Raw genomic sequence first — 112,193 nt, forward strand, 5'->3', positions numbered from 1 at the left:
TGATGGGTGGCGTCAAGGAGCTGCGCGTTAAGGAAAGCGACCGGATCGACGCGATGGCCAAGGGCCTGCGCGCCAATGGCGTCACCGTCGAGGAAGGCGAGGACTGGTGGGAGGTCACCGGCCTTGGCATCGAAGGCGTGCCGGGTGGCGGCACCTGCGAAAGCTTCCTGGACCACCGCATCGCTATGTCCTTCATGGTAATGGGCATGGGCGCGCAGAACGCGGTCTCCGTGGACGACGGCAGCCCGATCGCCACCTCCTTTCCGATCTTTGAGACCCTGATGGGCAATCTGGGGGCCAAACTGGAGCGCACATGAGCAACAGCTTCACCATAGCGGTCGACGGACCGGCCGCCGCAGGCAAGGGCACCATCTCCAAGGCGGTGGCGGCCCATTACGGGTTCGGCCATCTGGACACCGGGCTGCTGTACCGGGCCGTCGGGGCGAAGATGATGGAGGGCGTGGCCCCGGTCACGGCAGCGCAGACCCTGACGCCGGAAGATCTGGCGCGCGAGGATCTGCGCGGGCCGGAAGTGGCACAGGCTGCCTCCAAGGTGGCAGTGATTTCCGAAGTGCGCGCGGCGCTGGTCGACTTCCAGCGCGCCTTTGCCCGCCGGGCGGGCGGCGCGGTGCTGGACGGGCGCGATATCGGCACGGTGATCTGCCCCTATGCGCAGGTGAAGCTGTTTGTCACCGCCAGCGCCGAGGTGCGCGCGCGGCGGCGTTTCCTGGAGCTGACGGCAGCAGGCAAGGTGATTACGCTTGCCGAAGTGCTGGCGGACGTGAAGGCCCGCGACGACCGCGACATGAACCGCGCCGAGGCGCCGCTGAAACCGGCCGATGATGCGGTGCTGATCGACACCAGCGAGCTGAGCATCGAAGAGGCGCTGGCCAAGGCTTTGGCGGTGATCGAAAGCCGCATGGAAACCGCCGGCTGACGCGCAATCGCCCGCAACTGATGCACAGCTGCGGGCGCAGGGGCAGGCACGGCGGAACGGTGCCGCCTGCCCGGCGGGACACGGGCAGCGCGGGATCAGAGTTCGCTGACAGCCACGTGCTTGATCTGGCCCCACTGGCTGTCCGCGGTCTTGGCGGTGCCGGCCACGTCCTCCAGGAAGGCGGCGCGGGTGGCGGCGTTCAGGAACAGGAACAGCTTGCCGTCATGCACCAGGTACTGGTCCGGGTCGCCGTCGAACTTCTTGCCGACTGACACGCCGTAAGAGCAGAAGCCGCCATGCTGCGGCAGGTATTTCGCCGGGTTGGCCTCGAACGCGGTCTTGTTCTCTTCCGAGGCAAAATAATACGACGCGCCGTCCACGGTGGCGGAGTAGGTGGCCATGCCCTCCACCGGGTTGCGGCTGTCCAGCAGCGCCACCAGGTCGACGCCATGCGCGCCCAGCGGCGCGCCGCCGGCGGAGATGCCGTTGGAGACGTTGACCTCGTCCGCGGCATAGGCGGGCGCGGCCAGCGCGGCTGAGATGGAGATCAGGGCGGTTGTCAGAAGCGTTTTCATGTTGGTCCTCATCGGGTTCAAGAGCGGGTTCAAGATGTCCGGGGCGGTCTGTGCGGCCCGGTGATCTGAAGCTAAGTCCGCAGCGCTGGACGTTTAATCTCCATCCGTTCCGGTGATCTTGCAGATCGTCCCGAATTTTCGGGCTGATCACTTGATGCGCCCTCACCCAACTGTGCATGGAGCCGCGGGCGGCAGCACATTAGCCTGAAAGACAGCGTCAATAGGGGAGGTGCCGTCATGGCCTGGCTGCGGACATTTGTGATTGCTTGCGTGTTGGCTGTGCCCGCGCTGGCGCAGGACACGGCACCAGAGCCGGAGCCGCCGATGACCTATGAACGGCTCGGGCGCATCCTGTTTGCCCTGGACGGCGGGGCGCAGCCGGTGGGGCCGGGCTTTCAGCTGACAATCGCCGGGGTGCCGGTGCTGGTGGTCACCGACCCGGCCGCGGACCGGATGCGGGCGATGGTGCCGCTGCGCCCTGCAGAGGAGCTGACGGCGGAGGAACTGATGCGGATGATGCAGGCCAATTTCGACTCCGCGCTGGATGCGCGCTATGCGGTGGCGCGGGGCCAGCTGTGGGCGGTGTTCATCCACCCGCTGTCGCCGCTGCAAAAGGATCAGCTGATCTCGGGCCTGGGGCAGACGGTGAACATCGCCCGCACCTACGGGACGCTCTACACCGGCGGGGCCCTGCAGTTCCGCGGCGGCGACAGCCCGGGGATTCAGCGGCAGCTGATCGAGGAGCTGCTGGAAAAAGGCGAGGAAATCTAGCCGGCTGACCTTAACCCGGCGGATCCTCGGGGGCGCGCACGATAGTACGAAATTCAGCCTGGTTTTCCGGCCCGATGATGAATTTCGTCACCTCTGAGCCGGAATAATATGCGCCAAGTCGGATATGGCGGCCTAAAGTCGCCTCAAACAGCTTGGAGAGCGCATATGACCAGCTTTCAGGACCGCCTGACCGCGCTGCGCCGGGACTTCCACCGGCACCCGGAGCTCGGCTTCCAGGAAAACCGCACCAAGGCCAGGGTGGCGGCGCACCTGCGCGGCCTGGGGCTGGAGGTGCATGAGGGTGCGGGTGTGGTCGGGCTACTGCGGGCCGGCACGGGCAACCGGGCCATCGGGCTGCGGGCCGATATGGATGCGCTGCCGATCAGCGAAACCTCTGCCCATGATTACGTCTCTGAAACGCCGGGCGTGATGCACGCCTGCGGCCATGACGGGCACATGGCCATGCTCTTGGGGGCCGCCGAACGGCTGGCAAAGGAGCAGGGGTTTGACGGCACCGTCGTGTTCCTCTTCCAGCCCAACGAGGAACACGGCCTGGGCGCGCAGGCAATGATTTCCGAGGGCGTGCTGGAGCGGTTCCCGATCGAGGAGGTCTATGCCATCCACAACTTGCCGGGCGCGCCGGTGGGGCAGGTCTCGACCCGGCCGGGGCAGATCTGCAGCAGCGAGAGCCTGTTTGAAATCGCGATCACGGGGCAGGGCGGCCATGCCTCGATGCCGCAGGCGGGGGTGGATGCCATCACTGTCGGCGCTGAAATGGTGCTGGCGCTGCAAACCATCGTCGCGCGCAAGCTGGCGCCGGGGGCGGGCGCGGTGGTGTCGGTGACCGAGTTCCTGACCGACGGCCAGCGCAACGTGCTGCCGGGCCATGCGGTGCTGAAGGGCGATGTGCGGGCGCGGGTGCCTCAGGATCGTGCGGCGGTGGAACGCTTCATGCGTCAGATCGCAGCCGGTGTCGCTGCCGCTCACGCAGTGCAGGTTGAGGTGAGCTTCAACACCGAGTTTATCGAAACCATCAACGCTGCAGGCCCCGCTGAGGCTGCCTGCCGCGCAGGCGAGGCCGCGGGCTGCGAGGTGATCCGTAACCGGCCGCCAATGAGCTTCTCCGAGGATTTCGCCCATTTCGCCAACGCCGTGCCCGGCTGCTTCCTGCTCTTGGGCAATGGCGGAGAGGGGCCGCACGGCCAGCCGCTGCATGCGGCGGATTATGATTTCAACGACGCTCTGCTGCCGATCGGCGCAGAGGTCTGGGTGCAGCTGGTGCGTGACCGGCTGCCAGCGGGAAAGGACTGACGATGCTTGAACAATTTGATGCTGCTCTGCGCCACACGGCAGGGAACCCGAAATCCGGCGAAGCGGCATTTGCCGTTTTGTCCGAACAGGACTTTGGTGATGCCCAAGCGGAGATCACCGCCTGGGAGGGGTATGAGGCAACACCGCTGGTCTCCCTGGCCGGGCTTGCCGCGCAGATCGGCGTGGGCCGGATCGACTACAAGCACGAGGGCCCGCGGTTCGGCCTCGGCAGTTTTAAGGCGCTGGGCGGATCTTATGCGGCGCTGCGGGTGCTGCAGCGGGAGCTGAGCCGCCAGCTGGGCCAGGATGTCAGCCTGGAGGAGATCCGCAAGGGCGCCCACAAGCATGCCTGCGCCGGGATCACGCTGGTTTCCGCCACCGATGGCAACCATGGCCGCTCGCTGGCCTGGGGCTGCCAGCGGTTCGGCGCGCCCTGCCGGATCTACATCCATGCCGAGGTCAGCGAGGGCCGCGCGGTGGCAATGCGCGAGCTGGGCGCCGAGGTGATCCGGATCGACGGCGACTATGACGCCTCGGTGCTGCTGGCCAAGGAAGAGGCGGAGGAAAACGGCTGGTTTGTGGTCTCCGACACTTCATGGGAAGGCTATACCGAGCCGCCGCGCGATGTGATGGCCGGCTACAGCGTGATGACGCGCGAGGCTTGCGAGGCGATGGAGCAGGCGCCGACCCATGTGTTCCTGCAGGGCGGCGTCGGCGGACTGGCAGCCTCGGTCGCGGCGGCTTTGCGGCAGTTTTATGGGGCCAAGGCGCCGCGGGTGGTGATTGTTGAGCCGGAACTGGCGGCCTGCCTGTTTGACAGCGCCAAGGCGGGCAAGGCGACCAATTTCGCCATCAAGGAAGAAACCATCATGGCGGGCCTTTCTTGCGGTGAGCCGTCTGAAATGGCCTGGGAGATTTTGGCCGAAGAAGCCACCGACTTTGTGACCATCCCGGACAGCATCGTGGCCCCGGCGGTGCGGCTGCTAGCCAATGGCGAAACCGGCGATCCCGTGGTGGAGGCCGGCGAAAGCGCGGTGGCAGGCCTGTCCGCGCTGATCGCGGCTTGCCAGTCGGCAGATATGAAGAAAACTCTGGGCTTGGATGAAAGCTCGCGCGTGCTGCTGATCGGCTCTGAGGGCGTCACAGACCCTGCGATCTATGCCGCGATCATGGAAGGGAAGGACCATGTCTGACGCGTCCGCACGCGGCTTCCCGGAGGCGGAATTTGCGGCCCGGACCGAAAAGGCGCAGGCGCTGATGGCGGCGCAGGGTCTGGAGGGGCTCTTGCTGCTGACGGAGCCGGAGGTGCGCTATTTCAGCGGCTTTCACACCCTGTTCTGGCAAAGCCCGACCCGGCCCTGGTTCTTGTTTGTGCCGCCTGCGGGCAAGCCGGTTGCCATCATCCCGGAGATCGGCGCCGACCTGATGCGCCGCACCTGGGTCGAGGACATCCGCACCTGGAGCGCACCCGCGCCGGAGGATGACGGTATCAGCCTGCTGACGGAGCTGCTGTCGCCGATGGCCTCCCGTGGCGGTTCCATCGGTCTGATGAAAGGCCATGAGACGTCGCTCAGAATGCCGCTGGGCGATTATGAGCGGCTGATGACGGGGCTGCCGGGGCTGAGGTTGGCGGATGCCACGCCGCTGGTGCGCAGTCTGCGAATGGTGAAATCCGCCGCCGAGATCGAAAAGCTGCGCCACATCTGCGCTATCGGCTCCCGCACCTTTGCACGGGTGCCGGAGATTGCGCATGAAGGCCAGCCGTTTGAGGACCTGTTCCGCGCCTTCCGGCGCGAGGCGCTGGCGCAGGGGGCGGACGATGTGCCCTATCTGGTGGGCGGCGCCGATCAGGGCGGCTACAGCGATGTGATCTCGCCGCCGACCGGCCGGCCCTTGCAGGCAGGCGATATTGTGATGCTGGACACCGGCGCCACATGGGACGGGTATTTTTGCGACTTCGACCGCAATTTTGCCATTGGCCGCGCCGACGACCTGTCGCGCCGCGCCTATGATGTGCTGTGGCGGGCAACCGAGGCCGGGATTGCTGCGGCCAAACCCGGAGCCACCTGCCGCGAGCTGTTCCAGGCGATGCAGTCGGTGATTGCCGAAATGGACGATCAGGGCGGCGACGTGGGCCGGCTGGGCCACGGGCTGGGGATGCAGCTGACCGAATGGCCCTCTCATGCTGCCTTTGACGGCACCGTGATCGAGGAAAACATGGTGCTGACGCTGGAACCCTCGCTGAGCTACGGCGATGGCCGGATCATGGTGCATGAGGAAAACATCGTCGTGCGGGCGGAGGGCGCTGAGCTGCTGACAACCCGGGCCGCCCCCGAACTGCCGGTGATCTGAAGGAGGGTATGGGCCATGAAACTCCCCTATGAGACGGACGCAGGCATCGGCACCCGCGCCACCTTGGGCGTGATCGTGCTGGAAACCGATCAGACGCTGGAGCCGGAGTTTGGCCGGATGATGGCGCAGGATGGGGTGGCTCTGTATCACAGCCGCATCCCGATGGTGCCCGAAGTCCGCCCGGAGACGCTGGCGCAGATGCAGGCGGATCTGCCGACCTCTGCACGGCTGTTTCCGTCCTCGCCGGACTTTGACGTGATCGGCTACGGCTGCACCTCGGCGGCAACGGTGATCGGCTCGGCCAAGGTGGCGGAGGCGGTGCAGACCGTGCTGCCCAGGGCCAAGGTGACCGACCCGCTGGCGGCGATCATCGCCGCAGGCCGGGCGCTGGGGGCTGCGCGGCTGGGGTTTGTCACGCCTTACCTGCCCGAGGTCTCGGCGCAGATGCGGCAGAAGCTGGAGGAGGCAGGGTTCGAAATCGCCGGTTTCGGCTCGTTCGAAGAGATGGACGACCGGGTGGTGGCGCGGATCACCGAGGCGGCGATTGCGGCAGCAGCCCAGCAGGTCGCCGCGGCCGGGGATTGCGATGCAATCGTGATCTCCTGCACCAACCTGCGCTGCCTGCGTGTGATCCCGGAAATCGAGGAGGCGACCGGGGTGCCGGTGCTGTCCAGCAATCAGGCGCTGGCCTGGCATATGCTGCGGCTGGCCGGGATCACCGACCCCCAGCCGCAATTCGGCAGGCTGTTTGCCCGGGGCTTGGAGGCCGGATAGATACAAGTTTACGGAATTTGCCAGCTGACAATCTGTGGCAAGCTGTCCCGCCGGGCAGCGCAGTCCGCGCTTGAAATCCGCGCGCGGATCGCCACAGTCAGCGGAGCTGAAACGAACTGAGCCTGCAAGGATTCCCGGATGCCTGCCACCCGTCCCGAGAACCACCCCGCAACCCGCAACGTCCTGTTCATCATCATCGACCAGCTGCGTGCGGATTGCGTGTTCGGCGCCATGGCAGACCATGTGGACCTGCCCAACATCCGCGCCTTCATGAAGGAGGCGGTGTCGTTCAAGCGGCATTTCTCGGTGACAAACCCCTGCGGGCCGTCGCGGGCCTCGATCCTGACCGGGCAGTACGCGATGAACCACCGCTCGGTGCGCAACGGCACGCCCTTGCGCCACGACACGCCGAACATCGCCACCGAGATGCGCAAGGCGGGCTACCTGCCGATGCTGTTCGGCTATACCGACACCTCGCAGGACCCGCGTGCCTTTGATGCCAATGATCCGGCGCTCAGGACCTATGAGTTCCCGATGAACGGGTTCCATGAGATGACCGAGATGCGGCTGGAGATGTCTTATCCGTGGCAGTCGCATCTGATGAACCGCGGCTATGAGTTCGAAAACTACTGGGACGTCTACAAGCCGGTTTCGCCCGATGGCGGCGCGCCGCGGCTGAACGATCCGGCGCTTTACGCGGCAGAGGACAGCGATACCGCGTTCCTCACCAACTCCTTCCTGGGCAAGATGAGGGCTTATCATAAGGAAAGCTGGTTTGCCCATCTGACCTACATCCGCCCGCATCCGCCTTTGGTGGCGCCGGCGCCGTATAACACCATGTACGATCCGGCCTCGCTGCCGCTGCCGCAGCGGCTGGACACGCCGGAGCAGGAAGGCGCGCAGCATCCGTTCTTTGACCCGGCGCTGCGCAGCAGCACCGCCGCGGGTTTTGTCGAGGGGTTTCCGGATCTGGAGCCGACGGATGACACCATCCGCACCTTGCGCGCGGTTTACTTGGGGCTGGCCACCGAGGTGGATCATCATGTCGGGCGGGTGATCAGGTTCCTCAAGGATACCGGCCAGTATGACAGTACCATGGTGGTCATCACCGCCGACCACGGCGAGATGCTGGGCGACCGGCACGCCTGGGGCAAGATGACGGTCTATGACGCCGCCTATCACACGCCGCTGATCATCCGGATGCCGGGAAATGAGGACAATGCCGGGGCCTGCCTCACTCAGATCACCGAGTCCATCGACGTGGCGCCGACCATTCTCGACTGGGTGGGGCAGGAGATCCCGAATTCCATGGACGGCCGCTCGCTGTTGCCGCTGTTGCGCGGGGACGTGCCGCAGGACTGGCGGCAGTATTCGTTCTCGGAGCTGGATTTCTCCGAACCGTTGAAGCCGACGCTGTGGCAGGAGGCGCTGGGCACTTCGCCGAGCGACAGCAGCCTGGGGATCCTGCGGGACGGGCGCTATACCCTGGTGGAATTCGCCGCCGATCTGCCGCCGATGCTGTTTGATGCAGACGGGCAGGGGGAGCTGGAAAACGTGGCCGGGCGGCCGGAGTATGCCGCGGAGCTGAACCGGCTGACACGGCTGATGCTGCGGCACCGGATGAAGAACATGGACCACACGCTGTCGCTGATGTCGATCACAGCCGGCGGGGCGAGGGGCGTTTCCCGGTTCTAGGCGCAGCCTCGCCCGGCGCAGGCGCGGCAGGCACTGGTGGAGTAGGTCAAGGCCCGGTCCTGACTGGAAGCCGGGCCTTGCGCGGTTCAAAGGGTCAGATGAACCAGTCTTCGGTCAGCTGATCGCTTGAGTTGATCCCTTTCAGCCAGGCGATCTGCAGCGGATCGCTGCCGCCTTCGCCGTCGGCGTCATATTGCAGCCAGACGTCCTTGGTGCTGCTCAGGCTCAGGCTGCCGCTGGACAGGGCATCTTCCAGGTTTGTGTCCAGCTCCAGCAGCAGGCCGCCGATGTCCAGCGCATCGCCGTCGCTGAGCTTGAAGTCGCGCAGGGTGTCGCCCGCGTCTTCGGTAGAGGCAAAGACAAACACGTCCGCATCGCCGCCGCCTTTCAGGATATCGGCCCCGGCGCCGCCTTCCAGACGGTCGCTGCCGGCGCTGCCGTCAAGCAGGTCGTCGCCGCTGCCGCCGCGGATATCGTCATCGCCGGCTCCACCCTTGACTTTATCTGCGTCCGCACCAGCCTGGATCGTGTCATTGCCGTCGCCGCCATTGATCTTGTCAGCGCCCGCGCCGGTCTCGATGGTGTCGTCGCCGTTGCCGCCCTTGACGTTGTCGCTGCCGCTGCCGCTGGTGATCACATCATTGCCGTCGCCACCGTCCAGCTTGTTGTCGCCGTCGCCGGCCGAAAGGGTGTCATCCCCGAGACCGCCCTTGATCTTGTCACTGCCGCTGCCGCTGGTGATCACGTCGTTGCCGTCGTCGCCGGAAACCTTGTTGTCACCGTCTCCGGCCGCAATCGTGTCGTTGCCTTCGCCGCCCTTGACCCGGTCCTTGCCGCTGCCGCCGCTGATCGAGTCGTGGCCGCTGCCGCCATCGGTCTTGTTGTCCCCGTCGCCGGCGGCAATTGTGTCGTTTCCTTCGCTGCCTTTGAACTGGTCCTTTTCGCTGCCGCCGGTGATCGAGTCATCGCCCAGGCCGCCATCCGCCCGGTTGCGGCCCTCGCCGGCAGAGAGAGTGTCATTGCCTTCGCCGCCTTGCAGCCGGTCCTTGCCGCTGCCGGTGGCAATGGCATCATCGCCAAGACCTCCGTCCATCCGGTTATTGCCGTCGCCGCCGTCCAGGCTGTCGTTGCCGTCGCCGCCGTAGATTTTATCGTTTCCGGCGCCTGCCAGAACGGTGTCGTCGCCTTCCTCACCGTACAGCTGGTTCTTGCCGTCACCGCCGTCCAGGCTGTCACCTCCCAGGCCGCCGAGCAAAATGTCGTTGCCGGTGCCGCCGGTCAGGGTGTCGTCGCCGTCCAGGCCGAACAGCTGGTCGTTGCCGTCATTGCCTTCGATCCGGTTGGCAGCGCTGTTGCCGTAGCCCCTGTCGGAGGCGCTGCCCAGGATCATGTTCTCGATCTCAGAGCCCTCACTGACCGTCAGCGACTTGGAACCGATGGTCCCGGAGACACCGCTTTGCAGGTTGATGGATGCCTTCAGCGTCACGGCGCTCAGATCCAGGGTGTCGGTGCCGCCGTTGGTGTCGGTGACGGTGCCCAGCAGGCTGGTCCAGTACGGTACAAAACTGTCGGTGTAGGTGTAGGTGTTGTCGATAACCTCCGGCGTGGGATCCGGATCCGGCGTCGGTTCCGGGTCCGGGGTGGGCTCCGGGTCGGGGTCCGGGGTTGCGGAGGTGTTGATAATCTCTGCCGGATCGGCGCTTGCATCCACACCGGTCAGGAACACCAGAAGCGTGCTGCTGCCGTTATAGGAAATCTTCAGCCAGGAGCCGCCGCTGCCGGCCTGAAGCGAGACGACACCGTCGCCTGCGGCATCGGTGCCGGTATAGCCGATCTCCTGCAGCAGGGCGGAAACATCGACCCGGTCTCCGGCGGCAAGGTCGAAGTCGGCAATCGAGTCGCCGGACTCGCCCAGCTCGCGGTAGACAAAACGGTCGGCGCCAGCACCGCCCGTCAGGTAATCCGCGCCCGTTCCGCCGATCAGCGTGTCGTTGCCCTCGCCTGCCGAGATCTGGTCGTTGCCGCCGCCGCTTTCCAGAACGTTGGCCGCTGCGTTGCCGGTGATCGTGTCAATGCCGGCGCCGGTGATGGCGTTTTCGATGACGGTGCCGCTGGCGATGGAGAAGTTGCCGGTCTTGCCGTTGAGGCTGGAGAAGGTGCCCGCGTTCAGGTTCAAGGTCTGATTATAGCCGCGCGAGCCCAGGTCGATGACGTCGGTGCCGCCGCTGTCGACAATCGCCACCGCCCAGCCGCCGTTCAGATCCATGCCGAAACGCCCGGTGGTCTGGCCGTCGCCATAGGTGGTGTCGCCGGTTTCGACGTTTACAGGTGTGCCATACAGATGGTGAACCGCAGCGATGTCGGCCAGCTGGGCCGTTGCCAGATAGGCAAAGGAGGCATCGACGGCGGTGTTTTCGGACTGGCTGAAGTAGGACATGATCGACATTTGCCAGCTGTCATTGGCGAAATGCGCGTCGGAGCCATAGCTGGCGCTGCCGTTGTAATTGCCGGTGTGGCCCAGGCCCAGGGCGTGGCCGATCTCATGAATATAGGTCTGCAAGTAGTAGTTGCCGTACGCGGACCAGCCGTCGTCCACGTTGATGTGCGAGCTGAGAATGGTGCCGTTGCTGACGGAGGAGCTGGCGTAGGCGCCGGAGTTGTTGTCGTCAAAGGTGATCTGGGCGCTGCCGGTGGTCTCGGCAAACTCGATCCCGGTCAGTGCGGTCCAGCTTTCCAGCGCCTTGCGGGCCGTCTCCTTGCCGGTTGTGTTCAGCCCGCTGAGGTTGACCGTCAGCTGCCCGCCGCTTTGCACATCAAAGGAGCGCTGGGTGCGGCCGGTATCCTCCCAGAAACCCTGGTAGAGATACTGGGCGATCTGGTCGACCGTATAGGTCGGCTTGCCGCTGGCATCACCGCCGGTGCCGGTGCCGCTGCTGTCGGTGACTTCGGGAATTCTGTGATTGGCTTGACCGCAATATTCACACATTACCTAGCTCCAGATTAAATCTTTGATTTACAGGGGGAATTTTGTTTGCCCGACCAGATGGCCGGCAAAGTCCGCAATGCTGTCCGCAGTCAGTTGACCATCCATGACCGACTGTTCGATGGCTGGACCCTGGCCGGTCCGGCCGTCGCGGTGCTGCCACTCCAGATAACCTGAGATCCAGTCCGCGGCCCGGGATTGCGCGACATAGCGCAGGGTCAGATCGGCCGGGCCGGCCTGACCGTCCGCAGCGGACATTTCCGCACCGGGAAATCTTTGGCTCAACGCGCCGGCCAATGCGTCGCACAGGGGCTGCTGCAGGGCTTTGCCGCATTGCAGCTGAATGGTCTGCGCCGGGCCGCCAAGCGCGGCGGAGCCGGTGACCAGCAGCCAGATCACGGCAGAGCAGCCGGATAAGTTTCCAGGTGAAATCATAAGGGATGTGCTCGCTCAGACGGTTGAAGGATCAGGTTCAGTCCCGCGCCGTTCTGGCTGCAACTTCAGGTCTAGCGGTGGATTCGGGCGAAATAACGGTCGCGAACCGGGCAACATTTAGACGGCGTTAACCGGTGTTAACCCTTTGCTAATCCGGGCTGTACGGAAGCGTCTTTCCGCTTGGATCAGGATTTGCTGTTGCAAGTCATTCTCAATTTCATTGACAGTTGAGAATGATTTGCAATAACGATGCAACAAAGACATCTTCAAAACGGAGAATCGGATGTTCCCCAACCTGCTCAAGACAGTTTCCGCCGCCGCTGTTGCGGCCGTTGCTGCCAGTGCTGCCATGGCTGAAGACAAAATGAAGGTGGTCACCACCTTCACCGTGCTGGCTGACATGGCTGCGAATGTGGCAGGCGATGCGGCCGAGGTCGTCTCAGTCACCAAGCCGGGGGCGGAGATCCACGGCTATGAGCCGACACCGCGCGATATCGTGCGCGCGTCCGATGCCGACCTGATCCTGTGGAACGGCATGAACCTGGAGCTGTGGTTCGAACAGTTCCTGTCCAACATGCAGGATGTGCCCTCGGTGACCCTGACCGATGGCATCGACCCGATCCCGATCGCGGCCGGCTCCTACGAGGGCAAGCCCAATCCGCACGCCTGGATGGGCCTGGATAACGCGCTGATCTACATCGACAACATCGTCGAGGCCTTTGCCGAGCACGACCCGGAAAACGCCGCCGTCTATGTGAAGAACGCGGGCGAGTACAAAGACAAGCTGCGCGCCACCATCGAGCCGCTGCGCCGCGCCATTGCGGAGATCCCCGAGGACAAGCGCTGGCTGGTGACCTGCGAGGGTGCCTTCAGCTATCTGGCGCGGGATTTCGGCATGAAAGAACTGTACCTGTGGCCGATGAATGCCGATCAGGTCGGCACCCCGCAGCAGGTGCGCGGTGTGATCGACGGCGTGCGCGCCAACGACATCCCGGTGGTGTTCTGCGAAAGCACCGTCAACACCGCCCCGGCGGAGCAGGTCGCCCGCGAAACCGGCGTCGCCTATGGCGGGGAACTGTACGTCGACTCCCTCAGCGAGGCGGACGGCCCGGTGCCGACCTATCTGGATCTGCTCAAGGTCACCTCTCAGACCGTGGCCCGCGGTTTGACCGAAGTGACCAACTGAGAACGCTTTTCTTCATATCAAAGGGCCCCGCAGCGCAAGTTGCGGGGCGTTTCATTTCACAAAGCACAATTTCTGTGTGTAACTCTGCAGGACAGCCCAATGCTTGATGCCAGCGAGACCCACATCATGGATACCAGCGCCGCGCCCGCGGACGGCGGGATTGCCGCCAAGAACGTCACGGTGACCTACCGCAACGGCCATACCGCGCTGTGGAATGCCAGCTTTGGCATTCCCCGCGGCACCGTCACGGCGCTGGTCGGCGTGAACGGTGCGGGCAAGTCGACCCTGTTCAAGGCGATCATGGGGTTCGTCCCGGCCGCGCAGGGTGAAATCCGCATTCTCGGCATGACCGTCAAGGAGGCGCTGCGCAAGAACCTGGTGGCCTATGTGCCGCAGTCGGAGGAGGTCGATTGGGCCTTCCCGGTGCTGGTCGAGGACGTGGTGATGATGGGCCGCTACGGCCACATGGGATTTCTGCGCCGTCCCAAGGCGGCCGACCACGAGGCGGTCGATCAGGCACTGAGCCGCGTGAACATGCAGGATTTCCGCCACCGCCAGATCGGCGAGCTGTCCGGCGGCCAGCGCAAGCGGGTGTTCCTGGCCCGCGCGCTGGCGCAGGACGGGCAAGTGATCCTGCTGGACGAGCCCTTCACCGGCGTCGACGTGAAGACCGAAGAACAGATCATTGCCCTGTTGCGCGAGCTGCGCGACGAAGGCCGGGTGATGCTGGTCTCCACTCACAACCTGGGCAGCGTTCCGGAGTTCTGCGACCGCACCGTGCTGGTCAAGGGAACCGTGCTTGGGTACGGGCCGACAGAGACCACCTTTACCCGCGAAAACCTTGAACACGCCTTTGGCGGCGTTCTGCGCCACTTCACCCTGGGCGGCCAGGCGCTGCATGACGACGGCGACACCCGCGAGGTCACCATTCTGACCGACGATGAGCGCCCCTTTGTCCAATACGGCGAAAAGACCCAGACCAGCGAAAAGCGCGGCGAGGACGGGAGCAAGCCGTGATGGAATACCTGCTGGAGCCGTTCACCTACGGCTATATGACCAATGCGATGTGGGTTTCGGCGCTGGTGGGCGGCGTCTGCGCTTTCCTGTCGGCCTATCTGATGCTCAAAGGCTGGTCGCTGATCGGCGATGCGCTTTCGCACTCGGTGGTGCCGGGGGTTGCGGGGGCCTACATGCTGGGCCTGCCTTTTGCGCTGGGCGCCTTTATTGCCGGCGGTCTGGCGGCGGGGGCGATGCTGTTCCTGTCGGAGCGCTCAGGATTGAAGGTGGACGTGATCATCGGATTGATCTTCACCTCCTTCTTCGGGCTTGGGTTGTTCATCGTGTCGATCAGCCCGATGTCGGTGTCGGTCCAGACCATCACCATGGGCAATATCCTGGCGATCACGCCGGAGGACACGCTGCAGCTGGCGATCATCGGCTTTGTGTCGCTGGCGGTGCTGCTGGCCAAGTGGAAGGACCTGATGGTCACCTTCTTTGACGAAAACCACGCCCGCACCATCGGGCTGCGTCCCGGGCTGCTGAAGGCGGTGTTCTTTGTGCTGCTGTCGGCCTCGGTTGTGGCGGCGATGCAGACCGTCGGCGCGTTTCTGGTGATCGCCATGGTAGTGACGCCCGGCGCGACGGCGTATCTGCTGTGCGACCGCTTCCCGCGGCTGATCATGGTGTCGGTGCTGATCGGCGCGGCCACCAGCTTCTTTGGGGCCTATGCCAGCTATTTCCTGGACGGCGCCACCGGCGGCATCATCGTGACGCTGCAGACGCTGATCTTTCTGGTGGTGTTTGTCTTCGCCCCGAAGCACGGGCTGCTGGCGGCCAAGCGCAAGGCGCGCGAGGCGCTGAAGCGCGGCCCCGCCGCACAACAGGAGGCCGTGTGATGGATCTCGATACGCTGCTGATGCCGTTCCAGTTCGCGTTCATGCAGAACGCTTTTCTGATCTCGCTGATTGTCTCGGTGCCGACGGCGCTCTTGTCCTGCTTTCTGGTGATGAAGGGCTGGGCCCTGATGGGCGATGCGGTCAGCCACGCGGTGCTGCCGGGGATCGTGCTGGCCTATGTGCTGGGCTTCCCGCTGATCATCGGCGCCTTTGCCGCCGGTATGCTGTGTGCGGTGGCAACGGGCTTCTTGGCCGGCAACAGCCGGGTCAAGCAGGATACCGTGATGGGGGTGGTCTTCTCCGGCATGTTCGGCCTGGGCATCGTGATGTATGTGGGGCTGGAGACCAACGCCCACCTCGATCACATCCTGTTCGGCAACATGCTGGGGGTGGAGCCGGATGAGCTGTGGACCGCTGGTATCATCTCGCTGGTGGTCGGCGGGGCGCTGGTGCTGAAGTGGAAGGATCTGCTGCTGCACAGCTTTGACCCGGCGCAGGCGCAGGCCTGCGGCCTGCCGGTCACGGTGCTGCACTACGGCCTGCTGGCGGCGCTGTCGCTGACTATTGTGGCCACGCTTAAGGCGGCCGGGCTGATCCTGGCGATCGGCCTGCTGATCGCCCCCGGTGCCATCGCGTTCCTGGTTGTGCGCAAGTTCAGCACCATGCTGCGGGTCGCGGTTCTGGTCTGCATGTTCTCGATGCTGGCGGGCACCTATGCCAGCTTCTTCCTCGACAGCGCGCCGGCGCCGACCATCGTGCTGATCCTGACGGCGCTGTTTGTGCTGGCCTTTGTGCGGCGGCTGTATCTGACCCGCAAGACCTCGATGCAACGCGCCAAGGAGACCGCCGGAACCGCGTGAGTCATGCGGGTCCGGGCCGGGCCATGTCCAGCAGCCACTGCCGCACCAGTTCGGCGTTGGGAACCAGGTCCTGGGTCTTGGACCACACCAGATAGAACCCCGATCCAGTGGTCCAGGACCATTCCTTGCGCGCGGCCAGCAGGCCCTGTTTGATCAGCGGCTCGGTCACGTGCTGCCAGCCGAAGGCAAAGCCTTCGCCCGCGATCGCGGCCTGCAGCACCAGCGCATAGTCGTTGAGGCGCAGGCCCGCGGCGGGCAGGCGGCCGGTGACCCCGAAATGCGCGAACCACTGCTGCCAGCTGGGCCGTTCGCGGATCGGTTCCTCCAGGTGGATCAGCCGTTCATGCAGCAGGTTCGGCACGGTTGCCAGATTGACCGCCGAGGCCATCACCCGCGGGCTGGCCACCGGAAAGATCACCTCCGGCGCAATCAGGGCTGAATGGCAGTCCGGCCAATTGCCATCGCCGCGGCGCACTGCCAGCGAAATGCCTTCGGTATTGATGTCCGGCTCCCGGTCTGAGCTTTGCAGCCGCAGGTCGATATCGGGGTGCGCCTCATGCAGCTGGGCCAGCCGTGGCATCACCCAGTAGTATGCAAAGGCGGAGGAGCAGTTGAGCGTGACATGGTCATTGCGCCCGAACTGCCGCACCGCCTTGGCGGAGGAGAGGATGTCCGCCAGCGCTTTGGAGACATCGGTGTAAAGCCGCATACCCGCCCCCGTCAGCTCCACCTTGCGGTGGCCGCGGCGGAACAAAATAACGCCCAAAGACGCTTCCATCTGCTTGATCGCCGCACTGACGGCGGGCTGCTGCACGTTCAGCTCCTCTGACGCGCGGGTGAACGAGCCGTGCCGTGCGGCGGCCTCGAAGACAATCAGATGGCGGGGGCTGGTGAGGAGCTTCCACAGATCTTGCATAACTGTGTGTTATCCAAACCATCAGAATTTTCAACCGTCACAACGCAGCACGCTGCTTTTATCGTGGCGCAGATTTTGAAGACTGGAGACCCCCATGGCCCGACGCGCCCGCGCATCCCGCGACAGAAACACCGCCCCGGCGGGTGCCCCTGCCTCGCCCTTTATCCAGCGCACGCTGCCGTTTTTCGACGTGCTGGACGAGGATAAACTGGCCCGGCTGGAGGCGCAGGTGGACTGGATTTTCGAAGATGTGGGCATCGCCTTCCGCGACGACCCGGAGGCGCTCAGGATCTGGAAAGAGGCCGGTGCGCGGATTGACGGCGATACGGTCCGGGCCGATGCGCAGTGGATCCGCGCTCTGTGCGCCAAGGCGCCGCGGGCGTTCACCCAGCTGGCCCGCAATCCAGCGCGGTCGGTCACCATTGGCGGCAACAACCAGGTGTTTGCCCCGATCTATGGCGCGCCGTTTGTGCGGGATCTGGAGGACGGGCGGCGCTATGGCGATATGGCGGCGTTCGAGAAGCTGGTGAAGCTTACCTATATGCATCCGAACCTGCATCACGGCGGGTTTGTGATCTGCGAGCCCTGCGACGTGCCGGTGAGCAAGCGCCATTTCGACATGCTGTTTGCCCATATGACGCTGAGCGACAAACCGCATCTGGGCGCCATCACCGAGATGTCCCGCGCGCAGGACAGTGTCGACATGGCGGAGATCGTCTTTGGCAGCGACGTCATGGACGAGAACTGCGTGATCATGGGCAATGTGAACACCAATTCGCCGCTGCTGGTGGACAAGGTGGTGACGGAAGCGGTGCGCACCTATTCCGCCCGCGGCCAGGGGATGATTGTTGTGCCCTTCATCCTGACCGGTGCAATGGGGCCGGTTTCCACCGCGGCGTCGGTTGCGCAGGCGATGGCGGAGGCGATGATGGTCTGCGCCTTCACCCAGCTGGTGCGCCCCGGCGCGCCGTTTGTGCTGGGCAACTTCCTGTCGTCGATGTCGCTGAAATCCGGCGCGCCGACATTCGGGATGCCGGAGCCGGTGGTTTCGAACTATGCCATCGGCCAGCTGGCGCGCCGGGCCGGGCTGCCCTTGCGCTGCGGCGGGTCGCTGACCGCGTCCAAGATCGAAGATGCGCAGGCGGCCTATGAAAGCGCCGACTCGATGCATTCCACCATGCTGGCCGGTGCCAACTATGTGCTTCATTCGGCGGGCTGGCTGGAGGGCGGCCTGTGCACCGGGTTCGAGAAGCTGATCATGGATGCGGACCGGCTGGGGTCGTATCAGAAGGTGCTAAGTCAGGGGCTGGATACCAGCGACGAGGCCTTTGCCCGCGACGCTTACGCCGAGGTGGAGCCGGGCGGGCACTTCCTGGGCTCGGGCCACACCATGCGCAACTATCAGACCGCGTTTTATGAGCCGAAGCTGAGCGACAGCGAAAACGTTGAGAGCTGGGAGGAAGGCGGCTCCAAGGACATGCGCCAGCGCGCCTATGAGCGCTGGAACCAGATGCTGAACGAGTATGTGGCGCCGCCGATGGATGAGGCGGTGAAAGAGGAACTGGCCGCCTATGTTGCCCGCCGCAAGGAGGAGATCCCGGATGCGTGGTACTGAGGTAAGAAACTCTTCACCCATTTCTCCAGCTTATGCAGGATGTGCCGGATTGCCCCGGCACCCCCTGTGCACCCCCCGTACACCCCCTGTGCACCCCCTGGGTGCCGTTTGCCGTAATTCCCGCGCTTTGCCCCAGACCTGAGGACAAACCCATGTCAGACAATTTTGCCCAATCGACGCTCAACATCCACAAGGAGGAGAGCACCGGCGACAAGAAGCTGCCGAGCCACGCCAAGGCGGTGATCATCGGCGGCGGTGTGGTTGGCTGCTCGATCCTGTTCCACCTGGCCAAGTTCGGCTGGAAGGATGTGGTGCTGCTGGAACGTGACGAGCTGACCTCCGGCTCCTCCTGGCACGCGGCGGGGCAGATCCATACCATCAGCTCGGACCCGAACATCTCGCGGCTGCAGTCCTACACGATCGACCTCTATAAGGAGATCGAGGAGACCTCGGGCCATTCGGTGGGCCTTCACATCACCGGCGGGTTTTATCTGGCGTCGAACAAGACCTGGTACGACTACCTGAAGCGGGAACGCTCCAAGGCGCGTTACATGGGTCTGAACCAGGAATTCATCAGCCCCAAGGAAGTGGCCGAGCGGCACCCGCTGATCGACCCGAAGCATTACCACGCGGCGCTGTGGGATGATCAGGACGGCGATCTGGACCCGTCGGGCGCGACCTATGCCTTTGCCAAATCCGCTAAGGTGCATGGCGCGCAGTATTTCACCCATACGCCGGTGACCGGCACCACTCAGCGCGCCGATGGCAGCTGGGACGTGACCACCCCGCGCGGGGTGATCAATGCAGAGCATATCGTGAACTGCGGCGGTCTGTGGGCGCGGGAAGTCGGCCACATGCAGGGCATCAACCTGCCGGTGCAGCCGATGGAGCACCATTACCTGATCACCGACAAAATCGACGCGGTGGCCAACCACCCGACCCGCTTGCCGGCCGGGATCGACTATGAGGCGAACATCTATTTCCGGCAGGAGCGGCAGGGGATGCTGCTGGGAACCTATGAGCCGAAGGGGACGCCTTGGAAAGTGGGCGGCACGCCGTGGGACTTCGGGCATGAGCTGCTGCAGCCGGATCTGGACCGGATTGCCGACCGTCTGGAGATGTCGTTTGAACGCATCCCCGCCATCGGCGAGGCGGGCATCAAAGACATGATCAACGGGCCGTTCACATTCGGCCCCGACGGCAACCCGATGATCGGGCCGGTGCCGGGCATGAAGAATTACTGGTGCGCCGTCGGTGTCATGGCGGGCTTCTGCCAGGGCGGCGGTGTGGGCCTGACCATGGCGGAGTGGATGATCGACGGCGAGCCGTCCATCGACGTCTGGGCGATGGATGTGGCGCGGTTCGGCGAGTTTGCGACCCCCGACTGGGGCACGGTGAAGTCGACCGAGAACTACGAGCGCCGGTTTGTGATGACCTTCCCGAACGAGACGCTGCCGAAGGGGCGGATGCAGAAGACCACCGCCCTCTATGACCGCTTGGTCGCCAAGGGCGCGCGGATGGGTCAGGGCTTTGGCCTGGAGAACGCGCTGTGGTTTGCGGATGGCCCCGAGGATGCGCATGAGGAGCCGACATTCGAGCGCAACCGCAGCCACGATTATGTGGCGCGCGAGGTCAAGGCGGTGCGCGAGGCCGTGGGCGGCATCGAGGTTGCCAACTTTGCCAAACATGAGTTCAAGGGCGCGGGCGCGCGGGCCTATCTGGACCGGGTGCTGGCGGGCTACGTTCCGAAACCGGGCCGCCTGACGCTGACGCCGATGCTGACGCCGAAGGGCAAGCTTTACGGGGATCTGACCGTGGCCTGCCTGGGCGAGGAGCATTTCATGCTGTTCGGCTCCGGCGCGATGCAGGAGGCGCACCGCCGCTGGTTTGAGAAGGATCTGCCGGAGGATGTGACCTATCAGAATGTCTCCGACGACTGGCACGGCATTGCGCTGTCGGGTCCGAAATCGCGGCAGTTGCTGCAGCGGATCACCCGCGAGGATGTGTCGGGTGAGGCGTTCAAGTTCCGCGATCTGCGCCAGACCTTTGTGGGCGGCGTGCCGGTGATCCTGAACCGGATCAGCTTCTCCGGCGAGCTGGGCTATGAGATCTACTGCAAACCGCAGTACCTGCTGCGCCTGGCGGAGGCGATCGAGGAAGCGGGTGCGGACCTGGGATACCGCTGGTACGGGGCGCGAGCGCTGATGTCGATGCGTCTGGAGAAGGCCTGGGGCGTCTGGACCCTGGACTTCCGCCCCGATTTCGACGCGGTGGAAAGCGGCATGGATGTCTTCATCAACTGGAAGAAGGATTTCGTGGGCAAGGAGGCTGCGCTGAAGGCCCGCGAGGCCGGTCCGAGCCGCAAGCTGGTCACCATGACCATCGACGTGGACGGCATTGATGTGTCGAACGACGAGGCGATCCTGAAGGATGGCGAGGCGGTTGGCTACATCTCCTCGGGCGGCTATGCGCATCACGCAAAGACGTCGATGGCGATGGGCTATGTCTCGGCAGAGCACGCGGCGGCGGGCACCAGGCTGCAGGTGGAGATCCTGGGCGAGATGTATGACGCCGAGGTGCTGGGCGCGCCGATCTATGACGCCAACGGCGCCAACATGCGCGCCTGAGCCGGGCAGGGGAGCGGCAGCCATGACCAAACCCATGCGGACACTCCCCGAGGCGGTGCAGGCCGAACCGGCCTGCCGCTGCATCTTCCTGCTGCTGCCGACCTTCTCGCCGCTGGACCTGTCGAGCGCGGTGGCGGCGCTGGAGGCGGCGAACGCACATGACGGGACTGCGCGCTATGCGTGGCGCGTGGTCAGCGAGGACGGCCTGGCCGTCACCGCCCCCAACGGGTTGCGCGTGGCGGTGGACGGCGGCCTGCCGGAGCTGGCACGCGGCGACATGATCTTTGTCTGCGGCGGCCAGGGGCAGGAGCCGGGCATCTCGCTGAAGGTGCTGGGCTGGCTGAGGAAGGCGCAGCGCATGGGTGCGGCACTGGGCGCGCTGGGCGGCGGCGTGCTGGCGCTGGCACGCTCCGGCCTGCTGGCAGGGCGCGAAGTTTCCGCCCATTGGGCGCTGCGGGCGATCCTGGCGGAGGCGCATCCGGATGTGGAGGTCAGGAACTCGCTGTTCACCATGGAAGCCAAGCTGATCACCTGCGCCGGCGGCACAGCCACGGTCGATATGATGCTGAACCTGATCTCGGAGCATCACGGCGCCGCCGTGGCAACCGGGGCGGCGGATCTGATGGTCTGTTCCTCTGCCCGCAAGGGGAGTCAGGATCAGACGGTTTCCGAATACGGCCGGACGGGCGTGCGGCACGAGAAACTGGCCACTGCGCTCAGCCTGATGCGCAGCAACCTGGAGGAGCCGCTGACGCCGGGCGGCATTGCCGATCTGGTCGGGCTGTCGGTGCGGCAGCTGGAGCGGCTGTTCTCCAAGTACCTGCAGACCACGCCGAAGGTCTATTACACAAAGCTGCGGCTGGACTATGCGCGCAGCCTGCTGTTGCAGACCAATATGCGGATCATCGATATTGCGCTGGCGTCGGGGTTCAACAGCCAGACCCATTTTGCCAAGGTTTACCGCCGCTATACCGGTAAGCCGCCGCATCAGGAGCGGCCGTTTTAGGCGGACCCTTGCGAGCGTGCCGGGCTGTGGGCCAGCCCGGCGGCGAGGACACGCAGGGGTGTCAGAGTCCGAGGTCGCTGAGGCCCGGGTGGTCTGCCGGGCGCGGGCCCTGCGGCCAGTGGAACAGGCGCTCGTCCTCAGTGATCTCCAGATCGTTGATCGAGGCGAAGCGGTGCGCCATGCGGCCGTCTTCGGCAAACTCCCAGTTCTCGTTGCCGTAGGAGCGGTACCACTGCCCGGATGCAACGTGCCACTCGTAGGCGTAGCGCACGGCGATGCGGTTGCCGTCAAAGGCCCAGAGCTCCTTGATCAGCCGGTATTCCAGTTCACGGTTCCATTTGCCGGCCAGAAATGCCTGCACGGCATCGCGGCCCTGAGGGAAATCGGTGCGGTTACGCCATTTGGTGTCCAAAGTGTAGGCTTGGGCGACGGCCTCGGGATTGCGGCTGTTCCAGCCATCTTCGGCGGCGCGGACCTTGGCAATGGCAGTGTCGCGGGTGAAGGGCGGCAGCGGGGGGCGGGGAGCTTCTGTCATGTTTATTTACCGATCTGTCAATGTTGTTTCGGTAAAGTGAACAGATCGGTCAATGGATTCAAGGCAGAGTCGCAATTCCTGCCGCACAGATGTGTGAACGGATTGGGTTCCGCGAAAATATCCATCAGTTTCAGATTGTTAGATTGACCTCGATAGTATCTGCAGTGTTAACTGATCGGTGCATAAACTGTCCCGCTGGAGGTGTCATGCGGCCTAACAAACGTGACGAGCTGATCCGAAGAGCCTTGGATCTGTTTTACGGAAACGGGTTTCACGCCACCGGGATGGATCTGGTGGCGGCGGAGACCGGGGTGTCGAAAACCTCGATCTATAAGCACTTCCGCTCCAAGGAGGAGCTGATCCTGGCGGTGCTTCGGCTGAGGGACGAGGATTTCCGCAGTTGGCTGTACGGGCGGCTGGAGGCACGGGCCGATACACCGCGCGGCCAGCTGGAGGCGCTGTTCGATGTGCTGGAGGAATGGTTCGGGCAGCCCGGGTTTCAGGGCTGCATGTTCATCAAGGCCAGTGCCGAGTACCAGTCGCCGGAGGATCCGATCAATGTGCAGTCGGCAGAGCACAAGCGGCTGTTGCAGGAGCATTTCGCGCGCCTGGCGGCCGAGGCCGGCGCCCGGGAGCCGGACACCCTGGCGCGTCAGCTGATGGTGCTGAAAGAGGGCGCGATTGTGCTGGCCGCCCTGACCCACGGCAGCGCCCCGGCGCGCGATGCCCGCACAGCGGCCGCGGCGCTGATCGAGCAGGCAATCGCCTAGCATTCAGGCGGTTTGCCGGCCCTTACGCAACACTTGCCCTGCCTGCGCGTCAGGGCGCGCTGGCCGGGATGGCGGCTGCCGCCGCGATCCTGTACTCTCGGGGGCAGAAACGCCAACGGAGTACGGGCCGAATGACCCCATTTTCCATCGCGGGCATCCAAATGCATGTGGACGCGCTGCATTCGAATGTCGACGCAATGATTCACCGGATCGACGTGCTGATGGCGCGCTTTCCCTGGACACAGATGGCCGTGTTCAGCGAGCTGGCGCCCTATGGCCCGCTGACCAAATTCGCGCAGCCGCTGCACAACGAGGCGATTGAGCGCTTTTGCGCCGCTGCGGTGAAACACGGGATCTGGGTGGTGCCCGGCTCGATGTTCGAGGTGGCGGAGTCCGGCAAGATCCACAACACCTCCTCGGTCATCAATCCGCAGGGCGAGGTGGTCGCGGTCTACCGCAAGATGTTCCCGTTCCGCCCGTATGAGCAGGGCGTCGAAGCCGGCACGGAATTCTGCGTGTTCGACATTCCGGAGGTGGGCCGGTTCGGCTTGTCGATCTGCTATGACATCTGGTTCCCGGAAACCACCCGCCAGCTGACCAGCCAGGGGGTCGAGGTGCTGCTGCATCCGGTGCTGACCGGGACCGCGGACCGGGATGCCGAACTGTCCATTGCCCGCGCCACCGCAGCGCAGTTCCAGTGTTATGTCGTCGACGTGAACGGGCTGGGCGCCGGCGGGGTCGGGCAATCCTGTATCATCGACCCGTCCGCCACGGTGCTGCACCAGTCGGGCCGGCACGAGGACATGTTCCCGCTGGAACTGGATCTGGATCAGGTGCGCCGCCAGCGCGAGGTCGGCCTGAAGGGGCTGGGCCAGGTGCTGAAAAGCTTCCGCGACCGGGAGGCGGATTTTCCCGTCTACGACCGTTCCAGCGGTGCGGATGCTTACCTGCATACGCTTGGGCCGCTGGAGATCCCGGTGCAGGGCTCGCAGGCGGGCCTGAACGCCCGCGCGCCGGGCGACGACGCAAACGGGTTTGCCGAATTGCATCCGATACACTACGCTGAAAGAAAAGCAGGCGGTTGATCAGTCTCATTTCTTAGTAGCCAGAGCCCTTTGATCTCCCGTTGATAACCAGGATGGGAGGTGCATATGCAAGTAATGGGCGACTATTACTCCGCGATCCAGCTGCGTCACGACCAATGGACAACGCTGAGAGAAGTAACCGAAGCCCTGGCCAGTGCCCGAAAACCGAAACGTGAAGCAGCGCTCGTGACAAATGTCCGGGCGCTGTTTGATTTACTGGCTCCGATTGAGACTTATTGGGCCTTCCCCGGCGTGCAGGCGTTTGAACAGATGCGGCGCCAGTTCGAGCACGGGAATTACGCCGATGTGGCCTTTTCCGTCCAGCGCGTGTGCCGGGCCTTGTCCACCGGCGCCTACCGGCGGCGGCATGTGCCGCTGGACCGCGACTCGGCCGATGCGGACGAGCATGAGGATGAGGTGATCCAGCCGCCCGAGGCGCGGGCCCTGGCCAAGCCCTATTTCGAAGTGCTGGTGGTCGACAACGTCAACGAGCACCAGGAGCGCTGGCTGCACAGCAACTTCAAGAAGATGCGCCGCCCGGAAGACCCGTTTCACTATGAAACCGTGGTGGTGCCCAGCCTGCAGGACGCGCTGATCGGGATCCTGTTCAACTATAATATTCAGGCCATTGTGGTGCGGCCGGGCCTCAAGTTCGACTCGCAAATGGAGATGTCGCTGCTGACCCGCTACCTGGACTGGGCCGGCGGCACCCAGGGGATCGAGGCGGTCCGTTCGCTTGACCACGGGCCGGCGCTGTGCCGGCTGGTGGCGAATGTCCGGCCCGAACTGGACGCCTATCTGGTCACCGACCGTTCGGTCGAGGAGATCGCGGGCCATGATCTGGGGATCTGCCGCCGGGTCTTTTACAACCAGGAAGACTTTATGGAGCTGCACCTCAATATCCTGAGGGGGGTGCAGGCGCGCTATAAGACGCCGTTTTTCACGGCGCTGGTCGAGTATTCCAAACAGCCCACGGGCGTTTTCCACGCGATGCCGATCAGCCGCGGCAAGTCGGTCTCGCGCAGCCATTGGATTCAGGACATGGGGGCGTTTTACGGTTCCAACATTTTCCTGGCGGAGACCTCCGCCACCTCCGGCGGGCTGGACAGCCTGCTGGAGCCGCACGGGCCCATCAAGCAGGCGCAGGAACAGGCCAGCCGGGCGTTCGGGTCGAAGCAGACGTTCTTTGCCACCAACGGCACCTCCACCTGCAACAAGATCGTGGTGCAGGCGCTGGTGCGGCCCGGCGATATCGTGCTGGTGGACCGCGACTGCCACAAATCGCACCACTACGGGCTGGTGCTGGCGGGGGCGCAGGTGGTCTATCTCGACAGCTACCCGCTGCATGAATACTCGATGTACGGCGCGGTGCCGCTGCGCGAGATCAAGCACATGCTGCTGCACCTCAAGGCGCAGGGCAAGCTGAACCGGGTGCGGATGCTCTTGCTGACCAACTGCACCTTTGACGGCATCGTCTACAACGTCGAGCGGATGATGGAGGAATGCCTGGCGATCAAGCCGGACCTGATCTTCCTGTGGGACGAGGCCTGGTTCGCCTTTGCCCGGTTCAGCCCGCTGTACCGGCAGCGGACCGCGATGAACGCCGCCAATGTGCTGCGCGAGCGGCTGCGCAGCGACGCCCATGCCAAGGCCTGGGAGGAGCAGCAGAAACAGCTGAAGGACGCCAGCGAGGAGGATTGGCTGAACACCCGGCTGCTGCCGCCGCCGGATGCGCGGGTGCGGGTCTATGCCACCCAGTCGACGCACAAGACGCTGACCTCGCTGCGGCAGGGGTCGATGATCCACGTCAACGATCAGGATTTCAAAGGCGAAGTGGAGGTGAGTTTCCACGAGGCCTATATGACCCACACCTCGACGTCGCCGAACTACCAGATCATTGCCTCGCTTGATGTCGGGCGGCGGCAGGTCGAACTGGAGGGCTTCGAATTCGTGCATCGCCAGGTTGAGGCGGCGATGGCCATGCGGCGGGCGATCATGACGCATCCGCGGCTGAGCAAGTATTTCCGGATCCTGACCGCTGCGGACATGATCCCAATCGAGCATCGTCAAAGCGGCCTGGAAAGCTATTACGATCCGCAGCGCGGCTGGACCGACGTTTGGGACAGCCTGGTGCATGACGAATTTGTGCTGGACCCGACCCGGGTGACGCTGGCGGTGGGCGGCACCGGCTGGGATGGCGACACGTTCAAGACCGAGATCCTGATGGATAAATACGGAATCCAGATCAACAAGACCTCGCGCAATACGGTGCTGTTCATGACCAACATCGGCACCACGCGGTCCTCGGTGGCCTATCTGATCGAGGTTCTGGTGGAGATTGCCACCGGTCTGGACGAATTGCTGGATGACGCCTCGATAATGGAGCGGCGCGGGTTCGAAAAGCGGGTTTCGAACCTGATGCACGACCTGCCGCCGCTGCCCGATTTCAGCCGCTTCCACGACGCCTTCCGCTCTGCCCCGGAAACGCCCGAGGGCGATATCCGTTCGGCGTTTTTCCTCAGCTACGAGGAAAACAACTGCGACTATCTGGAACTGGACGGGTCGATCAGGGCGGCGATGGAAAGCGGCCAGGAGGTGGTGTCAGCCTCGTTCATCATTCCCTATCCGCCGGGATTTCCGATCTTGGTGCCGGGGCAGGTGGTGAGCCAGGAGATCCTGGCGTTTATGCGGGCCTTGGACGTGAGCGAGATCCACGGCTACCGGGCCGACCTGGGGCTGCGCGTGTTCACGCAGGAGGCCCTGAAACAGCAGGCCAAGGCCAATGAAGCGCGGCTGAAGCTGAACGCGGCCCGGCACAAGATATTCTGAAGGGAGAAATGGTATGCCATCTGCAGTACTGAACAATATCTCGGAAATACGCCGGCACTTCCACCGCAACGAGGACCCTGTGTACTTTGTCTCGGCAACCAATTTCAATCTGCTGGGTCTGGATGAATGGTGTAAGAACTTCAAATACATATGCTACATTGACTGCTACGGCGGCAAGCATCCCAACGTGTTCTGCCCCTCCGAGCAGCCGCACGCGGAATTCCAGTCGATCGAGGACATCAACAACTACCTGCTGCAGCACAAGGAGGTTGTCGAATGGATCAAGGGGCGCGGCGGCAAGCCCAAGTTCGTGTTCCTGATGTTCGACGAAGTGACCGAACGCCTGGCCAAGGATCTGGGCGGCGAGGTCTGGTTCCCCAGCGCCAAGCTGCGCCAGAACATGGACAACAAGATCGAAACGGTCCGGATCGGCAACAAGGCAGGCGTGCCCTCGGTGCCGAACGTGCTGGCGGAGGTCAAGGATTACGAGGATCTGAAGAAGACCTGCGACAAGGCGGGCATCGGCCATGACGTGGTGCTGCAGTCGGCCTTCGGCGACAGCGGGCACACCACCTTCTTTATCAATTCCGAAGCCGATTTCCGCCGCCATGAGCATGAGATCGTCGGCGAGGGCGAGATCAAGATCATGAAGCGTATCGACTGCCGCGGCTCCGCGATTGAGGCCTGCGCGACCAAGGAGGGCACCATTGTCGGGCCGCTGATGACAGAGCTGGTGGGCTTCAAGGAGCTGACCCCCTACCGCGGCGGCTGGTGCGGCAACGAGATCTTCTCGACCGCGTTTCCGCCCAAGACCCGGGAGCGGGCGCGGGAGCTCACCTTCAAATTCGGCGAGCAGCTGCGCAAGGAAGGCTACCGCGGCTATTTCGAGCTGGATTTCCTGATCGACAAGAAAACCGGGGATATCTGGCTGGGGGAATTGAACCCGCGCATCACTGGCGCCTCGTCGATGACCAACCACGCGGCCTTCGCCCATGCGGATGCGCCGCTGTTCCTGTTCCACCTGCTGGAGTTCTCGAAGAAGAAGTTCAAGCTGGACGTGGCAGAGCTGAACAACCGCTGGGCCGATCCCAAGATGATCGACAGCTGGTCGCAGATGGTGATCAAGCACACCGACGATTCCGTCGATATCGCCACAGAGGTGCCGGAGACCGGCATTTACCGCATGGCCGAGGACGGCAGCGTGCAGTTCGACCGCTTCGACTATCACCGCCGCGCCGTCGAGAGCGAGCAGGAGGCGTTTTTCCTGCGCATCCTGCAGCCGGGAGATTACCGGTATGAGGGCGCCGACATTGGCATCCTGGTGACCCGCGGCCGGTCGATGACGCCGGGCTTCCAGCTGAACGACCGCGGCAAGCGCTGGATCGACGCGATCAAAAGCGGCGTGAAGGCGCGTCCGCTGCCGATGCAGGAAGCCGGCCCGGTGGTGGCCGACCCTGCCTTCAAGATCATGTAGCCCCCGTGAGGACATGATCATCCGCTGGCGCGCCATTGACGAACCCCAGCCCGGCCCAAAGTGGGCCGGGCTGTTCCAGGAGTTCTGGCCGGACTACCACCAGTGGTGGATCCACGAAGGCCCGGAGGCGCGTCCCGGCTATCTGGACAGCGTCAACGCGCTGAAGACTCATATGCCGGAGCTGCTGCCGCTCTATGAGGAGCTGTGCGATCTGGCCGGCGGGGCAGATCACGCGGCGCGGTTTCTCAGCTTTTATTGCCCGCCGCCCTATTTGTCGGCCTGTTCCCAGGCACTGTGGCCTGGCCCGGAGCCGGTTTTGGTGCGCAACTACGACTACAGCCCGCACGCCTTTGACGGGGTGGTGATGCGCACCGAGTGGCTGGGCCGCACGGTGCTGGGCACCAGCGACAGCCTGTGGGGACTGGTCGACGGCATCAACGATGCCGGGCTGGCGATGTCGCTGACCTTCGGCGGCCGCCGGGTGGTCGGCGAGGGGTTCGGCGTGCCGCTGATCCTGCGCTACGTGCTGCAGACCTGCGAAACCGCCGAGGAGGCGGGCGCGGCGCTGTCCCGCTTGCCGACGCATATGAGCTACAACGTCACCGTGGTCGACCGTTCCCGCAAATTCCTCACCGCCTTCATGGCGCCAGACCGCAAGGCGGTGCTCAAGCATGTATCAGTTGCCACCAACCACCAGGAGAAGGTGGAGTGGGACAGCCATGCGCGGTTCACGGCGACGGTGGAACGGGAGCGTTTCCTGCTGCAGCGGCTGACGCTGCACAGGGAGCCGGAAGAGAAGTTCATAGGCGCGTTTCTGAAGCCGCCCTTGTATTCCTCTGCCTTCAGCGAGGGGTTCGGCACGCTTTACACGGCGGTTTACCGGCCCCGCAAGCTTGAGATGGAACTGCGCTGGCCCGGCAGCGTCTGGCATATGCCGCTGATGGCATTCGACGAGCGGACGCTGGCCGTGCAGGTTCCGGGGTTCTGAACGCCGGCCCTGGCCGGCCGGAGGCGGCACAGCATTCCCTGCCTGGACGGCTGCTGAGCTGACCTGCCGGGGGCCGGACTCCGGTTTTCCTCGCATAAATTGGCTGCACGTTCCGGGAAAATTGGAACTGAACCGGTGTGCTGTGAGTTGTCCAAGTATCGAACCGACCGATACAGCCCGGGGAGGAAGCCATGCACAGCATTTTCTATATCATTGGCGTCGTTGTCGTCGTTCTCGCCTTGCTCAACTTTATCGCCTGATCAGAGGGAGTATTCAGATGTCCGGAACAGACAAAGTGAAAACCGCCGCAAAAAACGTTGCCGAAGAGGCCAAGTCCGCTGCGGCGAGCGCCGCCGAAACCGCCAAACAAGAGGCGCAGAGCCGCGCAGAAGCAGCTAAGGAAAGCGTCGCCGACGAGGTGAAGTCCGTGGCGGCTGCGCTGCGCACCGCTTCCGACGAAATGCGCAGCGGCTCGCCGCATGAACGCGCAATCGGCCAAGTGGCCGGTACTCTGGCCGATGTGTCAGATTCAATCCGCAACCAGGATCTGGGCGATATGGTCCATTCCGTTTCGGGCTTTGCCCGCAAAAACCCGGTCATGTTCCTGAGCAGCGCTGCGCTGCTGGGCTTTGCCGCTGCACGCTTTGCCAAGGCGTCGGACAGCAGCCGCCAGGACGGCCCGGCGGCCAGCGCGGCGCACGCGCCTGCGGCAACCCCTTCGGCAAGCCCTGATCGTCCGGCCAGCCCGTACCCGGTTACGCAAAACACGGTCACGAAGAACACGGGAGAGGTGAAATGACACAGACGAACCCCGACCCCGGCGCCACGCCGAATGCTGCCAGCATCGTGACCGAGGCGCTGAACAACATCAGCTCGCTGGTCCGCAACGAGCTCGCGCTTGCGCGGGCTGAGGTTGGCGAAAACATCAACCGCGCTGCTGTCGCCCTGGGACTGATCGTTGGCGGTGTCGTCGTGGCGCTGACCGCGCTTAACGTTCTGGCAGCGGCCCTGTCGGCGGCGCTGACCGAAGCCGGCATGGATCCGGGCTGGGCAGCCCTGCTTGTCGGGGTGGCCTTTGCGGCCGCAGCCTTTGGTATGATCGCCAAGGGGACCAGCGACCTGAAGCTTTCAAGCCTGGCCCCCACCCGCACCGCTGAAAACGTGAAGCGCGACGCGCAATCCATCAAGGAGACGTACAATGACAAATGATAACCGTTCTGTTCACGAGATCGAGCGCGAGATCGAACGGGACCGCGCGCAGCTGACCAGCAACCTTGAGAATTTGCAGAACAAGTTTTCCGTCGACGGCGTGGTGCAGCAGCTGGGCGATCAGCTGCGCGAGCATGGCGGCGAGATCGGCAATGCCATCACCCGGACCGTAAAGGAAAACCCGGCAGCCGTGGTTCTGACCGGCGTCGGGCTGGCCTGGATGATCTTCGGGCAAGGCCGCTCCGGCGCCAGCCGCAGTGGCGCGGAACAGCGGGGGGCTGATTACGCTGGCCGCGCGCGTGGCCGCGAAGGGTACGGAAGCAGCGAAGCTTACGGTGACAGCGGCTGGGAAGACCGCCGGTCAGGCAGCAGCTACGGCGGGCACGACACCAGCGGCATGCTTGTGACACGCCCTGATCCGCGCATGAAGGGCGGCTCTGAAGGCGTCCCGTCCTGGGCCCGCGATGATGACGAGGATAGCGGCGGCAGCAGCCTTGCGGACCGCGCTTCCGGAGCCGCCGCATCGGCACAGGCCAAGGCGTCTGCCGCGGGTCAGGCTGTGCACGACAAGGCATCGGCGGCCGGTTCAGCGGCCAAGGACGCTGGTGCAGCCGCGAAGGGCAAGGCCGCTGCCGCAGGGCAGGCCGTCCGTGACGGCGCCTCCTCTGCCGCGTCCTCGGTGTCGGACGCCGCAGATGCCGCCCGTGCCCGGGCTGCGCGTTTGCGCGACCGTCTGTCGGAGGGCACGGAGAACCTCTCGGAAGAGGCCAGGGCCCGCGTGATCGCGGCGCGCGAGGCTGCTGTCGATGCCCGGCGCAAGGCTGCCGGGGCGCTGGCGTCCGGCTCGCGTCAGTCGGCGGACTTTTTCAACCGGCAGCCGCTGGTCGCAGGCGCACTGGCGCTGGCGCTGGGGGCGGCGATTGGCGGCGCGCTGCCGCGCACGCGCACCGAGGATGACGCCCTGGGCGCGCACAGCGACAAGATGATGGAGCGGGCCGAGGCGATCTTCCGCGAAGAGCAGGAGAAAGCCGTGGCTGTGATGCAGGCCGCCCGCAAGGAGGCTGAAACCATCGCCAGCGAAAAGCGGGACGCCATGGACAGCGCCGCGCCGCAAGGCAAGACGGCGGCCCAGGCGGCTGTCGATGAGGCGAAGTCGGCTGGCAAGCGGATTGCCGGCGCGGCCGCCGACAAGGCCAAGGAAAAGGACTTGGGTAAGCCTTCTTCATCGTAAGACGGGTCCGGAGGCTGCTGCGGCAGCCTCCGGCTTTGCATGAAACGGCTTTGGAGGAGACGCCATGACACGCGGCAGGCAGGCGGATGCACCGCATAAGATCCCGCCCAAGGGCTGGAAGGATATTGCCCTGCGGGTCAAGGATGAGATCGCAACCGACCATGTCGGGCTGATCGCTGCCGGCGTCGCCTTTTACGGGCTTATGGCGCTGTTCCCGGCCATTACCGCGCTTCTGGCGATTGGCGGCCTGATGATTGAACCCAGCCAGATTGTCGACCAGATTTCGCAGCTGGAAGGGGTCGTGCCGGACGAAGTGATGGAAATCGTCATCGGCCAGGCGACCCAGGTCGCAGGTTCGCGGGAAGGCGGGCTGGGCCTTGCTGCTGTGGCGGGTATTCTGATCGCCCTTTATTCTGCGTCCAAGGGCATGAACAGCCTCATCGAAGGCATGAACGTGGCTTACGACGAGGAGGAAAGGCGCGGCTTTTTCATGAAGACCTTTGTCACCCTCGTTCTGACGCTGTTCCTGATCGCGGGACTGCTGATGGGGCTTCTGGCGACGCTGGCGGTCCCATCGGTTATCGCGCTGATCGACGCCGGGCCCGTGACCGAAATCCTTGGCACGCTGCTGGTGTGGGGGGTGCTGCTGCTCACGACCATGGCCGGGCTTGCGGTGCTGTACCGTTACGGCCCGTCACGGGATAAGCCGGAATTTCTGTGGGCGTCGCCCGGTGCAATTGCCGCCTGTGTTCTTTGGCTGGCGGGCTCCGCGGGGTTTGCGTTCTACGTCGGCAACTTCGGATCCTATAACGAAAGCTTCGGCGCGCTGGCGGGGGTCGTGGTGCTGCTGATGTGGCTGTGGATTTCTGCCTTCATCGTGCTGCTTGGCGCCGAGATCAACGCAGAGGTCGAGGCGCAGACCGCCTACGACACAACTGTCGGCCCGGCGGAGCCGATGGGACAGCGCGGCGCGGTCAAGGCCGACAAGCTGGGCGCGGCGCAGGACACCTAGACCCGCCCGGAACCCGCTAGGACCGGTTTGCGCTGCGATGTTCCGCAATGGGGTGCCGGAGCGGGTCTGCCAGCGCACGGGCCGTCATAGAGCTGCCAGGAGGGCGGAAATTGGTCGTTCCCGCGGCTAAGCGGCATTCAAACCTCAGGAAAGCACAGCCCGGCTGCCTGGCTGCCCGCCAAACAGGTGGGCAGCTGCCTGCAGCATGCTTAACCGCCAACGGCCTTGCCGGATTTTCAAGGGAGGGGTGGTAGCGGAGGAGGGACTTGAACCCCCGACACGCGGATTATGATTCCGCTGCTCTAACCAACTGAGCTACTCCGCCGCTCGCTGTGTGGACGCGATTTAAGGAATGCCGGCGGTGGGGTCAAGCAGAAAAGGCAGGGAAATGCGGATTCTTCCGATGTTTTTCATGAGGGGGCGAGAAAGCGATTAAAAACAAGGGATTATCTTTTCTCAGGCGCGCCGGGCTGCGGCGCGGCAGGATTGCAGCGCCGTTTCGCGGCTATTCGGTCTGCGCGTCCAGGGCGGACAGCTCTGGCTGCGGCAGGCGGTCCAGCAGCTGGAATACCAGGGCGCGGCAGGCTTCTCCGGCCCAGTCCTCAGGGTGGAAGCTGGGCGGCAGGTCCGGGTGGCGCAGCACCACGCGGCGCCAGCGGTGCACGATCAGCGTCCGCAAGGTGCCGGTCTGCGCCGGGGTCAGGCCCGCAGGCGGCGGAGCAATCTGCTTCAGGTCGCGCTGCAGCGCGGCGCAGGCGTCCTGCAGGTGGTCCGGAAACAGCCGGGCCTTGAGCCAGCCAGGAACGCTCATGCTGTTGACCCCCGCCGCCAGCAGGTCGTCCAGGTTGCGCGGCATCGGGCCGTGGCCAAGCGCGGTGGTGCGGTTCACGGCGACGTAATTGGACAGCAGCAGCACCTCGTCCAGGGTTGCCTGCCCGGCGCCGTCCTCGGCGATCAGCAGGTGCCAGTCGCCGGGGGCGGCGGCGCGGCGCTCATAGATCCGGGGGGTGACGGCGGCGGATTGGTTGCGGCCGTATTCGGTCAGGTAGTGGACCGAGGCACGGCCTGAGCGGGCGCTTTCGATCCAGCCGTCCTTGCGCAGCCGGTGCAGTGCCACGCGGATTGCCTCGGGCTTGATTCCCATCGGGGTGATGATGCGGGTCAGGGCGCTGCCGCTGATCCGGGCGCCCTTGTCCTGCGCCAGATCGCCGAACAGCGATACGATCACCGACCAGACCCGCTGGTTCTGCGGGTCGTTCAGCTGCTGGACGGTTGTCTCAAACCAGGGGTTATGCTGTTCGTTCATAGGGATAAACATAGTTCGCCCGGACCGGTAAGGCCAGTCCGGGCGGTTGGCGGCAGCGGGGCTGCGTGCCGCATTTTCGCAGTTTTAGTAGGCGTTCATTGTCAGCAGTTCGTACTCTGCTGCAATCTCATCGTCCTGGTTGGTCAGGGTCACATGCCAGCGGACCTCGCCGTACTCCTCGTTGCGGGGGGTTTTCTTTTTGACGGTGAGGCGGACCTTGATGCTGTCGCCCGCCGAAACCGGCTTCATGAAACGCAGATTGTCGAGGCCGGTGTTGGCCAGAACCGGGCCCTCGTCCGGCTGCACGAACATGCCCGCGGCAAAGGACAAGAGCAGGTAGCCATGCGCCACGCGGCCCGGGAAGAACGGGTTCCGCTTGGCGGCGTCGTCGTCCATGTGGGCATAGAAGGTGTCGCCGGTGAAATGGGCGAAGATCTCAATATCCTCCAGCGTGACGGTGCGCGGCGCGGTGTGCAGGGTCTCGCCGATTGACAGCTCGCCGAACTTGCGGGTGAAGGGGTGGGCGGGGCCTTCGATCTCGGTGCCGCCGGGGACCCATTTCTCGCCAATCGCGGACAGGATGTCAGGCGAGCCCTGGATGGCGGTGCGCTGCATGTAGTGTTTGACGCCGCGCACACCGCCCATCTCCTCGCCGCCGCCTGCCCGGCCTGGGCCGCCATGCACCATGTGGGGCAGGGGGGAGCCGTGGCCGGTCGATTCCTTCATCGAGTCGCGGTTATTGAAGTAGAGGCGGCCGTGGTAGGCGCCGGCGCCGATGGCGACGTCGCGGGAGACGGCCGGGTCATGGGTGATCACCGAGGCCACCAGCGAGCCCTGGCCGCGGTTGGCCAGATCAATGGCGTGGTCCAGATCGCGGTAGCCCATGATGGTGGAGACGGGGCCGAAGGCCTCTGTGTCGTGCACGCGGCTGGCGTTGTCCGGGTCGGCGCAGTGGAACAGCATCGGCGGCACAAAGGCGCCTTTTTCGGCATCGGCGCCATCGACGGAGAAGTTTTCCGGATCGCCAAAGACGCGCTCTGCTTCCTGGCCGATGATTTCAGCCTTTTCCAGCACGTCGCGTTTCTGGCTGTTGGAGACCAGCGCGCCCATGCGGGTGGTTTCCAGGCGCGGGTCGCCGATCTGCGTTTTCGCCAGTCGGGCCGACAGTGCTTCGATCACCGCGTCCACCTGCGCCTGGGGCGCGATGATGCGGCGGATGGCGGTGCATTTTTGGCCCGCCTTGGTGGTCATCTCGCGGCTGACTTCCTTGACGAAGAGGTCAAACTCCGGCGTTCCGGGCTGCGCGTCGGGGCCAAGGATCGAGGCGTTGAGGCTGTCCTGTTCGGCCACAAAACGGACCGAGTTTTCCAGGATCACCGGGTTGGCGCGCAGTTTCAGCGCGGTATTGGCGGAGCCGGTGAAGCTGACCACGTCCTGCATGGTCAGATGGTCCAGCATGTCGCCCAAGCCGCCGGAGACCAGCTGCAGCGCGCCTTCGGGCAGGATGCCGCTGTCCAGCATCAGTTTCACTGCCAGTTCCGTCACATAGCAGCTGTTGGTGGCGGGTTTCACGATGGCCGGGACGCCGGCCAGCAGGGTCGGGGCCAGTTTCTCCAGCATGCCCCAGACCGGGAAGTTGAAGGCGTTGATATGCACCGCGACGCCGCGCAGCGGGGTGCAGATGTGCTGGCCCAGGAAGGTGCCGTTGCGGCTGAGCTGCTCCACATCGCCGTCGAGGTAGACATGGGCGTCCGGCATCTCGCGGCGGCCCTTGGAAGCGAAGACGAACATGGTGCCGATGCCGCCGTCGATGTCGATCATGTGGTCGGACTGGGTGGCGCCGGTATCGAAGCTGAGGTCGTAAAGCGCCTGCTTGTGCTGGTTCAGGTGGCCAGCCAGCGCCTTCAGCATCCGGGCGCGGTCGTGGAAGGTCAGCTTGCGCAGGTTCGCACCGCCCACCGTGCGGGCGTAGTCGAGCATTCCTTGCACGTCGAGCGCGTCATTGCCGGCGCTGGCGATCACCTCGCCGGTGATGGCGCTGGCGATGTTGCGGGCGCCTGCGCCCGGTGCGACCCATTGACCCGCTGCAAAGCTGGAAATCTCTAGAAGGCTCATGATGCTGTCCTTTTCGTCAGGCCGGCAGGGCCGGCTGGCTGGAATCCGATGCTGAGATATATTGACCGTCCGGTCGGTTTATGCAAGGAATTTGTCAAATGCGCCGCTGACAGGGTGAGGGAGCGATGAGCGATACGATTCTGGTGGAGGATCACGGGACCTGGGTGGAGATCACCCTGAACCGTCCGGACCGGCTGAACAGTTTCAATGAGGACATGCACAACGCCTTGCGCGCGGCACTTGAGGCCGCCCGTGATGGCGGTGCCCGCGCGGTGCTGCTGACCGGGGCCGGGCGCGGCTTTTGCGCCGGGCAGGACCTGGGCGATCGCGACCCGCGCAAGATGGACGGGCCGCCGGACCTGAGCCAGACCGTGCGCAAATTCTATGCACCCCTGGTGCGGCTGATCCGCGAGCTGAACTTTCCGGTCATCTGTGCCGTCAACGGCGTGGCTGCCGGGGCGGGCGCCAATCTGGCGCTGGCCTGCGACATGGTGCTGGCGGCGGAAAGCGCCAAGTTCATTCAGTCGTTTTCAAAGGTTGGCCTGATCCCGGATACCGGCGGCAGCTGGCATCTGCCGCGGCTGCTGGGCGAAGCGCGCGCCAAGGGGCTTGCGCTGACCGCGGAGCCGCTGCCTGCGAAAAAGGCCGAAGACTGGGGCCTGATCTGGAAGGCGCTGCCGGACGGCGACCTGATGACAGAGGCCCGCGCCATGGCTGAGAAATTCGCAAATGGCCCGACACTGGGGCTGGGTCTGACCAAACAGTGCATCCAAGCGGCGGCGGTGAACACGCTGTCTGACCAGCTGGAGATCGAGGCGGACGCGATGAAGACCTGCGGCGAAAGCGCGGATTACGCTGAGGGCGTTGCCAGCTTCCTGGAAAAGCGCGCGCCCGCGTTCAAGGGCAAGTGACCATGACCCCCAAGGAACGCGCCGAAAAATCCGCCGCCGCGATGTGGGCAGAGGACCACGCGTCCAAGTGGGCGGGGATGGAGATCACCCATGTGGATGAGGGCGAGGCCACGCTGGAGCTGACGATTGCGCAGCACCACTGCAACGGCCACGGCATCTGCCACGGCGGCGTGACGTTCATGCTGGCCGACAGCGCCTTTGCCTTTGCCTGCAACAGCCGCAACCAGTCGACCGTGGCGCAGCACAACGTGATCAGCTTCACCGCGCCGGGACGGCTGGGCGACACGCTGATCGCCAAGGCCCGCGAGATTTCCCTGACCGGGCGCAGCGGCATCTATGACGTGACAGTGACCAATCAGGACGGCCAGCAGATCGCCGAGTTCCGGGGCTTCTCCCGGGCGGTCAAAGGCCAGTTGTTTGACGAATAAGGTGTGGAGGACGCCATGGAAGATTTGACCCCGAACAAGAGCGATCTGGATCCGATCGAGATCGCCTCGATCGACGAAATCCGCAACCTGCAGCTGGAGCGGCTGAAATGGTCGGTGCGCCATGCCTATGATAACGTGGCGATGTACAAGCAGCGCTTCGACGAGGCGGGCGTGCACCCGGACGACCTGCAACAGCTGTCCGATCTGGCTAAGTTCCCCTTCACCTACAAGAACGACCTGCGGGACAATTACCCCTTCGGCCTGTTTGCCGTGCCGCGCAGTGAAATCATCCGCCTGCATGCGTCCTCCGGCACCACCGGCAAGCCGACGGTGGTCGGCTATACCAAGGGCGACATCGACAACTGGGCGGATCTGGTGGCGCGCTCCCTGCGGGCGGCGGGGCTGCGCAAAGGCGATATGGTGCATAACGCCTACGGCTATGGCCTGTTCACCGGCGGTCTTGGCGCGCATTACGGGATCGAGCGCCTGGGCGCCACTGTCGTTCCGATGTCGGGCGGGCAGACCGAAAAGCAGGTCGGCCTGATCACCGACTTCAAACCCGACGGGATCATGGTGACGCCGTCCTACATGCTCAACATCCTGGAGCAGTACCACAAGATCGGCATGGACCCGCGCGAATGCTCGCTGAAGGTTGGCGTGTTCGGGGCCGAACCCTGGACCGACGCGATGCGCAAGGAGGTCGAGGACGCCTTTGACATGCACGCGGTCGATATCTACGGCCTCAGCGAAATCATGGGGCCGGGCGTGGCGAACGAATGCGTCGAGACCAAGGACGGCCCGGTCATCTGGGAGGATCACTTCCTGCCGGAAATCATCGACCCGGCCACCGGCGAGGTGCTGCCGGACGGGGAGATGGGCGAGCTGGTGTTCACCACGCTGACCAAGGAAGGCCTGCCGATGATCCGCTACCGCACCCGCGACCTGACGCGGCTGCTGCCGGGCACCGCGCGCACGATGCGCCGGATGGAGAAGATCACCGGGCGCAGCGACGACATGATCATCCTGCGCGGCGTCAACGTCTTCCCCAGCCAGGTGGAGGAGCAGCTGATGGCGACCGGCGGGCTGGCGCCGCATTACCAGATCGAGCTGTATAAATCCGGCCGGATGGACGCGATGCGGGTGTATGTCGAGGCTAATCCGGATGCCACGGATGAGCTGAGCAAGACCGCGGCGGCGCGGATGCTGACCAAGCGGATTAAGGATATGGTTGGCGTTTCCACCGAGATCATTGTAGGCGACCCCGGATCCGTCGAGCGCAGCCAGGGCAAGGCCAAGCGCGTTGTCGACAACCGCAACAAGTCCTGACCCGGGAGAGTGAGCCTTGGCCCGCACGATCGCAAAAGACCATGATCAGAAACGCGCGCAGATCCTGAAGTCCGCAGCCAAAGTGTTTGCGGAAGCAGGCTATGACCGCGCGTCGATGACCCAGCTGGCGCGGGAATGCGGGATCTCCAAGGCGAACATCTACCACTACTATGACAGCAAGGATGCCGTTCTCTTCGGCCTCCTCGACACCTATCTCAGCGACCTGCGCGACCGGGTCTGCGAGGTGGAGCTGGACGGCTGCGGCCCGCAGGAGCGGCTGCGCCGCATCGTCTCGGAAATCCTGCTGGCCTATCAGGGCGCAGACCATGAGCACCAGGTGCAGCTGGGTGCGATGGGGGCGCTGCCGGAGGAGCAGCAGAAGCATCTGCGCGGCTATCAGCGCGAGATGGTCCAGTTCATGAGCGATGCGTTGCAGGCGGTGGCGCCTGAGGTTTTTGACGGCGACAGCGCCAAGCTGCGCGGCGCCACCATGTCGGTCTTCGGGATGCTGAACTGGTATTACATGTGGAATACCGGCGCCGGGTCCAAGGCGCGGGAGGATTATGCCCGGCTGGTTGCGGACCTGACCCTTCATGGGGTGAAGGGGCTGTAAAGGCCGTTTTGCGTTCAGCGTTTTCTGCGCTAGCTTTCTCCGCCAAGGGAGGATGCGATGCAGAAACCTGAGAGCTTTGAGAGTTTCTATTACAAAAAGGTCGGGCTGGGTGAGGCCTGCGGATGCGCCGAACGCGCCATCGACATGTATGAGTTCGACCGGACCGCGGCCGGGAAGACGCGTGGGAATTCCGGCAGGCGCCGGTTTTCGCTGAAGTCATTCGCCCTGAAATACGGGCTGTGGTCGCGGCGCAGGACACCTGCGGGATAGGCACGGAAACACACCCGGCGGAGAAGTCCCGCCGGGTGCAGCTGTTCAAGTTTGCGGATCAGCTTTCGCTGCCCAGCAGCGGTGTGATGCGGCGCACCGCGACGCGGCGGTTGACGCGTTCGGCGTCCAGCGTCTGCACGGCCAGGTCGCTTTCACCATAGCCCTGCACCACCATGTTCTCCGGCGGCACGTCGAAGTATTCGGTCAGCGCCAGCGCCACGGTTTCGGCGCGACGGTCCGACAGCGCCAGGTTATAGGTCGCTGCGCCCACCGCATCGGTGTGGCCTTCGATCAGGAACACCTCGCCCGGGCTGCGGTCGATCAGCTCGCGCAGTGCGTTGCCCAGGGCGGCCAGCTCTTCGGCCTCCTGCGGGCGGATCACTGCGGAGCCGGTGTCGAAGTTCACCGAGTCAACGTTGATCACAGGCACCAGGCGGCGCACCGCGTCGATGTTGCGGACCTGCGCCAGCGAGAAGCGGCGGTCAACCTGCGGAGCTTCCTGCGCGGCCAGCGCTGCGGCCAGGTCCTCAGCCGATACGGCACCGGTGCCGGAGAAGGCACGGCGGTTGTCCTGAACTTGCGGCAGCTCGTTCACGACGACCTTTTCAGACTTTTGGGTGTCGTCGAACAGCACCACACTGCGGCCGTCCGGCAGGATGCGGGTCCGGCGCAGCACCCGGCCTTCGGCGGAGCGGATGGTTTCCACCTCAACGCCGTTCTCGCGGGTCACCACGGTGCGGGTTGAGCCGTCCTGGAACCGGTAGGTGGTCACGTTGGAGCCCGGCTGGCGCAGCAGTGCGTCGTCGTCCTTCAGCACGCGGTACTGTCCGTCCTGCTCCACGATGGCGCGGTCGCCTGTGTTGGACACCACCTTGCCGCCATTGTTAAGCAGTGTGCCGATGGCCAGGGCGCCAAGGCCTAGCAGGGCGTTGCGCTGCTGGTCGGACAGGCCGCTGTCATCTTCTTCCGCGGCGGCATTGGCCTGCGGGGCAGGGGCTTCTGCCGCAGCTTGGGTATCCGCGCCGACTTCGGTCTCAAACTCCTCATCTGAGCTGCGCACGGTGTCCTCGGTCACTGTTTCTTCGGTCACCTCGGCCTGGCCGTCGCTGTTATCCGCGGCGGCAGCGGCAGCTGCGGCGGTCTCAGTCTCGGCTTCGGCCTGAGCATCGGCCTGGGCCTGGCTGTCCAGCTCTACCAGTTCGGGGTTGTCGGCAGTTTCGCCGGTATCGCCCTGCGACTGGGCCAGATCGGCGGCAATCGCTTCGGCGCTGGTTGCGGTTTCTTCAGCGGCGGCATCCTCTGCCGGCTGCTCAGCTTGCGCTTGGGTCTGCTGCTCTGCCTGGGCCTCGGCCTGCTGATCAGCCTGAGCTTCGGCCTGTTCGTCCTGCGCTTCGGCTTGCGCTTCCTGAGCGGCGGCCTCCTGCTCCAGTGCCTCTGCCAGGGCAGCGGCCTCTGCAGCTTCCTGAGCGGCAGCAGACTCTGCGGCAGCCTCCGCTTCGGCAGCAGTTTCCGCTGCGGCGGCGGCTTCTGCCTCTGCATTGGCGTCAGCACCAGCCTCAGCCGCGGTCTCAGTTTGGGCAGGGGCTGTGCCGTCTGCCTGCTGCTGGGTGTTCTCATCGCCCGCAGCCTGAGCGTCCGCACCAGCCTGCACTTCCGCGCCGGCCTCAGCTTCAACAGCGGCCCCGGCATCCGCCGTCATCTCTGCCACGCTGGCCAGCACGCTGGCGGATTGCAGCTCGCCCGGCAGCTCAGCGTCAAAGTCGCCGGTGCCATAGGCCTGGCAGAACTTGGCGATCCGGCCGGATTTTTCCTGGACTTCCCCGCCTGCGGCCAGCTTCTTTTGCTGCCGTTCGGCGCGTTTCCTGCAGCGCTCGACCAGTTTGCCGATCTCGGCGGTGGTCATCTGGGTAAGGTCAATGCGCTTGTTGCCCTTGTCCTGCGACAGGGCGGGCAGCGGTGCTGCCAGCGAGACCATCACTGCCAGCGCCGTGGTCGATTTGAAAATTCCCGGTTTCATAACGGTTCCTTCCTTGTTCCGGCACATGGCCGTACGGGGGTAACCGCTGAGTGGGGAAAAAGTTTCCCGGCGTCCCGGCAAAAAAGAAGCCGCCCCCGGTGGGGCGGCTGAAATCCGGCCGTTTTCCGCCAGCTGCACTGAATTTCAGAGGCTTGCGGGCGGAACCATGCCGACAATGTCATAGGTCTTGCGCAGGATCGGTGCGGTGATTTCGCGCGCGCGCTCGGAGCCGCGGGACAAAATCTTGTCGATTTCGTCCTGGTTCTGCATCAGCCGCGCCATCTCGGTCGAGATCGGCGCCAGCTTGGATACCGCCAGATCCGCCAGCATCGGTTTGAATTCCGAGAACTGCCGGCCGCCGACATCTGCCAGCACCTGATCGACGCTCTGCTCGTTCAGGGCGGCATAGATATTGACCAGGTTGCGCGCCTCGGGGCGGCCTTCCAGGCCCTCGGCCTCGGACGGCAGCGCCTCGGGGTCGGTCTTGGCCTTGCGGATCTTCTTGGCGATGGCGTCTGCGTCATCGGTCAAGTTGATGCGGGAAGCGTCGGATGCATCCGATTTCGACATCTTCTTGGAGCCGTCGCGCAGGCTCATCACCCGGGTGGCGGCGCCTTCGATCACCGGTTCGGTCTCCGGGAAGAAGTTGACGCCATAGTCATGGTTGAACTTGATGGCGATATCGCGGGTCAGTTCCAGATGCTGTTTCTGGTCCTCGCCAACCGGCACATGGGTGGCGTGGTACACCAGGATGTCGGCGGCCATCAGCGCCGGATAGGCAAACAGTCCCAGCGAGGCGTTCTGCTGGTTCTTGCCGGCCTTGTCCTTCCACTGGGTCATCCGCTGCATCCAGCCCATGCGGGCGACGCAGTTGAAGATCCACGCCAGCTGCGCGTGCTCGGGCACCTGGGACTGGTTGATCAGGATGGACTTTTCCGGGTCGATGCCCGCCGCGATGAAGCCCGCGCACAGCTCGCGGGTCGATTTCATCAGGTCCTTGGGATCCTGCCAGACGGTGATCGCGTGCAGGTCGACCATGCAATAGATGGTCTCAACGTCCTTGGCCTGCCAGTCGACGAAGCGCTTCAGCGCACCGAGGTAATTCCCCAAGTGCAGGTTGCCCGAAGGCTGGATCCCCGAAAAGACGCGCGGGGTGAAGCTGGTTTCGCTCATAGCCGGAAACTCCCGTCTGGAATTATGCACCATCGTCGCTTACCCATGGGGCCAGGATAGGTCAACAGGCGCGGGGGATTCCGTGCCGCAAGGAGCCCGGATGAGCAGCCAGCCCAATAATGCCCCCCTCAACCCTCTGCCCGCCGCGGTGGTGGCGCTGGTCCTGATCATTATCGGGATCGAGGCGGTGTTCTCGCTGGGCGCGCGCGGCATCCTGGGCGGTCCGGAGGCGATCGGCTGGCGGCTGGAGGCGATCCAGTCCTATGCGTTCTCCAGCGAGATTTTCTGGTGGATGCAGGACAGCGGCCGCTGGCTGCCGGAGCATCTGAAGCGCTTTGTCTCCTATATCTTTGTGCATGGCGCCTTTACCCACGCGCTGTTTGTCTGCGTCTTTGTGCTGGCGATGGGCAAGATGGTGGGCGAGGTGATGGGCGATCTGGCGATGGTGATCATCTTTATCCTGTCCGGCGCCGGCGGCGCGCTGGGCTATGCGCTGCTGGTGAGCAGCGGCCAGCCCCTGATCGGCGGCTTTCCGGCGGTCTATGGGCTGATCGGGGCGTTCACCTTTTTGCTTTGGCGCTCGCTGGCCTCGGTCGGGGCGCAGCAAAGCCGGGCGTTTTCGCTGATTGCCTTCCTGATGGGGGCGCAGCTGGTGTTCGGGCTGCTGTTTGGCGGCCAGAAGGACTGGGTGGCCGACCTGGCGGGTTTTGCCACCGGGTTCAGCCTGTCGTTCTTTTTGGCGCCGGGCGGCTGGGCCCGGATCCGCAACCGCATCCGCCACGATTGAAACGGGGCGCTCCCGCCCGCTGCCGATGCCCCAAGGGGCATTTGCAGCCGTTGGGCCGGGCCGCGCTGACGCGCGGCGGGAAGAGCCGCTGAGAAGCGCTTCAGGGGCAGGTTTGCCGTGAAGGCGCTATCTCCATTTTGCGGCCGGCAAATCCCGCCCCAAGGGTGAACCGCGCGTGCCGCGCGGTGGCTATGCCGCCCTTGACCCGGAATTGGCAGGGAAGGTCAGCCCTGCTTCTTAAGCGGACACGTGCTGAGGCCGAGGATTTGATAAAGAGGGCAGTAGCCCATGAGGCCGGTCGCCAGCGGCACCAGGCCGATGAGGCCCCACAGGGTTTGCGGGCCGATGAACACCAGCGACAGCAGGATCAGGCCGAGAATGATGCGCAGGGCGCGGTCGAGGGTGCCTTCGTTACGGGGCATTGGGTGGTCCTTTCGAACTCAGGTTGGAAATTCTGAGTCCATTTTAGACCGCGGCCGGGGCGGCTGTCGGTGACAGTGTCACCAAAGCTCAGGCTTCGTCCTGCGCCATCCGCTCCAGCCCGGCGCGGTCCAGGATACGCAGCTGCCCGCGCTGTGTTTCCACCAGGCCGAGGCGGGCGAATTCGCGCAGCCGCCGGGTGACGAAAGCGCGGCCAGAGGCGGTTTCGGCGGCCAGCGCGTCATGGGTGATGCGGATCTCATCGCCGCCCTGCGCCAGCCGCAGCAGCACCCGGGCGAGGCGGGCGTCAAAGCCGGTGAGGGCAACATCTTCCACCAGCTGCTCGTAGTCGGCAAAGCGGCGGGCAACGGCGGTCAGGACTTCGGCCCTGAAGGCCCCGTCCTCTGACATGGCGCGGCGGAAATCGGCGTGCGGGATGAGTTCTCCCTCCAGTGCGGTTTCCGCGACGCCCTCCGCCGCATAAGTGCGCCCGTCGGTGAGGCAAGCGAAGGTCTGCAGGCAGATATCGCCCGGGCCAACACGGTACAGGACGACCTCGCGGCCGTTGGCGGCGGTCAGCGTGACCTTGATGCGGCCGGCGGTGAGGCGGACAAAGCCGGGGCACTCCTGCCCGGGGCGGAACAGCACAAAGCCGGCGGGGCAGGAGAGGCGGCTCATGCCTGTTTCCGGCGGCTGAGGGCGGTGCGGAATTCCGACAGGCGGAAAGCGCCGAGGGCCTGGCCCGCGGCGAAGTAGACCGCGCCGCCCAGCACCACCAGCCCCAGCAGGGACAGGTAGCGCCAGTAGTCCAGCGTGAACAGCCAGCCGACGGTGTGCGCCACCGCGTAGAGCACCGCGCCCATCACGGCGGAGGCCGCCAGGATGCGCCAGGCGCGGCGGTGGAACCGGGCGTCGAACCGGGCTTCCTCCCCCATGCGGCGGGCACCGAGCGCTAGCAGCGCCACCATGGCCCAGCCTGCGGCAGAGGCGGCAATGGCGGGGGCGATCCAGCCCAGCACCGGCTTGAGCCCAAAGGCCAGCGCGGCGTTTACGGCCATTGCCACCAGCGCATAGTGGAACGGGGTTCTGGTGTCTTCCCGCGCGAAGTAGAGCGGCTGCAGCACCTTTTGCAGCATGAAGGCCGGCAGGCCCGCGCCGTAAATGGCGACTGCGATGGCAATCGCGGCCACGTCCTCCGGGCCGGTTGCGCCACGCTCATACAGCACCGAGACCAGCGGCAGCGGCACGGTGATGAAGGCAACGGCAGACGGCACCGCCAGCAGCAGCGAGAACTCCCCGGCGCGCGACAGGGCGTCCTGGGAGCCGGCACCGTCGCCCGCCCGCAGGCGGCGCGACAGGGCAGGCAGCAGCACGATGCCGACGGCAATGCCCACCACGCCCAATGGCAGCTGATAGAGGCGGTCGGCAATGAACAGCCAGCTGGCGGCCTTTTCAATGTCGGAGGCCACGTATTGCCCGACCACCAGGTTGATCTGCGTGACCCCCATCGCCAGCGCGGCAGGCACGGCAATCCGGACCAGGTCGCGCATCTCGCTGTTCCAGCGGGGCAGGCCGGGGCGCAGGCGTATCCCGGCCCTGTCAGCAGCCGCCCAGACCAGCGCCAGCTGGGCGACGCCGGCCACCGGTATGGTCCAGACCAGCCAGGTCACCACCTCGCCGCCCAAAAGCGCGCCTGCGGTCATGGCCGAGCAGGCGAAAATGTTGAGCAGGACCGGCGCAGCGGCGGCAGCGGCAAAGCGCCCGGTGGCGTTCAGCACCCCGGAAAACAGCGCCGCCAGCGACATGAACAGGATGTAGGGAAAGACGATATGGCCGTATCCCACCGCCATATCGAAGCGTGCATCGCCGACAAAACCGCCCGCCGTCAGCCAGACCAGTCCCGGCATGAACACCATGGCCAGGCCCACCAGCGCCAGCACCGCGGCAGCCAGCAGGTTGAAGGCCTGCTGCGCATAGGCGGTGGCGTCTTCGCCGGCCTCATACCGCTTGGAAAAGGCCGGGACGAAGGCCGCGTTGAACGCGCCTTCGGCAAAGAAACGGCGGAACATGTTGGGCAGGCGGAAGGCCACGATAAAGGCGTCCAGCACCGGCCCCGGCCCGATGAAGGCGGCGATCAGGATCTCGCGCGCAAAGCCCAGCACACGGCTGGCCAGCGTCCAGAACCCGACGGTCAGGAACCCCGAAAGCAATCTGATTGGCTTCATATATCCGCCCGCTTTGCGCCCTCGGCAATCGCCTCGCGCAGCTTCTTTTCCAGCGTCCGCTGTTTGGACTCCGAATAGTATTTCAAGCCGAACATGTCCTTGACATAGAAGGCATCCACCACCTGTTCGCCATAGGTCGCAATCACCGCATTGGCAATATAGACATTGGCGGCGGCCAGGGCGCGCGCCAGGTCATAGAGCAGGCCGGGGCGGTCGCGGGTGTCGACCTCGATGATGGTGTAGATCTCCGAGCCTTCGTTGTCGAAGGTGATGTGGGTCGGCACCTTGAAAGCACGCTCGCGCTTCTTGATCTTGTCGCGGGACTTCAGCGCATCGCGGGCGATCACCTCGCCTTTGAGCGTCTTTTCGATCATCTGCTTGAGCCGGTGCAGGCGCATCGGGTCGAAGGGGTGGCCCTCGCTGTCCTGGATCCAGAAGGCATCGGTCACATAGCCGTCCTTGGTGGTGTAGGAGCGGGCATCCACCACATTGGCCCCGACCAGCGCCAGCGCGCCGACGATGCGGGCAAAGATGCCGGGGTGATCCTCCATCACGAAACAGGCGCGGGTGGCGTCGCGGTCCACGTCCGGATAAAGCCGGATCATCACCTCGCCCGGGTCGCCCTTGGCGGTGAATTCGCGAAGCATTTCGGCAAAATCCACATGCGCAGTGACATGCAAACCGTGCCAGTACGGCGGGTAGTGGCGGGCGGTTTCGGTCTTGAGATCTGCTTTGGACCAGTCCGGCAGCGCCTGGCGCAGCGCTTTCTTGGCGGACGCGCCGCGGTGCTCGCGGTTCAGCGCCTCCATACCGCCCTCAAGCGCGGCGCGGGTCTGCCCGTAAAGCGCGCGCAAGAGCGCCGCCTTCCAGTTGTTCCAGGTGTCCGGGCCGACGCCGCGGATGTCGCAGACGGTCAGCAGCAACAGTAGGTCCAGCCGTTTGACGGTCTGCACCGCTTTGGCGAAATCGCGCACCGTGCGCGGGTCGGCGATGTCGCGTTTCTGGGCCATGTCCGACATCAGCAGGTGATAGCGGACCAGCCATTCCACAGTCTCGCATTCCGAAGGTTTCAGCCCCAGCCGCGGCGCCACCTTGCGGGCGATCTGGGCGCCCAGGATCGAATGGTCCTGCGGCCGGCCCTTGCCGATGTCGTGCAGGAGCATCGCCACCATCAGCACCTTGCGGTTCAGCCCCTTGCGCAGCACCTCCGAGGACAACGGCAGCTCATCCTCCAGCTCGCCGCGCTCGATGGCGGCGAAATTGGCGATCACCTGAATGGTGTGCTCGTCCACCGTGTAGGAGTGGTACATGTTGAACTGCATCATCGCCACGATCGGCTCGAATTCCGGCAGGAAGGCTGACAGCACGCCCAGTTCGTTCATCCGCCGCAGCGCGCGCTCCGGGTTGCCGTGCTTGAGCAGCAGATCAAGGAAGAGCCGCCGCGCCTCCTTGTCGTTGCGCATGTTGTCGTCAATCAAGTGCAGATTGGCAGTCACCAGCCGCATCGCGTCCGGATGGATCAGCATGCCGGTGCGCAGCGCTTCCTCGAACAGCCGCAGCAGGTTCACCTTGTCCTGCAAGAACGCCTCCGGATCGGCGACGTCCAGCCGGTTATGCACCACCCGGTAGCCGGGCTTGATCCGCGGGCGGCGGCGGAAGATCCGCTCCAGGAGCGGCGCGCCCTTCTGGTGGCTGGCTTCCAGCTTGGTCAGGAAAATACGGGTCAGGTCGCCGACGCGGGTGGCATGGCGGAAGTAATCCTGCATGAACAGTTCGACACCGCGGCGGCCGGCCTTGTCTTCATAGCCCATGCGCGCAGCCACCTCGACCTGCATGTCAAAGGTCAGCTGCTCAGTGGCGCGGCCGGTGGCCAGATGCAGATGCGAGCGCACCGCCCACAGGAAGGCCGCCGCCTTGGCAAACAGCTCCATCTCCTCGGGGTGGAAAAGCCCCAGGGGCACCAGGTCTTCGGCGTCCTTGACCTGGTAGAGGTATTTGGCAATCCAGAACAGCGACTGCAGGTCGCGCAAGCCGCCCTTGCCCTCTTTCACGTTGGGCTCAACCACATAGCGCTGGCCCTGTTTCAGGTGGCGCGCGTCGCGTTCGGCCAGCTTCGCTTCGATGAACTGCTCGGCATCCTTGGAGAACAGCTCTGCCCGCAGCCTTTTGTCCAGCTCCTTGGCCAGCGGCGCGTGGCCGGCCAGGAACCGCTGCTCCAGCATCGCCGTGCGGATGGTGTAATCCTCGCCGCCCAGCCGGATGCAATCCTTGATGGTGCGGCTGGAGTGGCCGACCTTCAGCCGCAGATCCCAGAGGATGTAGAGCATCGACTCGATGACGCTCTCGGCCCAAGCGGTGATCTTGTAGGGGGTCAGAAACAGCAGGTCGACGTCCGAGGCCGGCGCCATCTCGCCTCGGCCATAGCCGCCGACCGCCAGCACCGCGATGCGCTCTCCCCGGGTCGGGTTGGCCAGCGGGTGCAACAGGCCGCTGGCGACATGCAGCGCGGTGGTGACCAGCCCGTCGGTCAGGAAGGTATAAGAGCGGGTCAGCTCGCGCGCGGCAAAGGGTTTGGCGGCAAAGGCCTCGGCAATGGCCGCGCGCCCGGCTTTATTGGCCGCGCGCAGGATTTTCACCGTTTCGCCGCGCAGCTCTGCCGGGGTGCAATCCGCCGCCGATGCTTCAATCTGTTCGCGGATGGCGGCGGCATCAAAAATCTCCGAGGGGCCGCAGATCAGCGGCCCCAGCGGTTCGGGAAACCCGTCGGCAGTGTGCCGCGGGGAGCCGGCAGGGGCTTCAGAAACCTGCGCCGGCGAAGCTGCTTGGGGCTGGGTCAATGATCACGACCTTCTGTTCTTGAATGGTGGCAACCGCCAGGCCGCGCTCATTGGTGCCGTCCGGCCGCAGGCGGAAGATGCCGCCGGCCCCCTGGAAGCCTGCCCCCTGGGTCAGCGCCGCACCGGTCAGAGCGTCGGACTTGCCCGCAGCGACCAGCGCGCCGATGGCGGCAATGCCGTCATAGGCCAGGCTGCCGATGGAGTGCGGCGCCGCGCCATAGCTGGACTGGTAGCGGGCGCTGAACTGCTGCACCTTGCTTTGGTCAGGCATTGCGAACCAGCCGCCCTGCACGCCCGGAAGGGTCAGGGTCTGCGCGGGAATGTCCCAGCGGGTCAGGCCGATATACTGTTTGTCGGCCGGGTCGACGCCGGCTTCGGGCAGCAGCTGCGCCAGCAGCGGCAAGGCGCCTGCGGTGGTCGAGGTCAGGAACACCGCATCGGCGCCTGCCGCTTCGGTGCGGATGGTGGGGATGGCATTGATCACCCCCTGCTGCGACAGTTCATAGCCGACGCTGCCGGCGATGTTGACACCGGTCTGGCTGGCTGCGCGCTGGATGGCAGCCCGGCCGGCGGCACCGGCCGCATCATTGCCGCCGACAACCAGGATGTTGCGCTTGCCGTTGCGGGCCGCAAAGCTGGTCAGCCTGCGGGCGGTGTTGTCGAAAGTCGGCCCTAGGATAAAGACGTTGCCGCCGGCAATCGCCGGGTTGTTGGAGAAGGCCAGCACGTTCACCCCGCGCTGGCGGGCGGCGATGCCGGCCGCGTTGGCGGCCTCGGCATAGACCGGGCCCAGGATGACCCGGGCGCCGTCGTCCAGCGCCTGCTGCGCCGCGGTGGAGGCGGTTGCCGGATTGCCCGCGGTGTCATAGACGCGCAGGTCGATCTGCGCGCCCTGCAGATCGACGATGGCCAGCCGGGCGGCATTTTCCAGGCTCTGGGCCAGCACCCGGTCGCCCTGCTGGGCGGAGCCGCGCGGCACCAGCAGCGCCACCGGCACCGGCTTGGAGGTGTTGATGGTCGGGCCGGTGCTAATGGCAACCGGATCACAGGCAGTCAGGGCAATGGCGGAAAGTGCCGCGGCAGCTGTCAGTGCCGCCTTGCGGGCCCGTTTGAAAACAGCAAACATAATGTCTTGAAACTCCGTTCTCCCGGCGCGGTTGCGCCGTGTGGGTTTAAGGACGGATCATAAACGACCAAAAAGGCGGGTCCAGCGTTGAATCACCAGAATGTCATATTGTCCCCCGGGCTGTACTTTGTTGCCACGCCGATCGGCACTGCCCGCGACATTACCTTGCGGGCGCTGGATGTGCTGGCCTCGGCTGATGTGCTCGCGGCGGAGGATACACGCTCGCTGCGCAAGCTGATGGAGATACACGGGGTGCCGCTCGGCGGGCGGCGGATCATCGCCTATCACGATCACAGCGGCAGCGGCGCGCGGGCCAAGCTGCTTGAGGCGCTGGCGGAGGGGAAATCGGTTGCCTATGCCTCCGAGGCCGGGATGCCGCTGATTGCCGATCCGGGCTTTGACCTCAGCCGCGCCGCGGCAGAGGCCGGGCACACGGTCACCTGCGCGCCCGGCGCCTCGGCGGCGGCAACGGCGCTGACACTGGCCGGGCTGCCGACGGATGCGTTTTTCTTTGCGGGCTTCCTGCCCAACGCCTCTGGTGCCCGCCGCAAGCGGCTGGAGGAGCTGCGGGACATCCCCGGCACGCTGATATTCTATGAATCGCCTAAGCGGGCTGCCGCCTCGGTCGCGGATATGGCCGCGGTGCTGGGCAACCGCCCGGCGGCGCTGTGCCGCGAGCTGACCAAGAAGTTCGAGGAAGTGCGCCGCGCGCCGCTGGCGGATCTGGCGGCCGGTCTGGAAGACAGCCCGGTCAAGGGCGAGATCGTGCTGCTGGTCGACCGCGGCCAGGAGACGGAGGTGAGCGAGGGCGATCTGGAAAGCGATCTGCAGGCCGCCTTGCAGGGCAACTCGGTAAAGGACGCCGCCGCCATTGTCGCCGAAATGCACGGGCTGCCCCGGCGCAAGGTCTATCAGCTGGCGCTGCAGCTGGCGAAGGGCGGCTGAGGCATGACCCGCGCCCGCCAGCATCGCGGCAGCCGCGCCAATCTGGCGGGCGAAGCGGCGGAGGAGATCGTTGCCCGCCACTACGAGAACCGCGGCTACACCGTGGCGGAGCGCCGCTGGCGCGGGCAGGGCGGCGAAATCGACCTGATCCTGCGCGGGCCGGAGGGGCTGGTGTTTGTCGAGGTGAAGCACAGCGCCACCAGCGCCGCCGCGGCCCTGCGCATCACGCCGCGGCAGGCGGAGCGCATCTATGCCAGCGCCGGGCAGTATCTGGAGAACGCGCCGCAGGGGCAGCTGACGCCGGTGCGGTTTGACGCGGCGCTGGTCAACGGAACCGGCGCTGTGGAAATCATCGAAAACGCTTTTGGCATGGATTGAACCGCGCCTCACCCATTGAACCCCAGGGCGGGGTGGGCCATGTATTTGGCCAGTTTACAAGGGATACTGCCATGAAAATCGCCTTCCAGATGGACCCGGTCATGGGCGTGGACATCAACGCGGACAGCAGCTTCCGCCTGGCCGAAGAGGCGCAGGCGCGCGGCCATGAGCTGTTCTTCTACACCCCTGACCATCTGGCCTATCAGGAGGGCCGCATCACCGCCCGCGGCCATGACATGACGGTGCAGCGGGTGGCGGATGCGCCGGCGGTGCTGGGACCGGAACGCGAAGTGGACCTGGGCGTGTTCGACGTGGTCTGGCTGCGCCAGGACCCGCCGTTTGACATGCATTACATCACTTCCACGCATCTTCTGGACATGCTGAAGGGGCAGGCGCTGGTGGTGAACGACCCGTTCTGGGTGCGCAATTACCCGGAAAAGCTGCTGGTTCTGAAGTTCCCGGACCTGACCCCGCCGACCACCATCGCCCGCGATTTGCAGACCATCAAGGCGTTCAAGGAGGTTCATGGCGACGTGATCCTCAAGCCGCTGTACGGCAACGGCGGCGCCGGCGTGTTCCGGCTGGACGCCAATGACCGCAACCTCACCTCGCTGCATGAGCTGTTCACCGGCTTCAGCCGCGAGCCGCTGATCGTGCAGAAATTCCTGCCCGACGTCAGCAACGGCGACAAGCGGGTGATCCTGGTCGACGGCGAGCCGGTGGGGGCGATCAACCGCGTGCCCGCGGCGGGCGAGACCCGGTCCAACATGCACGTGGGCGGCCGGCCCGAAAAGACCGGTCTCAGCGAGCGCGACATGGAAATCTGCGCCGCCATCGGGCCGCTCTTGCGCGAAAAGGGCCAGATCTTTGTCGGCATCGACGTGATCGGCGATTACCTGACCGAGATCAACGTGACCTCGCCCACCGGCATTCAGGAGCTGGAGCGGTTTGACGGTGTGAACATCGCCGAGAAGATCTGGCAGGCGATCGAAGCCAAGATCCGCTGATGAGCTGGCAGCGCCGGGCCATAAATGCGTGGATGCGTTATGGCATGAAACCGGCGCTGCGGCTGACCGGCAGCCCGGACTTCGTGCGCAGGGTCTTTGACCTGACCGCACCGCTGTTTTGCCCGGCGCTGCCCTATACCCGGGTGCTGCGGCGGCCTGCTCCGGTGCCGCTGTATCTGGTCTCCGCCGGGCAGACCCGCAGCCGGCGGGTCATCCTGTTCCTGCACGGCGGTGCCTATCTGGCCGGCAGCGCCCGAGCCTATCAGGGGATGCTGTCCCGTCTCTCTTACGCCTCTAGCACTGAGATCGCCGTGCCCGATTACCGGCTGCTGCAGGAGGCTCCGTTTCCGGCCGCATACGATGATGCGATGACGGCCTGGCAGTCGCTGCGCCGTATGGGCTATGGGCCGGGGGACATCCTGCTGGCGGGCGACAGCGCAGGCGGCGGGCTGGCGCTGGCGCTGCTGGGCGGGCTACTGGCCAAGGGCGAGCGGCCGGCGGGTGTGATTGCCTTTTCCCCCTGGTGCGATCTGACGCTGAGCGGAGCCAGTATCCAAGCCAACCGGGACAAGGATGTGATCATCCCCGCCGGGCGGATGAAAGAGGTTATCGAGCAGTATCTGGCAGGCGCGGACCCTGCTGATCCGCGCGCGTCCCCGCTGTTTGCGGAGTTTCCCGATCCGCCGCCGGTGCTGATCCAGGCAGGCGACGTCGAAGTGCTGCTGTCGGATGCGGAGCGGATGGCAGAGCGGCTGCAGGCCGCGGGCGGCAGCGTCCGCCTGACCCTGTGGCGCGATGTGCCGCACGTCTGGCAGTTCATGGCCGGGCACCTGCCGGAGGGGCAGGCCGCGCTGGAAGAGGCGGCTGCCTTTGCGGTCAGGGCGCTGGACGGCGGCTCAGCGGGATGAGGGCAGCCGGAAGCTCAGCGCCTCGGCGAAGTGCTGGCGCTGCACGCGCTCCTCACAGGCCAGGTCGGCGATGGTGCGGGCAACCCGCAGCACCCGGTGATAGCCGCGCGCACTGAGGCCAAAGCGCTCGGCGGCACGGATCAGAAGGTCGCGGCTTTGGGCGTCCGGGGCAGCAATCTCCTCCAGCAGGCTGCCCTCGGCATCGGCGTTCTGGCGCAGGCCGGGATGGTCCCGGAACCGGGCGTTTTGCATCTCGCGGGCGATGGCCACCCGCTGTGCCACCTCAGCAGAGCCTTCGGCGCCGGGCGGCAGCTCCAGGTCGGCGACATCCACCGGCGGCACGTCCAGATGCAGGTCGAAGCGGTCCAGCAGCGGGCCTGAGATCCGGCCCAGGTAATCCGCGCCGCAGAGGGGCGCCCGGGAACAGGCGCGGTTGGCATCCGCCAGATAGCCGCATTTGCAGGGGTTGGCGGCGGCCACCAGCATGAAACGGCTGGGGTATTTCACATGGGCGTTTGCGCGCGCCACCATCACCTCGCCGGTTTCCAGCGGCTGGCGCAGGGTTTCCAGCACCGGGCGGCCGAACTCCGGCAGCTCATCCAGAAACAGCACGCCGTTATGGGCCAGGCTGATCTCGCCGGGCTGGGCGCGCCTGCCGCCGCCGGCAATCGCCGCCATCGAGGCGGTGTGGTGCGGCTCGCGGAACGGGCGGGCGCGGCTGATGCCGCCCTCGTCGATCAGCCCGCACAGGGAATGGATCATCGAGGTTTCCAGCGCCTCCGCGGGCGACAGCGGCGGCAGGATCGAGGGCAGCCGCGCGGCCAGCATCGACTTGCCGGAGCCGGGCGGGCCGATCATCAGCATGTGATGGCGTCCGGCCGCCGCGATTTCCAGCGCCCGCTTGGCCGTTTCCTGGCCTTTCACGTCGCGCAAATCCTTGCCGCCCAGCCCGCTGACCGCCTCGCCGGGCGCGGAGGGTTCAATGCGCCGCTGTCCGGTGAAATGCTGCACCACCTCCGTCAGCGTGCCAGCGCCGATCACCTGCGCCGCATCGACCCAGGCCGCCTCCGGCCCCGAGGGTTTCGGGCAGAGCAGCATCAGGCCTTCCTCCGCCGCGGTCACTGCGGCTGGCAGGGCGCCCGCCACCGCAATCAGCTGGCCGTCCAGCGACAATTCTCCCAAAGCGATGGTTTCCTCGGCCTTTTCCTCCGGGATGATGCCGATCGCGGCCAGCAGGGCGAGTGCAATGGGCAGGTCGAAATGGCTGCCTTCCTTGGGCAGGCCGGCGGGCGACAGGTTTATGGTGATCCGGCGCGAGGGCAGGGCGATGGACATCGCCGCAAAGGCTGCCCGCACCCGCTCGCGCGCCTCGCAGACGGCCTTGTCCGGCAACCCGACGACTGAGAAGGCGGGCAGGCCCGGGGCGACGGCGCATTGCACCTCGACCAGCCGGGCCTCGACCCCTTGAAAGGCAACTGTGTAGGATCGTGCGGTCATGTCTCCCAACCCTCCTGGTGCAGGGAGAAATGCTTGGCAATCGTGGTTTCCGAGTCGTTAACGCAAGCGGCAGCGGGAGGCGAATTCACGCAGAATTCGCGCTGCCTGCGGCCTCAGTCCAGCGACCAGGGGCGCCGCGGCAGATCCATTGCATAGGGTTCGGGATCATAACTGACTTCATGCGCCTGCTCCTGCCAGCGCAGGACTGCGGGGTCGGACAGCAGCAGCTTGCAATAGACGCGGGTTTCCCCGGATACCGGCAGACCATACCCCACGATCCGCGCGGCCACCGGGGTGTAGAACACATCCGCCAGCGAATACGCCCCGAACAGATAGCCGCTGCTGTGGCCTGAGACCTTGCGGGCGTGGGCGAACAGGGACTCGATCCGGTTCAGGTCGGCCTTCACGCCAGGTGAAACCTCGAACCCTTCATAGACATGGGCAAGCTGCATCGGGCATTCACTGCGCAGCGCGCCGAAGCCTGCGGCCATTTCCGCGGCCAGCCAGCGCGCCGTGGTACGCTGCGCCGGATCTGACGGCCAGAGACCGGCCTCCGGGTGCCGCTCTGCCAAGGTCTCGGCAATCGCCATGCTTTCGCCAATCACCGTGCCTTCAGGCGTGCGCAAGGCGGGCACCAGCCGCGCCGGGGCCAGATGCGCCATGTCATCCGCCATGGTTCCTGAATACAGCCCCACCATATGCACAGTGTGGGGCAGGGAGAATTTTTCGAGCATGAGCCAGCCGCGCAAGGACCAGCTGGAATACATGCGGTCGCCAATATAAAGTTCGTAAGCCATGCCAGGAGGCTAGCGCCTGGTAATCAATCGCGAAATGGAATGTTTGTGATGGTATCCGTCACGGAAGGTGATTGATAACACCCGTCCGCCAGCCCTCAGGGCCATGCAGCACTTCGCTGACGGACAGGTTGTCGATGCGGTGGGCAAAGGCCTCTTCCGCGGTCAGCAATTCCGCACGCTGGATCTGGGTCAGGATCTGGCCGAAGTGGCCCACCACGATCAGGTCGCGGCCCCGGTGCGCGTCGATCAGCCCGTCAACGGCCGCGTTAACCCGGTTGCAGACCTGGTGCCAGCTCTCACCGCCCGGCGGGGTCACATCGCCCGGGGTTTCCCAATAGGCGCGGATACGCTCCGGGTCCTCGGCGTCCACCTCGGCCCAGGTCCGCAGCTCCCAGGCGCCAAAGTGGATCTCGCGCAGAGCTTGCACATGCGGCAGGCGCTGCCGGCGTCCCTGGATGGCGGTGGCGGTCTCCGCCGCGCGGGACAGGTCCGAGGACACCACCAGCGCGTCTGCAGGCAGGTAGTCCGACAGGCGCGCCAACGCTGCCGAATCGGTCAGATCGGCGGGCAGATCCGACCAGCCGACCATGGATTTCGCGTGAGTCGGCCCATGCCGGACCAGAAACAGCCGGGTGATCATACGGCCCCCTTCAGCACAAGCGGCAGCCCCGCGGTCACCTGCACAACAGTATCCGCCCGCGCCGCCAGGGCGATATTGAGCCGCCCCTGCGCCTCGCGGAACCGGCGGGCCAGCGCGTTCTCGGGAACGACGCCAAGGCCCGTTTCATTGGACACGATAACCAGGTCCGCCTGGCACCGGTCCACTGCCGCCAGCAGCCCGTCCTGGGCGGCCTGCAGGTCATGCTCTGCCAGTAAATGATTGGTCAGCCACATGGTGGCGCAATCCATCAGGCAGATCTGGCCGGGCTCCAGATCGCCAAGCACCTTGTCTGCCGTTTCCGGTTCTTCAACAGTGGTCCAGCCTGCGCCTCTTTGTTTGAGATGCCGGGACACTTTATCGCGCATTTCACTGTCGAAAATTTGCGCAGTCGCCCAGTAAACCCTGCTTTTCCCGGAGCTTAAACACAGCTTCTCTGCATAGGCCGACTTCCCTGAGGCGGCTCCTCCAAGAATAAAAGTTACATTTGCAGGCATTTCTTGCTAACCTGTAAGTCCGAAGCCGTTCCTGTGGGTAACCGCAGGGCCCGGTTAAGACAAGAGACCGCAGCGTCCCGGGGTTCCACTTATTAAGGCCGGGAAAGTTTGCGCAGGGGCCAAAACAAATTTTTCTTTTCCATTTTGGCCTTTGGATGAGCCGAAAGTCGCATCCTGCGCGCTGTTGCTGCCGGTCTGCAGAAACCGGGCCCCCATTGTTCCATGCGCGTCCTCAGGCGGCAGTTTGTTAATTAGTTTCCGGGGGGAAATCACATGGCACTTGACCAAACAGTCGAAAACCCATTGCCGAGACAGGCAATGAAGGCAGAACTTTTGGATGCCGAAACAGAGCGCCGTCTGGCCTATGCCTGGCGCGATGACCGCGATGTCAAATCGCTGCACCGGCTCATTAATGCCTATATGCGCCTGGCCATCTCCATGGCGGCCAAGTTCAAGCGGTACGGGGCGCCGATGAACGACCTGATCCAGGAGGCCGGCCTGGGCCTGATGAAGGCGGCTGACAAATTCGATCCGGACCGCGGGGTCCGGTTCTCGACCTACGCGGTGTGGTGGATCAAGGCGTCGATCCAGGACTACGTGATGCGCAACTGGTCGATGGTGCGGACCGGCTCGACCTCGTCGCAAAAGTCGCTGTTCTTCAACATGCGCCGGGTGCAGGCGCAGCTGGAGCGCGAGGCGCGGTCTTCGGGCGTGCCTCTGGATCAGCATCAGCTGCATCAGAAGATCGCCACAGAAATCGGTGTGCCGCTGCGCGATGTGGAGATGATGGAGGGGCGCCTGTCCGGGGCCGACTTCTCGCTCAACGCGGTGCAGTCCACCGACGAGGAGGGCCGCGAGTGGATCGACGCGCTGGAGGATGACACCTCGCAAGCCGAAGAACTGGTGCAGGAGCGGCACGACCGCCGTCAGCTGCGCAAGTGGCTGGTGACGGCGCTGCAGGCGCTGAATGACCGCGAGCGCTTTATCATCACTGAGCGCAAGCTGCGCGAACGGCCCCGCACGCTGGAAAGCCTGGGCACGGAGCTGGGCCTCTCCAAGGAGCGGGTGCGCCAGCTGGAGGCCGGTGCGTTTCAGAAGATGCGCAAGAGCCTTGAAAGCCAATCGCGCGAGGTGCACAGACTGCTTTCATGAGAAAGCGGTTTCAAATTCTGAAAACATTGGCAAGCGCCGCCGTTCTGGCGGCGCTTTGCCTGTCTGGCGCCCGCGCCGGCGATCTGGCGGCGGCGGCTGAAATGCTGCGCGGTGCGGATGTGGCAATTCTCGGGGAGGTGCATGACAACGCGGTGCACCACCAGCGGCAGGCAGCGCTGCTGGCGGCGCTGCAACCCAGGGCGGTGGTCTGGGAAATGATCACGGCAGAGGAGGCGGCCGAACTGGACCCTGAGGTGCTGGCGGACGCTAAGCATGTGGCGCAGGCTTTGGACTGGGCACAGTCCGGCTGGCCGGAGTTCTCCCTCTATGCGCCGGTCTTTGCGGCCGCCAAAGGGGCCCGCCAGTACGGCGCGCTGGTGCCGCGGGCAGAGGCCGCCCGGGCGCTGGAGCAAGGTGCCGCCGCCTATTTCGGCGCAGAGGCCGCGGCGCGCTTTGGCCTGGATCGGCCGCTGCCGGCTGCTGAGCAGGCGGCGCGCGAGGGGGATCAACTGGCCAGTCACTGCAACGCGATGCCGGCAGAGATGCTGCCGGTCTTGGTGGACATCCAGCGCCTGCGCGACGCCAGCCTGGCCGCTGCCGCAGACCGGGCGCTGGCGGAAACCGGCGGCCCGGTGGCGGTGATCACCGGCAACGGCCATGCCCGCACCGACCGCGGGCTGGCGGTGTACCTGGCCAAGGCCCGGCCCAAAGCCCGGATCCGCAGTCTGGGCCAGTCGGAGGACGGGCAGATCAGCGGCACGTTCGATCTGGTGCTGGACGCGCCGGCGGCAGAGCGTCCCGATCCCTGTCTGGTGTTTCAGAAAAGCAACTGAGGCGCGCTGCCTAAGCTGCTGACGCTGTTTGTGCCCAGGACCGCGCCGTGCGCAGCGCGGCGCCCGGCCCAACGCCGCCAGCGGCAGGGGCCGCAGGCCCGTACCGTGCGGGGGCGGGAGGCTTTGCGTTTGCCTTTGTGCCGGGGTGCCGGGCCGGGAAAACCGTTTCACACTTCCCTTTCGGCGCAGTACAGTCGCGGCAAACCGGGCGAGGACGCGCAAATGCTGGCTGGCAAACACATTCTTCTGATCATCGGCGGCGGCATCGCGGCCTATAAGTCGCTGGAGCTGATCCGCCGCCTGCAGGACCAGGGCGCCCGGGTGACCCCGGTGCTGACCAAATCCGGTGCCGAGTTTGTGACCCCTCTGTCGGTCTCGGCCCTGGCCGGAACACCCGTGCATCAGGAGCTGTTCGATCTGACGGCAGAGGCGGAGATGGGCCATATCCAGCTGTCGCGCAGTGCCGATCTGCTGGTGGTGGCGCCCGCCACCGCGGATCTGATGGCCAAGATGGCGCAAGGCCTTGCAAATGACCTCGCCTCGACGCTGCTGCTGGCCACCGACACGCCGGTGCTGCTGGCGCCCGCGATGAACGTGCGCATGTGGGATCACCCGGCCACCCGGCGCAATCTTGAAACACTGAAAGAGGACGGTGTCTCTTTCGTGGGCCCCAACGAGGGCAGCATGGCCTGCGGCGAATTCGGACCCGGCCGGTTGGCGGAACCGGAAGAGATCCTGTCCGCCATCGCGGCCAAGCTTGCGGACGGGCCCCTGAAGGGCAAGCGCATCCTGGTGACCTCTGGCCCGACGCATGAGCCGATTGATCCTGTGCGCTATATCGCCAACCGTTCCTCCGGGGCGCAGGGGGCGGCGGTGGCCCGAGCTCTGCGCGAATTGGGCGCAGAGGTGGTGTTTATCACGGGCCCGGCAGCGGTCCGCCCGCCCGAGGGCGTGCAGGTGGTTCCGGTGGAAAGCGCCCGCGAAATGGAAGCCGCGGTTCAGGCAGCATTGCCTGCCGACGCCGGGGTCTTTGCTGCCGCGGTGGCGGACTGGCGGGTGGCCAGCGCCTCGGACCGCAAGCTGAAGAAATCTAAGGACGGGCTGCCGGTATTGGAGTTTGCGGAGAACCCGGACATTCTGAAAACCGTTTCGCAGATGAAGGATGGCCGCCCGCCGCTGGTGGTTGGCTTCGCGGCAGAAACCAACGACGTGGTCGAGAACGCCACCGCCAAGCGCAAGCGCAAGGGCTGCGACTGGATTGTGGCCAATGACGTCTCGCCCGCGACCGGCATTATGGGCGGCAGTGAAAACGCGGTGATATTGATCTCTGACGGCGGCGCCGAGGAATGGCCGCGGATGGGCAAGGACGAGGTTGCCCGCAGGCTGGCGGAACGGATCGCTGCGGCGCTGGCCGGGTGATGTTGAGTATTTTGGGAAAGATGAAGAGGGAGCGGGGATGGTCGCGATCCGTGTGATCCACGACGAAGGGGCGGACCGGGATGTGCCGCTGCCGTCTTATGAGACTGCTGGTGCCGCCGGCGCCGATGTGCGTGCCAACCTGCCGGACCGCGGCTGCCTGGTGCTGCAGCCGGGCGAGCGCGCGCTGGTGCCGACCGGGTTGCGCATCGAGATCCCGGCTGGCTATGAGGTGCAGATCCGGCCGCGGTCCGGGCTGGCGCTGAAACACGGGATTACCCTGCCCAACACACCGGGCACCATCGACAGCGATTATCGCGGGCCATTGGGGGTGATCCTGATGAATGCGGGGCAGGAGGCCTTTCAAATCGCGCATGGCGACCGCATTGCGCAGATGGTGGTGGCGCCGGTCCTGCAAGCGCGGTTTGAACTGGCGGATGCGCTGTCCGGAACGGCCCGCGGCGCGGGCGGCTTTGGATCCACCGGGCAGGCCTGATGCTGCGGATCCTGATTCTTGCGGCGCTGATCTGGTGGGGCGGGCGCTTTCTGGGCTTGCCGCGCAACCTGCGTATCACGCTGCTGGCGGTGCTGTTCATCGCCGTGCTGGCGGTGCAGCTGACCCTGCCGGTAGGGCATCCCTTGCGCGAAGGCACCGGCGGCTCTGCCGCGCCCTGGCTGATGCTGGGCGGCTTTGCTCTTGTGGCCGGTTTCTACGCGCGTATCGTGACGGCTTTGAAAACCCGCGCCCAGCCTCAGGATACACAGATGACCCAGCCCGCAGGCACCTTTACCGAAAGCGAGCTTGACCGCTATGCCCGCCATATCGTCCTGCGCGAGCTGGGCGGCCCGGGGCAGAAAAAGCTGAAACAGGCCAGGGTGCTGGTGATCGGCGCCGGCGGTCTGGGCGCGCCTGCGCTGCAGTATCTGGCCGCGGCCGGGGTCGGCACCATCGGGGTGATCGACGACGACCAGGTCGACAATGCCAACCTGCAGCGCCAGGTGATCCACCGCGACAAGGACATCGGCACGCCCAAGGTATTTTCGGCGCAGGCGGCGATGGAGGCGCAGAACCCCTATGTGGAGGTGCGCCCCTATAACCGCCGCCTGAGCGAAGACATCGCGGCGGAGCTGTTTGGCGAATATGATCTGATCCTGGACGGCACCGACAATTTCGAGACCCGCTATCTGGCCAACCGCACTGCCGTGGCACTGGGCAAGCCGCTGATCTCTGGCGCGCTGTCGCAATGGGAGGGCCAGCTGAGCGTCTTTAATCCAGCCAAAGGCGGCCCCTGCTATCAATGCATCTTCCCGGAGGCCCCGGCCGCCGGCCTGGCGCCCAGCTGCTCTGAGGCCGGGGTGATCGGCCCGCTGCCGGGTGTTGTCGGCGCGATGATGGCAGTGGAGGCAGTCAAGCAGATCACCGGGGCCGGAGCCGTCCTGCGGGGCGAGATGCTGATCTATGATGGGCTCTACGGGGAAACCCGCAAGATCCGGCTGTCCCGGCGGGACGGCTGCCCGGCGTGCGGCGGTGTTTCGGCAAGCTGATCTCTTTCCGTGAATGAAGCCTATTACATTGCGCTGCTGTGCGGCGCCCTGTTCGGCGGCCAGCCGGAGACGGTGCATGAGTTCACCTATCACGGAGGCGCGGCGTCGATCCGGACCGACTGTGAAAACGGCAACCGGGTCATCGAGTTCGGCCTCGACAAACGCAGCAGCCTGGACAGTATCCAGCAGGCGCTGTTTGCGGCTGAAATCACCGGCAAGGAGCCTGTGGTTGTGCTGATTGATACCGACGGCACGATGGGCCGGTTCGAGTGGCGCATCGCCCGCGCGGCCAATGTCGCGGGTGTTCCGATCCGGATCATTCCGGCTGAATTGACGGACAGCCTGGGAGCCGGCGGCTGAACAGCCCATCTACTCTATGCGGGAATGTCCAGGGAGGCCTATGTGCAGTTCTCAGTCTGATTGCGGCCCCCCGCCTTTCCCGCTAGCGTCGCCTGCAAAGGAGACCTGTATATGTCCAACCCGCTTTTGTCCCGCTGGGATACGCCGTTTGAAATCGCCCCCTTCGACAGCATTTCCGATGATGATTTCGCCCCCGCGCTGGACCAGGCGCTGGCGGCGCATAAGGCGCAGATCGACGCCATCGCAACCAGCGCTGAGCCGCCCGGCTTTGCCAATGTGATCGAGGCGCTGGAAACCCCGTGCCGCGAGCTGGAACAGGTGCTGGGCGTGTTCTTCACCGTGGCCGGCGCCGACAGCAACCCCAAGCGGCAGGAGCTGCAGCGGGAGTTCTCCCCGAAACTTGCCGCGCATTTCTCGGCAATCACCGCCAACAAGGCGCTGTATGCGCGGGTCAAGGCGGTGTGGGACCAGCGGGAGGAGCTGGATCTGACAGCGGAGCAGCAGCGGGTCCTGATGCTGACCCATCGCGGTTTTGTCCGCGGCGGCGCGGCGCTGGAGGGCGCGGCCGACACCCGGATGCAGGAAATCAAGGGGCGGCTGGCGACCCTGGGCACCCAGTTCACCCAGAACCTGCTGGCGGATGAACGCGACTGGTTCATGGAGCTGTCCGAGGACGATCTGGAAGGCTTGCCGGAGTTTGTCGTAAAGGCCGCGCGCGCAGCGGGGGAGGAAAAGGGCGCGGGCGGCCCGGTTGTCACCCTGTCGCGGTCGCTGATCACGCCCTTTCTGCAGTTCTCTCCGCGCCGCGACCTGCGTGAGAAAGCCTTCAACGCCTGGGCCGCCCGCGGCGCAAATGGCGGCGGGACCGACAACCGGGCCATCGCGGCCGAGATCCTGCAACTGCGCGAGGAGCGGGCAAAGCTCCTGGGTTACGAAAACTTCGCCGCCTACAAACTGGAAACCGAAATGGCTAAGACGCCGGAAGCGGTACGCGGGCTGCTGATGGAGGTCTGGGAGGCGGCCAAGGCGCAGGCGGAAACGGATGCGGACGTGCTGACCGGGATGATGCAGGCCGATGGTATCAATGGCGACCTGGAGCCCTGGGACTGGCGCTACTACGCTGAGAAGCGCCGCAAGGCTGAGCACGATCTGGATGATGCGGAGCTGAAACCCTATCTGCAGCTCGACCGGATGATCGAGGCATCCTTTGCCTGCGCAAACCGCCTGTTCGGGCTGGATTTCAAAGCACTGGACGTGCCGCTTTACCACGCCGACTGCCGCGCCTGGGAGGTGACCCGCGGCGGCAAACATGTGGCGGTCTTCATCGGTGATTACTTCGCCCGCAGCTCCAAGCGTTCCGGCGCCTGGTGCTCAGCCATGCGGCAGCAGGCCAAGTTCCCCGAGGTGCAGGCGCCGGTGGTGATCAACGTCTGCAACTTCGCCAAGGGTGACCCGGCGCTCTTGTCCTGGGACGACGCCCGCACCCTGTTCCACGAGTTCGGCCACGCGCTGCACCAGATGCTGTCGGATGTGACCTATGAGAGCATTTCGGGCACCTCCGTGGCGCGCGATTTTGTGGAGCTTCCGAGCCAGCTTTACGAGCACTGGCTGGAGGTGCCGGAGGTGCTGCAGGAGTTCGCCACCCACGCCGAGACCGGCGCGCCGATGCCGCAGGAGATGCTGCAGAAAGTTCTGGGGGCCGCCAACTTCGACATGGGGTTCCAGACGGTGGAATACGTGGCCTCTGCGCTGGTGGACCTGGCCTTCCATAATGGCCCTGCGCCGTCCGATCCGATGGCCAAGCAAAACGAGGTGCTCGCAGAGATCGGAATGCCGCATGCGATCGTCATGCGCCACGCGACGCCGCATTTTGCGCATGTGTTCTCGGGCGACGGCTATTCCGCGGGCTATTACAGCTACATGTGGTCGGAGGTGATGGACGCCGATGCCTTTGCCGCCTTTGAGGAGGCAGGCGGGGCGTTTGATGCCGAACGCGCCAAGGCGCTGGAGGAGCATATCCTGTCCACCGGCAGCTCCGCGGATCCGGCGGATCTGTATGTTGCCTTCCGCGGGCGGCTGCCCGGTGTCGACGCGCTGCTGAAAGGGCGCGGGCTGGCTGCGGAATGAGGAACGCGCCCTGACGGGCGCTGCTGCCCCTTCCGGCGGCAAAGCCGCCTGCCGGGCAGCGGGACTTGAGTGTTTTGGGAAAGATGAAAGAGCGGGCAGCCAGTCCGCTCTTTTTTGGTTCAGTAGCCGAGGCTGCGGTCGACAAGGTGCAAGAGCGGCTCGCCGGCCTCAGCGCGGCGGATGTTTTCGGCGATGACTTCGGCCGCAGTGCTCTCGCGGGTTTCCGAGGCGATATGCGGGGTGACCGTCACGTTGGGATGCGCCCAATAGGGATGTTCCGGCGGAAGCGGCTCGATGCGGAAGACATCCAGCGTCGCGTGGCCCACCTGACCGCTGTCGAGCACAGCCAGCAGCGCCGCGTCATCGATCAGCGGGCCGCGGCCCGGGTTGATGATCTTTGCGCCCATGGGCAGCAGCGCCAGGGTTTCTGAATTCAGGGTGTTTTCGGTGGCGGGGGTGTCGGGCAGCAGCAGTATCACGATCTCCGCCCGCTCCAGCGCTGTTTTCAGCCCGTCCTGTCCTGCGTGGCAGGTGATGCCTTCGATCTCCTTTTGCGTGCGGCTCCAGCCGGAGACATCAAACCCCAGCGCAGCCAGCGCCTTGGCAGACGCGGCGCCCAGTGCGCCGAGGCCCAGCACGGTGACATGCCGGTCCTTGGCCAGCGGTGGAATATGCCGGTGCCAGCGCCCGTTCAGCCCGCGGATATGCATGTCCATGCCGAGGTGATAGCGCAGCGTGTGCCCCACCACCCATTCGGTCATGCCCTGTTCCAGCCCGCTGTCCACCATCCGGGTGAGCGGCACGGCAGCAGGAACAACGGGCACGATTTTTTCGACACCGGCCCACATGCTCAGCACTGCTTTCAGCCGGGTGAAAGGGGTGAAATCACTGACCGGCCCGTTGGGGGCGTAAACGATGTAATCCACCTTTTCCGGCGCGAAGTCATCGCGCACATCGGCCTTCACGCCCAGCCGGTCGAATTCCGCCGTTAACAGCGGCTCATACGTTGGCCAGCTATCGGCGCGGCCTGCAAACAGGACATTGGCGGTCATGAGATCTCCCTGAAATTTTTAGCGTGAGGCTTGTCTTGGACGGTGGATATGGGCGCTTTGCACGATGCCGAAGGCGCCCAAGAGCACCAGCATCGCCGAGCCGCCATAAGACACCATCGGCAGCGGCACGCCAACCACGGGCGCAAGCCCCATCACCATCGACATGTTCACCGCAAAAAACAGGAAGAAGGTGATGGCAATGCCCATGATCACCAGCGAGGAGAACCGGTCCTTGGTGGCAATCGCCGAGGCGATGCAGAACAGGATGATCAGCATGTAGATGAACAGGAGGGTGACGCCGCCGATGAAGCCGAATTCCTCTGCCAGGGTGGTGAAGATGAAGTCTGTGTGCTTCTCGGGCAGGAAGTTCAGCCGTGATTGCGTTCCTTGCATGAAACCGCGCCCCGACCAGCCGCCGGAGCCGAGCGCGATCTTGGATTGGGTGATGTGATACCCCGCGCCCAAGGGGTCCTGCGAGGGGTCCAGGAAGGTGTCGATGCGGCGGAACTGGTAGTCTTTCAGCAGCTGCCAGTCGGTGCCGCGGCTTTGGAAGACTGCGCTGACGAGGCCGACCCCGGCCGCAATCACCGCGGCGAAATAGGCCCAGTGCACGCCCGCAAGGAACATCACCCCGCCGCCTGCCGCCATCAGCAGGATCGAGGTGCCAAGGTCCGGCTGCTTCAGCACCAGCGCTGTGGGCAGCAGGATCAGCGCAACCGGCAGCAGCACCCACAAGGGGCGGGAGGTCTTCTCGGGCGGCAGCCAGTCGTAATAAGCCGCCAGCAGCATCACCAGGGCGATCTTGGTGACCTCCGAGGGCTGGAGGCGCATAAAGCCGATGTCGATCCAGCGCTGCGCGCCCATGCCGACGGTACCGAACAGCTCCACCGCGACCAGCAGCGCCAGCGAGGCGAGATAGGCCAGCACCGACACGTTTCGCCAGAACCAGATCGGGATCATCGCCACCACAAACATGGCAGCAAGGCCTAGGGCAAACCGCTTGACCTGCGGCTCCACCCAGGGGCTGAAGGAGCCGCCCGCCACTGAATAGAGCATCAGGAAACCGACACTGGCCACAGTGATCAGCAGCAGCGTCAGCCCCCAGTTCAGGTGCAGGATCTTGCGGAACCCCGAAGGTGTCGATTTCGCGTGGTACTCAAGATAGCTCATGCCCGGCTGCTCCTGCTCCCCAGGGGGCGCTTGACGCGCTCGCGCTCCAGCCGTTCCTGCTGGGCCTTGATGCGGCTGCGGTCGGCTTTGGGGTATGCTTCCAGCGGCGGCGTGCCGTCATAAAGCGCCTGCAGCATCACGTCACGGGCGATCGGCGCCGCCGCCTTGGAGCCGCCGCCGCCGTGTTCCACCACCACGGCCACCGCGTATTTCGGGTTGTCATAGGGCGCGAAGCTGACGAACAGCGCGTGGTCGCGGCGCTCCCAGGGCAGGTCCTCGTTACGGATCACCCCTGCGGCGCGTTCGGCGGCGGTGATGTTGCGCACCTGGCTGGTGCCGGTCTTGCCCGCCATCCGCATCCCGTCGCCGATGATGCGCGAACGGTAGGCGGTGCCGCGGCGGTCGTTGCTGACGGAATACATGCCTTTGCGGACCATCCGCAGGCTGGTCTCGCTGACGCCCAAAGGCTCGCCCGCGCCGCTGGGCTGCTCCACCCCGTCGAGCGATTTCAGCAGCCGCGGGGTCACGCTGCGCCCGGTGGCGATACGCGCCGACATCACCGCCAGCTGCAGCGGCGACGCCAGCATGTAGCCCTGGCCGATCGAGGCATTTGCAGTGTCGCCGATCAGCCAGTCCTTGCCATAGGAGCTGGCCTTCCAGTCCTTGGTCGGGGTGATCCCCTGCGCCACTGCCGACATCGGCAGGTCGTGCTTGATGCCCAGCCCGAACCGGTTTGCCATCGCCGAGATATTGTCGATACCGGTCTTGATGGCCACGTCATAGTAGTAGACATCGCAAGACCGTTTCAGCGAGGTGTTCAGATCCACATGCCCATGGCCTGCGCGCTTCCAGCAATGGAACCGGCGGCCAGCAACCTTGAGGTATCCGGGGCACCAGACGGTTTCGTCCGGACCGATGACGCCTTCCTCCAGCGCCGCCAGCGCGGTGATCATCTTGAAGGTCGATCCCGGCGGGTAGGTGCCCTGCACGGTCTTGTTGGACAGCGGGCGGTACTTATCCTCGGTCAGCATCCGGTAGTCGGCCACGGAAATGCCGCGCACGAACAGATTGGGGTCAAAGCTGGGCGAGGAGCAGATCGCGCGGATGTCGCCGTCTTCGCAGTCGATCACCACGGCGGCGGCGCTTTCCTGGCCCAGCCGCGCCTGCACGTAGTTCTGCAGCCCGGCGTCGATGGTCAGCTGCATGTCGGCGCCGGAAATCCCCTCGCGCCGGTCCAGCTCGCGCATGACCCGGCCGGTGGCGTTCACTTCCACCCGCTTGGCGCCGGCCTTGCCGCGCAGCACATCCTCACGCTTGGCCTCGAAGCCGACCTTGCCGATCTGGAAGCGCGGGATCATCAGCACCGGCTCGGGATCTTTCATCTTGCTCAGGTCATAGTCGGACACGGGGCCGACATAGCCCACCACATGGGCGAAATCGCCCAGCTGCGGATAGACCCGCGTCAGGCCCACCTCCGGGGTGACGCCGGGCAGGGCCGGGGCGTTCACCGCGACCTTGGAAATATCCTCCCAGCCGATCCGGTCGGCCAGGGTGATCGGCAGGAACGGCGGTGAGCGGCGCATCTCGGTGCGGGCGCGCTCCAGGTCCTCCGGATCCAGCGGCACCAGGTTTGCCAGCTTGGCGATCACGTCCTCCACGTCGCCCGCATCCTCCGGCACCACGGTGATCCGGTAAGAGGGCGAGTTCTGCGCGATGATCAGCCCGTTGCGGTCAAAAATCTGGCCGCGGGCGGGCGGCAGCAGGCGGATGTTGATGCGGTTTTCCTCGGCCAGCAGGCGGAATTCATCGGCCTGATCCACCTGCAGAAAGCGCATGCGGGCGGCCAGCCCGCCGGCAAAGGCCAGCTGCAGCCCGCCCAGGAACAGCGCCCGCCGGGTCATCTTGCCGTGAGAGGCATCCACGTCCTTGGAATTGCGTTTCATCGGCGGCTCACCAGGGTTTCGGCCTCAGCAGGGGACAATTTGCGCACGCCCAGAATAGACTGGCTGGCCCAAACCGCCAGCGGGTAGGCGGCGATGGTCATCACCGCCTGGATAACCGTCAGGCCAAGCGGGGCCTGCTGCACACCGAACAGGACCAGAACCAGCCGGTTCAAGGTGGAGATCCCCGTCACCGTCAGGGCCACGGCCAGCCACTCGCTGGCAAAGGTGCTTTCGCGGTGCGGGGCGGCACGGGCCTTCAGAAAACCGCAGCCCAGCACCGTGAGCAGCGCCAGCAGGCCCGGCGGGCGCTGAAACAGCAGATCGGCCAGCAGCATCACCAGGCCGATGGACACCGCCGGAACAAAGTCGGGACGCCGCAGCGACCAGGCCATGGCCAGCAGCATCAGCAGGTCCGGCGGCGCCCAGAAACGCGGCTCGGTTTCCAGCGGCAGCAGGTGAAAGAACATGACCAGAAGCGCCAGCGCCGGGAAGGCCAGGCGCATGGTCCAGATCCGGGCGGGGGAGGTGTTAGCCATTGCCCGCCTCAGCCGTGCCGTCCGCGCTCTCGGCCCCCAGCCCCTCGGGCCTCGGCTGCGGCACCGGATCGCCGGGCGGTGCCCCGACCAGCCCGCCGGGGTCCTGGATCACTTCAGTACCGTGATGGCGGAGTATCCTGAGGAATTCCAGCCGGCTGTAGTCTGCTGACAGGCGCACCCGCATCCGGCCCGAACGGTCCTTGGCGACTTGCCCGATCAGCAGGCCCGCCGGAAACACCGCGCCATCGCCGGAGGAGATCACCCGGTCGCCGGGGCGCACCAGATCGGGGTTTTCCAGAAAGCTCAGCACCGGCGCGGCACTGTTGTCGCCGGTGACCAGCGCGGTCTGGCCGGAGGGCTGGATGGTGGCAGGCACCGCGCTGGCGGCATCGGTCAGCAGGACCACCCGCGCGGTGTCGCGCCCGGTGCCGGAGATCCGGCCCACCAGCCCGATCCCGTCCATCGCCGCCCAGCCGTCATGCACCCCGTCGCGGCTGCCCACATTCAGCAGCACCGACTGCCGGAAGGGGGAGCCGCTGTCGGCCATCACCACTCCGGTGATATAGGTGAGCTGCGGATCCAGCCGCACGTTGTTGAGGTCCAGAAGCCGGGCGTTTTCCTGTTCCAGCTGCAGAGCGGCCTCTTTCCAGGCCCGCATCTGCCGCAGCTCGCTGCGCAGTTCGCGGTTCTGCTCGGCCAGCCGCTGATAGCTTTGGAAATCGCGGATCAGGTTGATGGTTGCAGTGACCGGCACCATCGCCCAGTCCATGCTGGGCACCACCTTGTCCGCAACCTGGGCGCGGAACCGTTCCACCCGCGGGCTGTCGATCCGCCAGACGATGAAAATCGCGGCCAGGCACAGGCACAAAACCGCTGTCAGCAGACGCCGCAGCGGGGTTGCGTAATCGTCGCGCTGTGACTTGTCCTTCGCCACGTCTCTCCTTCCAGCCGCCCCTCCAGCCTCCTGTCAGCTGGCGCCGTTCCGGCGGTCAGGGTCTATTAGCTGTCGTAGTCGATGGCGTGGGCCAGCTGCTTTTCGTACTCCAGCGCCTTGCCGGTGCCCAGGGCCACGCAGTTGAGGCTTTCGTCCGCGATGGAAACCGCCAGGCCGGTCTGTTCGCGCAGGGCGAGGTCCAGATCGCCCAGCAGAGCACCGCCGCCGGTCAGCATCACGCCGCGGTCAACGATGTCGGCGGCCAGATCCGGCGGCGTGGTCTCCAGCGCGGTCATCACCGCCTCGCAGATCTGCTGCACCGGCTCGGCCAGCGCCTCGGCCACCTGGGCCTGAGAAATCTCGATTTCCTTCGGCACCCCGTTCAGCAGGTCGCGGCCGCGGATCTGCATCGACTGGCCGCGGCCGTCGTCGGGCATCCGGGCGGTGCCGATGGAGGTCTTGATGCGCTCGGCAGTGGATTCCCCCACCAGGAGGTTCTGCTGGCGGCGCAAATAGCTGATGATCGCCTCATCCATACGGTCGCCTCCGACGCGGACGGAGCGGGCGTAAACGATGTCGCCCAGCGACAGGACGGCCACCTCGGTGGTGCCGCCGCCGATGTCGACAACCATGTTGCCGGTCGGGTCGGTGATCGGCATGCCGGCACCGATGGCAGCGGCGATCGGCTCGGCAATCAGGCCGGCGCGGCGGGCGCCGGCGGACAGCACCGACTGGCGGATCGCGCGTTTTTCAACCGGGGTCGCGCCATGCGGCACGCAGACGATGATCTTGGGCTTGGAGAAGGTCGAACGCTTATGCACCTTGCGGATGAAGTGCTTGATCATCTCTTCGGCGGTGTCAAAATCGGCAATCACGCCTTCGCGCATCGGCCGGATCGCCTCGATCGAGCCGGGTGTGCGGCCCAGCATCAGCTTGGCGTCCTCGCCCACGGCCAGCACTTTCTTGACGCCGTCCTTCACGTGGTAGGCCACCACCGAAGGCTCGGACAGGATCACGCCGCGGCCTTTGACGTAGACCAGCGTGTTGGCAGTGCCGAGGTCAATGGCCATGTCCGAGGAGAACAGACCGCCCAAGTTTCCGAAAAGCGCCATATAGAAGGGATCCTGTGAGTGCTGCCATTATACCTTAGGCGACTCCCGGGGAGCCGCCTGCACCCACCTTATAAGCGGCACGGGAGGGCCGCGAAAGAGCGTATTATGGTGAAACAGCGCGTTTCCGCCAAGTCGGCGGGGCTGTGCGCCGGGCCGGAAGGTGCAGGTTGCGGCAGTCAGGCGGCCAGGCCGGGCGCGCCGGGTTTCCCGCCGGTGCCCGAATGCCGCCGTTATGCCGCCGGTGCCGTGGCTGCCGCCGTCCCGGCATCTTGCCGGTCAGCTTGGGAAAATCCGCTGCATCTCCGAGTTGAAATGAGCCCAGGTCAGGCTGGCGCTGTTGCCTGCGTAGCCCTCGTAATAGGATTTGCCGCTGGACACCGGCAGCCCGGCCCAGATCTTGGCGAGATTCAGCATAAAGGTCTTGCGCGGCATTTCCGACTGCAGGAAGGCGCTGTAGCCCGCTTCCTCGATCAGCTGATGCGCCAGCTGGTCCTGCAGCTCGGGCGAGAAGCGGGCCTGCGGCTTCACGCCCTGGTGCCGGACCAAGCGCCGCAGCGTTGCGGGGATCATCTGATACCGCCCGATGGCGTGGGGCTGGCCCGGGGTGGCGTCGATCCAAGCGTTGATCTCGGCGATTGTCATGCTTGTCGGCTTCTTCGGCGGTTTGCGCGTGGCGCCATATTGCACCGCGTCATACTGCGCTTTGCCGGCCTCGGCGCTGGCGATCAGGTCCAGCAGCCGCTTGACGCTGGGCGGTGCTTTCAGGACCGGGGCAAACAGGCCGCCGCCGCTGCGGCCGCGGAACAGGCTGGCGGCGCCGGGATTGAGCGACACGGCCCCGCGGCCGGGGCCGGGCAGGGTGTCGGGCAGAAAGCTGGCAACCGCCTGCGGCGCTGGCGCTGCAGCGGGCGCAGAACCGGGCATCGGGGCAGAGGCCTTTTGCAGGAAGAACTGGTTGCCCACCAGCGAATACCCTTGCGCGCTGACGGCGGCCGCGGCGCACAGAAGCAGCGCCAGAAAGGTCACGAAAAGGGCAAAGGCGCTCATTCTAAGGGGCATCGGAACCTGCATTCTGCGGCGTCTGGAACGGGGGCAGTCTGCCGCGTCGGGGTTGAGATTCCGTTTATCCGCCGCACGCCGCCCCTTCCGCCCCTTGGAAATAGCGGCTAGAGGGGGCGCATGCTTTCCTATCAGCACATCTATCACGCCGGGAACCTGGCCGACGTCCAGAAGCACGCGCTGCTGGCCTGGATGCTGGCCTACCTCACCCGCAAGGACAAACCGATCAGCTATATCGAGACCCACGCGGGCCGCGGCCTGTATCAGCTGGACGCGCCCGAGGCCGTGAAGACCGGCGAGGCGGAGCAGGGCATCACCCGGGTTCTGACAGATCAGGGCCTGGCGGCGGACCACCCGCTGCACCGCGCGCTGTCGGAAACCCGCAAGGCCCATGGCGCGGCCGCCTATCCCGGCTCGCCGCTGATTGCGGCCTCTCTGCTGCGGCCGGACGACTCGCTGCATTTTGCCGAGCTGCACCCGCAGGAAAACGCCGCCCTGCGCGCCGCGCTGAAGCCCTGGAAGGCCAAGGTGCACCAGCAGGACGGGTTCGAGCTCGCCATGTCGCTGGCGCCGCCAACCCCGCGCCGCGGGCTGCTGCTGATCGACCCCAGCTACGAGATCAAATCCGACTACGCCCGCATCCCCGGCATCATCGGCCAGCTGCACAAGAAGTGGAACGTGGGCATCGTCGCCCTGTGGTACCCGATCCTGAAGGACGGCAGCCACAAGCAGATGCTGAAGGCGCTGGAGGCGCAGGGGCTGCCTGACGCCCTGCGCCACGAGGTGGCCTTTCCGCCGGTGCGCGAGGGCCACCGAATGGTGGGGTCCGGCATGTTCGTGGTCAACGCGCCCTATGGCGCGGCAGAGGAAGCGGCGCGGATATCGGCGCTGTTCAAGGCGGTTTCCCGCAAGTAGCCCAGGATCGCACGTTCGACGCGCAGCGCCGCCTGGCTCGCCGCTCAGCGCTGCGGCGTTGATCATGCCCTTGGCAATGGCCACCGCGTCGCGCGCCTGGAGCGGCAGGAGCGTCCGGACGGTGCTGATCGCCGTGCTGCAGGACCGGCGGCTTGAAGTGGTGTGATCAGCAACGCAGGCGTTCAAATCACTGCCGGTTTCGCCAAAGGTGCGACGTCTTCGCAGGAAAGCGGGCAGGAGCTGGCGCTGAACCTGACAGCCCCCTGATCCTGCCGCGACAAGAGCAACCCCAGGGCGGCAGAAACGGCCATGCTGGATGGGGTTGCAGCGGGTAAAAGTGAAATCCGGGTGGGTCAGATGAAGCTGTTGCGGCTGATCTGCAGACCCTCCCCGGCGCTGGCGGCACGCATCCTGCGCGGCTGACGCTCCGGAAACAGTTTTGAAATCCAGCGCTTTCCCGCTACGCTTTTCAGCAGGGAGGGCGCCATATGGAACGCAGGCTGGCTGCCGTGCTGGCGGCGGACATGGTTGGCTACAGCCGCCTGATGGATGTGGATGAGCAGGGCACGCTGGCCCGTCTTCGCACCCACCGGATCGAGTTGATCGACCCTTCGATTGCCAAGAACCGCGGTTCCATCATCAAGACCACCGGCGACGGGATGCTGGTGGAGTTTCCCAGCGTCTGCGACGCGGTGGCCTGCGCCGCCGAGGTGCAACAGCGGATGCGCCGCCGCAACGCCGATGTGGCGCCGGATCAGCGCATCCAGTTCCGGGTCGGGATCAATCTTGGAGATATCATCTTTGAAGATGGCGACATCTACGGCAGCGGCGTCAATGTGGCCGCCCGGCTGGAACAGTTTGCCGGCACCGGGGACGTCTGCATCTCAGCCGCGGTTTACGATCAGGTCCGCCGCATCGGCGAGCTGCAGTTCGAGGACCTGGGGCCGCAGCAGCTCAAGAACATCGCGGAGCCTGTGCAGGTCTACCGGCTTCTTCTGGAGGCGGAGGCTGACGCAGCCGCGCCTGATCAAGGCAGCAGCGCGGCCGAACCGGTTGCCGTGGTCAAACCCTCCCTCGCGGTGCTGCCCTTTGCCAATATGAGCGGCGACCCGGAGCAGGAGTTCTTTGCCGACGGGCTGACGGAGGACATCCTGACCGAACTCAGCCGCCGCCACGAACTGTTCGTGATCTCCCGCAATTCGACCTTTGTCTACAAGGGGCAGGCGGTCAACATCCGCGAAGTGGCGGAAAAACTGGGCGCCCGCTACATCGTCGAGGGCAGCGTGCGCAAGGCGGGCAACCGGCTGCGGGTCACCGTGCAGCTGATCGACAGCTGCAACGATTCCCATATCTGGGCGGAGAAATACGACCGCACCCTGGACGATATCTTCGAGATCCAGGATGAGGTGACATCGGCCATCGTCGCCACTCTGCCGGGGCGGATCGAAGCGGCCCAGCAGGATGAGGTCTCGCGCAAGAAACCCGCGAGCCTGGCGGCCTATGAATGCGTGCTGGCCGCCAAGGTGCTGCATCACCGCAGCACGGCTGAAGACAATGCCAAAGCAATGGAGCTGATCGACCGGGCGGTGGAGCTGGACCCGGAATACGCCCATGCCCACGCCTGGCGCGGCTGCATCCGCGGTCAGGCTTGGGGCTATGGCTGGTGCGATAATCCTGAGGCGATGCTTGAGCTGGCGCTGGCGTCGATCCAGAAGGCCGCGTCGATGGATGACAATGATGCGGATGTGCACAGGCTGATGGCAGCGGTGTCCATCCTGCAGGAGAACCTGGATCAGGCGCAGTACCACCAGGAACGCGCCCTGTCCCTGAACCCGAACTACGATCTGGTTGTGGTGCAGATGGGTGAGCTCTTGACCTGGCAGGGCAGGCCCGAGGAAGGCGCGGAATGGATCAAGAAGGGGATGCGGCTCAATCCGCATTTCCCGGTGCGGTTCTGGAGCCACCTTGGCAAGGCGCATTTCACCGCCCGCCTGTACGAGGAGGCGCTGACGGATTTCAAACGCCTGCCTGCATTGGATGCGGTGCAAACCGGGCTGGTTGCAGCCTGCAACAGCTGGCTGGGCAACACGCAGCAAGCGCAGGACTGCGTGGCGCGGATCCGGGTTTTGCAGCCGGAAGCCACGGCAGAGGGGTTGCTGGCCGGGCTGCATTACGGGCGCAAGGAAGATGCTGAGCATTTCACCGAAGGCCTGCGCAAGGCCGGGCTGGACTAGGCCGCTGCCGGAGTAATGCAAAAGGGCGCCGCAGCGGGCGCCCCTTCACCTTCAATGGAGCTTGGCTCAGGCCAGGTCTTTATAGGAAATCTCCTTGGTGTCGGCGCCTTCGCCGATCCGGCCGCGGCGCACGATCAGGCGGTTCAGCGCGTTCACATAGGCCTTGGCCGAGGCCACCACGGTATCAGTGTTGGCGCTTTCGCCCGTGGCGATATTGCCGTCTTCCTCCAGCCGGACAGAGACGGTGGCCTGCGCGTCCGTGCCCTCGGTCACCGCATGCACCTGATAGAGCTGCAGGCGGGCGGTGTTCGGATAGATCTTGCGGATCGCCTTGAAGGTCGCATCCACCGGACCGTCGCCCTCGGCGGTTTCGGTCACGTCCTTGCCGTCGATTTCCATCTCGACGGTGGATTCCGCGGGGCCGCCGGTGCCGCAGACCACTTTCATCGACACGATCTTGAGGTGATCGTTCTCCGCGTCTGTGCCGATGCGCATCAAGGCGATGAGGTCGTCGTCAAAGACCTCTTTCTTGCGGTCGGCAAGCTCTTTGAAGCGGACAAAGACGTCCTTCAGCTGGTTGTCGCCAACGTCGTAGCCAAGATGCTCCAGCTTGTCGCGCAGCGCCGCGCGGCCGGAGTGCTTGCCCAAGGGCAGCGAGGTGCCGGAGAGGCCGATGTCCTCGGGCCGCATGATCTCGAAGTTCTCGCGGTTCTTCAGCATGCCGTCCTGGTGGATGCCGGACTCATGCGCAAAGGCGTTCTTGCCGACAATCGCCTTGTTCGGCTGCACCACAAATCCGGAGACGGTCGAGACCCGGCGCGAGATATGCATGATCTTGGTGGTGTCGATACCGGTGTGCCAGGGCATAATGTCATTGCGCGTCTTCAGCGCCATCACAACTTCTTCCAGCGCAGTGTTGCCTGCCCGCTCGCCCAGCCCGTTGATGGTGCATTCGATCTGGCGCGCGCCGCCGGCGACGGCTGCCAGCGCGTTGGCGGTCGCCATCCCCAGGTCATTGTGGCAATGGGTGGCAAAGACCACCTCATCGGCACCCGGCACGGTTTCGATCAGGCGCTTGATCAGGTCGGCGCTTTCCGCGGGCGCGGTGTAGCCCACGGTGTCGGGGATGTTGATGGTGGTGGCGCCGGCCTTGATCGCGATCTCGATCACCCGGCACAGGTAATCCCACTCGGTCCGGGTCGCATCCATCGGCGACCACTGCACGTTGTCGACCAGGTTGCGGGCGTGAGTGACCGTCTCGTGGATCTTGTCGGCCATCTCGTCCATGGAGAGGTTGGGGATGGCGCGGTGCAGCGGCGAGGTGCCGATGAAGGTGTGGATGCGCGGCTGCGCGGCCTTGCGCACAGCTTCGGCGCAGCGGTCGATATCCTTGAAGTTGGCGCGCGCCAGGCCGCAAATCATCGCGTCCTTGGAGCGCTCCGCAATCTCGGACACAGCAGCAAAGTCGCCTTCGGAGGCAATCGGGAAACCGGCCTCGATGATGTCCACGCCCATCTCGTCCAGAAGCTCGGCAATCTCCAGCTTCTCGTCATGGGTCATGGTGGCGCCGGGGCTCTGCTCGCCGTCGCGCAGGGTGGTATCGAAAATCAATACACGGGATTTGTCGCCGGAAATCGGGGATGCGTTGGTCATATTGGTATCTCTTGTCTCTGTCCTAGGCCCTTCCAGGGCATTCATAGCCTTCGATGGCGCGCGTGCGGCAATCCTCTGAGCGGGCGCGCCGGAAGGGCACGCTCAGAGGCGGGCTAGGATCAGTAGGGCGCGCAGGGCGGCACCGCGGAATGCGGCGGCGGCAAAGAGGATATCTGCGCAAATGCTCATGGCACGGATTTATACAGAGGTGCAGCCGAATGGGAAGGGGGATTTTGACCTTGGGGCATGGCCCTTGCGTTTGCAGCCGCAAACCCGCGTAAAACCGTGTCCGGTATTTTCAAGACAATGTTGAAAAAAGATTATAATCTAATTATGGGCCATAGCCAGTTTCAATGCGACAGTTTGTCTGCACTGCACCTGGCCTTGGGCAGATGCAGCAGAAAGCTTCGCATTGGAGGAATTCCTGGCTCAGGCAGCCAGGATCCGGCGTCTCAGAAAAAGAGGCGCCATCGATAGGAGGAAACAGTGTCGAATAAAATTGTCCTTGGGTACGACGACAGCGAGGCGGCCAAATCTGCGCTTGCTTTTGCTGTCAGCCTTGCAAAATCGCAAGGGGCTGAACTGGTGATTGCGCATGTGCTGGAATGGTCACCCTATTCTTTTTTGACCCCGGAAGAGCTCAGCGAGCGCCACAAGCGCCGGGAGGAGGAGCTGAAGCGGGCCGAAGATGCGCTGCTGGCACCGGTGCGGAAAAACCTGGAAGGCAGCGGTGTCAACGTCACCACCGAGCTGAGGTACGGCCATATCGCGGAAACCCTGGTCGATGTGATCAAGGAAAGCGCCGCCGGCCACCTGATCATCGGGCGCACCGGCCATTCCGCACTGTCATCGCGGCTGTTCGGCTCCGTCGCGGGCAGCCTGGCGCAGGCCGCGCCGGTTCCGGTCACCATCGTTCCCTAAAGATAAACTCAGAGGACAGTCATGAGTAAATCAATCAAGGCGGCAGCCCTGTCTGCACCGCTGCTGCTGGCAGCAACCGCGCCGGCGATGGCACAATCCGTCGATGAGCGGGTCAACGAGCTGTTTGCCAATTCGACCGGCTGGTTCGTCAACCTGATCTTCAGCCCGTTCCCCGGCACCAGTTTCCCCTGGATCGTGGCTTGGCTGGTGGTCGCGGCCACCGTGTTCACCATCTACTTCGGCCTGATCCAGTTCCGTGCCTTCCCGCACTCGATTTCGCTGGTCAAGGGCGACTATTCCGATCCCAATGACGCGGGCGAAGTCAGCCACTTCCAGGCGCTGGCAACCGCTCTGTCGGGCACCGTCGGCCTCGGCAATATCGCCGGCGTTGCGGTGGCCGTGGGCATCGGCGGCCCCGGCGCGACCTTCTGGATGATCCTGGCCGGCCTGATGGGCATGGCCTCCAAGTTCACCGAGTGCACGCTGGGCGTCAAATACCGTAACGAGTTCCCGGACGGCCACGTCTCGGGCGGCCCGATGTATTACATGACCAAGGGCTTTGCCGAACGCGGCCTGCCGATGGGCAAGGTCCTGGCGGTGATGTTCTCGATCTTCTGTATCCTGGGCGCCTTGGGCGGCGGCAACATGTTCCAGGCCAACCAGGCGCATGCGCAGATCTCCGGCGTTATCGGCGAATACCCCGGCTGGATCACCGGCGTGGTGTTTGCGGGCGTTGTGTTTGCCGTGATCGTCGGCGGCCTGAAATCCATTGCACGGGTGACCGAGAAGGTGGTTCCCTTCATGGGGGTCATGTACGTTTTAACCGCGCTGGTCATCCTGGCGATGAACGCGGACCAGATCGGCTGGGCCTTCGGCCAGATCTTCGACGGTGCCTTCACGGGCCTCGGCGTCGCCGGCGGCATGGTCGGCGCCCTGATCCAGGGCTTCAAGCGGGCGGCCTTCTCGAACGAGGCGGGCGTCGGCTCGGCAGCCATCGCCCACTCCGCCGTGCGCACCAAGGAGCCGATCACCGAAGGCTTCGTGTCGCTGCTGGAGCCGTTCATCGACACCGTGGTGATCTGCACCATGACCGCGCTGGTGATCATCATCACCGGCCAGCTGGTCCAGGACCCGAACACCGGCCTCTATCTGCTGGATGAGGGCGCAGCCACAATCCAGACCGTTGACGGCAACAAGGGTGTGGCGCTGACTTCGGCCGCCTTCTCCTCCGCCTTCGGCTGGTTCCAGTACGTGCTGGCCATCGCGGTGATCCTGTTCGCCTTCTCCACCATGATCAGCTGGTCCTACTACGGCCTCAAGGCCTGGACCTTCCTGTTCGGCGAAGGTGAAACCAAGGAACTGGTGTTCAAGGTGATCTTCTGCATCTTCGTGGTGATCGGCGCAGCCGCCAACCTCGGCCCGGTGATCGACTTCTCCGACGCGGCAATCTTTGCCATGGCGGTGGTCAACATCATCGCGCTCTACTTCCTGATGCCGATCGTCAAGAAAGAGCTGAACAGCTACTTGTCGCGCCTGAAAACCGGCGAGATCAAAAAGTACGTCTGACCGGCTCCGGCCGTCATCACGGATGACTTGAAAACCAAGCCTCTCCGGTCCGCCGGGGAGGCTTTTTCTTTCGCCAGACCCTAAACGCTCTCTGCAACAATTTGGCGCAGGCCGGCAATCTGGCCGGGCAGGTCCCCGGCGCTGGACTGGCAAAAGCCGACAAGCAGCCCCTGGGACTGGCCGCCGGGGTCCAGCGGCGACAAGGGCTGGACGCCATATCCTGCATCCGCTGCGCGGCGGCAGGTTTGGAAATCTGCAAGCCCGCCCGCCAGATGATAGCAAATCTGCATCCCAGCATTGTGGCGTGTGAAATACCCGAGCGGTTCGGGCCATGCTGCCAGCGCATCTGCCGCCGCGGCATAGCGTTCGGCATAAAGCCTGCGGGCGCGGCGGATGTGGCGGTCGTACTGGCCGGAGGCCATGAATTCGGCCAAGGGCCGCTGCGCGGTGATTGCGGCGCCTGCGCTGGGCTGGATGAACCCGGCCCGGAACCGCGGCACCAGCGCCGGCGGCAGGATCGCATAGCCCAGCCGCAGCGCGTGCGAGAATGTCTTGGAGAAGGTGCCGACATAGATACAGCGCCCCTCCCGGTCCAGCGCCGCCATCGCGGGCACCGGCTGGCCGGCATAGCGGAACTCGCTGTCGAAATCGTCCTCGATGATCCAGCCGTCCCGCTCCCCGGCCGCCTGCAGAAACGCCTGCCGCTGCGGCACCGGCAGGGTGCCGCCCAGCGGGAACTGATGCGACGGCGTCAGCAGCGTGACCTTGGCCATCCGCCGCGGCACCTCCGCGCCGCGCTCCCCGGCCCGCAGCCAGCGCACCGGCCAGCCGCGCACCTTGGCAAAGCGCTGCGTCGGGATAAATCCGGGCGCCTCCAGCGCGATATCCTCGCCCTCGACCAGGAAATCCATCGTCAGCTCCAGCGCCTCGCGCGCGCCGCTGGTCACCAGCACCTGATCCGCGCTGCACTCGATCCCGCGCCAGCGCGCGGCATAGGCGGCAATCTCGCGCCGCAGCTCCGGATCGCCAAAGGAATCCTCCTGATGGCTCAGGCTCAGCGGGTCCATCCGTGCCACACGTGAAACACAGCGCGCCCAGGACCGGGCCGGAAACACATCAGGGTCCGGCGCGCCGGGCTGCAGCATTCCCGGCGCCGGCGGGACAGCCGCAGGCTGGGGCCGCGGCGGTGCCTCCGGCGGCCGGATCGGCGCAACGTCGCAGACAAAGATCCCCGCACCCTGCCGCGCCTCGGCAAAGCCTTCGGCCACCAGCTGCTCATAGGCCGTCACCACGGTGGAGCGCGCCACCCCCAGATCCTGCGCCAGCGCCCGGGTTGAGGGCAGCCGGGTGCCGATTGCCAGGCTGCCGTCGCTGATCTGGCGGCGCAGCGCGCCCACGATTTGCAGATAGATGGGCTCGGCGCTGCCCTTGGACAGCATGCCGGAAAGGTCAATCATACTGGACTGCTCATTTTGCCGGAAAGTGGAAGTTAATTGCAGTCCAGTTTGCGCATAGCACTCACCCTGACACAACAGGAATTCACGAGGTCCGCCAATGCGCCAGCCCGAAACCGAAACCGCCCTGAAAACAGAGCGCAGCCGCCTGCGCCGCGCCCATGAACGCGGGCTCTATGACCGCGAGACCGTGTATCAGGTGCTCGACGCCATGCCGCTGGGCCATATCGGCTATCAGATCAATGGCGCCCCATCGGTGCTGCCGACGCTGCAATGGCGCGAGGGCGATCACGTCTATTGGCACGGCTCCTCCGCCAGCCGGGCGATCCGTGCGATGGAGGGGGCGGAGGTCTGCCTGACCGTCACCTGCATGGACGGCTACGTTCTGGCCCGTTCGGCCTTTCACCACTCGGTCAACTTCCGCTCCGCGATGCTGTTCGGGGTGGCGGAGAAGGTCACGGATGAGGATGCCAAGGCGGCCAGCCTCAAGGCGATGGTCGACCACATTTTCCCCGGCCGCTGGGACGCCCTGCGCCCGATGACCGCGCAGGAGCTGAAGGCCACCGCCCTGATGCGGATGCCGATTGAAGAAGGCGCGGCCAAGATCCGCACCGGTGCGCCCAAGGATGACGAGGAGGATTACGCCCTGCCGATCTGGGCGGGCGTGGTGCCGATGGCGATGGAGCTGAAGCCGCCGCAGCCGGATCCTGCCAACCTTGAGGGCGTGGCGATGCCGGACCACCTGAGCCGCATCCGCATCGGCTGAAACAAAAAAGGCGCGCCGCCCTGGCGCGCCCTTTGATCATTCCGGCTTACTCGGTCTGCCCTGTGTCCCCGGCCTCGCTGCGGACCAGCGCGCCGTTTTCCCAGGTGCCGTCCGCTTGCTGGCCGCTGGCGTATTTCATCGTGCCCGGTCCCTGGCGCTTGCCGTTAACAAAGCTGCCTTCGTAGACGTCGCCATTGGCATAGGTCGCCACGCCCCGGCCGAAGATCTTGCCTTCCTGCCACTCGCCTTCGTAGGTGAAGCCGTCGGGCATCACGATTTTGCCTTGCCCGTGCCGCTGGCTGTTGGCGAACTGACCGGTATAGACCGACCCGTCCGCATAGGTGACCGTCGCCTCCCCGTGGCGCTGCCCGTCCTGCCAGCCGCCTTCATAGCGGTAGCCGTCGGCATAGGTCATCACCCCCTGGCCGTGGTTTTTGGCATTCTTGAAGCCGCCGGTATAGGTGATGCCATTGGGGTAGGTGGCGGTGCCTTCGCCCTCAATGACGCCGGCCACCCAACCGCCCTCATAGGTGGAGCCGTCGGGATAGGTGATCTTGCCCTGGCCCTCGGCCAGATCATCGCGGAAATCGCCCTCATAGACCGATCCGTCGGGATAGACCGCTTTGCCCTTGCCTTCGATCTGCCCCTTCACCCATGCGCCGGTGTAGCTGTAGCCGTCCTTCTCGGTGAAGGTGCCGGTGCCGTGGCGCTGGTCGTTCAGGAAGTCGCCGGTGTAGACATCGCCATTGGCATAGGTCTGCGTACCGGTGCCGTGGCGGCGGCCCTTTTGCAGCTCGCCTTCATAGATGTCGCCGTTGGGCTGCACCAGGCGGCCGGTGCCATGCATCTGGCTGGACATCCATTCGCCTTCGTAGACCAGCCCGTCCGAGGTCTCCAGCCGGCCTTGCCCCTGCAGTTGGCCATCCGCCACGCTGCCCTCATAGACGGTGCCCTCGGCATAGGTGATTTTGGCCTGGCCTTGCTGGCGCCCCTCGGCCCAGTCGCCGTCGTAGGTATAGCCGTCGGGCGATTGCATCACGCCTTTGCCGTGCCGCTTGCCATTGGCAAAACTGCCCTGGTAGCGCACGCCGCTGGCGTAGGCCGACACTCCGTCGCCATGGATCTGGCCGTCCTGCCATTCCCCCTCGTAGGTGCTGCCATCGGCGCGGGTCAGCTTGCCCAGCCCGTGCGGCTTGCCCTGCGCGAACTCGCCCTCATAGATTGAGCCGTCCGGGAACCGCGCCACGCCCTGGCCGCGGACCTCTCCATCGACCCACTCGCCGGTGTATTCGTAACCGTTCGGCAGCTTGTAGGTGCCGGTGCCATGCTGCAGCCCGTTGCGGAAGGTGCCCTCATAGACGCCGCCGATCTCATCCTGCGTGGTGATGATTTCCCCCTCCTGGGCCCAGGCCGGGGCGGCCAGTGCCAGGATCGTGGAAAACGCGATTGCGGTGCCGAAACGGGTCATTCAAAACCTCTGCCTGCCCAGAAATTACGGTGCTGCTGCCATATTGGGTTGCTCGCCCGGAAACTAAGCTACCGCACGCGGGGCCGCAATGTCTTTTCCCTGGTCGCAAGCCCTTGCTCTTTTCCTTGGCCGTCAATCTGGTAAATGGCTGGGGAAGGATTTTTGCAAAGGGCCGATGCAGCATGGCAGACCGTTTCCGCGTGACACTGGCGCAGCTGAACCCCACTGTGGGCGATCTGGCGGGCAACGCCGCCAAGGCCCGCGCCGCCTGGGAGGAGGGCCGCAAGGCCGGCGCCGATCTGGTGGCGCTGCCGGAAATGTTCATCACCGGCTACAACACCCAGGACCTGGTGATGAAGCCGGTGTTCCACCAGGCCGCCATTGCCGAGGTGGAGAAACTGGCGGCGGATTGCGCCGATGGTCCGGCGCTGGCGATCGGCGGGCCGTGGGTCGAGGGCGGCCGGCTTTACAACGCCTATCTGATCCTGAAAGGCGGCAAGATCGCCTCGCGCAGCCTCAAGCACCACCTGCCGAACGAGACCGTCTTTGACGAGGTCCGCATCTTCGAGGCCGGGCCGCTGGGCGGCCCCTATGCCGTCGGCAACACCCGCATCGGCTCCCCCATCTGCGAAGACGGCTGGCACGAGGATGTGGCTGAAACCCTGGCCGAAACCGGTGCCGAGTTCCTGCTGATCCCCAACGGTTCGCCCTATTTCCGCAACAAGATGGAAGTGCGCTTCAACATGATGGTGGCGCGCGCGGTCGAAACCCATCTGCCGGTGATCTACCTGAACATGGTGGGCGGCCAGGACGATCAGGTGTTTGACGGCGGTTCCTTCGCCTTGAACCCGGGCGGCGCGCTGGCGGTGCAGATGCCGCTGTTTGACGAATGCATCACCCAGCTCGACCTCATCCGCACTGAGGAAGGCTGGCGCGTGGAAGAGGGCGAAAAGGCGCATCTGCCGGACGAATGGGAGCAGGACTACCGGGTGATGGTGGAATCCTTGCGCGACTACATGGGTAAAACCGGCTTCAAGAAGGTGCTTCTGGGCCTGTCCGGCGGTGTCGACTCGGCGATTGTCGCGGCCATTGCGGTGGATGCGCTGGGGGCTGAAAACGTCCGTTGCGTGATGCTGCCGTCCGAGTACACCAGCCGGGAATCGCTCGACGATGCCGAAGCCGTCGCCAAGGCGCTGGGCGTCCACTATGACTATGTTCCGATCAGCGAGGCGCGGGCTGCAATCACCAGCACGCTGGCGCCGCTGTTCGCCGGCCGCGATGAAGATATCACCGAGGAAAACATCCAGTCCCGCCTGCGCGGCCTGCTGCTGATGGCCATGTCCAACAAGTTCGGCGAGATGCTCCTGACCACCGGCAACAAATCCGAAGTGGCCGTGGGCTATGCCACCATCTATGGCGACATGAATGGCGGCTACAACCCGATCAAGGACCTCTACAAAACCCGCGTGTTTGAAACCTGCCGCTGGCGCAACGCCAACCACCGCCCCTGGATGAAGGGCCCGGAGGGCGAGGTGATCCGCCCCAATGTGATCGACAAGCCGCCCTCGGCGGAACTGCGCGATGATCAGAAAGACAGCGACAGCCTGCCGGACTACCCCGAACTGGATGCGATCCTCGAAATCCTGGTTGATCTGGAAGGCTCAATCGCAGATTGCGTCGCGGCGGGCTTTTCCCGGGACGTGGCCAAACGGGTTGAACACCTGCTTTATATCAGCGAATACAAACGCTTCCAGTCCGCGCCTGGCGCCCGGCTGACGCCGCGGTCGTTCTGGCTGGACCGCCGCTACCCGATTGTGAACCGCTGGCGCGACCCGACCTGAGGCGCGCGTTAACCCCTTGAAAGCGCGGGTCTTTTTCGCGCTTTCCTTGACTCCTTCAGGCCCTTGCCGGTGGCGGTAACGTCCTGATATGCGGCGAAAAAATCACAATGGCGCAAAGCGGCGCAGGGCGCGTCGCCTGTGCGCTGGACCGGCGATTCCGCAGCGGGCATAGAGGCCTCATGCCTGGACCGCGACTGCCTCATTTCCAATCCAATCTGGCCCTGCCCAAGGCCGTCGATGCCGTCGTGATCGGCGGCGGCATCATTGGCGCTGCCACCGCGCTGGAGCTGGCTGAGCGCGGCCACTCCGTGCTTTTGTGCGAAAAGGGGCAGATCGCGGGTGAGCAAAGCTCGCGCAACTGGGGATGGGTGCGGATTTCCTGCCGCGACCCGCGGGAACTCCCGCTGATGGCGGAATCGCTGCTGCTTTGGGCGGGGCTGGCGGCGCGCACCGGGCAGGAGACCGGGTTCACCCGTTCCGGCATCCTCTACACCGCGGAAACCGCCAAGCGCGAGGCGCAGCTGGAGCGCTGGCTGCGCAACCTCGACGGCTGGGGGCAGGGCGCCCGCATGGTGCGCGGTCAGCAGCTGGCACAGCTGATGCCCGGCCATCAGACCAAAGCCTGCGGCGGGCTGCTGACGCCGATGGACGGGCGGGCCGAGCCGCAGCTGGCCACCCACGCAATCGCCACCGCAGCCCAGGCCGCGGGTGCCAAGATCATGACGGAATGCGCCGTGCGCAGCGTCGAAACCTCGGCTGGCCGCATCAGCGGCGTGATGACGGAACGCGGCCGCGTCGCCTGTTCGGCGGTGGTGGTGGCAGGCGGCGCCTGGTCGCGGCTGTTTCTGGGCAATGCGGGTATCAGCCTGCCGCAATTGAAGGTCCTCAACTCGGTCCTGCGCACCTCGCCGGTGCAGGGCGGGCCGGAGACCGCGGTGCGCACCGGCAACCTGGGCCTGCGCAAGCGTGCCGACGGCGGCTACACCGTCTCGGACGCGCTGGAGAACATCGTCGATATCGTGCCTGACAGCTTCCGCCTGGGCTGGAAGTTCCTGCCCAGCCTGCGGCACGAATGGCGCGCGCTGCAGTTCCGCGTCACCAGCCGCTGGCGCGAGGAGGCGGCCCAGGCCCGCCGCTGGCAGCCGCAGCAGACCACCCCGTTCGAGCTGTGCCGGGTGCTGGATCCGGCCCCGTCGCAGAAGGCGCTGAAAAGCGGCTGGGCGGCAGCGCAAAAGGCCTTTCCGGTGCTGCAGGGCGCCGATGTGGTGCAAAGCTGGGGCGGGCTGATCGACGTGACCCCGGACGCGATCCCGGTAATCTCGCAGGCCGACCGCCTGCCCGGCCTGTTCATCGCCACCGGGTTTTCCGGCCACGGCTTTGGCATCGGCCCGGCCGCGGGCAAACTGGCCGCCGATCTGGTGACCGGCGACACCCCCGTTGTGGACCCGCACGACTTCCGCCTGTCGCGCTTTACCGACGGCAGCAAATACGGGCCGCAAAGCGGCTATTGAACGTGCCCTCTCAGCCCATCAGCTGATAGCTTACGGGCACATAGCGGAAGCCGTCGCCGCGCGTCTCGACAAAGCCCGCAGCCGGGAACGGCATGTGATAGCCGACCATTGGCACCTTGTCCGCTGCCAGCATCGCCAGCACCCGGCGGCGCGCGGCGCTGGCGGCCTCTGCATCCACATCGAAGCTGAACGCCCAATCGGGGCGGGCAAAGCTCCAGACATAATGGTTGGCCAGATCCGCCGTCAGCAGCAGCTGCCGCCCGCCGCTCTCCAGCATGTAGCACATATGCCCAGGCGTGTGGCCAAAGCTGGCCATTGCGGTGATCCCCGGCGCCACACTGGCCCCGTCATCAATGAAATCGGTCTTCTCCGCCAGCGGCGTCACATTCTTGGCCACCAGGTCGCCGACCCGGTCGCCAGCTTCCCTTTTGGACCAGAAATTGTATTCCTCGGCGCCCGTCACGTATCGGGCATTGGGAAACGTCGGCGCGCCGTCTGTCATCAGCCCGCCGATATGGTCGGGGTGCATGTGGGTGATCACCACAAGATTGATCTGATCCGGCGTCACCCCGGCCGCGGCCAGCGCCTTGGCAATGCCGCCATTGCCCAGCCCGGTGTCAAACAGCACCAGTTCCCCTCCGGTATCCACCAGAGTGGGTGTGAAATAGAACTGCAGGGTCGCGTCGGAAATGAAATTCTCGGCTGAAACCCGCGCAAACTCCGCATCGCTGGCCGCTGCCCCGAACATCGGTTTCGGCCCCTCCCGCTGCGCTGACGCATCCAGAAGGGTGGTGACCGGCATCTCTGCCAGTTTGAACGAATGGGCAACCGGCGCTTCGGCACGGCCGCCATGGGCACCGGCCAGCAGGGGCGCGGCAGCCCCGGCAAGGGGCAGGGCGGCAGCACCGGCCAAGGCGGCGCGGCGGGACAGGGAAACAGTCATGGCATAACCTCCGGTGGAGTTGGACTGGCCATACCCTAGCGCTCCGGCGGCAGCGGGCTGTAAACAATCCCGTGATGCGGGTTAGGATGCGGTCAGGAGGCCCCGTCATGACCCAGAACAAAACCGTCCCGACCGGGGCGAGCGTTGAGGCATTTCTCGCCAGCGTCGAACCGGCCCGCAAGGCGGCGGAGGCGCAGCAGCTGGATGCGCTGTTCCGCCGGGTGAGCGGGTTTGAACCGCGTCTGTGGGGCCCGTCGATCATCGGCTATGGCCGCTACCATTACCGATATGCCTCGGGGCGCGAGGGCGATTTCCTCGCCACCGGCTTCTCGCCGCGGAAAGCACGCCACTCGATCTACATCATGCCGGGCTATCAGGATTACGGCACCATCCTCTCCCGCCTGGGCAAGCACAAGCTTGGCAAAAGCTGCCTCTATGTGAACAAGCTCGCCGATATCGACCTGGAGGTCCTGGCCGAACTGATCCGCGCAGGGTTGAAAGATTTGAACGCAATCTGGCCGGTGCAGCCTGAGTGACTGCCGGGCTTTCATCTTTCCCCAAATACTCGCGCCGCAGGCACGCGCCGGAGGCGCGTTAACACCTGTGAAACTGGACAATCCGCCGCCCATGTGACAAGGGGCAAGGCAACAGGAGATCCGAGATGACCACCACCCGTTTTGCCCCGTCGCCGACCGGCTATATCCACGTCGGCAACCTGCGCACCGCGCTGATGAACTACCTGATCGCCCGCAAGGCCGGCGGCACCTTCATCCTGCGCATCGACGACACCGACCCGGAGCGGTCCAAGGAAGAATACGTCGATGCCATCAAGCAGGACCTGGAATGGCTGGGCCTGACCTGGGACAAGGTGGAGCGCCAGTCCGAGCGCCTCGACCGCTACGTCGCCGCCGCCGACCGCTTGCGTGAAATCGGCCGCTTCTACGAGGCGTTCGAGACCCCGACCGAGCTGGACCTGAAGCGCAAGAAGCAGCTGAATATGGGCAAGCCGCCGGTCTATGACCGCGCCGCGCTGGCCCTGTCGGACGAGGAGAAGGCCAACCTGCGCGCCGAGCGCGGCGACGGCGTCTGGCGCTTCAAGCTGGACCATCAGCGGATCGAGTGGACCGACGGCATCCTCGGCGATATCTCCATCGACGCGGCCTCGGTCTCCGACCCGGTGCTGATCCGCGGCGACGGCCAGTTCCTGTACACCCTGGCCTCGGTTGTGGACGACACCGAAATGGGCGTGACCCATGTGGTGCGCGGCTCGGACCACGTGACCAACACCGCCACCCAGATCCAGATCATCGAGGCGCTGGGCGGCTCCGTGCCCTCCTTTGCGCACCACTCGCTGCTAACCGGCCCGCAGGGCGAGGCGCTGTCCAAGCGCCTTGGCACGCTTGCCTTGCGCGATCTGCGCGAAGCCGGCGTGCAGCCGATGGCGCTGCTGAGCCTGATGGCGCGCCTGGGCTCGTCTGATCCGGTAGAGCTGCGCTCGGAGATGGCAGAGCTGATCGAGGGCTTCGACATCAACCGCTTCGGCGCAGCGCCGACCAAGTTCGATGTCGAGGATCTGTATCCGCTGACCGCCCGCTACCTGCAGTCGCTGCCGCTGGCAGCGGTGCAGGCCCACGTGGACGCGCTGGGCGTCCCGGCTGAGAAACAGGCCGCCTTCTGGGACATGGCCAAGGAAAACATCACCACGCTCAAAGATCTGGCCGGCTGGTGGGAGCTCTGCCGCGATGGTGCCGAGCCGCTGGTGGCGGATGAGGACAAGGACTTCATCGCAGAAGCGATGGCGCTGCTGCCCGAAGGCCCCTACGACAGCGAGAGCTGGGGCAAGTGGACCGCCGCAGTCAAGGAAGCGACGGGCCGCAAGGGCAAGGGCCTGTTCATGCCGCTCAGGAAGGCCGTCACCGGCATGGAGCGCGGCCCCGACATGTCGGCGCTGCTGGCGCTGATGGAAAAGGTCCGGGCGCGCGGCTGAGGCGGCTCCAAGCAAGGATAGATATAAGGGCGGAGCCATGGGCTCCGCCCTTTTTCGTGCCGCTTTGCCGGAAGGCCGCGGCAGCGCTCCCGCCCGCCGGAGCTGCATCGCAGATGCATCCCCTGCGGTAGGGCCGGGCGCCGCGCGGGTGCGCGGTGCCATGCCCAACTGAGGGAGGTGCAGCTTGCCTGCGCCTGAACAGGCGGGAGGGCGCCGCGGGACAGCAGCGCAACAGCCGACTGCCCGGGCTGCGGGTCAGCCGTTGCCGCCCGTGCCCAGCTCCTCGCGCATTTCCGCTGCGGCCTTGGCCATTTCCGGGTTGGAGTGGTGTTCCAGCTCCTCCAGCGATTTGTGCATCCAGCCCATCACCGAGGGGAATCGCTGCCGCAGCGGGCAATCGGCGGGAAGGCGCAGCGCAGCAGGTGGCGCGCCGTCACCGGCGGCACTTTCACGTTCGGGAAATCCGGCTTCCGGGTGCTGCTGATCTCATCGGCGGGCATGTTTTCCCACAGCAGCCGCCCCAGCCGTCCCATCACCTCTATCGCGGTGCCCGGATCGTTGATGCCGGGCGACAGCGCCCGCTGGGCCGTCTCCGCCAGCAGGGTGAGGCCGAAGGACGGGTCCTGATCGAAACTGCGCACGTCGCCGATGTCGATCGCCTTCGAGGCCGCCTTGCAGAAATCGTTGTCCCCGCCTGCGGCCCAGGCCACCGGCTGGCCGCGCAGGATGTATTCGCCGGGAGCCCGTGCCAGGGTGATCTCGGTGCCGGTCTCCTCGGCCAGCTCGTCCAGCTGGGCCATCCCGGCAAAGCGGACAAAGCCGCTGCGGGCGGCCGGGATGGCCACCGCATCGGCGGGAACACCGCTGCTGTCAGCGCATTGGCCGCCGAGGCAGGGCGCGTCGAGGCGCGCGCGCATGCTGTCGCGGGTCCGGGTCTCGATCAGCCGCAGCGTATGGTCCATGCTGCCAAGCCCCGACAGGTGGTCAATCCAGCGCAGGATTGCGCCGACAATCAGGACCACGACAATGATGGTAATGCCGAACACCACCAGGGCGCCCTCGGGCGTGTAATACCAGGCCCGGAACAGGATCACCCCGCTGAGCGAATAGATGAACCCGCCCACGAATGTCGCCAGCACCCGGTGGGTCACGGTATCTTCCAGCAGCAGCCGGTAGACCCGCGGCGTCGCCATCGAGGCGGCGGTGCGGTAGGCGCTGACCATGACGTTTAGCGAAAAGGTGGTGACCGCCAGCATGCCCGACGCCAGGATCGTCAGCACCGGCAGCACCGCCTCGCGCCCGAAGTCCTCGCTCAGGCTGTCCGGCAGCAGCGGTTTGGCCAGCGGCGCCAATAGCAGCGCCAGCAGCGAGAGTATGGAAATCAGAACCACCCGGAACCAGAGCTTGCGGGCCATCCGCCGGAGGTTCAAAAGACACTGCTCAATCATGAGCGGAGCTTATCCTGCGCGCGCCGGTGCTGTCGATCAGATCATCGAACAGCGCGCGCTCCGCCCGGCTCAGACGCTGATGCCGCGGATAGCGCGGCGCCGCCCGGTCGTCCAGGAGGGGGGCGTCCCAGCCGTCGGTGGTGGCGATGAAATCCTGCACGCCAGCTTCGCCGAACACCTGCAAATAGCCCTGCAGCACCACATCCAGGTAGCTCAGCAGAATCGGATGCTGCTCAGTGACGCCGTTCTGCTTGTCCGCGGCCACGGCATAGACGGAAATTTCCGGCGCGCCCTCCAGCCCGTGCTGCACCTTGTCCGATGCGGGCAGCCGGTCATAGGCGAACTCGCGTTCGTCCAGCGCCGCCCAATCGGCTCCGGGCACCTCGGCAATCAGCCCGCCGATGGTGCTGGCGGCGCAGGGCACCGCCGACAGAAACGCCACCTCGCGCAGATCTGTATGCACCCAGGCGCGACGCCAGCCGCGCAGCCGTGCAGGCTGTGCGCCGCCATAGCCATGTGTCGCCGTGTTCACCAGGCTGCCGTAGCCAAAGAAGTATGGAGCCGTCATTCGCCGCGCCTTTCTGCCGCAATTCCGGTTATTGATGTATGTCAAACCGCTTTTTCCGCTGTTGTGCAATAAGCGATGTACCATAGCTGCGGGAGCAACCCATGCGGATTACCAAAAGGACCAACATTGCCGTGCGGCTGCTGATGTATTGCGCCGCCCATGAAGACCGCCTGGTGACCAAGGCCGAGATCGCCGAATGCTGCAATATCTCGGAAAACCATCTGGCGCAGGTGATCAACCAGCTGAGCCAGCTTGGCTATCTGGCCACCCAGCGCGGCCGCAACGGCGGCATGAACCTCGGAAAACCCGCGGCAGAGATCCGGATCGGCGACGTGTTCCGGGATGTCGAGGGCAACCTGCCGATGGTCGAGTGCTTTGCTGATGCGGACAACACCTGCCCGCTGTCGGATGCCTGCCGCCTGAAGGTGGCGCTGGCCGATGCGGCGCAGGCGTTCTACGCCTCGCTGGACGACATTTCGCTGGAATCGCTGGTCTGCGACAACCACGACCTGCTGCGCATCCTGCAGCCGGTCTCCTGCGGCGCCCGCTGACGCCGCCGCCGCAGAGCTGATCATTCGCGGGCCCGCAGGATGCGGGCCGGTTTGGCGGCCAGCGGCCGCAGCGCAAAGGCCAGCCCGGCCAGCAGCGTGGTCAGCACCCCGCCGGATATGACCATCAGCGCATTCGGCCAGATCACCGTGTATCCCGTCTCGAACACATAGGCGTTGATCGCCCAGGCCCCGGCAATGCCTGCCGCCAGCGCCACCAGCCCGGCGGCCGCCCCAAGAAGGGCAGAGCGCAGGGCAAAGCTTGCCAGGATCTGCTTGCGCGGCGCGCCCAGCGTTTTCAGCAGCGCGGCTTCATAGCGGCGCGCAGGCTCGCCGGCAGCCGCCGTACCCAAAAGCACCAGAAACCCGGTCAGCAGCGTTGCTGCAGCGCCATAGGCGGTGGCGGCGGCCAGTTGGCGCAGGATGTCCGACACCCGGTCGATGGCGTCGCGCATCCGGATCGCGGTGATATTCGGCATCTCGCGCGCCAGATCGCGCAGAATCGCCGCCTCCGCCTGCTCCTCGGCATAAACGGTGGCGATGAAACTGTGCGGCGCGCCGGCCAGCGCGGCCTCGTTCAGTACCATCACAAAGCCCATGCCGGCAGTGGAGAAATCCACGTTGCGGAAGCTGGTGATGGTGCCGGTGATGTCGCGGCCCAGGATGTTCAGCGTCAGCGTGTCGCCCAGGCTAAGCCCCAGTTCCTCGGCCTCCTCGGCGGCAAAGCTGATTTGCGGATCACCCGAATAATCCTCAGCCCACCACGTGCCGGCGGTGACCTCGGTGCTGTCGGGCCGGGCGGCGGCATAGGTGATGCCGCGGTCGCCGCGCACCACCCAGTGATCACCCGCAACCTCGATGGCGGGCTGGCCGTTAATCCGGGTCAGCACCCCGCGCAGCATCGGCGCGTTCTCCACACGCGTGACAGAGGGATCATTCTCTACCCGTTCCAGAAACGCGGGCATCTGGCTGCGCTGGATGTCGACAAAGAAATAGCTCGGCGCCACATCCGGCAGGTTGCCGGCAATCGCCCGGCGCATGTTGCCGTCGATCTGGCCGATGGCGGCCAGCACCGTCAGGCCCAGCCCCAGCGCCAGCACCGCAGGCACCGCGCCGTCCCGCGCGCTGCCGATGGAGGACAGCGCCCACCGCAGGGCAGGGCGCCCGCGCGCGGCACCGGTGCCGCGCCGCGCCGCAAAGCCGATCCCCAGCGCCGCAACCAGAAGCACGAGCAGCGCCCCCATCAGCCCGCCCGCAGTCCACAGCGTCAGTTGAGCGGACCCGCTGAACCACGCGGCCAGCCCGACCAGCGCCGCCAGCGCCAGCGCGGTCGCCAGCAAATAGCGCGGTGCGGGCAGCCTAGTGCGGCTGACAAAGGCATCCCGGAACAGCGAGGCCGCGCGGATGCGTTCGGCCCGCGCCAAGGGCCAGAGCGCAAAGATAAAGGCGGTCAGCACGCCATAAACCGCGGCCTCTGCCAGCGCCGAGGGGTAGAGCGAAAACACTGCCGGAAACGGCAGCTGCGCCGCAATCAGCGGCCCCAGCAGCAGCGGCCCCAGCCCGCCCAGCACCAGCCCGATGCCCACACCGACCAGAGTGAGCGCGCCGATCTGAAGGAAGTAGGTTAGGAAAATCATCTGCCGCTCCGCCCCCAGCGTGCGCAGGGTGGCAATGGTCGCGGTCTTGGTCGCCAGATAGGCCCGCACGGCGGCAGAGACGCCAACCCCGCCCACTGCCAAGCCGGATAGGCCCACCAGCACCAGGAACCCGCCCAGACGCTCGACAAAGGTGGTGATCCCCGGCGCGCCGTTGCGGGCATCGCGCCAGCGCATGCCGGTGGTTTCAAACAACCCCTCAGCCTCCGCCTGCAAAGCGGCCAGATCACTGCCCGGCGGCAGCTCCATCCGGTATTTGGTGTCAAACAACGTGCCCGGCTCCAGAAGGCCGGACTCTCCCAGATCCTCAGTCCTGACCATCGTGCGCGGCCCCAGCTCAAAGCCTGAGGCCGCGGCATCCGGCTCCAGCGCGATCATCGCCATCAGGGTGAAATCCTGCGTGCCCAGCCGGAAGGCATCCCCCGGCTGCAGCCCCAAACGGTCCGCCAGCACCCGGTCCATCACAGCGCCGGGCAAGCCGTCCGCGCCAGCCAGCGCCGCGTCCAGCGGCATGTCAGGGGCCAGCTTCATCTCCCCCTTCAACGGGTAAAGCCCGTCCACCGCCTTCACCTGGGTCAGCCCGCGCTCCTCCCCCACCGTCGCCATGGAGCGGAATTCGGCAATTTCGGAATGGCGCAGCGCCGTCCGCTCGACCCAGGCAAGCTCATCTTCATTGGCGAAACGGTAGGTGAAGTTCAGCTCGGCATCGCCGCCCAGGATTGTCGCGCCTTCACGCTCCAGCCCGGTCTCGATCGACGCGCGGATAGAGCCGATGGCGGCAATAACCCCGACCCCCAGCGCCAGACAGGCCAGAAAGATGCGGAAGCCCTTCAGCCCGCCGCGCAACTCCCGCAGGGCAAAGCGCCAGGCCAGGCGGAAGGCTGCGGCATTCATTCCGCCGCCTCGCGCGCGGCGTCCCCGTCGATCCGCCCGTCGCGCAGCCGCACCACCCGGTCGCAGCGCGCCGCCAGCTCCGGCGCATGGGTGACCATCACCAGCGTTGCGCCATAGCGGTCGCGCAGGCCGAACAGCAGATCCATCACCGCTTGGCCGTTGGCCTCGTCCAGGTTGCCGGTCGGCTCATCCGCCAAGAGGATCGCAGGCCGGGGCGCCAGGGCGCGCGCCAGCGCCACCCGCTGCTGCTCGCCGCCCGACATTTGCGCCGGGAAATGGCCCGCCCGGTGGCCCAGGCCCACGGCCTCCAATTCAGCCTGGGCGCGGTCAAAGGCATCTTTAACCCCCGCCAGCTCCAAGGGCGTCGCCACGTTTTCCAGCGCGGTCATGGTCGGGATCAGGTGAAAGCTTTGGAACACCACCCCCATGTTGTTGCGGCGGAACCGGGCCAGTGCATCCTCATCCATCGCTGTCAGATCCGCGCCCAAGGCGCTTACGCGGCCGCCGGTCGCCTGCTCCAGCCCGCCCATCAGCATCAGCAGCGACGACTTGCCGGACCCGGACGGCCCCACCAGCCCCAGCGTCTCCCCTTGCTGCACGTCCAGCGAGATTGCGTGCAAAATCTCTACCGGGCCGGTATTGCTATTGAGGGTCAAAGACGCATCTATGAGATGAAGAACGGGGCTGTTTTCCTGGGTCATCGGGCCTGCCTGTTGGATCCACCTTTCGGATATGGAGTGTTTGCGGCGATGCGCAAGATACTGGCACTGTTGAGTTTGCTGCTTTTTTCCGGCGCAGGCTGGGCCGAACCGCTGCGGATCACCGCTCTGGGCGACAGTCTGGTGCAGGGCTACGGGCTGCCGCAGGGCCAGGGACTGGTGCCGCAGCTGGAACGCTGGCTGAACGAAAACGGCGCCGAAGTGGAACTGCAAAACGCCGGGGTGTCCGGCGATACAACCGCGGGCGGGGCTGAGCGGGCGGAGTGGACATTGTCAGACAATCCGGACGGTCTGATCGTGCTTCTGGGCGGCAATGACCTGCTGCGCGGGCTGGCCCCGCAGGAGGCGCGCGCCAATCTGACCCGCATTCTGGAGACGGCAGAGGCCAAGGGCATTGAAACCCTGCTGGTCGGCATGAAAGCCCCGCGCAACTACGGGCCGGAGTACAAACAGGCGTTTGACGCGATCTACCCGGATCTGGCGGCAGAGTTCGGCGCGGTGCTGCATCCGGACGCTTTTGCGGGCATGGCTGCGGAGGCGGGCGGAGATCCTGCCGCGGCACAAGCGCTCATGCAGGATGACGGTATCCACCCCAACGCCCGCGGCGTTGCGTTGAACGCCGCTGCCATCGGGCCGGCGGCGCTGCAGCTGATCGAGGCGATCGGCGAGTGAAAACAGCCCCGTCAGTCAGGGCTGTTTGATATTCTCAAAGCAGATCGGAAGATCCGGATCAGGAGACCAGCGCGATATCCACTGCGGATTCACGGCCGTCGCGGCCTGCGCGCAGCTCATAGGTCACTTTCTGATTGTCCGCCAGGCCGGTCAGGCCGGAGCGCTCAACAGCGGAAATGTGGACAAAAACGTCCTTGCCGCCTTCTTCGGGTGCAATAAAGCCGTAGCCTTTGGTGGTGTTGAACCATTTGACGGTGCCAGTGGCCATCGTCGTCTTCTCCTAAGTCGTCACAGTTCTCTGCCCGCTTATGCGGCAGTCCGGCAAGGTTTGCAGATGGTCATGACCGCGCCGTGAAGGGTACAGTGATGGCATTCGCGTAACATCGCCGTGACAGAATTGAGTACGAATCCCCTCTCGTGCAAGAAAAATGCGTTGCCAGGCAGGGTTTCGCGGCAAAAACCCGCAGACCGGTGCCTAAAGCACCGTCACAACCGTGCCCAACGGCACCCGTTCGTACAGGTCCACTACATGTTCGTTTAGCATCCGGATACAGCCGTTTGAGACCGAGTGCCCGATGGTCTGCGGCTGGTTTGTGCCGTGGATGCGGAAATAGGTGTCGACCCCGTTCTGGAACAGATAGAGCGCCCGCGCGCCCAGCGGATTGTCCGGCCCGCCCGGCTGGATATACTCGTTGTCGATGAATTTCGCATAGGCCCGGGGGTCGCGTTCGATCATCTCGTCGGTGGGGCGCCAGGTGGGCCAGACCTTCTTGCGTTCGATCACCGCCTGGCCGGTGAACTCCAGCCCGGCCTTGCCGACACCGACGCCATAGCGGATCGCCTTGCGCGTGTCGGTCACGAAATACAGGTAGTAGGACCGCGGCAGCACCAGGATCTGGCCCGGGGCGAAATCCTTTTTGATCCGTACCTCCTGCGGCACGGGATCAAAGACCACTGGGTCCTTTTTGCGGGCCAGGGCAGGCAGCGGCAGCAAAGAGGCCGCGGCAGCCGCGGTGCCCGTGCTCAGAATCTTCCGGCGTGAAATCATGGCCATATCCCCGATTGTCTGTTGCAAGTCTTCTCATCTTCCGGCGGGAACAACGGCCGGTCAACGGCTTTCCGGACCCGGACCGGCAAGTGTTGCATGCAGCACTGCGACGAACCGCAAACAGCTGGCCGGCGGCCCCGGTGGCGCGCCTGTAATGGCCGCTGCAGCGGCCTTGCACGGCGGCGCGGGACGGCTATACCGGGGCCGTGCGACTGCTTGAGGAGGCGAACACATGGGAGCCAAGACGCTGACCTGCCTGTCCTGCGCCCAGCTGAACCGGGTGCCGCAGGACAAGCTGGGCCGCGGCCCGAAATGCGCCACCTGCGGCGCTCCGTTGCTGCCGGGCACGCCGGTGGAGGTCGATCCTGCCATCCTGCAGAAAGCGGTGCAGAACGACGACCTGCCGCTGGTGGCGGATTTCTGGGCGCCTTGGTGCGGGCCCTGCCGGTCCATGGCGCCGGAATTCGCCAAGGCGGCCAAGACGCTGGGCGTCACGGCCCGGCTGGTCAAGCTCAACACCCAGGACCATGCGTCCACCGGCGCCCGCTACCGGATCCGCGGCATTCCCACCCTGATTGCCTTTGAGCGCGGCAAGGAGAAAAAGCGCCAGGCAGGCGCCATGCGGCAGGGTCAGATCGTGGCCTGGCTCCGCAACTGAGGCGCGGCTCTCCCGCTGCCGGCGGTCAGAACTGGCGCTGCCCCAATTCCTGCGGTTTATCCGGCGTCTTGCCGGTCTTTGCGCTGTGCCGGCCGCTGCCGGTTTTGCGGCGGCTTCTGCGCCAGGACAGGGGCGCGATCAGGACCAGCGCCAGGACCGCGGCGGTAAAGGGATAGACCACAACTGCGAGCCAGACAGGCCAGCCGCCAAGGAAAACAGCAGCGAGCATCAGCCCCAAGCCGCCGATTGCGCCTATGACCGAACTCACCCAGGCCATGATATATCCCCAATGCGCCTTGTTTTCTATCAAGGGTAGAAACGGGATTGCCCCGAAACAACTGCCTAAGAGACTAGGGCAGTTGCTTCATAAGGGAAGGATTTGGCATCCAGTTATGCCCTGAGTGATGAACCCGGGCTTCCGGTGCGCCCCGCCGCTGCGCCGGTTCAGGCAGCGGCTGCATCCGGCCGCCGGGTATCCGTCCAGGGGCCGGGTCCGGGCGGTTCGCTGCGCCAGTACAGCAGGGCAGTGGTCAGCAGCGTGACCGCTGTACCCGCGGCCGCATAGATCAGAAAGCTGGCCCACAAAGCCATCCCTGCGGCGGCAAAGCTGATCACCGCGGCGCAAAGGCCCGCAACCATACCCAGAATGACACCTGCCCAGGCCATGAAACCCCCGCAATTCCGTGCAGCCCGGCGCAAGCGGCCCGCTGCTTCTGCGCCCATCATCCGGCCAAGAGTGTTATCAAATCGTTAAAATCGCGACAGTGCTGACAAATCAGCATAAAAACTAGGCGGGCGGGCACTGTTTCGAAGGTCGGGGCGGTTTTGCCGCGTAGATGCCCCTGGCCGGGCTCAGCCGTCTTTGAACTGATAACCAAACCGGTTGATAATCAAGCTCTCGCGTTCGGCGACGAGTTGGCGGGTCTCCGTATCGTAGAAATCCGATCTTTTTGCGGCGGCCGAGCGCGACGCGTTCATCGGCTTGCCCGCGCCAATCACAGAGTCAAGGGTTTCCGCCTTTGCCAGCTTGTGTTCGAGCATGACCGACCGGAAGTCGGCCGCAAGGGTCTCGGTATGCAGAAAACGGTCAATATAACAGTTCTCCTCGGCCCATTTCTCAAGAGCAGCGGGATCTCGCAGGCGTCCCGAATGCAGCGTTTTGCTGCCGGAACAATACAGATTGCAAAACCGGTAGCTGTACAGGCCGCTGCAGCAGTGAAGGCGCGATGAGTAATATGCACCGGACAGGACGGGAGCCAGCTTGGGATCCATCACTTTGCGAAGCCACGCTCGAAAAGCTTCGGGATTGTCCGGATCGGAATAAAGCTGCAGATTTGCCGTCCGGTCCTGGCGTGCCGCAGCGAGAAGGGCAGGGACGAACCCGGTTACCGCGCCGTACGGGTTTTGCGTGTAACCACGGCTCTTGAACGGCCGGAACCGGGTCAGAGCCAGGTACGGCCCCGACTTCCCCTTGCGTTTCACTCCATAAGACCAGAGAGAAAGGTAGTAATCCCAAGGGTTCCGGATCGTCGCAAATTTCAGGATGCCACTTGAGACGATGGCCTCGTCCGGCTTCAGGTGGTGTTTCACCTGTCTCTGCGGAAATTTGAGCGCTTGCAGCCAGTTCAAAACAGAAACGCTACCCGTTTTGTTCAAGTCAACGTAAACGAACTCGTCGGATAGAAACATGAAAAAACCTCAATCTGGGGCGGCTGCTCGGTCTTGCGTGTCTCGTAATCCTCCTTAGTTTAGCGCCGCCGGGCAGACATGCCAGCCGCGCCTCGCTTACAGCTCTGCGTTTCGGTCCCGCGGGCATCTGAGTCCTGACGGCGGTTTGACGTCTCACAGTCCTGATCATGATTTCGCTGAACAGGATTTTTGCACTTTTAGAGAATGGGAGCTGAACAAACGGGAGGCTGTGTTCAGCTTTTGCCTTCTTCGGGCGTGTCACACAGTGGCCCGGGCCCTGTGCTGTGCAGCGTAGTTCGCAAGCTAGGGTGTTTTTGTATCAAGCTAGCGAATTCTTCCAGCAGCAGGTACAGGCAGTCAATTCAATAAGCTATGCAGAATTCTTCCGGATGGCCTTCAATATATTTTACCATTTGAAGTGCCAGGCCGGACACAAAGGTTTCGGCTTCCAAGCGTTGCCCGGTCGCGGACCGGAGCACTGCGTCTTTCATTTCGGTTTTGGCGCGTCTCAATGCTGAACGAAAGGCACTATTGCGCGCGTCCCCCGGAACCGTATCCAGCTGGCTAAGAATGGGGGCGATATCATTAGCAACGCGCTCCACATCGTCAGCTAGTTCTTTTTGGTTGAGCTTCCTTAGGCAGGATCCAACGTCAGCTGACATGAAACCTGCATTGCCCATGAATTGCAGGAAGCCTCCGTTCAAGATCTGAGCGCGAAAGTACTCCAAGCAAAAGAAGAGCATCTGCCCTTCAGTCAGCAGACCTTTGGAAACCAGTTCCCCCAGCGTGTCCAGTTTGAAGGCTTCCAGTGCAGCCCAGATTTCTTCTGAGCCAAATTCCCCGAGAAGCCTGTTGTAGTAATCTTCGATCCTCAGGTCGGGGTCAGGTTCGGGAGACAGATAGTCTGCCTCCCGGATTTTTGGCTTCGGCAGGATCAATTGATTTCCCGCCGAAAGCCATTTCAGCCATTTCACCGCACAAACTTCTTGTGCTTCAACCGCTTGGGCTCCAGCGCGTCCGGACCCAGACGGCGCTTCTTGTCCTCTTCGTAGTCTTCGAAGTTGCCCTCGAACCACTCCACATGCGCGTCGCCCTCGAAGGCCAGGATGTGGGTACAGATCCGGTCGAGGAAGAAACGATCGTGCGAGATCACCACGGCGCAGCCGGCGAAATCGACCAGCGCGTCTTCCAGCGCCCGCAGGGTCTCCACGTCCAGGTCGTTGGTCGGTTCGTCGAGCAGCAGCACGTTGCCGCCCTCTTTGAGCAGACGCGCCATGTGAACCCGGTTGCGCTCACCGCCCGACAGCAGCGACAGTTTCTTCTGCTGGTCGCCGCCCTTGAAGTTGAAGGAGGAGCAATAGGCGCGGGAATTGACCTGCGCGTCGCCCAGCTCGATGATCTCGGCCCCGCCGGAGATTGCCTCCCACACGGTGTCATTGTCGTTCAGGTCATCGCGCGACTGGTCGACATAGGACAGTTTCACGGTGTCGCCGTATTCAACAGTGCCTTCGTCGGGCTGCTCCTGGCCGGTCAGCATCTTGAACAGGGTCGATTTACCGGCGCCGTTGGGGCCGATCACGCCGACAATGCCGCCCGGCGGCAGCGAGAAGTTCAGACCCTCGATTAGCTGCTTGTCGCCATAGTGCTTGGCGAGGCCGTTCACTTCGATCACTTTCGACCCCAGGCGCGGACCGTTCGGGATCACGATCTGGGCGCGGCCGACCTTTTCGCGTTCGGACTGGCTGGCCATCTCGTTATAGGCCTGGATACGCGCCTTGGATTTCGCCTGGCGGGCTTTCTGGCCCTGGCGCATCCACTCCAGCTCGCGCTCCAGCGTCTTCTGCTTGGCCTTGTCCTCGCGGGCTTCCTGCTCCAGCCGCTTGGCCTTCTGCTCCAGCCAGGCGGAATAGTTGCCCTCGTAAGGAATGCCGCGGCCGCGGTCGAGCTCCAGGATCCAGCCGGTAATGTCATCCAGGAAGTAACGGTCGTGGGTGACACACAGGATGGTGCCCTTGTAGTCGATCAGGTGCTGCTGAAGCCAAGCGATGGTCTCAGCGTCCAGGTGGTTGGTCGGTTCGTCAAGCAGCAGCATGTCGGGCGCTTCCAGCAAAAGCTTGCACAGCGCGACGCGGCGGCGCTCACCGCCCGACAGGTTGGCGGGCATCGCATCGTCCGGCGGGCAGCGCAGCGCCTCCATCGACACGTCCACCTGGCTGTCCAGATCCCACAGGTTCTGGGCGTCGATCTCGTCCTGCAGCTTGGCCATCTCCTCGGCGGTCTCGTCCGAGTAGTTCATCGCCAGCTCGTTGTAGCGGTCCAGGATGTCCTTCTTGGCCTGCACGCCCAGCATGACGTTTTCGCGCACGGTGAGGTTTTCCTCCAGCTGCGGCTCCTGCGGCAGGTAGCCGACCTTGGCGCCCTCAGCCGCCCAGGCCTCGCCGGTGTAGTCCTTGTCGAGGCCGGCCATGATCTTCATCAGGGTGGACTTACCGGCGCCGTTGACGCCGACCACACCGATCTTCACGCCGGGCAGGAAGGAAAGGTGGATGTTTTCAAAGCATTTCTTGCCACCCGGGTAGGTCTTGGAGACACCCTGCATGTGGTAGACGTACTGGTAGGAGGCCATTTGATTGCTCCGTTAAGGGGGGAATTTGCTGGCGGGAGTGATAGCGGAAGGGCGCAGGCGGGGCAATGAGGGATGCGGGGCCTGGCCGGGTCTGCCGCCGCACCGGCGCTTTCGGGCCGCCACGCCAGCCCGCCCTTGCCCGACTCACCCCTTCGGGCGCAAAGTGGGGGGCACCAGAAACATGAGGGCGCCCCGGATTGCCGTTTGCCGCGCCCAGACCTGAAAATGCCGCCGGAGTGCGGGCCGCGCCGGCCCCCGGTATCACACCGGGCCGTTCCGGCCCGATGGCGGCGCAGACCTGAGCCAGAGCGGCCCGGGGCCCTTCACAGCACAGGAGGACCCCACGATGATCGCCTCACGCCTGAAACATCATCTCGAGGCACAGGGCCTGCCGTTCGGCACCGTCCGCCACCCCTACACCGCCACTGCGTCGGAATGCGCGGAATCGGCGCATGTGCCGGGGGACCACCTGGCCAAGTCAGTGCTCATCCACATGGAGGAAGGCCCGGTTCTGGCCGTGGTGCCGTCCAACCAGACCGTTGACCTGCACGCGCTGCAAACGATGATGGACCGCCGCCTTGGGCTGGCGCCGGAACATGAACTGAACCAGGTCTTTGACGACTGCGATCCGGGCGCGGCGCCCTGCGTCGGCGCGGCCTACCACGTGCCCACCGTCATCGACGACAGCCTGACCGGGCTCGACAAGGTCTGGTTCGAGGCCGGCGACCACAAGACGCTGATCGAAATGAAGGGCGACGATTTCGACACCCTGATGAAGGACGCGAAGCACGGTTCCTTCTGCACGGTCCACTGACGCGCCCGCCAGCGGCCCGCAATCCTGATCAACCGGCCAGCTGCCCCGATCCCCGGGGCGGCGCCTGCCGGTGCGTCAGAAATCGAACAGGTCTTCCAGGAAGTTCTTCTTGCTCTTTTTCTTGTACGGCTTGCTGTAGCGCGGGTCGTGATGCCCGCCGCGGTCCTCATGGCGCTGCGGCTGCGGCGCGGCCTGCGCGGGCTGGGCAGAGCGCTCGATGATCTTGTCCAGCTCGCCCCGGTCCAGCCAGACGCCGCGGCACTGCGGGCAATAGTCGATCTCCACCCCGGCGCGGTCGGCCATGACCAGAGTGGTTCCGTCAATCGGGCACTGCATATTCTTCTCCTTGCTCAACTCCTGCACTTCACGTGGGCAGTGCACCTGTGCTGCGCAAGACAAAGACAGCGCAAAAAACGCGGATCTTGCGGCTTTCCGCCCATTTCAGGATCGCTGACGCATGGTAAGCTGCCCCCAAATCAAGGAGGCAAAGATGAGCAGCAAGACCATCCAGGCGGGGGCTCTCGCCCTGATCCTCGTGGCGGCCCCGGCCTATGCCAGGGGCGGAGAGGGCGGCGGCGGCGGAGACGGCGGCGGCGGCCAGAGCAGCGGGCTCAGCTCGCGAACCACGCGGGCGGTTGCCACCACATTGACCCGCGGTTTCGACCGCTGCGGCGAGCTGCCGCAAGTCTACAAATTCGACTGTTACCGCCACACCTACAAGCTGGCGGCGCAGAAGCTGGACAGCAACCAGTCCTATGCCGAAGCGGCGCGGGCGCTGGTGCTGGTCGAGGACACCCTGACGCGGGCCGTGAAGCAGAACCTTGACCCGGCGCAGAAACCGGTGCGCAAGGGGCTGAACTATTACCGGGCGGTCAAACCGGCCGCTGTGCCGCAGGTCAAGCGGCAGGCAGAGCGGGCGATGCAGCAGGCGGAAACGATCCTGCTGCGCTCGCCCGCGGACAAGAAGGTTCACTTTGCCCGCATCGCCGAGGCGGTGAATTCCAACAAGGTTTTGCTGCGCTCTGCGATGCTGCCCGGCGCCGCAATCCGGCTGGCCTGGCACCTCCTGAAAAAGGCGGTGCCCGCCTGATCCTGTGAACCCGCCTCAGCGCACCACATGCACCGCGCAGGCCGCGTGGCGCACCACATGGCCCGACGTCGATCCCCAGAGAAAGTCCTGCATCGACGGGCGGTGCGAGGCGAGGATGATCAGGTCCGGCTTGTTCTGCTCGGCCCAGTCCAGGATGGTGCGGCCGGAATGGCCCTCGATCAGCACGCCCTCGGCGTTGGGCAGGGACTGCGCCAGCCCGTCAAGCTCCGCCTGCAGCGCCTGGCGGGTGTCTTCCATGAAATCCGCCGGGACATAGGAAATCGCATAGGCCGGGACCTGTTCGATCACATGCAGCAGCGTCACCTTGGCCCCCGGCGCCGAAAGCAGCCGCGCCACTTTCAGCGGCCCGGTCACGTCGCGCTCCGGATCAAAGGAAATCGGCACCAGAACATTATGATACATAGGTAGCCTCCATTGCTTGAAACCTGCCCCAGACTATCCAGGCCCCCGGCTTTCTGCCTTGACCCGGGTCAAGGCAGGCTGCGAGCCGGGCAGGGGGTCATGAGCCAAAGACCTCCGCCACGTCGTACATCACCGGCTCAAAGCTGCGGCACAGCTCATTGATCTTGCGGTTGCGCTCGCGCATTTCCGCGCTGCGCAGCATCGCCATGAAATCCTCGCGGCGGCGCCATTGCGAATAATTGGCGATCCGGGTCTGCGCGTCATTCACGTGCAGACCGGCCGAAATGAAGCCGGGCTGCTTGGAGATGAACTCGCGATAGGCATCCTCAAGCGCCTCCAGCAGGTCCTGACAGGTCCCGGGCGTCATCTCGAAGGTGGTGATAACGGTTTGGATATCAGCGGTTTTTGCTATTTTCGGCATTGGCTCCTCCGTTGACTGCCCCCAGCCTACGCCTGTTCGCGCCGAAAGCGCACGGGTTTTTTTCGCGCACATCCATAAGGTTTTCCGGGATGGTTAATACAACCTTAACCATAAGGCGGAACCGTTTGCACACGCCAAACTGAGGCCCCGGGATGAAACCTGCCTATGCTGCTGCTCTTGCCTTGGCGCTGGCCCAGCCGGCGGCTGGCGGGGCGTGGCTGGAACCGCCGGGCCAGGGCTTTGCATCGGCCAGCGCCGCCTGGCGGCACACCGGCCGCACCGCCGCGCTTGAGCTGGGGTATTACGGCACCTACGGGGTCACGTCCAAGCTCACCCTGGGTGTCGATCTGAACCGGAACGCGGATGTGTCCGGCCACGCGCTGCTCTTTGCCCGGCTGCCCTTGCACACGGGGGAGCGCGCCCGGCTGGCGGTGGAGACCGCGGCGGGCGGTAATCATTTCCGGGGCCTGTGGCAGCTGATGCAGAAAACCACCCTGTCTTATGGCCGCGGTATCGAGACCGGCCGCGGGTCCGGCTGGCTGGCCATTGATGCCGCTTATGAGCTGCGCAACAGCGGTCTGGACGCGATCTGGAAGCTGGACGCCACCATCGGGCTGAACCGCTCCGGCAAGCCCGCGCCTATGCTGCAGGCCGAGCTGTCCAAGCCGGAGGGCGGGCAGCTTATCTATGCGCTGACCTCTTCGCTGCGCTACCCGCTGAAGCAAAAGCGGGAGCTGATTGTCGGCTTGGAATACCGCCAGGCGGGCCAGCGCAGCCTTGGCCTGAAACTGGGCCTGTGGCAGAAGTTCTGAACCCTGCGCCAATTTCCGGAGGTGCCCATGCCCGCGCCGATCCGCCCCACCGATGACGACGCCCGCCAGCTGGCGCACAGCCTGATGGCTGAGGCCCGCTTTGCCGCGCTTGGCGTGCTGCTGGAGGAGGGCATACCGCTGGTCACCCGGGTTGCCTTTGCCCTGGACCCGCAGGGCGGCCCGGTCAGCCTGATTTCCGACCTGGCCCAGCACACCCGGGCGCTGCACCGGAATCCTGCCTGCTCGCTGCTGGTGGGGGAGCCGGGGGGCAAGGGCGATCCGCTCACCCATCCCCGGCTCAGCCTGATCTGCCGGGCGGAGTTTGTCAGCCGCCAAAGCTCGGAGCACGACCCTCTGGCCGCGCATTACCTGCGCCGCCAGCCCAAGGCCAAGCTGTACCTGCAATTCGCCGACTTCACCTTTGCCCGGTTCCGGGTGACGGCGGCGCATCTGAATGGCGGTTTCGGCAAAGCCTTCCATCTTGACGCCGCCGACCTGCATCCGCGGGGCCGGACCTAGGCGTCCATCCTCAGCAGCACCTGAACCTCGCCCTTGAGCGCCTCCTGCCAGCGCAGGCGGATTTCGTCGTTGTTGGCGCCCTGCTGGGTATCGCAATAGGGCATGCTGTAGCGGTTGCTGTTGCCGCCGGTCCGCACCGGCCCCTGCGGCACCACGCTGTCGACAAAGCGCGCGTAGCCCTGAAACGGCAGCTGCCCGTTGGCCCTGATTGCCCAGGACGACGACGCGGAGGATTGATTGTGCCGGATCCGCAAGGGGTTGGCGGAGTGGGTCGAGACGTTGTGGTACATGTTGCCTTCGAACACCACATCATTGCACCGGGAGAAATCCAGGTCCGAAAAACTGGTGTCGACCCGTTCCGCCCGGTCGATGCTGCCATTGAGGGAACGGAACTTATTGCCGGTCACCGACAGCCCGTTCAGGTAATGGCCGCTGCCGTAGGGTTTGATCACAATATAGCTGAACCAGGGCGCCACGTCGCCGGACAGGAACACATTGGCGGTCACCGACAGCGCGCTGAAGGAGAAGCCGGTGGTGAAATCCGGGGTCGGATCCCGCTCGTTGGTCCATTCGATAAAGCAGTTGTCGATGTAATTGTCCGACACGGTGGTGGTGCAGTTGTTGGCCGCCAGCACCAGCCCGGCAGAGCGGACCCCGTTCGCCACGTCGTCGCCCTGAAAGAAATGATTGCCGGTCACCGTGTTGTTGGCGCCTGCCAGCAGCGCGAAATGGCGGAACTTGGTGGCGCGGTTGCTGCGCAGCTTGGCGTCATTGGCGTTCACGTTCAGGCCGATGCTGACGCGGTCTTCCACGTCCAGCGGATCCTCGGCTGACAGGAACTGGCAATTGTCGACCAGAAGCCCCTGGCAGCCGGTCCCGGTCGAGGTGATGCCGCGGTCCTTGGGCCGCGAGAAAAAGCAGCCGTCCAGCGAGAACACGGAGCCTGAGGGCGCCAGCCGCAGGGCGCTGCAGCGGGAATTGCACTGGAACTCGATGCCTTCCATGCCGAATTTGCTGAGCGCGCTGAACCCGCTGAAATCCACCAAATACTTGAAATCCCGGAAGGTGAAGTTCTGGGTGCCTGCCGCATCAAACAGCGGTGCGGTCAGCGTCAGCTCGCCGGCGCCGTTGTTCTTGGACTTCACATAGATCTCGCGGCCGACCCCGGCACCCTCCACCAGGGAGCCGACCTTGATGTTGGCAATGTTGGCGACATTGGTCAGCCTGGTGGACCGCGAGGGGCTGTAGGTCGCCTGCGAGGTGACCACATCGGTGTCCCAGGCGGCGCTATTGGCAGCCTCCAGCTGGCCGTTGCGGATGATCCGGCGGGTGGCATAGGAGGTCTTGTTCGGCACCGCCGCCTGCATGTCCAGCGGCGCGGTCACGGTGATCTTACGGCCCATCAGGTCGAGCGATTCATGGTCCACGTTGTTGAGCAGGGCCTGAAACGCCTTCTTGAAGCCCAGCTCCTCGTCGCCGAAAGCCGCCGCGTAAGAGGGGAAATCGAAGTTCTTTGTCAGCAGCAGCATCTGGCTGGCGGGCATCGACACAGTGCCCTCGAACACCGCTTCGTGGCTCAGCGACACGGTGCTGGCGAGGTGGAAATCCCCCGCGGGCACCAGAATGCGGCGTCCGGCGGCGGCGGCATCGGCAGCCTCAAACGCGGCGGTGCAGTCGGTGCTGCCATCGCCCACCGCGCCGTAATCGGTCACGTCCACCACGCTCAGCATGTTGCGCAGGAAGGCGCTGGTTATGTCGGTGATTTCGATATCGTCAATCCGCACGACGCCGCCGTTGGCGCCGGTGAGGTCGAGACCGAAATGGCCGTAGGCCGCTGTGCGGCCCCAGGGCATGTCCACCCCGCCGCGGCTGCCGCTGCCGACAATGCCGGTCACTTCCACCACCTCGCCATAGGTGCTGAGCGTCACCTGCGGCGAAAATTCGGTGACGCCGCTGATGTGGCTGCCGCCTGCCGCCGCCGCCCAGCCCGCCACGCGGACCGCGGGCAGCGCGCCGCTGATGGCCTTGATGCGCACCTTGATCTGCAGATAGCAGCCCGGCTCCAGCGGCGTCTGGCCCATGAATCGCAACTTTTGAGTGTTCCCGGTCTTCTGCATCTCCAGGCAGCCGCCGAAGTCTGCATCCGCCGCCACAAAGACCGCATTGGCGGCGCCGTCATAGGTGTCTGAGCCGGGGGTGCCGTTGCCGCTGGACCAGACATTGAGACCCTCTGCAAAGGCCGGGGGCATCAGCTGCAGACCGTCGGTGATTGCCTTGTTCATGGAAGTTCCCTTTCCTGCTGCGCATCTCGCGTTCGGGGAAAAGGAAGTACAGGAGCGGCGTTAAAGTCCGCCGAGCGGAGCGTACGCTGCCCTGCGTTCAGACGCTGTCAGCCTGCCCTTTCAGGATCTGTACTGCGTTGATCTTCCAGCCGCTTTCCAGTTTAACCATTTGGTAATCCAAGAGGTGCACGGTGCCGTTCTGATCGGTGATCATGACCCGCTGCCACAGGTTGCCCGCCACCTCGCGCAGGTCCAGATAGCGCACCTCCGCCGGGCGCCAGACCATCGGGTAGCCCTGGCGCACCATCTGGCCGAAGCGGTCCGGCGTGCCGAAAATCCGCCGGATGTTCGGGGAGGCGTAAGTGAACGCCGTCTCAGTGTCGTTGTTCAGGAAGGCATCAAACTGAGAGCCGATCACGGCTGTGACCGGCTCTCTTTGCGCAAAGGCCGGGAAGGTCAGAAGAAAAACACTTACCCCCGCAAACAGAACACTGCGCATCTGTCCCTCCCGGTCCGTTTCTTAAGCTTAGGACAGAATGACGTAGCGTCAAAATGTTTTTTGCGAATTGATAATTTTCTTGCGCGGAGTATCGCCGCCGGCGCTGTGCGCGGCATGGTTGAAAACGACAAAGGGCGCGGAAAACCGCGCCCCTTGCTGATTGCGTTAGATGCGGGCTCAGGCCAGCTCGCCCGCCAGCGCCTTTTCGATCAGCGCGATGGTGTCCTCGACGCCGTAGAGCGCGATGAAACCGCCGAAACGGGGGCCTTGGGAGGCGCCCAGTAGCACCTCGTAGATTGCCGAGAACCAGGCGCGCAGCGGCTCGAACCCGTGGATCTTGCCGATGGCAAAGACCACCGACTGCAGGAACTCCTCATCCGCAAAATCCGCCTCGGGCAGCGGGTCGGTATTGCCTGCGATCTCGTTCTTCTTGGCGATGGCTGCCAGCGCGGCCTCCGGCGATTTCAGCGCATCCGCCAGATCCTGCAGCGCCGCGCGCTCCTGATCGGTGGGCAGGCGGAAGGTCTTGGCCGGCTTCACGAAGTCGTTGAAGTACCGCACCGCAAAGCCCGCGGCCTGATCCATGCCCGGATGGGTGTCGGGGGTGGCGTTGGGGGCGTATTTGTTGATGAAGCCCCACATGGTCTCCTTGTCCTCGGCGCTGGAGGCGGAGGCGAGGTTCAACAGCATCGAGAACGGCACCACCATATCCGACTGCGGAACGTCGCCGCCGTGGATGTGCCAGACCGGATTGTTCAGCTGTGCCTTCAGGTCCTGGGTGCGGTAGGCACGCAGCTGCTGGTGGTATTCGTCCACCGCCTTGGGGATCACGTCGAAATGCATCCGCTTGGCGGTCTTGGGCTTCTGGTACATGAAATACGCCAGGCTCTCAGTCGAGGCGTAGGTCAGCCATTCGTCGATCGAGATGCCGTTGCCGGAGGATTTGGAGATCTTCTGGCCGTTGGCGTCCAGGAACAGCTCATAGGTGAAATGCTCCGGCGCGCGCTGGCCCAGCACCCGGCAGATGCCGTCATAGATCGGCGTGTTGGTGGAGTGGTCCTTGCCGTACATCTCAAAATCGACTTCCAGCGCGGCCCAGCGGGCGCCGAAGTCCGGCTTCCACTGCAGCTTCACGTTGCCGCCGGTCACGGGCAGGGTCCATTCCTTGCCGTCCTCGTCGTCGAAGGTGACGGTGTAGGTCTCGGCGCAGACCTTCTTCATCGGCACGTACAGAACGCGGCCGGTTTCCGGGTGGATCGGCAGGAAGATCGAATAGGTCTGGCGGCGTTCCTCACGCAGGGACTTCAGCATGATCGCCATGATGTCGTCGTACTTGTCGACCGCGCGCTTGAGGATCTCGTCGAAGTGGCCGGAGCGGTAGAATTCGGTGGCAGAGTAGAATTCATACTCGAACCCGAAGGTGTCCAGAAACCGGCGCAGCATGGCGTTGTTGTGGTGGCCGAAGCTTTCATGCGTGCCGAACGGGTCCGGCACCGAGGTCAGCGGCTTTTGCAGGTGCTCTGCCAGCGCCTCCTGGTTGGGGACGTTGCCGGGCACCTTGCGCATCCCGTCCAGGTCGTCGGAGAAGCAGATCAGCTTGGCGGGGATGTCCGAGATGGTCTCGAACGCCTTCTTGATCATGGTGGTGCGGGCAACCTCGCCGAAGGTGCCGATGTGCGGCAGGCCGGAGGGACCATAGCCGGTTTCAAAGAGGACATAGCCCTTGTCCGGCGCGCCCTTGGCATAACGTTTGAGAACCCGGCGGGCTTCTTCAAACGGCCAGGCTTTGCTCTTCAGAGCTTCTTCGCGCACATCAGACATTATGTTCTCCATCGGCGGCGGTTGCGTCAGTTTCCGGGGTGCCGCGTGATCAGCCCGGATACGCTCCGGAAACCCCTTGGCATCCGGCCATTCCCTCTATTGTGCCGATGCAGCATGAGTCAATAATGCCAGCCCTGCAGGAGCCGGGATTTGCGGCGTTGCGCCGCGCAAAAAACGGCTCCCGGGCACAGCCTGTTGTTGAACCTCCCCGCGGGGATACCTATCCTGCCGGGGTCAATACCGCGCAAATAAGGATTTCGTCCATGAGTGAGCAAACCCCGCATCCGATGACCCCGCAGGACTGCCTGGTGGCCCTGATGGTGGCGGTCTCGGCCTCGGACGAAAACATCCGCACCGCGGAGCTGGTCAAGATCCAGTCGGCGGTGAACATGCTGCCGGTCTTTGCCGACTATGACATCGACCGGGTGAGCCGGGTATCGCGCACCGTGTTCGACCTGTTCGAGCAGGAGGACGGGCTGGAGGCGCTGTTCGGCCTGATCCGCGATGACCTGCCGGAGCGGCTGTATGAGACCGGCTATGCGCTGGCCTGCGATGTGGCCGCCGCCGATGGCATCCTGGGCGAGACTGAGCTCGAGTTCCTGGCCGAGGTCCGGTATGAACTGAACATCGACCGGCTGCACGCCGCCGCGATCGAACGCGGCGCCCGTGCGCGGCACATGGTCTGACCGCCGTCTGAGGTTTCAAACAGAGCGGCATTGCCCGGGGCAGGGGCCCGGGGCAACGCCTGCCGTCAGCTGTAGGCGCCGGCGGAGTAGGTGAGCTCATAGCTGTGGCTGTAGAGCTCGAAGATGATCCCGAAAGGGTCTTCCACATAGACCATGCGGTAGGGTTTCTCGCCGGGGAAGTATTCCCGCACCGGCATCCGCTGCTTGCCGCCGGCCGCGACGATCTTTTCCAGCAGCCCCTCGACGTCCGGGTCCTGCACGGCGAAGTGAAAGGTCCCGTGCTTGCGGTACTGGAAGTTGTCCTGCGGCGCCTCGTTGCCGTCAAATTCGAACAGTTCGATGCCGATGCCGTCCGCAGTGGACAGATGCGCGATGCGCAGGCGGGTCCAGCCGGGGCCGAACACGTCGGTGCACATCTGCCCGATGGCGCTGTCGTCTTCGGTCACTTCGCTGGGCTGCATCAGAACGTAAAACCCCATGACGTCCGAATA

Annotated in this window: 105 protein-coding genes and 1 tRNA gene (2 of these 106 cut by a window edge); 58 read left to right on the top strand and 48 right to left on the bottom strand. The window is 64.9% G+C overall.

Annotated features, from left to right (window positions below; all coding sequences use genetic code 11):
* Window positions 1-317, top strand: partial view of a 3-phosphoshikimate 1-carboxyvinyltransferase gene (gene aroA / locus CAER_RS0116215; protein ID WP_027236355.1) — the end only. The gene continues 1,030 nt to the left of window position 1, outside the view; 317 of the gene's 1,347 nt are visible here — the last part of the coding sequence; its start codon lies off the left edge, out of view; it ends in the stop codon at window positions 315-317.
* A complete protein-coding gene (locus tag CAER_RS0116220) occupies window positions 314-937 on the top strand; it encodes a (d)CMP kinase (protein WP_027236356.1) in 624 nt (207 codons plus the stop codon). The genes aroA and CAER_RS0116220 overlap by 4 nt, the downstream gene beginning before the upstream one ends.
* 95 nt (window positions 938-1,032) lie before the next feature.
* Here the strand turns inward: CAER_RS0116220 and CAER_RS0116225 are convergent, their stop codons facing one another.
* On the bottom strand, window positions 1,033-1,512 hold the full coding sequence (locus tag CAER_RS0116225) for a YHS domain-containing (seleno)protein (protein WP_027236357.1): 480 nt from the start codon (window positions 1,510-1,512) through the stop codon (window positions 1,033-1,035).
* A 237-nt stretch (window positions 1,513-1,749) separates the two neighbouring features.
* On the opposite strand from CAER_RS0116225, the gene CAER_RS0116230 reads away from it, so the two are divergent.
* The 6 genes from CAER_RS0116230 to CAER_RS0116255 all read left to right on the top strand — a co-directional run bounded on the left by CAER_RS0116230 (window position 1,750) and on the right by CAER_RS0116255 (window position 8,415).
* Window positions 1,750-2,283: a polysaccharide deacetylase family protein gene (locus tag CAER_RS0116230; protein ID WP_027236358.1), complete on the top strand. Its 534-nt coding sequence runs from the start codon at window positions 1,750-1,752 to the stop codon at window positions 2,281-2,283.
* A 165-nt stretch (window positions 2,284-2,448) separates the two neighbouring features.
* Window positions 2,449-3,594, top strand: a complete 1,146-nt coding sequence (locus CAER_RS0116235) for an amidohydrolase (protein WP_027236359.1) — start codon at window positions 2,449-2,451, stop codon at window positions 3,592-3,594.
* Window positions 3,595-3,596: 2 nt separating this feature from the next.
* Window positions 3,597-4,787: a diaminopropionate ammonia-lyase gene (locus tag CAER_RS0116240; protein WP_027236360.1), complete on the top strand. Its 1,191-nt coding sequence runs from the start codon at window positions 3,597-3,599 to the stop codon at window positions 4,785-4,787.
* On the top strand, window positions 4,780-5,946 hold the full coding sequence (locus CAER_RS0116245; RefSeq protein WP_027236361.1) for a M24 family metallopeptidase: 1,167 nt from the start codon (window positions 4,780-4,782) through the stop codon (window positions 5,944-5,946). The genes CAER_RS0116240 and CAER_RS0116245 overlap by 8 nt, the downstream gene beginning before the upstream one ends.
* 15 nt (window positions 5,947-5,961) lie before the next feature.
* On the top strand, window positions 5,962-6,720 hold the full coding sequence (locus tag CAER_RS0116250) for a maleate cis-trans isomerase family protein (protein WP_027236362.1): 759 nt from the start codon (window positions 5,962-5,964) through the stop codon (window positions 6,718-6,720).
* A 138-nt stretch (window positions 6,721-6,858) separates the two neighbouring features.
* Window positions 6,859-8,415, top strand: coding sequence for an alkaline phosphatase family protein (locus tag CAER_RS0116255; protein ID WP_051357792.1), 1,557 nt, complete (start codon window positions 6,859-6,861; stop codon window positions 8,413-8,415).
* A 94-nt stretch (window positions 8,416-8,509) separates the two neighbouring features.
* On the opposite strand, the gene CAER_RS28925 is transcribed toward CAER_RS0116255, so the two are convergent.
* A complete protein-coding gene (locus CAER_RS28925) occupies window positions 8,510-11,401 on the bottom strand; it encodes a M10 family metallopeptidase (protein ID WP_051357793.1) in 2,892 nt (963 codons plus the stop codon).
* Window positions 11,402-11,428: 27 nt separating this feature from the next.
* Window positions 11,429-11,797, bottom strand: a complete 369-nt coding sequence (locus tag CAER_RS0116265; RefSeq protein ID WP_027236364.1) for a hypothetical protein — start codon at window positions 11,795-11,797, stop codon at window positions 11,429-11,431.
* A gap of 319 nt (window positions 11,798-12,116) precedes the next feature.
* Here CAER_RS0116265 and CAER_RS0116270 point away from each other — a divergent pair, with 319 nt between their 5' ends.
* The 4 genes from CAER_RS0116270 (at window position 12,117) to CAER_RS0116285 (ending at window position 15,774) form a co-directional block, all read left to right on the top strand.
* Window positions 12,117-13,019 (top strand): metal ABC transporter substrate-binding protein, encoded by a 903-nt coding sequence (locus tag CAER_RS0116270; protein WP_027236365.1) that lies wholly within the window; start codon window positions 12,117-12,119, stop codon window positions 13,017-13,019.
* A 99-nt stretch (window positions 13,020-13,118) separates the two neighbouring features.
* Window positions 13,119-14,036, top strand: a complete 918-nt coding sequence (locus CAER_RS0116275) for a manganese/iron ABC transporter ATP-binding protein (RefSeq protein WP_027236366.1) — start codon at window positions 13,119-13,121, stop codon at window positions 14,034-14,036.
* A complete protein-coding gene (locus tag CAER_RS0116280; RefSeq protein WP_027236367.1) occupies window positions 14,036-14,914 on the top strand; it encodes a metal ABC transporter permease in 879 nt (292 codons plus the stop codon). Before CAER_RS0116275 ends, CAER_RS0116280 begins: the two co-directional genes overlap by 1 nt.
* Window positions 14,914-15,774: a metal ABC transporter permease gene (locus tag CAER_RS0116285; RefSeq protein ID WP_036797355.1), complete on the top strand. Its 861-nt coding sequence runs from the start codon at window positions 14,914-14,916 to the stop codon at window positions 15,772-15,774. Before CAER_RS0116280 ends, CAER_RS0116285 begins: the two co-directional genes overlap by 1 nt.
* 1 nt (window position 15,775) lies before the next feature.
* Here the strand turns inward: CAER_RS0116285 and CAER_RS0116290 are convergent, their stop codons facing one another.
* The gene (locus tag CAER_RS0116290) at window positions 15,776-16,690 is read right to left on the bottom strand and encodes a LysR substrate-binding domain-containing protein (RefSeq protein WP_027236369.1); all 915 of its coding nucleotides are present in this window, start codon (window positions 16,688-16,690) and stop codon (window positions 15,776-15,778) included.
* Window positions 16,691-16,784: 94 nt separating this feature from the next.
* Here CAER_RS0116290 and CAER_RS0116295 point away from each other — a divergent pair, with 94 nt between their 5' ends.
* The 3 genes from CAER_RS0116295 to CAER_RS0116305 all read left to right on the top strand — a co-directional run bounded on the left by CAER_RS0116295 (window position 16,785) and on the right by CAER_RS0116305 (window position 21,938).
* Window positions 16,785-18,305 (top strand): trimethylamine methyltransferase family protein, encoded by a 1,521-nt coding sequence (locus CAER_RS0116295; protein ID WP_027236370.1) that lies wholly within the window; start codon window positions 16,785-16,787, stop codon window positions 18,303-18,305.
* Window positions 18,306-18,457: 152 nt separating this feature from the next.
* Window positions 18,458-20,932, top strand: a complete 2,475-nt coding sequence (locus CAER_RS0116300) for a GcvT family protein (RefSeq protein ID WP_036797358.1) — start codon at window positions 18,458-18,460, stop codon at window positions 20,930-20,932.
* Between the two features lie 22 nt (window positions 20,933-20,954).
* A complete protein-coding gene (locus tag CAER_RS0116305; RefSeq protein ID WP_051357794.1) occupies window positions 20,955-21,938 on the top strand; it encodes a GlxA family transcriptional regulator in 984 nt (327 codons plus the stop codon).
* 61 nt (window positions 21,939-21,999) lie between these two features.
* On the opposite strand, the gene CAER_RS0116310 is transcribed toward CAER_RS0116305, so the two are convergent.
* Entirely contained in the window at window positions 22,000-22,473 is a 474-nt protein-coding gene (locus tag CAER_RS0116310; RefSeq protein ID WP_027236373.1) for a nuclear transport factor 2 family protein, read from the bottom strand.
* A gap of 206 nt (window positions 22,474-22,679) precedes the next feature.
* Between CAER_RS0116310 and CAER_RS0116315 the strand changes: the two genes are divergently transcribed.
* The 9 genes from CAER_RS0116315 to CAER_RS0116355 all read left to right on the top strand — a co-directional run bounded on the left by CAER_RS0116315 (window position 22,680) and on the right by CAER_RS0116355 (window position 33,071).
* The gene (locus CAER_RS0116315) at window positions 22,680-23,243 is read left to right on the top strand and encodes a TetR/AcrR family transcriptional regulator (protein ID WP_027236374.1); all 564 of its coding nucleotides are present in this window, start codon (window positions 22,680-22,682) and stop codon (window positions 23,241-23,243) included.
* Between the two features lie 131 nt (window positions 23,244-23,374).
* Window positions 23,375-24,328, top strand: a complete 954-nt coding sequence (locus CAER_RS0116320; RefSeq protein ID WP_027236375.1) for a carbon-nitrogen hydrolase family protein — start codon at window positions 23,375-23,377, stop codon at window positions 24,326-24,328.
* A 66-nt stretch (window positions 24,329-24,394) separates the two neighbouring features.
* Entirely contained in the window at window positions 24,395-27,157 is a 2,763-nt protein-coding gene (locus CAER_RS28095; protein ID WP_036797360.1) for an aminotransferase class I/II-fold pyridoxal phosphate-dependent enzyme, read from the top strand.
* A gap of 13 nt (window positions 27,158-27,170) precedes the next feature.
* Entirely contained in the window at window positions 27,171-28,631 is a 1,461-nt protein-coding gene (locus CAER_RS0116330; RefSeq protein WP_027236376.1) for a biotin carboxylase, read from the top strand.
* 13 nt (window positions 28,632-28,644) lie between these two features.
* Window positions 28,645-29,619 carry a C45 family autoproteolytic acyltransferase/hydolase gene (locus tag CAER_RS0116335; protein ID WP_245597373.1) on the top strand — a complete coding sequence of 325 codons (975 nt, stop codon included), beginning with the start codon at window positions 28,645-28,647 and terminating at the stop codon, window positions 29,617-29,619.
* 277 nt (window positions 29,620-29,896) lie between these two features.
* Window positions 29,897-30,418: a hypothetical protein gene (locus CAER_RS28100; RefSeq protein WP_051357795.1), complete on the top strand. Its 522-nt coding sequence runs from the start codon at window positions 29,897-29,899 to the stop codon at window positions 30,416-30,418.
* A complete protein-coding gene (locus CAER_RS0116345; RefSeq protein ID WP_051357796.1) occupies window positions 30,415-30,828 on the top strand; it encodes a phage holin family protein in 414 nt (137 codons plus the stop codon). Before CAER_RS28100 ends, CAER_RS0116345 begins: the two co-directional genes overlap by 4 nt.
* Entirely contained in the window at window positions 30,818-32,059 is a 1,242-nt protein-coding gene (locus CAER_RS0116350) for a DUF3618 domain-containing protein (protein ID WP_027236379.1), read from the top strand. Before CAER_RS0116345 ends, CAER_RS0116350 begins: the two co-directional genes overlap by 11 nt.
* A gap of 64 nt (window positions 32,060-32,123) precedes the next feature.
* Window positions 32,124-33,071, top strand: coding sequence for a YihY/virulence factor BrkB family protein (locus CAER_RS0116355; RefSeq protein ID WP_027236380.1), 948 nt, complete (start codon window positions 32,124-32,126; stop codon window positions 33,069-33,071).
* A gap of 248 nt (window positions 33,072-33,319) precedes the next feature.
* On the opposite strand, the gene CAER_RS0116360 is transcribed toward CAER_RS0116355, so the two are convergent.
* The 3 genes from CAER_RS0116360 to paaZ form a co-directional block, all read right to left on the bottom strand.
* A tRNA-Met gene (locus tag CAER_RS0116360) sits at window positions 33,320-33,396 on the bottom strand.
* A gap of 180 nt (window positions 33,397-33,576) precedes the next feature.
* Window positions 33,577-34,377: a PaaX family transcriptional regulator C-terminal domain-containing protein gene (locus CAER_RS0116365; protein ID WP_036797363.1), complete on the bottom strand. Its 801-nt coding sequence runs from the start codon at window positions 34,375-34,377 to the stop codon at window positions 33,577-33,579.
* A gap of 84 nt (window positions 34,378-34,461) precedes the next feature.
* Window positions 34,462-36,492 (bottom strand): phenylacetic acid degradation bifunctional protein PaaZ, encoded by a 2,031-nt coding sequence (gene paaZ / locus CAER_RS0116370; protein ID WP_027236382.1) that lies wholly within the window; start codon window positions 36,490-36,492, stop codon window positions 34,462-34,464.
* A 125-nt stretch (window positions 36,493-36,617) separates the two neighbouring features.
* On the opposite strand from paaZ, the gene paaG reads away from it, so the two are divergent.
* From paaG to CAER_RS0116395, 5 genes are read left to right on the top strand one after another with little or no spacing between them, the layout of a single operon-like run.
* On the top strand, window positions 36,618-37,403 hold the full coding sequence (gene paaG / locus CAER_RS0116375) for a 2-(1,2-epoxy-1,2-dihydrophenyl)acetyl-CoA isomerase PaaG (protein ID WP_027236383.1): 786 nt from the start codon (window positions 36,618-36,620) through the stop codon (window positions 37,401-37,403).
* Between the two features lie 2 nt (window positions 37,404-37,405).
* Window positions 37,406-37,831, top strand: a complete 426-nt coding sequence (gene paaI / locus CAER_RS0116380; RefSeq protein ID WP_027236384.1) for a hydroxyphenylacetyl-CoA thioesterase PaaI — start codon at window positions 37,406-37,408, stop codon at window positions 37,829-37,831.
* Between the two features lie 15 nt (window positions 37,832-37,846).
* Window positions 37,847-39,157, top strand: coding sequence for a phenylacetate--CoA ligase PaaK (gene paaK / locus CAER_RS0116385; RefSeq protein ID WP_027236385.1), 1,311 nt, complete (start codon window positions 37,847-37,849; stop codon window positions 39,155-39,157).
* Between the two features lie 16 nt (window positions 39,158-39,173).
* Window positions 39,174-39,770, top strand: a complete 597-nt coding sequence (locus CAER_RS0116390; protein WP_027236386.1) for a TetR/AcrR family transcriptional regulator — start codon at window positions 39,174-39,176, stop codon at window positions 39,768-39,770.
* 57 nt (window positions 39,771-39,827) lie between these two features.
* Window positions 39,828-40,040, top strand: coding sequence for a hypothetical protein (locus CAER_RS0116395; protein WP_027236387.1), 213 nt, complete (start codon window positions 39,828-39,830; stop codon window positions 40,038-40,040).
* Window positions 40,041-40,098: 58 nt separating this feature from the next.
* On the opposite strand, the gene CAER_RS0116400 is transcribed toward CAER_RS0116395, so the two are convergent.
* Both CAER_RS0116400 and trpS read right to left on the bottom strand, forming a co-directional pair.
* Complete coding sequence (locus CAER_RS0116400) at window positions 40,099-42,057, bottom strand: OmpA family protein (RefSeq protein ID WP_027236388.1); 1,959 nt, start codon at window positions 42,055-42,057, stop codon at window positions 40,099-40,101.
* Window positions 42,058-42,201: 144 nt separating this feature from the next.
* Complete coding sequence (trpS, locus tag CAER_RS0116405) at window positions 42,202-43,230, bottom strand: tryptophan--tRNA ligase (RefSeq protein ID WP_027236389.1); 1,029 nt, start codon at window positions 43,228-43,230, stop codon at window positions 42,202-42,204.
* 100 nt (window positions 43,231-43,330) lie between these two features.
* On the opposite strand from trpS, the gene CAER_RS0116410 reads away from it, so the two are divergent.
* On the top strand, window positions 43,331-44,017 hold the full coding sequence (locus CAER_RS0116410; protein WP_027236390.1) for a rhomboid family intramembrane serine protease: 687 nt from the start codon (window positions 43,331-43,333) through the stop codon (window positions 44,015-44,017).
* Between the two features lie 224 nt (window positions 44,018-44,241).
* On the opposite strand, the gene CAER_RS0116415 is transcribed toward CAER_RS0116410, so the two are convergent.
* The 5 genes from CAER_RS0116415 to CAER_RS0116435 form a co-directional block, all read right to left on the bottom strand.
* Window positions 44,242-44,439: a YgaP family membrane protein gene (locus CAER_RS0116415; RefSeq protein ID WP_027236391.1), complete on the bottom strand. Its 198-nt coding sequence runs from the start codon at window positions 44,437-44,439 to the stop codon at window positions 44,242-44,244.
* 88 nt (window positions 44,440-44,527) lie between these two features.
* A complete protein-coding gene (locus CAER_RS0116420; RefSeq protein WP_027236392.1) occupies window positions 44,528-45,115 on the bottom strand; it encodes a Crp/Fnr family transcriptional regulator in 588 nt (195 codons plus the stop codon).
* Complete coding sequence (gene murJ, locus CAER_RS0116425; RefSeq protein ID WP_027236393.1) at window positions 45,112-46,662, bottom strand: murein biosynthesis integral membrane protein MurJ; 1,551 nt, start codon at window positions 46,660-46,662, stop codon at window positions 45,112-45,114. The genes CAER_RS0116420 and murJ overlap by 4 nt, the downstream gene beginning before the upstream one ends.
* A complete protein-coding gene (locus CAER_RS0116430) occupies window positions 46,659-49,499 on the bottom strand; it encodes a [protein-PII] uridylyltransferase (RefSeq protein WP_084299565.1) in 2,841 nt (946 codons plus the stop codon). Before CAER_RS0116430 ends, murJ begins: the two co-directional genes overlap by 4 nt.
* The gene (locus CAER_RS0116435; RefSeq protein WP_027236395.1) at window positions 49,459-50,625 is read right to left on the bottom strand and encodes an ABC transporter substrate-binding protein; all 1,167 of its coding nucleotides are present in this window, start codon (window positions 50,623-50,625) and stop codon (window positions 49,459-49,461) included. Before CAER_RS0116435 ends, CAER_RS0116430 begins: the two co-directional genes overlap by 41 nt.
* An 87-nt stretch (window positions 50,626-50,712) precedes the next feature.
* Here CAER_RS0116435 and rsmI point away from each other — a divergent pair, with 87 nt between their 5' ends.
* From rsmI to CAER_RS0116455, 4 genes are all read left to right on the top strand, one after another.
* Window positions 50,713-51,570, top strand: a complete 858-nt coding sequence (gene rsmI, locus CAER_RS0116440; RefSeq protein WP_027236396.1) for a 16S rRNA (cytidine(1402)-2'-O)-methyltransferase — start codon at window positions 50,713-50,715, stop codon at window positions 51,568-51,570.
* Window positions 51,571-51,573: 3 nt separating this feature from the next.
* A complete protein-coding gene (locus CAER_RS0116445; protein WP_027236397.1) occupies window positions 51,574-51,948 on the top strand; it encodes a YraN family protein in 375 nt (124 codons plus the stop codon).
* Window positions 51,949-52,019: 71 nt separating this feature from the next.
* Window positions 52,020-52,955, top strand: coding sequence for a glutathione synthase (gene gshB / locus CAER_RS0116450; RefSeq protein ID WP_027236398.1), 936 nt, complete (start codon window positions 52,020-52,022; stop codon window positions 52,953-52,955).
* Window positions 52,955-53,863 carry an alpha/beta hydrolase fold domain-containing protein gene (locus CAER_RS0116455; RefSeq protein ID WP_027236399.1) on the top strand — a complete coding sequence of 303 codons (909 nt, stop codon included), beginning with the start codon at window positions 52,955-52,957 and terminating at the stop codon, window positions 53,861-53,863. The genes gshB and CAER_RS0116455 overlap by 1 nt, the downstream gene beginning before the upstream one ends.
* Here the strand turns inward: CAER_RS0116455 and CAER_RS0116460 are convergent.
* The 4 genes from CAER_RS0116460 to cobU all read right to left on the bottom strand — a co-directional run bounded on the left by CAER_RS0116460 (window position 53,852) and on the right by cobU (window position 57,312).
* Window positions 53,852-55,360, bottom strand: coding sequence for a YifB family Mg chelatase-like AAA ATPase (locus CAER_RS0116460; protein WP_027236400.1), 1,509 nt, complete (start codon window positions 55,358-55,360; stop codon window positions 53,852-53,854). The genes CAER_RS0116455 and CAER_RS0116460 overlap by 12 nt on opposite strands.
* 113 nt (window positions 55,361-55,473) lie before the next feature.
* A complete protein-coding gene (locus CAER_RS0116465; RefSeq protein ID WP_027236401.1) occupies window positions 55,474-56,157 on the bottom strand; it encodes a glutathione S-transferase in 684 nt (227 codons plus the stop codon).
* 58 nt (window positions 56,158-56,215) lie between these two features.
* On the bottom strand, window positions 56,216-56,797 hold the full coding sequence (locus tag CAER_RS0116470) for a histidine phosphatase family protein (protein WP_027236402.1): 582 nt from the start codon (window positions 56,795-56,797) through the stop codon (window positions 56,216-56,218).
* Complete coding sequence (cobU, locus tag CAER_RS0116475; RefSeq protein WP_027236403.1) at window positions 56,794-57,312, bottom strand: bifunctional adenosylcobinamide kinase/adenosylcobinamide-phosphate guanylyltransferase; 519 nt, start codon at window positions 57,310-57,312, stop codon at window positions 56,794-56,796. The genes CAER_RS0116470 and cobU overlap by 4 nt, the downstream gene beginning before the upstream one ends.
* 273 nt (window positions 57,313-57,585) lie before the next feature.
* Between cobU and CAER_RS0116480 the strand changes: the two genes are divergently transcribed.
* From CAER_RS0116480 to CAER_RS0116510, 7 genes are all read left to right on the top strand, one after another.
* Window positions 57,586-58,464, top strand: coding sequence for an RNA polymerase factor sigma-32 (locus tag CAER_RS0116480; protein ID WP_027236404.1), 879 nt, complete (start codon window positions 57,586-57,588; stop codon window positions 58,462-58,464).
* Window positions 58,461-59,297 carry a ChaN family lipoprotein gene (locus CAER_RS0116485; protein WP_027236405.1) on the top strand — a complete coding sequence of 279 codons (837 nt, stop codon included), beginning with the start codon at window positions 58,461-58,463 and terminating at the stop codon, window positions 59,295-59,297. The genes CAER_RS0116480 and CAER_RS0116485 overlap by 4 nt, the downstream gene beginning before the upstream one ends.
* Before the next feature lie 222 nt (window positions 59,298-59,519).
* The gene (coaBC, locus tag CAER_RS0116490; RefSeq protein WP_027236406.1) at window positions 59,520-60,716 is read left to right on the top strand and encodes a bifunctional phosphopantothenoylcysteine decarboxylase/phosphopantothenate--cysteine ligase CoaBC; all 1,197 of its coding nucleotides are present in this window, start codon (window positions 59,520-59,522) and stop codon (window positions 60,714-60,716) included.
* Between the two features lie 37 nt (window positions 60,717-60,753).
* Window positions 60,754-61,209: a dUTP diphosphatase gene (gene dut, locus CAER_RS0116495; protein WP_027236407.1), complete on the top strand. Its 456-nt coding sequence runs from the start codon at window positions 60,754-60,756 to the stop codon at window positions 61,207-61,209.
* Window positions 61,209-62,258 (top strand): HesA/MoeB/ThiF family protein, encoded by a 1,050-nt coding sequence (locus CAER_RS0116500; RefSeq protein WP_027236408.1) that lies wholly within the window; start codon window positions 61,209-61,211, stop codon window positions 62,256-62,258. The genes dut and CAER_RS0116500 overlap by 1 nt, the downstream gene beginning before the upstream one ends.
* Window positions 62,259-62,267: 9 nt before the next feature.
* Window positions 62,268-62,618 (top strand): hypothetical protein, encoded by a 351-nt coding sequence (locus CAER_RS0116505; protein ID WP_027236409.1) that lies wholly within the window; start codon window positions 62,268-62,270, stop codon window positions 62,616-62,618.
* A 111-nt stretch (window positions 62,619-62,729) separates the two neighbouring features.
* A complete protein-coding gene (locus tag CAER_RS0116510) occupies window positions 62,730-64,745 on the top strand; it encodes a M3 family metallopeptidase (RefSeq protein ID WP_027236410.1) in 2,016 nt (671 codons plus the stop codon).
* Window positions 64,746-64,864: 119 nt separating this feature from the next.
* Here the strand turns inward: CAER_RS0116510 and CAER_RS0116515 are convergent, their stop codons facing one another.
* The 7 genes from CAER_RS0116515 to CAER_RS0116545 all read right to left on the bottom strand — a co-directional run bounded on the left by CAER_RS0116515 (window position 64,865) and on the right by CAER_RS0116545 (window position 72,539).
* A complete protein-coding gene (locus tag CAER_RS0116515) occupies window positions 64,865-65,797 on the bottom strand; it encodes a 2-hydroxyacid dehydrogenase (protein WP_027236411.1) in 933 nt (310 codons plus the stop codon).
* Window positions 65,798-65,815: 18 nt separating this feature from the next.
* Window positions 65,816-66,967 (bottom strand): rod shape-determining protein RodA, encoded by a 1,152-nt coding sequence (gene rodA, locus CAER_RS0116520; protein WP_027236412.1) that lies wholly within the window; start codon window positions 66,965-66,967, stop codon window positions 65,816-65,818.
* Window positions 66,964-68,910 carry a penicillin-binding protein 2 gene (gene mrdA, locus CAER_RS0116525; protein ID WP_027236413.1) on the bottom strand — a complete coding sequence of 649 codons (1,947 nt, stop codon included), beginning with the start codon at window positions 68,908-68,910 and terminating at the stop codon, window positions 66,964-66,966. The genes rodA and mrdA overlap by 4 nt, the downstream gene beginning before the upstream one ends.
* Complete coding sequence (locus CAER_RS0116530) at window positions 68,907-69,446, bottom strand: hypothetical protein (protein WP_027236414.1); 540 nt, start codon at window positions 69,444-69,446, stop codon at window positions 68,907-68,909. The genes mrdA and CAER_RS0116530 overlap by 4 nt, the downstream gene beginning before the upstream one ends.
* The gene (mreC, locus tag CAER_RS0116535; protein ID WP_027236415.1) at window positions 69,439-70,380 is read right to left on the bottom strand and encodes a rod shape-determining protein MreC; all 942 of its coding nucleotides are present in this window, start codon (window positions 70,378-70,380) and stop codon (window positions 69,439-69,441) included. Before mreC ends, CAER_RS0116530 begins: the two co-directional genes overlap by 8 nt.
* Before the next feature lie 65 nt (window positions 70,381-70,445).
* The gene (locus CAER_RS0116540; RefSeq protein WP_008554722.1) at window positions 70,446-71,492 is read right to left on the bottom strand and encodes a rod shape-determining protein; all 1,047 of its coding nucleotides are present in this window, start codon (window positions 71,490-71,492) and stop codon (window positions 70,446-70,448) included.
* Between the two features lie 276 nt (window positions 71,493-71,768).
* Window positions 71,769-72,539 (bottom strand): lysozyme family protein, encoded by a 771-nt coding sequence (locus CAER_RS0116545; RefSeq protein ID WP_154667784.1) that lies wholly within the window; start codon window positions 72,537-72,539, stop codon window positions 71,769-71,771.
* 132 nt (window positions 72,540-72,671) lie between these two features.
* On the opposite strand from CAER_RS0116545, the gene CAER_RS0116550 reads away from it, so the two are divergent.
* Window positions 72,672-73,466, top strand: coding sequence for a 23S rRNA (adenine(2030)-N(6))-methyltransferase RlmJ (locus CAER_RS0116550; protein ID WP_027236417.1), 795 nt, complete (start codon window positions 72,672-72,674; stop codon window positions 73,464-73,466).
* 488 nt (window positions 73,467-73,954) lie between these two features.
* Window positions 73,955-75,700: an adenylate/guanylate cyclase domain-containing protein gene (locus tag CAER_RS0116570; protein ID WP_027236418.1), complete on the top strand. Its 1,746-nt coding sequence runs from the start codon at window positions 73,955-73,957 to the stop codon at window positions 75,698-75,700.
* Between the two features lie 66 nt (window positions 75,701-75,766).
* On the opposite strand, the gene CAER_RS0116575 is transcribed toward CAER_RS0116570, so the two are convergent.
* The gene (locus CAER_RS0116575) at window positions 75,767-77,353 is read right to left on the bottom strand and encodes a 2-isopropylmalate synthase (RefSeq protein WP_027236419.1); all 1,587 of its coding nucleotides are present in this window, start codon (window positions 77,351-77,353) and stop codon (window positions 75,767-75,769) included.
* 486 nt (window positions 77,354-77,839) lie between these two features.
* Here CAER_RS0116575 and CAER_RS0116580 point away from each other — a divergent pair, with 486 nt between their 5' ends.
* Both CAER_RS0116580 and CAER_RS0116585 read left to right on the top strand, forming a co-directional pair.
* Complete coding sequence (locus CAER_RS0116580) at window positions 77,840-78,274, top strand: universal stress protein (protein ID WP_027236420.1); 435 nt, start codon at window positions 77,840-77,842, stop codon at window positions 78,272-78,274.
* Window positions 78,275-78,295: 21 nt separating this feature from the next.
* Entirely contained in the window at window positions 78,296-79,840 is a 1,545-nt protein-coding gene (locus tag CAER_RS0116585; RefSeq protein WP_027236421.1) for an alanine/glycine:cation symporter family protein, read from the top strand.
* 80 nt (window positions 79,841-79,920) lie between these two features.
* On the opposite strand, the gene pdxR is transcribed toward CAER_RS0116585, so the two are convergent.
* A complete protein-coding gene (pdxR, locus tag CAER_RS0116590) occupies window positions 79,921-81,297 on the bottom strand; it encodes a MocR-like pyridoxine biosynthesis transcription factor PdxR (protein ID WP_036797366.1) in 1,377 nt (458 codons plus the stop codon).
* A gap of 97 nt (window positions 81,298-81,394) precedes the next feature.
* On the opposite strand from pdxR, the gene CAER_RS0116595 reads away from it, so the two are divergent.
* A complete protein-coding gene (locus CAER_RS0116595; protein ID WP_027236423.1) occupies window positions 81,395-82,060 on the top strand; it encodes a pyridoxamine 5'-phosphate oxidase family protein in 666 nt (221 codons plus the stop codon).
* 46 nt (window positions 82,061-82,106) lie between these two features.
* Here CAER_RS0116595 and CAER_RS0116600 read toward each other — a convergent pair whose 3' ends face one another.
* Window positions 82,107-83,528 (bottom strand): MORN repeat-containing protein, encoded by a 1,422-nt coding sequence (locus tag CAER_RS0116600; protein ID WP_027236424.1) that lies wholly within the window; start codon window positions 83,526-83,528, stop codon window positions 82,107-82,109.
* Between the two features lie 182 nt (window positions 83,529-83,710).
* Between CAER_RS0116600 and CAER_RS0116605 the strand changes: the two genes are divergently transcribed.
* Both CAER_RS0116605 and CAER_RS0116610 read left to right on the top strand, forming a co-directional pair.
* Entirely contained in the window at window positions 83,711-85,369 is a 1,659-nt protein-coding gene (locus CAER_RS0116605; protein WP_027236425.1) for an NAD+ synthase, read from the top strand.
* Window positions 85,370-85,548: 179 nt separating this feature from the next.
* Complete coding sequence (locus tag CAER_RS0116610) at window positions 85,549-86,880, top strand: NAD(P)/FAD-dependent oxidoreductase (RefSeq protein ID WP_027236426.1); 1,332 nt, start codon at window positions 85,549-85,551, stop codon at window positions 86,878-86,880.
* Window positions 86,881-86,890: 10 nt separating this feature from the next.
* Here CAER_RS0116610 and CAER_RS0116615 read toward each other — a convergent pair whose 3' ends face one another.
* Entirely contained in the window at window positions 86,891-87,823 is a 933-nt protein-coding gene (locus tag CAER_RS0116615; RefSeq protein ID WP_027236427.1) for an MBL fold metallo-hydrolase, read from the bottom strand.
* A 107-nt stretch (window positions 87,824-87,930) separates the two neighbouring features.
* On the opposite strand from CAER_RS0116615, the gene CAER_RS0116620 reads away from it, so the two are divergent.
* A complete protein-coding gene (locus CAER_RS0116620; protein WP_027236428.1) occupies window positions 87,931-88,359 on the top strand; it encodes a DUF1801 domain-containing protein in 429 nt (142 codons plus the stop codon).
* A 125-nt stretch (window positions 88,360-88,484) separates the two neighbouring features.
* Entirely contained in the window at window positions 88,485-89,810 is a 1,326-nt protein-coding gene (gene gltX / locus CAER_RS0116625; protein ID WP_027236429.1) for a glutamate--tRNA ligase, read from the top strand.
* 365 nt (window positions 89,811-90,175) lie between these two features.
* Here the strand turns inward: gltX and CAER_RS28105 are convergent, their stop codons facing one another.
* Window positions 90,176-91,225, bottom strand: coding sequence for a DUF2254 domain-containing protein (locus tag CAER_RS28105; protein ID WP_322786350.1), 1,050 nt, complete (start codon window positions 91,223-91,225; stop codon window positions 90,176-90,178).
* Window positions 91,226-91,250: 25 nt separating this feature from the next.
* Entirely contained in the window at window positions 91,251-91,826 is a 576-nt protein-coding gene (locus CAER_RS0116635; protein ID WP_027236430.1) for a gamma-glutamylcyclotransferase family protein, read from the bottom strand.
* A 101-nt stretch (window positions 91,827-91,927) separates the two neighbouring features.
* Here CAER_RS0116635 and CAER_RS0116640 point away from each other — a divergent pair, with 101 nt between their 5' ends.
* Complete coding sequence (locus CAER_RS0116640) at window positions 91,928-92,377, top strand: RrF2 family transcriptional regulator (protein ID WP_027236431.1); 450 nt, start codon at window positions 91,928-91,930, stop codon at window positions 92,375-92,377.
* Between the two features lie 20 nt (window positions 92,378-92,397).
* Here CAER_RS0116640 and CAER_RS0116645 read toward each other — a convergent pair whose 3' ends face one another.
* Together CAER_RS0116645 and CAER_RS0116650 are read right to left on the bottom strand one after the other, a co-directional pair.
* Complete coding sequence (locus tag CAER_RS0116645) at window positions 92,398-94,923, bottom strand: ABC transporter permease (protein ID WP_027236432.1); 2,526 nt, start codon at window positions 94,921-94,923, stop codon at window positions 92,398-92,400.
* A complete protein-coding gene (locus CAER_RS0116650) occupies window positions 94,920-95,624 on the bottom strand; it encodes an ABC transporter ATP-binding protein (protein ID WP_027236433.1) in 705 nt (234 codons plus the stop codon). The genes CAER_RS0116645 and CAER_RS0116650 overlap by 4 nt, the downstream gene beginning before the upstream one ends.
* A gap of 48 nt (window positions 95,625-95,672) precedes the next feature.
* Here CAER_RS0116650 and CAER_RS0116655 point away from each other — a divergent pair, with 48 nt between their 5' ends.
* Complete coding sequence (locus CAER_RS0116655; RefSeq protein WP_027236434.1) at window positions 95,673-96,314, top strand: arylesterase; 642 nt, start codon at window positions 95,673-95,675, stop codon at window positions 96,312-96,314.
* A gap of 58 nt (window positions 96,315-96,372) precedes the next feature.
* On the opposite strand, the gene CAER_RS0116660 is transcribed toward CAER_RS0116655, so the two are convergent.
* Window positions 96,373-96,582 (bottom strand): cold-shock protein, encoded by a 210-nt coding sequence (locus tag CAER_RS0116660; RefSeq protein WP_027236435.1) that lies wholly within the window; start codon window positions 96,580-96,582, stop codon window positions 96,373-96,375.
* A 207-nt stretch (window positions 96,583-96,789) separates the two neighbouring features.
* The gene (locus CAER_RS0116665; protein ID WP_027236436.1) at window positions 96,790-97,362 is read right to left on the bottom strand and encodes a L,D-transpeptidase; all 573 of its coding nucleotides are present in this window, start codon (window positions 97,360-97,362) and stop codon (window positions 96,790-96,792) included.
* Between the two features lie 232 nt (window positions 97,363-97,594).
* Between CAER_RS0116665 and trxC the strand changes: the two genes are divergently transcribed.
* Window positions 97,595-98,020, top strand: a complete 426-nt coding sequence (trxC, locus tag CAER_RS0116670; protein ID WP_027236437.1) for a thioredoxin TrxC — start codon at window positions 97,595-97,597, stop codon at window positions 98,018-98,020.
* Window positions 98,021-98,045: 25 nt separating this feature from the next.
* Here trxC and CAER_RS0116675 read toward each other — a convergent pair whose 3' ends face one another.
* The 5 genes from CAER_RS0116675 to ettA all read right to left on the bottom strand — a co-directional run bounded on the left by CAER_RS0116675 (window position 98,046) and on the right by ettA (window position 102,335).
* Window positions 98,046-98,297 (bottom strand): hypothetical protein, encoded by a 252-nt coding sequence (locus CAER_RS0116675; RefSeq protein ID WP_027236438.1) that lies wholly within the window; start codon window positions 98,295-98,297, stop codon window positions 98,046-98,048.
* Window positions 98,298-98,464: 167 nt separating this feature from the next.
* Complete coding sequence (locus tag CAER_RS28110) at window positions 98,465-98,686, bottom strand: hypothetical protein (RefSeq protein WP_051357869.1); 222 nt, start codon at window positions 98,684-98,686, stop codon at window positions 98,465-98,467.
* A gap of 186 nt (window positions 98,687-98,872) precedes the next feature.
* Window positions 98,873-99,709: a hypothetical protein gene (locus CAER_RS0116685; protein WP_154667785.1), complete on the bottom strand. Its 837-nt coding sequence runs from the start codon at window positions 99,707-99,709 to the stop codon at window positions 98,873-98,875.
* A gap of 362 nt (window positions 99,710-100,071) precedes the next feature.
* Entirely contained in the window at window positions 100,072-100,683 is a 612-nt protein-coding gene (locus CAER_RS0116690; protein ID WP_027236440.1) for a DMP19 family protein, read from the bottom strand.
* Complete coding sequence (gene ettA / locus CAER_RS0116695; RefSeq protein WP_027236441.1) at window positions 100,680-102,335, bottom strand: energy-dependent translational throttle protein EttA; 1,656 nt, start codon at window positions 102,333-102,335, stop codon at window positions 100,680-100,682. The genes CAER_RS0116690 and ettA overlap by 4 nt, the downstream gene beginning before the upstream one ends.
* Before the next feature lie 346 nt (window positions 102,336-102,681).
* Between ettA and CAER_RS0116700 the strand changes: the two genes are divergently transcribed.
* On the top strand, window positions 102,682-103,149 hold the full coding sequence (locus tag CAER_RS0116700; protein WP_027236442.1) for an aminoacyl-tRNA deacylase: 468 nt from the start codon (window positions 102,682-102,684) through the stop codon (window positions 103,147-103,149).
* Between the two features lie 75 nt (window positions 103,150-103,224).
* Here CAER_RS0116700 and CAER_RS0116705 read toward each other — a convergent pair whose 3' ends face one another.
* A complete protein-coding gene (locus tag CAER_RS0116705) occupies window positions 103,225-103,485 on the bottom strand; it encodes a TFIIB-type zinc ribbon-containing protein (RefSeq protein ID WP_027236443.1) in 261 nt (86 codons plus the stop codon).
* A gap of 154 nt (window positions 103,486-103,639) precedes the next feature.
* Here CAER_RS0116705 and CAER_RS0116710 point away from each other — a divergent pair, with 154 nt between their 5' ends.
* Window positions 103,640-104,239 carry a hypothetical protein gene (locus tag CAER_RS0116710; RefSeq protein WP_027236444.1) on the top strand — a complete coding sequence of 200 codons (600 nt, stop codon included), beginning with the start codon at window positions 103,640-103,642 and terminating at the stop codon, window positions 104,237-104,239.
* Between the two features lie 15 nt (window positions 104,240-104,254).
* Here CAER_RS0116710 and CAER_RS0116715 read toward each other — a convergent pair whose 3' ends face one another.
* Both CAER_RS0116715 and CAER_RS0116720 read right to left on the bottom strand, forming a co-directional pair.
* Window positions 104,255-104,662: a universal stress protein gene (locus CAER_RS0116715; RefSeq protein ID WP_027236445.1), complete on the bottom strand. Its 408-nt coding sequence runs from the start codon at window positions 104,660-104,662 to the stop codon at window positions 104,255-104,257.
* 97 nt (window positions 104,663-104,759) lie between these two features.
* Window positions 104,760-105,083 (bottom strand): antibiotic biosynthesis monooxygenase family protein, encoded by a 324-nt coding sequence (locus tag CAER_RS0116720; RefSeq protein WP_027236446.1) that lies wholly within the window; start codon window positions 105,081-105,083, stop codon window positions 104,760-104,762.
* Between the two features lie 152 nt (window positions 105,084-105,235).
* Between CAER_RS0116720 and CAER_RS0116725 the strand changes: the two genes are divergently transcribed.
* Both CAER_RS0116725 and CAER_RS0116730 read left to right on the top strand, forming a co-directional pair.
* The gene (locus CAER_RS0116725) at window positions 105,236-105,895 is read left to right on the top strand and encodes a hypothetical protein (RefSeq protein WP_027236447.1); all 660 of its coding nucleotides are present in this window, start codon (window positions 105,236-105,238) and stop codon (window positions 105,893-105,895) included.
* A gap of 27 nt (window positions 105,896-105,922) precedes the next feature.
* Complete coding sequence (locus tag CAER_RS0116730; RefSeq protein WP_027236448.1) at window positions 105,923-106,414, top strand: HugZ family pyridoxamine 5'-phosphate oxidase; 492 nt, start codon at window positions 105,923-105,925, stop codon at window positions 106,412-106,414.
* Here the strand turns inward: CAER_RS0116730 and CAER_RS0116735 are convergent.
* From CAER_RS0116735 to CAER_RS0116745, 3 genes are all read right to left on the bottom strand, one after another.
* Window positions 106,411-108,696, bottom strand: coding sequence for a glycosyl hydrolase family 28-related protein (locus CAER_RS0116735; RefSeq protein WP_027236449.1), 2,286 nt, complete (start codon window positions 108,694-108,696; stop codon window positions 106,411-106,413). The genes CAER_RS0116730 and CAER_RS0116735 overlap by 4 nt on opposite strands.
* Before the next feature lie 97 nt (window positions 108,697-108,793).
* Complete coding sequence (locus tag CAER_RS0116740; RefSeq protein ID WP_027236450.1) at window positions 108,794-109,195, bottom strand: DUF4864 domain-containing protein; 402 nt, start codon at window positions 109,193-109,195, stop codon at window positions 108,794-108,796.
* Window positions 109,196-109,372: 177 nt separating this feature from the next.
* Complete coding sequence (locus tag CAER_RS0116745; RefSeq protein WP_027236451.1) at window positions 109,373-111,016, bottom strand: lysine--tRNA ligase; 1,644 nt, start codon at window positions 111,014-111,016, stop codon at window positions 109,373-109,375.
* A gap of 263 nt (window positions 111,017-111,279) precedes the next feature.
* On the opposite strand from CAER_RS0116745, the gene CAER_RS0116750 reads away from it, so the two are divergent.
* A complete protein-coding gene (locus tag CAER_RS0116750; RefSeq protein WP_027236452.1) occupies window positions 111,280-111,702 on the top strand; it encodes a tellurite resistance TerB family protein in 423 nt (140 codons plus the stop codon).
* 65 nt (window positions 111,703-111,767) lie between these two features.
* On the opposite strand, the gene CAER_RS0116755 is transcribed toward CAER_RS0116750, so the two are convergent.
* Window positions 111,768-112,193 carry the 3' portion of a lactoylglutathione lyase family protein gene (locus tag CAER_RS0116755; RefSeq protein ID WP_027236453.1) on the bottom strand. The gene runs 72 nt beyond the window's last position, so the window shows 426 of its 498 coding nt (coding positions 73-498); the start codon falls outside the window, past its right edge; it ends in the stop codon at window positions 111,768-111,770.

It is taken from the genome of Leisingera caerulea DSM 24564, assembly GCF_000473325.1.
Taxonomy (GTDB): Bacteria; Pseudomonadota; Alphaproteobacteria; order Rhodobacterales; family Rhodobacteraceae; genus Leisingera; species Leisingera caerulea.

Coding starts and splice junctions, on each gene's coding strand:
- CAER_RS0116445 (WP_027236397.1), top strand. CDS start 51,574: ATGACCCGCGCCCGCCAGCATCGCGGCAGCCGCGCCAATCTGGCGGGC.
- CAER_RS0116285 (WP_036797355.1), top strand. CDS start 14,914: ATGGATCTCGATACGCTGCTGATGCCGTTCCAGTTCGCGTTCATGCAG.
- CAER_RS0116705 (WP_027236443.1), bottom strand. CDS start 103,485: ATGCAGTGCCCGATTGACGGAACCACTCTGGTCATGGCCGACCGCGCC.
- CAER_RS0116575 (WP_027236419.1), bottom strand. CDS start 77,353: ATGACCAACGCATCCCCGATTTCCGGCGACAAATCCCGTGTATTGATT.
- CAER_RS0116720 (WP_027236446.1), bottom strand. CDS start 105,083: ATGCCGAAAATAGCAAAAACCGCTGATATCCAAACCGTTATCACCACC.
- CAER_RS0116610 (WP_027236426.1), top strand. CDS start 85,549: ATGCCTGGACCGCGACTGCCTCATTTCCAATCCAATCTGGCCCTGCCC.
- CAER_RS0116665 (WP_027236436.1), bottom strand. CDS start 97,362: ATGATTTCACGCCGGAAGATTCTGAGCACGGGCACCGCGGCTGCCGCG.
- coaBC (WP_027236406.1), top strand. CDS start 59,520: ATGCTGGCTGGCAAACACATTCTTCTGATCATCGGCGGCGGCATCGCG.
- CAER_RS0116460 (WP_027236400.1), bottom strand. CDS start 55,360: ATGACCGCACGATCCTACACAGTTGCCTTTCAAGGGGTCGAGGCCCGG.
- paaG (WP_027236383.1), top strand. CDS start 36,618: ATGAGCGATACGATTCTGGTGGAGGATCACGGGACCTGGGTGGAGATC.
- dut (WP_027236407.1), top strand. CDS start 60,754: ATGGTCGCGATCCGTGTGATCCACGACGAAGGGGCGGACCGGGATGTG.
- CAER_RS0116435 (WP_027236395.1), bottom strand. CDS start 50,625: ATGTTTGCTGTTTTCAAACGGGCCCGCAAGGCGGCACTGACAGCTGCC.
- CAER_RS0116550 (WP_027236417.1), top strand. CDS start 72,672: ATGCTTTCCTATCAGCACATCTATCACGCCGGGAACCTGGCCGACGTC.
- CAER_RS28100 (WP_051357795.1), top strand. CDS start 29,897: ATGTCCGGAACAGACAAAGTGAAAACCGCCGCAAAAAACGTTGCCGAA.
- CAER_RS0116315 (WP_027236374.1), top strand. CDS start 22,680: ATGCGGCCTAACAAACGTGACGAGCTGATCCGAAGAGCCTTGGATCTG.
- paaI (WP_027236384.1), top strand. CDS start 37,406: ATGACCCCCAAGGAACGCGCCGAAAAATCCGCCGCCGCGATGTGGGCA.
- CAER_RS0116420 (WP_027236392.1), bottom strand. CDS start 45,115: ATGAGCCGCCTCTCCTGCCCCGCCGGCTTTGTGCTGTTCCGCCCCGGG.
- CAER_RS0116470 (WP_027236402.1), bottom strand. CDS start 56,797: ATGATCACCCGGCTGTTTCTGGTCCGGCATGGGCCGACTCACGCGAAA.
- cobU (WP_027236403.1), bottom strand. CDS start 57,312: ATGCCTGCAAATGTAACTTTTATTCTTGGAGGAGCCGCCTCAGGGAAG.
- CAER_RS0116640 (WP_027236431.1), top strand. CDS start 91,928: ATGCGGATTACCAAAAGGACCAACATTGCCGTGCGGCTGCTGATGTAT.
- CAER_RS0116730 (WP_027236448.1), top strand. CDS start 105,923: ATGCCCGCGCCGATCCGCCCCACCGATGACGACGCCCGCCAGCTGGCG.
- CAER_RS0116685 (WP_154667785.1), bottom strand. CDS start 99,709: ATGTTTCTATCCGACGAGTTCGTTTACGTTGACTTGAACAAAACGGGT.
- ettA (WP_027236441.1), bottom strand. CDS start 102,335: ATGGCCTCCTACCAGTACGTCTACCACATGCAGGGTGTCTCCAAGACC.
- CAER_RS0116510 (WP_027236410.1), top strand. CDS start 62,730: ATGTCCAACCCGCTTTTGTCCCGCTGGGATACGCCGTTTGAAATCGCC.
- CAER_RS0116310 (WP_027236373.1), bottom strand. CDS start 22,473: ATGACAGAAGCTCCCCGCCCCCCGCTGCCGCCCTTCACCCGCGACACT.
- CAER_RS28925 (WP_051357793.1), bottom strand. CDS start 11,401: ATGTGTGAATATTGCGGTCAAGCCAATCACAGAATTCCCGAAGTCACC.
- CAER_RS0116675 (WP_027236438.1), bottom strand. CDS start 98,297: ATGGCCTGGGTGAGTTCGGTCATAGGCGCAATCGGCGGCTTGGGGCTG.
- CAER_RS0116280 (WP_027236367.1), top strand. CDS start 14,036: ATGGAATACCTGCTGGAGCCGTTCACCTACGGCTATATGACCAATGCG.
- CAER_RS0116595 (WP_027236423.1), top strand. CDS start 81,395: ATGCGCCAGCCCGAAACCGAAACCGCCCTGAAAACAGAGCGCAGCCGC.
- CAER_RS0116480 (WP_027236404.1), top strand. CDS start 57,586: ATGGCACTTGACCAAACAGTCGAAAACCCATTGCCGAGACAGGCAATG.
- CAER_RS0116230 (WP_027236358.1), top strand. CDS start 1,750: ATGGCCTGGCTGCGGACATTTGTGATTGCTTGCGTGTTGGCTGTGCCC.
- CAER_RS0116295 (WP_027236370.1), top strand. CDS start 16,785: ATGGCCCGACGCGCCCGCGCATCCCGCGACAGAAACACCGCCCCGGCG.
- rodA (WP_027236412.1), bottom strand. CDS start 66,967: ATGAGCTATCTTGAGTACCACGCGAAATCGACACCTTCGGGGTTCCGC.
- CAER_RS0116225 (WP_027236357.1), bottom strand. CDS start 1,512: ATGAAAACGCTTCTGACAACCGCCCTGATCTCCATCTCAGCCGCGCTG.
- CAER_RS28105 (WP_322786350.1), bottom strand. CDS start 91,225: ATGGCCCGCAAGCTCTGGTTCCGGGTGGTTCTGATTTCCATACTCTCG.
- CAER_RS0116250 (WP_027236362.1), top strand. CDS start 5,962: ATGAAACTCCCCTATGAGACGGACGCAGGCATCGGCACCCGCGCCACC.
- CAER_RS0116710 (WP_027236444.1), top strand. CDS start 103,640: ATGAGCAGCAAGACCATCCAGGCGGGGGCTCTCGCCCTGATCCTCGTG.
- CAER_RS0116540 (WP_008554722.1), bottom strand. CDS start 71,492: ATGGCGCTTTTCGGAAACTTGGGCGGTCTGTTCTCCTCGGACATGGCC.
- CAER_RS0116735 (WP_027236449.1), bottom strand. CDS start 108,696: ATGAACAAGGCAATCACCGACGGTCTGCAGCTGATGCCCCCGGCCTTT.
- murJ (WP_027236393.1), bottom strand. CDS start 46,662: ATGAAGCCAATCAGATTGCTTTCGGGGTTCCTGACCGTCGGGTTCTGG.
- CAER_RS0116400 (WP_027236388.1), bottom strand. CDS start 42,057: ATGAAACCGGGAATTTTCAAATCGACCACGGCGCTGGCAGTGATGGTC.
- paaZ (WP_027236382.1), bottom strand. CDS start 36,492: ATGAGCCTTCTAGAGATTTCCAGCTTTGCAGCGGGTCAATGGGTCGCA.
- CAER_RS0116530 (WP_027236414.1), bottom strand. CDS start 69,446: ATGGCTAACACCTCCCCCGCCCGGATCTGGACCATGCGCCTGGCCTTC.
- CAER_RS0116745 (WP_027236451.1), bottom strand. CDS start 111,016: ATGTCTGATGTGCGCGAAGAAGCTCTGAAGAGCAAAGCCTGGCCGTTT.
- CAER_RS0116330 (WP_027236376.1), top strand. CDS start 27,171: ATGCCATCTGCAGTACTGAACAATATCTCGGAAATACGCCGGCACTTC.
- CAER_RS0116615 (WP_027236427.1), bottom strand. CDS start 87,823: ATGACTGTTTCCCTGTCCCGCCGCGCCGCCTTGGCCGGTGCTGCCGCC.
- CAER_RS0116650 (WP_027236433.1), bottom strand. CDS start 95,624: ATGACCCAGGAAAACAGCCCCGTTCTTCATCTCATAGATGCGTCTTTG.
- CAER_RS0116485 (WP_027236405.1), top strand. CDS start 58,461: ATGAGAAAGCGGTTTCAAATTCTGAAAACATTGGCAAGCGCCGCCGTT.
- CAER_RS0116500 (WP_027236408.1), top strand. CDS start 61,209: ATGCTGCGGATCCTGATTCTTGCGGCGCTGATCTGGTGGGGCGGGCGC.
- CAER_RS0116345 (WP_051357796.1), top strand. CDS start 30,415: ATGACACAGACGAACCCCGACCCCGGCGCCACGCCGAATGCTGCCAGC.
- CAER_RS0116305 (WP_051357794.1), top strand. CDS start 20,955: ATGACCAAACCCATGCGGACACTCCCCGAGGCGGTGCAGGCCGAACCG.
- CAER_RS0116645 (WP_027236432.1), bottom strand. CDS start 94,923: ATGAATGCCGCAGCCTTCCGCCTGGCCTGGCGCTTTGCCCTGCGGGAG.
- CAER_RS28095 (WP_036797360.1), top strand. CDS start 24,395: ATGCAAGTAATGGGCGACTATTACTCCGCGATCCAGCTGCGTCACGAC.
- CAER_RS0116570 (WP_027236418.1), top strand. CDS start 73,955: ATGGAACGCAGGCTGGCTGCCGTGCTGGCGGCGGACATGGTTGGCTAC.
- CAER_RS0116415 (WP_027236391.1), bottom strand. CDS start 44,439: ATGCCCCGTAACGAAGGCACCCTCGACCGCGCCCTGCGCATCATTCTC.
- CAER_RS0116355 (WP_027236380.1), top strand. CDS start 32,124: ATGACACGCGGCAGGCAGGCGGATGCACCGCATAAGATCCCGCCCAAG.
- CAER_RS0116740 (WP_027236450.1), bottom strand. CDS start 109,195: ATGCGCAGTGTTCTGTTTGCGGGGGTAAGTGTTTTTCTTCTGACCTTC.
- CAER_RS0116245 (WP_027236361.1), top strand. CDS start 4,780: ATGTCTGACGCGTCCGCACGCGGCTTCCCGGAGGCGGAATTTGCGGCC.
- trpS (WP_027236389.1), bottom strand. CDS start 43,230: ATGAGCGAAACCAGCTTCACCCCGCGCGTCTTTTCGGGGATCCAGCCT.
- CAER_RS0116585 (WP_027236421.1), top strand. CDS start 78,296: ATGAGTAAATCAATCAAGGCGGCAGCCCTGTCTGCACCGCTGCTGCTG.
- CAER_RS0116700 (WP_027236442.1), top strand. CDS start 102,682: ATGATCGCCTCACGCCTGAAACATCATCTCGAGGCACAGGGCCTGCCG.
- CAER_RS0116655 (WP_027236434.1), top strand. CDS start 95,673: ATGCGCAAGATACTGGCACTGTTGAGTTTGCTGCTTTTTTCCGGCGCA.
- CAER_RS0116350 (WP_027236379.1), top strand. CDS start 30,818: ATGACAAATGATAACCGTTCTGTTCACGAGATCGAGCGCGAGATCGAA.
- CAER_RS0116635 (WP_027236430.1), bottom strand. CDS start 91,826: ATGACGGCTCCATACTTCTTTGGCTACGGCAGCCTGGTGAACACGGCG.
- paaK (WP_027236385.1), top strand. CDS start 37,847: ATGGAAGATTTGACCCCGAACAAGAGCGATCTGGATCCGATCGAGATC.
- gshB (WP_027236398.1), top strand. CDS start 52,020: ATGAAAATCGCCTTCCAGATGGACCCGGTCATGGGCGTGGACATCAAC.
- CAER_RS28110 (WP_051357869.1), bottom strand. CDS start 98,686: ATGGCCTGGGCAGGTGTCATTCTGGGTATGGTTGCGGGCCTTTGCGCC.
- CAER_RS0116545 (WP_154667784.1), bottom strand. CDS start 72,539: ATGAGCGCCTTTGCCCTTTTCGTGACCTTTCTGGCGCTGCTTCTGTGC.
- CAER_RS0116220 (WP_027236356.1), top strand. CDS start 314: ATGAGCAACAGCTTCACCATAGCGGTCGACGGACCGGCCGCCGCAGGC.
- CAER_RS0116365 (WP_036797363.1), bottom strand. CDS start 34,377: ATGAACGAACAGCATAACCCCTGGTTTGAGACAACCGTCCAGCAGCTG.
- CAER_RS0116290 (WP_027236369.1), bottom strand. CDS start 16,690: ATGCAAGATCTGTGGAAGCTCCTCACCAGCCCCCGCCATCTGATTGTC.
- CAER_RS0116320 (WP_027236375.1), top strand. CDS start 23,375: ATGACCCCATTTTCCATCGCGGGCATCCAAATGCATGTGGACGCGCTG.
- CAER_RS0116270 (WP_027236365.1), top strand. CDS start 12,117: ATGTTCCCCAACCTGCTCAAGACAGTTTCCGCCGCCGCTGTTGCGGCC.
- CAER_RS0116235 (WP_027236359.1), top strand. CDS start 2,449: ATGACCAGCTTTCAGGACCGCCTGACCGCGCTGCGCCGGGACTTCCAC.
- CAER_RS0116335 (WP_245597373.1), top strand. CDS start 28,645: ATGATCATCCGCTGGCGCGCCATTGACGAACCCCAGCCCGGCCCAAAG.
- CAER_RS0116300 (WP_036797358.1), top strand. CDS start 18,458: ATGTCAGACAATTTTGCCCAATCGACGCTCAACATCCACAAGGAGGAG.
- CAER_RS0116715 (WP_027236445.1), bottom strand. CDS start 104,662: ATGTATCATAATGTTCTGGTGCCGATTTCCTTTGATCCGGAGCGCGAC.
- CAER_RS0116600 (WP_027236424.1), bottom strand. CDS start 83,528: ATGACCCGTTTCGGCACCGCAATCGCGTTTTCCACGATCCTGGCACTG.
- pdxR (WP_036797366.1), bottom strand. CDS start 81,297: ATGATTGACCTTTCCGGCATGCTGTCCAAGGGCAGCGCCGAGCCCATC.
- CAER_RS0116395 (WP_027236387.1), top strand. CDS start 39,828: ATGCAGAAACCTGAGAGCTTTGAGAGTTTCTATTACAAAAAGGTCGGG.
- mrdA (WP_027236413.1), bottom strand. CDS start 68,910: ATGAAACGCAATTCCAAGGACGTGGATGCCTCTCACGGCAAGATGACC.
- CAER_RS0116255 (WP_051357792.1), top strand. CDS start 6,859: ATGCCTGCCACCCGTCCCGAGAACCACCCCGCAACCCGCAACGTCCTG.
- CAER_RS0116660 (WP_027236435.1), bottom strand. CDS start 96,582: ATGGCCACTGGCACCGTCAAATGGTTCAACACCACCAAAGGCTACGGC.
- CAER_RS0116750 (WP_027236452.1), top strand. CDS start 111,280: ATGAGTGAGCAAACCCCGCATCCGATGACCCCGCAGGACTGCCTGGTG.
- gltX (WP_027236429.1), top strand. CDS start 88,485: ATGACCACCACCCGTTTTGCCCCGTCGCCGACCGGCTATATCCACGTC.
- CAER_RS0116455 (WP_027236399.1), top strand. CDS start 52,955: ATGAGCTGGCAGCGCCGGGCCATAAATGCGTGGATGCGTTATGGCATG.
- CAER_RS0116465 (WP_027236401.1), bottom strand. CDS start 56,157: ATGGCTTACGAACTTTATATTGGCGACCGCATGTATTCCAGCTGGTCC.
- CAER_RS0116620 (WP_027236428.1), top strand. CDS start 87,931: ATGACCCAGAACAAAACCGTCCCGACCGGGGCGAGCGTTGAGGCATTT.
- CAER_RS0116240 (WP_027236360.1), top strand. CDS start 3,597: ATGCTTGAACAATTTGATGCTGCTCTGCGCCACACGGCAGGGAACCCG.
- CAER_RS0116725 (WP_027236447.1), top strand. CDS start 105,236: ATGAAACCTGCCTATGCTGCTGCTCTTGCCTTGGCGCTGGCCCAGCCG.
- trxC (WP_027236437.1), top strand. CDS start 97,595: ATGGGAGCCAAGACGCTGACCTGCCTGTCCTGCGCCCAGCTGAACCGG.
- CAER_RS0116515 (WP_027236411.1), bottom strand. CDS start 65,797: ATGACCGCCAATGTCCTGTTTGCAGGCCGCGCCGATAGCTGGCCAACG.
- CAER_RS0116605 (WP_027236425.1), top strand. CDS start 83,711: ATGGCAGACCGTTTCCGCGTGACACTGGCGCAGCTGAACCCCACTGTG.
- CAER_RS0116275 (WP_027236366.1), top strand. CDS start 13,119: ATGCTTGATGCCAGCGAGACCCACATCATGGATACCAGCGCCGCGCCC.
- CAER_RS0116410 (WP_027236390.1), top strand. CDS start 43,331: ATGAGCAGCCAGCCCAATAATGCCCCCCTCAACCCTCTGCCCGCCGCG.